This window comes from Blautia sp. XA-2221, from assembly GCF_028767025.1.
In the GTDB taxonomy this organism is placed as follows: domain Bacteria; phylum Bacillota; class Clostridia; order Lachnospirales; family Lachnospiraceae; genus Blautia_A.
Map to the genome: position 1 here is coordinate 57,672 of NZ_JAJQXX010000006.1, position 91,506 is coordinate 149,177.

The window sequence follows — 91,506 nt, forward strand, 5'->3', positions numbered from 1 at the left end:
ATTTAAGCGGAGAAAAAATACTACGATCAAGAAACTGGAGGAAGAGCGACAGAATCTTGTCCGTGTGACAGATATCTTAAGCGAGCTGACAAAACAGCTGGAACCTCTGGAAAAGCAGTCGGAAACAGCAAAGATTTATCTTACAAAAAGAGAAGAGCTTCGTGATCTGGACGTGAATCTTTTTCTTCTGGATTATGAGGAAACAGGTCATATTCTGAAAGAGCTGGCAGAAAAGTCAGAAAGGGCACAGGAAGAACTTTCTGAAACAAAAGAGGCCTATGAACAGACAAAGGTAGAGTATGAACGCCTGGAACAGGAACTGGAGGCTTTGAATACAAGGCTTGAAGAACTGAAGGAAAAACAGCAGCAGAATGTGCTTTCCAGACAGCAGTATGAAAGTCAGATCCAGATCCTGGAAGAACAGATCCACGCAGGGCAGCAGAACAGCGATCATTACAGGAACCGTCTGGAGGTTCTGAAGGAGGAACTGGAAAAACGTGAACGGGAAAAAGAATCCCTGACAGAGGAAAAAGAAGTTCTTCATGAAAAGCTGGGAAACCAGAGGCAACGTCTGAAAGAGGAAAATCACCGACTGGAAACCATTCAGGCTGAAGTATCAGCATGTACCTCGGCTGTAGAAGATGGGAAAAATGAAATTATTGAGATCCTTAACAGCCGTGCGACCACAAAAGGAAAGGCTCAGCGTTTCGATGCAATGATGGAGCAGCTGGATATCCGTAAGGCTTCTGTCAGCCAGCGTATCCTTCATCTGAAAACAGAAGAGGAGGCGCTTGCGTCTGAAAAGAGCAAGGCTCAGTCCCGATATGACAGTGTGACCCACACGATTGATTCCATGAATGAAGAGTGTGTGCGTCTGGATGGCGAGGTTCAGAAGCTTCAGGAAAAACTGAAGGCTCAGAGCAGGCAGATGGAAAACGGCCAGGCAGCCTATCACAGAGAGTCCTCTCGGCTGGAATCCTTAAAAAATCTTACAGAACGATATGACGGATACGGAAACAGCATCCGCCGTGTAATGGAGCAGAAAAACAGAGAACCGGGAATCCACGGAGTGGTGGCAGACATCATTCATGTGCAGAAAGATTATGAGATCGCCATTGAGACCGCGCTTGGGGGAAGTATTCAGAACATTGTCACAGACAATGAACAGACAGCCAAAAAGATGATTGGATTTCTGAAGAAAAACCGTTTTGGCCGGGCCACTTTTCTTCCTTTGTCCAATATGAGCGGAAGAGGCGGTATTTCTCAAAGGGAAGTGCTGAGAGAAGAAGGTGTGATTGGAACAGCAGATACTCTGGTTCAGGCAGAGTCTCAGTACAGCGGACTGGTACAGTATCTTCTGGGACGTGTTCTGGTAGTGGATCATATTGACCATGCTATTGCCATTGGGAAAAAGTACAGGCACAGCCTTCGTATGGTTACCATTGAGGGTGAATCGTTAAGTCCCGGTGGTTCCATGACCGGTGGAGCATTTAAAAATAACAGCAATCTCCTTGGACGAAGACGGGAAATCGAGGAACTGGAACGCAGTGTGGAACTTTTGAAAAAAGAGCTTCAGGAGCTTCAGAAAGAAATCGGAGACAACCGCAGCAGGCGAAATGTCCTGAGGGATGCCATTGCAGATTTCCAGGAAAAGCTGAGACAGCAGTATGTAGAACAGAATACAGCCGGAATGAATCTGAAACAACTGGAGGAAAAGGAAGCAGGTATTCAGAAGAGTTACGGTCAGATTGACCGGGAAAAGGAAGAGCTGCGCCGTCAGGCAGTGGAGATCAGGGCAGATCATTCCAGTATTGCCAAGGAACTGGAGGCTTCTCAGAGAGATGAGAAAGAACTGGAAATTTTCATTGAAACCAAGCAGAAGGAACTGGAAGAATGGAAAACAGAGGAAGCTTCCAAAATAAAGGAGCTGGAGGAGCTTCGTCTGGAAGAATCTTCCCTTTCTCAGAAAGAGCACTTCCTTCAGGAAAACATGATCCGCCTTTTAGGAGAGATGGAAAGTTTTCAGAGAGAAAACCGTGAACTGGAAGAAAATCTCAAGAAAAGTGAAGAAGAGACAAAGCACAAGCAGGAAGGAATCCGGAACCTGCAAAATGCAGTGGAGGCATGTGCAAAGCTGGATCAGGAACTTCAGGAACAGAAGGAAGAGAAACAGCAGCAGAAGGAAGAGCGAAATACAAGTCACAAGGCATTTTTTGAAAAAAGGGACCAGCTTTCGGAAAGAACCTCTCTTCTTGACAAGGAATGTTTCCGCCTGAAAAGCCAGGAGGAAAAGGTGGAAGAGCAGAGGGAGGCTCAGATTTCTTATATGTGGGAAGAATATGAGATCACTCCAAACAGCGCTCTTTCCCACAGAAAAGAAGAGCTGACGGACAGGCAGGAAATGAAAAAAAATATTTCCAGGATCAAAGATGAAATCCGTAGACTTGGTTCTGTAAATGTCAACGCCATTGAAGATTACAAAAACCTTCTGGAAAGACATACGTTTCTTTCCGGACAGTATGAGGATCTGGTACAGGCAGAAAAAACTCTGGAAGGAATCATCCAGGAACTGGATGAGGGAATGCGCAGACAGTTTGCAGAAAAATTCCATGACATCCAGAGAGAATTTGACAAGGCCTTTAAAGAACTTTTCGGCGGAGGAAAAGGAACACTGGAGCTTGCTGAGGATGAGGATATTCTGGAGGCGGGGATTAAGATTATTTCTCAGCCTCCGGGCAAAAAACTTCAGAATATGATGCAGCTTTCCGGTGGTGAGAAGGCTCTGACAGCTATAGCGCTTCTTTTTGCTATCCAGAATCTGAAGCCGTCCCCATTCTGTCTGCTGGATGAGATTGAGGCGGCTTTGGATGATTCCAATGTGGGACGTTTTGCTTCATATCTTCAGAAGTTGACGAAAAATACACAGTTTATTATAATTACACACAGGCGTGGAACCATGAATGCGGCAGACAGGCTTTATGGTATTACCATGCAGGAAAAGGGTGTATCAACGCTGGTTTCTGTAGATCTTGTAGAAAATCAGCTGAGCAAATAAAAAGGAGGCATGAGTATGGCTGAAGAAAAAAAAGGCTTTTTTAAACGGCTTGTCAGCGGACTGGCAAAAACAAGGGATAATATTGTAGCGGGATTCGATTCGATTTTCAGTGGATATTCCAGTATAGATGAGGACTTTTATGAAGAGCTGGAAGAGATTCTTGTAATGGGAGATATTGGTATCAACGCCACTTCTGCAATTCTTGAAAATCTGAAAAAGCAGGTTGTGGAAAAACATATCAAAAATCCTATGGAATGTAAGCAGCTTCTGATCGACAGCATCAAAGACCAGATGAGGGTGGACAGCACAGAATACGAGTTTGAAAACCGTAAGTCAGTAATCCTGATGATCGGCGTCAACGGAGTAGGAAAAACTACTTCTGTAGGCAAGCTGGCAGGAAAGTTAAAGGATGAAGGAAAAAAAGTGATCCTGGCGGCAGCAGATACGTTCCGTGCAGCTGCCGGAGAGCAGCTTTCTCAGTGGGCTGACCGCGCCGGGGTGGAGATCATCGGCGGACAGTCAGGAGCGGATCCGGCCTCTGTTGTCTACGATGCTGTAGCTGCTGCAAAAGCCCGTAATGCAGATGTGTTGCTCTGCGATACGGCAGGACGTCTTCATAACAAAAAAAATCTCATGGAAGAGCTGAGAAAGATCTACCGTATTCTGGAGCGGGAGTATCCGGAGGCGTATCTTGAAACACTGGTAGTCCTTGATGGAACAACCGGACAGAACGCCCTTGCCCAGGCGAAACAGTTTGCAGAGGTTGCCAATGTGACAGGTATCATCCTGACAAAACTGGACGGTACTGCCAAAGGAGGAATCGCAGTTGCGATCCAGTCAGAGCTTGATATTCCGGTAAAATATATCGGAGTAGGAGAAACCATTGATGATCTTCAGAAGTTTGATGCAGATACTTTTGTAAATGCATTGTTTGATGTAAACGAAAAGGAAAAAGAAGATTAAAAATACGGGGAGGAAAAAATGGCTATGCTTACACTGGAGAATTTTGAGGAAGCCTCAGAGATTGTAAAAAAAGTAACGCAGGAGACAAAGCTGATCAAAAGCAGTTATTTTTCAGAATTGACCGGAAACAGAGTTTTTCTGAAGCCGGAGAATATGCAGAGGACAGGCGCTTATAAAGTGCGCGGAGCCTATTATAAGATCAGCACATTATCAGATGAGGAAAGAGAAAAAGGCCTGATCACTGCTTCGGCCGGGAATCATGCCCAGGGTGTTGCCTATGCCGCCCATAAATTTGGGGTAAAGGCAGTGATCGTAATGCCTACCACAACACCACTCATTAAGGTAGAACGGACTAAAAGCTATGGCGCAGAGGTGATTCTGAAAGGCGATGTCTATGACGAGGCCTGCGCTTATGCTCTGGAGCTGGCTGAAAAAGAGGGATATACGTTTATTCATCCCTTTGATGATCCGGCAGTTGCTACCGGACAGGGAACCATTGCCATGGAGATTGTCCAGGAGCTTCCGCTTGTAGATTATATTCTTGTGCCTATTGGCGGCGGCGGTCTGGCTACCGGCGTTTCCACTCTTGCGAAGCTTCTTAATCCCCATATTAAGGTGATCGGAGTAGAGCCGGCAGGTGCAGCCTGCATGAAAGCCTCTCTGGAAAAAGGAGAAGTTGTAACGCTTCCTCATGTAAATACCATAGCGGACGGTACTGCAGTGCAGACTCCGGGTGAGCATATCTTCCCGTACCTTCAGGAAAATCTGGACAGTATCATTACCATTGAAGATGATGAGCTGATTATGGCTTTTCTGGATATGGTTGAAAATCATAAAATGATCGTAGAAAATTCCGGCCTTCTTACTGTGGCAGCGCTTCGCCATCTGGATTTTACCGGAAAAAAAGTAGTTTCTATTTTAAGCGGCGGAAATATGGACGTAATTACCATGTCTTCTGTAGTCCAGCATGGACTGATCCAGAGAGACCGTATCTTTACAGTTTCTGTGCTGATCCCGGATAAAGCCGGAGAGCTGGTGCGTGTAGCAGGTATCATAGCCCAGAATCAGGGAAATGTCATTAAGCTTGACCATAACCAGTTCGTTACCACCAACCGTAATGCGGCTGTAGAGCTGAAAGTAACCATGGAGGCCTTTGGAACAGAACATAAAAATCAGATTGTAAAGGCTCTGGAAGATGCAGGTTGTAAGCCAAAGGTGATCAGAGCAAGCCTCTGATCCGTTATAGCATTATGTAAGAAACCGCAGAAGGAGATTTTATGACGGTCTCCCTGCGGTTTGTTTTTTAGAACCCTGTTTACCTTTCGTGTTTTTCCATCCATGTTTTGATATAGTCCATCTGCTCCTGATCTGAGATCAGCTGAGAGGCCGGGTCATTTCCCGCAGCTACACAGCAGAACAGTACAAAAGACTGAAAACAGAAAAATATGATAAGAAATAAAATAAAGGTCATTGGAACCCTCCTTTTTTACACTGCTTTTTTTCAGACAGGTCAGCGTCCTGTCAGCTCTGAACTGTGATCCATATGGAATCATTCCGATAGTTTACAGTATTGGCAATTCTATGAAAAATATTCTTATTCTATAAAATTCGCAAAAAATTCTAAGACTGAATACATTAAAATAAAGCTTCTTTTTGGGAGTATATTCATGAAAACAATGAATTATACCGGAAAGGGTGTAGGTGTGGCGATTCTGGATACAGGAATCTATCCTCATCAGGATTTTGGAAACAGAATCTGCGCTTTTTCTGATTTTATTTTTCATAAATCCATACCTTATGATGACAATGGACATGGAACTCATGTGGCCGGGATTCTCTGTGGAGATGGAACAGCCTCCGGAGGAAAATACAGAGGAGTGGCTCCGGGGTGTGAGATCATTGGTCTGAAGGTTCTGGACCGGTTTGGAAATGGAAGCAGAGAGGATGTACTGTGCGCTTTTGACTGGATTCTCCGTTATATGCAAAAGTACAATATTCGTGTTGTAAATATTTCTGTGGGAACCACCTGTAAAAATGGGAAAGGACACAGTAGTCTGATCCGGGGAGTTGAGAAACTGTGGGATCAGGGACTGGTGGTTATTGCTGCGGCAGGGAATCAGGGACCGCTGCCCGGAAGTATTACAGCGCCGGGAAGCAGTCGGAAGATTATTACAGTTGGTTCCAGTGATATGCTTGTGGGAACGGAGGGGATTTCCGGAAGAGGTCCTACATTTGAGTGTGTATGCAAACCGGATCTTGTGGCTCCTGGAAATCGAATTGTTTCATGCGCATCAAAGGGCGGTTATCGTACGAAGAGCGGAACCTCCATGTCCACACCCCTTGTTTCAGGGGCTGTTGCTCTGGCTCTTGAAAAAGATCCTCTTCTTACTAATGTAGAGATCAAAATGATGCTGAGGGACAGCGCAGATGATATGGGGCTTTCCAGAAATCAGCAGGGATGGGGCAGATTTAACCTGGAACGGTTTCTGGAACTGTAGGGGAAAGAGAATCAGCAGAATCATAAATATTTTATGAAGTGAAAGCATCAGCGTTGACGTAAGGGGAGTTTTTTTGTACAATACTCAACAGAACGTACTTCACCGGAGAGGAGATAAAATACATGGATAAGATTAAAATGACAACACCCCTGGTAGAAATGGACGGAGATGAGATGACTCGTATTCTCTGGAAGATGATCAAAGAGGAACTTCTGCTTCCCTATGTGGATCTGAATACGGAATATTATGATCTCGGGCTTGCCTGCAGGAATGAAACAGATGACCAGGTAACCGTAGATGCTGCCAATGCAACGAAAAAATACGGTGTTGCAGTAAAATGTGCTACGATCACTCCGAATCATGCCAGAATGAAAGAATATGATCTGAAAAAAATGTACAAAAGTCCAAATGGTACCATCCGTGCCATTCTTGACGGAACGGTATTTCGTGCGCCAATCGTCGTAAAGGGGATTGAGCCCTGTGTCCGTAACTGGAAAAAACCAATTACCATTGCCCGCCATGCATATGGTGATGTGTATAAAAACACAGAATTTTATGTAGAAAAACCTGGTAAGGTGGAACTGGTATATACTTCTGAGGACGGGGAAGAGAAACGTTCTCTTGTACAGGAATTTAAGGCTCCGGGTGTTGCCATGGGAATGCACAATATGGAAGCATCTATTGAGAGCTTTGCAAGAAGCTGCTTTAATTATGCTCTTGATACAAAGCAGGATGTGTGGTTTGGAGCCAAGGATACTATTTCCAAAACTTATGACGGCAAATTTAAGGAGATTTTCCAGAAGATCTTTACAGAGGAATTTAAAGTAAAATTTGATGCGGCGGGTCTGACATATTTTTACAGTCTTATTGACGATGTGGTTGCCCGTGTAATGAAAGCAGAAGGCGGCTTTATCTGGGCCTGCAAAAATTATGACGGGGATGTTATGAGCGATATGGTTTCTTCCGCTTTTGGTTCTCTTGCCATGATGACTTCTGTTCTTGTTTCTCCGGACGGATACTATGAATATGAAGCGGCTCACGGAACAGTACAGAGACATTATTACAGACATCTGGAAGGAAAAGAAACTTCTACTAACTCAGTGGCAACAATTTTTGCATGGACAGGCGCGCTTCGTAAAAGAGGAGAGCTGGATGGAAATAAAGCCCTGATTGAGTTTGCAGAGAAACTGGAAAAAGCAACTCTTTCTACGATTGAATCCGGAAAAATGACAAAGGATCTTGCCATGATCACAACGATCAAACATCCAAAAGTGCTTTCCAGCAGAGATTTTATTCTTGCAGTACGGGAATCTCTGGACCGCATTATGAAATAATTGGGTGGAAAAGAAAAATAAACAGGAGCTGTTGGGCGGATATGCACAGCGGTTTTCTACATGAAAAACGGGAAATCCTCAGGCGAGGGTTTCCCATTTTTCATATAATTCTTCCAGTTCTTTCAGGACAGCTTCTTTTTCGCGACTTAGTTCGGTACAGCGTGCCACATTGGTACACACATCAGGAAGTACCAGAGTTTCATCGATTTCTTTGTCTCTTTTTTCCAGTTCTTCAATTCTGGCTTCTGTTTTTTTCAGTTCGTTTTCCTGTTTTCGTCTGCGAGCCTGTTCCTCCTTTTGCTGCTGCCAGGACAGCCTGCTGTCAGAGCTTCCTGTTTCCGATGCCTGTGTTTCTGTGGGAGCGGACAGGGCAGGGGCGTATTTTTCGGTCAGTTCCTCTTTTTTTTCAAGATAATAATCGTAATCGCCGATATAATTTACAATAGCCTGATGGGTCAGATCAAGAATTCTTGTTGCAGTCTGATTGATAAAATAACGGTCATGAGAAACATAGAGAACTGTTCCGCTGTAGCTGTTTAAGGCTTCCTCCAGAATCTCTTTGGAAGCAATATCCAGGTGGTTGGTGGGTTCGTCCAGAATCAGGAAATTGGCTTCTGAAAGCATTAGTTTGGCAAGAGAAACCCTTCCTCTTTCTCCACCTGAAAGAGAAGAGATCTCTTTAAAAACATCATCTCCGGTAAAAAGAAAGGCTGCAAGCATGTTGCGGATCTCTGTTTCCGTCAGTGTGGGATAGGAGTCCGAAATTTCCTGAAAAATAGTTTTTTCTGAATGAAGTACATGATGTTCCTGGTCATAGTAGCCAATCTGGACTTTGGAGCCCAGAGAAAAGCTCCCGGAGTCAGCAGGAAGAATGCTGTTAAGAATCTTCAGCATTGTAGTTTTTCCGGTTCCGTTATTTCCAATCAGAGCGATCCGTTCTCCTCTTTTTATCTGGAAAGAGATATCGGTAAAAAGAGTCTGCCCGGGAAAACTTTTGGAAAGTCCCTCTACAGTAAGAACGTCATTTCCACTAACGGTTCTCGGTTCCAGAGAAAGACGCATATGAGTCTGGATTTCCACAGGTTTGTCCAGCCTCTGGATCTTGTCCAGCATTTTTTCGCGGCTTTCTGCTCTGCGAATTGATTTTTCGCGGTTAAAGGACTTCAGTTTAACGATCACAGCTTCCTGATGTTTAATTTCCCGCTGCTGATTCAGGTATGCTTTATACTGAGCATCTCTCAGCTGCGCTTTTTTTTCTGCATAAGAAGAGTAGTTGCCCTGAAAAGTAATCACCTGACCAGATTCAATCTCCACGACTTTTGTTACTACTTTATCAAGGAAATAACGGTCGTGGGAAACAATAAAGACAGCTCCCGGGTAATTTAAAAGATATGTTTCCAGCCAGGCGATGCTTTCCATGTCCAGATGGTTGGTAGGCTCGTCAAGAAGAAGGATATCCGGTTTAGAGATCAGAAGCTTACCAAGGGCTACCCTTGTTTTCTGTCCTCCGGAAAGAGTTTCAATCTGTTTTTCAAAGTCATCTTCTCCAAATCCCAGACCTTTCAGTATACCGGTAAGTTCGCTTTTGTATGCATAGCCGTTTTCCAGTTCAAATTCATGGGTAAGTCTGGTATATGTGTTCATAAGCTGTTCCAGCTCTTCACCCTGTACATGTTTCATTTCCAGCTCAATAGAGCGCATACGCTCTTCCATATCAAGGATATGCTGCTTGGTTGTAAGAAGTTCTTCATAAATGGTACGCTGTCCGTAAATATCCTGATACTGGGCCAGATAACCCATTCGTCTGTCTTTTGCCAGGATCACGTTTCCGGAATCGGCAGAAAGCTCATCCATAATAATACGCAGCAAAGTGGTCTTTCCTGCGCCGTTATTACCGATCAGTGCGACTTTTTCCCGTTCTTCTATGTGAAAAGAGGCATCTTTTAAAATCTCTTTTTCGCCAAAGGATTTACAGATGCCCTGACATGCTAAAATCATTGTTGTTCCTCCACAGATTGCCTTAATTTATCTTAATATGTACTGTAAGATTATAAGGCTTTTACAATGATTTTGTAAAGACCAAAAAGCCTTTGCATAGCGAAAAAACTTTATTTGACAATAAAATAACATTTCGTTATAATTAATAGGAAATCAGAAGGAGGATCATTCCGTGGAGGCAAAACAAATTTCAAAAGCAGTGATAAAAAGGCTGCCGCGTTATTACAGATATCTTGGAGAACTGCTGGAAGAAAATGTGGAGCGTATTTCTTCCAATGACCTCAGCAAAAAAATGCATGTGACAGCGTCTCAGATCCGTCAGGACCTGAATAATTTTGGCGGATTCGGACAGCAGGGATACGGATATAATGTGAAATACCTGTACACAGAGATCGGAAAAATCCTGGGGCTGGATACGGTTCATCCCATGATCATTGTGGGTGCCGGTAATCTGGGACAGGCATTGGCAAACTATGTGGATTTTGAAAAACGCGGATTTAAGCTGATGGGTATTTTTGACATCAATCCTGTACTGGAAGGGATCGCAGTACGGGGAATTGAGATTCAGATGATCAGCGATCTTCCGTTTTTCCTGAAGGAAAATCAGATTGAGATCGCAATCCTTACGCTTCCGAAAAATAAGGCCGGAGATATGGCAAATATTCTGATTGAGAACGGAATAAAGGCAATCTGGAATTTTGCGCATATTGATCTGGATACTCCTGATGATGTGATCGTAGAGAATGTACATCTTTCCGAGAGCCTTATGCGGCTTTCCTACAATCTTAGCCAGTACCGTCAGGAACACGAAAATTAGCCCATCTCAGCAGGCTGTCACCCTATTCCGGGCGTGGCAGCCTTTTGACGTAAAAATATAAAATACTACAGCTGACAGAAAAGGAGGGATCGGATGAAAGAAGTGGTAAGCTGTGAGAGAATAAAACAGCTGGATGCATATACGATTGAAAAAAGAGGTATTCCTTCCTGCGTTCTTATGGAACGGGCAGCTTTGAAAACCGTGGAAGAAATGGAACGGGTTTTTCGTGAAAAAAATACAGAAGAAAAAATCCTCTGTGTATGCGGAAACGGAAATAACGGAGGGGATGGAGTTGCCATTGCGCGGATTCTTTTTCTTCATGGCTATCAGGCGGAGATCTATATGGCAGGGGATTCTTCCTCCTTTACCTGTGAAACCGCGCGTCAGTTTTCCATTGCATCAAATTATCACGTCCCGGTTGTGAATAACCCGCAGTGGCGTGAATATACTACTATAGTAGACGCTGTTTTTGGCGTGGGACTGGCCCGTCCTGTTATGGGAAAATATAAAGAACTGATAGAAACCATGAACCGGACGGCTGCCTGGAAGGTCGCTGTGGATATTCCATCTGGGGTAAACGGAGATACAGGCGCAGTGATGGGGGCTGCGTTTGAAGCGGATCTTACTGTGACCTACGGCTTTCTGAAGGCGGGGCTGTGCCTTTACCCTGGCAGAAAAAATGCCGGAAGGACGGTTCTGGCAGATATCGGCGTTTACGGAGAGCCTGGCGTCCCGGAGAAAAAGAAAATTCTGGAAGAGAAAGATATCAGAAATCTTCCCATGAGAACACCGGAGGGGAACAAGGCTACTTTTGGAAAGGTACTTGCAGTGGCAGGAAGTCCGGGAATGTGCGGTGCCGCCTATTTCTGTGCCGCGGCAGCATTTGCCAGCGGAGCGGGGATGGTGCGTATTCTTACAGATGAAAGCAACCGTATCCCTTTACAGAGCCTGCTGCCCGAAGCCATTATTGACTGTGGGGAAGGAGAAAAGGCTTATCAGAAAGCCTATGACTGGTGTGATGTGATCCTGATGGGACCAGGGCTTGGAATTTCGGAAAAAGCACGATTTAAGGTCCGCTGGTTTCTGGAAAAAGCTTTATCCGGGAAAAAAGTGGTCCTTGATGCAGACGGATTGAATCTTCTGTCAGAGAACCAGTCCTGGAAAAAACTTCTGGGAGATCATGTAATCCTGACTCCTCATATGGGGGAAATGAGCCGCCTTACCGGAAAAAGCATTGGTGGGCTTCAGGACAGCCGGGAGGCTTCAGCCCTGGAATACGCAGGAGATACCGGAGCTGTCTGTGTGCTGAAAGATGCCTGTACCGTAACAGCCGGTTCTGACGGCACAGTGTGGTACAATCTTTCCGGAAATGCCGGAATGGCAACAGCCGGAAGCGGAGATGTGCTTGCTGGTATTTTGGCGGGCATGCTTTGTATGTACAAAGGAAGAGAGATTTCATCCGGTGAAATGGCAGAGATTGCGGCAATGGGAGTTTTTATCCATGGTAGAGCAGGTGATCTGGCAGCTGATAAAAAGGGAATGTATGGCATGAAAGCAGGCGATCTGGTTCTGACGGTTCCAGAGGTATTGAAGTACGGAGGACGACATGAGGAAATATGACAGAATCAAGGCAGTAGTATCCCTGGATGCTGTTGCGCATAATTTTGGAGAAATGAAAAAAAATATCGCAAAAGGCACAAAGATTATTGCTGTGATCAAGGCGGACGGATATGGACATGGAGCAGAAGCGATTGCCCGTCTGGTCCACGGTTACAGTTATATCTGGGGATTTGCGGTGGCTACTGCCGAGGAGGCTCTTCAGCTTCGTGCCTTTGGTGTAACAAAACCAATACTGATTCTGGGAATCGTATTTGAGGAATATTTTCCTGATATGGTGGAACAGGAGATCCGGCTGACTGTCAGTGAATATTCCATGGCAGAACAACTGTCAGAGGAAGCTGTCCGTCAGGAAAAAACAGTACATATCCATATTGGACTTGACACAGGAATGAGCAGGATTGGATTTGCTGACACCGAAGAAAGTGTTCAGGAAATCAAAAAAATTACAGAACTGCCCAATGTAGAGGTAGAGGGACTGTTCACCCATTTTGCCAGAGCAGACGAAACAGATATTTCTTCAGCTGAAAAACAGCTGGAGCGTTATGTGGCTTTTGAAAGGCTGCTTTACAAAAATGGAATTAGAATTCCCATGAAACACTGTTCCAACAGCGCCGGTATTATCCGTATGCCAAAAGCAAACATGGATGCTGTCCGTGCCGGGATCACCATTTATGGGATTTATCCTTCCACAGAGGTGGAACGGGACATTGTAAAACTTCTTCCTGCCATGGAGCTGAAAAGTCATGTAAGTTATGTTAAGGAACTGAAGGCAGGGACTTCGGTCAGCTACGGGGGAACCTTCACGGCACAAAAAAACATGAAGGTTGCCACCATACCTGCAGGCTATGCAGACGGCTATCCCAGAAGTCTTTCCAACAAAGGCTGGGTTCTGATCCATGGAAAAAAAGCTCCTGTTATCGGACGGATCTGTATGGATCAGTTTATGGTGGACGTAACAGAAATACCTGAGGTGCAGACAGGAGATGAGGTAACACTTGCAGGAAAAGACGGAGATGAGGTTCTCAGTCTGGAAACTCTTGGAGATTTATCAGGACGATTCTCCTATGAATTTGCCTGTGATATTGGAAAACGGGTACCACGAATCTACATAAAGAACGGAAAGAAATGGGGAGAGCTGACCTTCTTTGAATAGGTAAAGGCGGCAAAAACTGGAAATACCACGCATGTATACACAAGAAAAAACTGGAAATACTGATTGGTAGAGAAAACAGAATCGGAGTGTGAATTGTGTGGTAATAAAAAGAGGGGATATTTTTTATGCAGATTTAAGACCTGTAGTGGGAAGTGAACAGGGTGGAGTCCGTCCTGTTCTGATCATACAGAATGATGTGGGAAACCGGCACAGCCCGACGGTGATCTGTGCGGCCATTACATCAAAAATGAACAAGGCAAAACTTCCTACACATATTGAAATTGATGCTTCTGCCTACGGAATTGAAAAAGATTCCGTGATCCTTCTGGAACAATTAAGGACCATTGATAAAAGAAGGCTGAAAGATAAGGTATGTCATCTGGATCAGTGTATGCTTGACCGTGTGAACCATGCACTGGAGATCAGTCTGGAGCTGAGTTTCTGAGACTTTTTGTGGGGCAGAGCAAAAGATGCCACGGTTTATTCTGTTCACAACGGGACAGCACTCTGTGAACAGTAAGCAAAAAATACTTTTTGGACGGGGATTCTTGACGAACAGCAGGGAAAGTGCTATATTTTAGCAGTGATTATGCTGTTCTGCAGGAAATTTTCGGGGAAATACACTGTAAGTACAGCCAGTTAAGAAAGGAAATACAAAATGGACGACGGCAGTCGATCGCCCCTGGCGGGGCTTATTGTTCTGGTGATACTGATTCTGCTGAACGGAATCCTTTATGGGTTTGCGGCAGCGGTCCGGAATCTGAACCAGAGCGAAATACAAAAAATGGCAGAGGAAGGGAACAGAAAAGCCGGATTACTGAAAAAACTTATTGATGAACCGGTAAGATATGTCAATGCCATTCCTCTGATCGTAACAGCTTCAGGAATCTTTATCGGTGTTTTTCTTGTGCCTCTATTGGCGCGGATCTCACATCGTTACATAGATCAGTTTCCGGCTCTGGTACTGATTTCGATTCTCTGTGTTGTGCTTCTTGCCTCTTTCGGCATTCTGATGTTCCGAAGGATCGGTGATTACCGTTCCAGACAATATGCGTTCCGCTATGTGCGGCTTGTCAGCGTGGTAGTAACAGTGATGTGGCCTTTTACTTTGGCAGTTACCTGGCTTGCGCGTATTACCGCAGGTGTTTTTGGCGTTGCGCTTGGAGAACAGCAGGAAGCTGTTACAGAGGAAGAAATAATTTCTATTGTGGATGAAGCCCATGAGCAGGGCGTTATAGAAAAAAATGAAGCAGAGATGATCCAGAATATCATTTCTTTTAATGATATTAAGGCCGGTGACATTATGACACATAGAACCGGAGTGGTGGCTTTCGATCAGGAAAGATTTCTGAAAGACGTCATAGATGAGATGCTGGAAGAGGGAAATTCCAGATATCCTGTCTATGAGGATGATATGGATAATATCAGAGGATTGATTCATTATAAAGATGCTCTCAAATTTATGACTCAGAATTCCTGGGCAAGATTTAAACCTCTCAGAGAGCTTCCGGGACTGATCCGAAAGGCAGATTTTGTACCGGAAACAGGGAGCATCAGCAATATTTTCCGCACCATGCAGGTAAAGCAGGCGCATATGGCAGTGGTGGTGGACGAGTACGGTCAGACGGCCGGAGTGATCACTATGGAAGATATTCTGGAGGAAATCGTAGGAGAAATCCTTGATGAATATGATGAGGATGAGGATGTTGCTATCCGGACTCAGACAGATAACAGCGTTCTGATCGATGGTTTTGCAGAGCTGGAGGATGTTGAGGAGGAGCTGGGGATCAGTTTTGGTGAGGTTGAAGTGACCACACTGAACGGACTTCTCACAGAGCTTCTGGGGCACATTCCCACAGAGGAAGATCTGGATCATGAGATTGTTGCAAACGGTTACCGCTTTAAGATTCTGTCTCTTGGAAACAGGACAATAGGAAAGGTGCGGGCCGAAAAAATAAATGACAAGAACACAAAAGGAGAAAGTGAGTTATGTCAGGACATTCAAAATTCGCAAACATAAAGCATAAAAAGGAGAAAAACGACGCAAAAAAAGGTAAAATCTTTACTGTGATCGGACGAGAGATCGTTATGGCTGTCAAAGCCGGAGGACCGGATCCGAACAATAACAGCAAGCTCCGCGATGTGATCGCAAAGGCAAAAGCAAACAATATGCCAAATGATACCATTGAGCGAGGTATCAAAAAAGCAGCAGGCGCAGAGGCTGCAGACAACTATGAACGTGCTACATACGAGGGATATGGTCCAAACGGTGTTGCTATTATCGTAGAAACTCTGACTGACAATAAAAACCGTACTGCCAGCAATGTAAGAAATGCTTTTACAAAAGGTTATGGAAGTATCGGAACACAGGGATGCGTTTCCTTTATGTTTGATCAGAAGGGACAGATCATCATTGACAAAGAAGAGTGCGAGATGGACGCAGATGAGCTGATGATGGTTGCACTTGATGCAGGCGCAGAGGATTTCAGCGAGGAAGAGGAAAGCTTTGAAGTGATCACAGCTCCGGATGATTTCAGTGCGGTAAGAGAGGCTCTTGAAGCTGCCGGAGTTCCTATGCTGGAAGCGCAGGTTGCCATGGTTCCACAGACTTATGTAGAGCTTACAGATGAAAAAGATATCAAAAACATTCAGAAAACTCTTGATCTTCTTGATGAGGATGATGACGTCACTGACGTATGGCACAACTGGGATGAATAATTGAGAATAGCCCTCAGGCCCTTGCAAACAGGGGATTTGAGGGCTGTTTTTATGTAATTTCCGTGATGCTTTTTGTGTAAAAAAGCGCTCCAGTGATGCTATACTTATAGTTTAAAGAAGTTGGCTTTACAGAAAAATTCTATATTACATGTACAGCATATCACCCTAAAAAATATAAACAGGGAGGTTATATTTATGCTGTCAGGGCAGGCTCTAAAAAATTTGTAAAAATTGATTAATTTTTTAGACAATGATGTATATTTTGCAGAACAGGAAAACGTATGAGAATAGAGAAAAAGGTAGAGAGAATTTCAGAACAATCAGGATATGAAGAAAATAGAAGTACAGATATTTCGGAAATATTAAAATTATATGATGAGTATGGATATATTTATAACGAGAAACAGAAACATTTTATGGAGAGATATGCGTATTTAGAAATCAGATACAATCATCCAATTTGGAATCAGGAGATAAGTCTTCGTTTGAATCCAATAGAAGCTCAAAAGACTATTGAAATGAATATGGTGTGTGAATATGAAGAATTTCTTGATGATAAGTTGTTGATTATTGGAGATATTGAGCGAGATAATATGACTTTATTTCTCTCGAAAAAAGGGATTTTTTATTCATGTTTTGATGATTGCATTATAAAATGGGGAGAATGCTTTGAGAAAGTAGTTTCTATGTTGGTGAATGGTAGAAAAGGAAAATTGATCATTATGGACTAACAGTTCTATGGCAAGTGCGTAAGCTTTGGGTGACTATGAATTTATCACTTTATTATTAATGATAGCAGATAGATGTTCCTGAGTTTTCACAGTTCTGTCTACAGAACGCACAATCCTCCTTATTGCTGACAGGCAACTTTTTCTGCGGAAAACAGAGCTGGAATATTGATGATTCGGCATCAATAAATAAAGAATAAAAACTTATATTTTACACATAATATCTTCATGAAAGATGGTTTTGTAGGAATATTACAGGCAAAGAGCATGATTTAAGCTGAGATTGTAAAATTAAGAATGGGGTTAAGTAGTAAATGAATCGGTGAAAGATATTTTGCCTGAGAAGAATATTATCCCGTATAAGAGCAGATACACAAGCGGACATGCTCATAGTTAAGACTGTAATATTAAAAACCAGATTTATTATGTCATGAAAAAGTTAAAATTACTTTTGTGATTATTTGTGCCGCAGGGAAAAGACGGCAGAATGGAGGTATTATGTCCGAAAAAAGAAGGCTGCAAAGGATAAATTATAACCAGGAGGCTGTGTCAGCGCCGGGCTATGAGAGAAAAGAAAACAGACACCCAGAGGAAAAATCTCTGAATCAGACAAATATAAGAAAAAAGAAGAATCCGGTAAAGGAAATGATTTCCGGATCAGAGGGAAATGGAGAATTACAGGAAAACGCTGATTTTAAGACAGAGGGTACTGGCTACGAGCAGGAAAAACTGGAAAATCAGGACAGAAAAAATCAGCAGATAAAGGAAATGGGTCAGATAACTCTGGATAAAAATTCACGAAAATATCATGTAGAGCTTCTTACGATCATTGGAGAGGTGGAAGGGCATGAATCAGCGTCTTCTCAGAGCAAAACTACAAAATACGAGCATGTACTTCCAAAGCTGGCTCTTGTGGAGGATGATGAAGATGTGGATGGCCTTCTGATTCTTTTAAACACAGTGGGTGGTGATGTGGAAGCAGGGCTTGCCATTGCCGAGATGATTGCATCTTTAAGTATTCCTACAGTTTCTCTTGTTCTGGGAGGCAGCCATTCTATTGGTGTTCCTATGGCTGTATCAGCGGACTATTCTTTTGTTGTGCCAAGCGCTACCATGGTAATCCATCCGGTGCGTTCCAGTGGAATGTTCATCGGTGTTGCGCAGACTTACCGGAATATGGAAAAAATCCAGGATCGGATCACAGGCTTTATTGCTTCTCATTCCCGCACATCCCAGAAACGTCTGGAAGAACTGATGCTGGATACTACACAACTTGTAAAAGATGTAGGGACTATGCTGGAAGGCAGGGAAGCCGTAGAAGAGGGGCTGATCGATGAAGTGGGAGGAATGAAAGAAGCTCTTGCCAAACTGTATGAACTGATTGATCTTCAGAAAGCAGACAAAAAAATGTAGTTCCAAAAAGTTAGTCACATTATTAACAATTTATGAAAAATCATGTACTTTTTCCTTTGACTGTCCCTTCTTTTGTGATATAATGCTAAGGAATGAGTAGTGATGTTTAAAATAATTTCTACAGGAGGGACAAATCATATGAGCAATACGTGTGGATGTCAGAACAGCGGAAACGCGGATTTCGCTGAGTTGGCTCCGGTGCTTGAAAAATATGCAAAGGTGCCGGGAAGCCTGATTACCATTCTTCAGCAGACTCAGGATATCTATGGGTATCTTTCCATGGATGCGATTAATTATATCGCAGAAAGAACAGGGATCATGCCTGCTAAAATTTACGGTGTGGCTACGTTCTATGCACAGTTCCGCTTACAGCCGATCGGAAAGTATCTGATCATGCTCTGTAAAGGTACAGCCTGTCATGTAAATGGTTCTGACATGATCGAGGAAGCTGTCTGTGAACATCTTGGAATCAAAGACGGAGAGACAACAGAGGATGGTCTGTTTACATTAAACAATGTGGCCTGTCTTGGCTGCTGTTCTCTTGCGCCGGTCATGATGGTAAAATCAGCAGACGGTGAGGAAACATTCGGAAACCTGACAAAATCTTCTGTTAAGAAGATTCTTGACGATTATAAAGCAAAGAACGCATAGGAGGTAGAAATATGAAAGTTGTTGTAGGACAGGGCAGCTGTGGTATTGCTACCGGAGCTAAGAAGACCTCTGATGAGTTCCAGCGTATCGTAGCAGAAAAAAATCTTACAAATGTTGTTATTGATAAGACAGGATGTATCGGTACCTGTTATCTGGAGCCTATCGTTGATGTATATAATGACGAAGGCACTCTGGAAGCAAGATATGTTAAATGCACTACAGATAAAGTCGAAAAAATCGTAGAGGAGCATCTGATGGGCGGTAAGCCGGTAGAGGAATATGTGATTCCTGCAGAGGATGAGGCGTTCCTTTCCCAGCAGCAGAGAATTGTTCTCCGCAACTGTGGTCAGATCAATCCGGAAAAAATTGAAGAATACATAGCAGCAGGCGGTTATGAAGCTGCACGTAAAGTTATTACATCCATGACTCCTGATGAGGTTATCGAGGAAATCAAGATTTCCGGACTTCGCGGACGTGGTGGCGCCGGCTTCCCTACATGGTTTAAATGGAATGCGATCAAATCCAACAAGGGCGCACAGAAGTATATGGTATGTAACGCAGATGAGGGTGATCCGGGTGCATTTATGGACCGTTCCGTTCTGGAAGGCGATCCACACTCTCTGCTGGAAGGTATGATCATCGGCGGTTTTGCCGCAGGCGCTACCGAAGGTATCATTTACTGCCGTGCTGAGTATCCTCTGGCAATCGCGCGTCTTGAGATCGCTATGGCACAGGCTAGAGAGAAAGGATATTTGGGCAAGAATCTGTTTGGAACAGGTTTTGATTTCGATATCCGTATCAAAGCAGGCGCAGGTGCCTTTGTATGTGGTGAGGAAACTGCTCTTATCGCTTCTCTTGAAGGCGAGAGAGGTATGCCGCGTCTGAAACCTCCGTTCCCGGCAGCAAAAGGCTACTGGAAGCTTCCTACCAATATCAATAACGTGGAAACTTATGCAAACGTTGCGTGGATCATTGCCAACGGCGGACAGGCCTTTGCGGACAGAGGCGCTGAAAAATCCAAAGGCTCCAAGGTATTTGCTCTTGCAGGAAAGATCAAGAAAGGCGGCCTTGTTGAAGTTCCGATGGGTATGTCTCTCCGCGAGGTTATCTACAATATTGGCGGTGGAATCAAAAATGACAAAGAGTTCAAAGCTGTTCAGATGGGTGGTCCCTCCGGCGGATGTATCCCGGCAGAATTGATCGACACTCCTGTTACCTATGAAGATATCAATAAGACAGGTGCTATCGTTGGTTCCGGCGGTATGATCGTAATGGACGAAGATACCTGTATGGTAGACATGGCGCGTTTCTTCCTTGACTTTACCAAGAAAGAATCCTGCGGTAAATGTAACTACTGCCGTATCGGTACCAAGAGAATGCTTGAGATTCTTGAGAGAATCACAAAAGGCGAAGGAAAAGACGGAGATATCGAGCTTCTGGAAGAACTGGCAGAAAAGATCAAGGACGGCGCTATGTGCGGACTTGGACAGACTGCTCCGAACCCGGTACTTACCACTCTGAAATATTTCCGCAACGAATATGAGGATCATATTTATAATCATAAATGTACTGCAAAATCCTGTAAGGCTCTTATTCACTACGAGATTACAGAGGACTGCAAGGGCTGTACAGCCTGTGCAAGACACTGCCCGGTTGGCGCTATCAGCGGTGAGAAAAAACAGCAGCATAAAATTGATCCTGCTGTATGTATTAAGTGCGGCAAGTGTGAAGAATCCTGTAAATTTGGCGCAGTAAAGAGAGTTTAATAGGAGGTGCAGACTGTGAATAAATACAGATTAAATATCGATGGAAAAGAAGTCTACGGACTTCCCGGCCAGACCATTCTCGATGTCTGCAAAGAGAACGATATTTTCATTCCTACTCTTTGCTATGATGAGAGAACAGAAATTTACGGCGCATGCGGACTTTGTATGGTAGAAATGGAAGGCAATCCAAAACTCTGGAAGGCCTGTGCAACTGAGATTGCACCGGATATGATCATCCATACCAATACACCGCGTGTTATTGAATCAAGAAAAACGAACCTGGAGCTTCTTCTTTCCAACCATAAGGGTGACTGCCGTCCGCCATGTATGCTTGCATGTCCGGCAGGTACAGACTGCCAGGGCTATGTAGGTCTGATCGCAAACGGACAGTATGAAGAGGCGATTAAACTGATCAGAGAGAACATTCCGCTTCCGGGATCTATAGGACGTGTCTGTCCTCATCCATGTGAGACAGCGTGCCGCCGCGGCATGGTGGACGAGCCGATTGCTATTGCAAACCTTAAGAGATTTGCAGCAGATACCGATGAGTTCGGTGAAGATCCGTTTGTTCCGGAGTGCGAGCCGGATACAGGAAAGAACGTTGCTGTGATCGGCGGCGGACCTTATGGACTTTCCATGGCATATTTCCTTCGCCAGCTTGGTCATGATGTGACAATCTACGAAGCAATGCCAAAACTTGGCGGTATGCTCCGCTACGGTATTCCGGAATATCGTCTTCCGAAAGAAGTTCTGGACGAGGAGATCGCTGTTCTTGAAAAAATGGGCGTAACCATGGTTACAAACACAAAAATCGGCGAGGATATCTCTTTTGAAGCCATTCGCAGGGACTTTGACGCTGTATGCGTTGGTATCGGCGCATGGGTATCTACCGGTGTCCGCTGTAAAGGCGAGGATGCTGAGGGTGTAATCGGCGGTATTGATTTCCTCAGAAAAGTTGTCCGCAATGAAGATATTGACCTTGGCAAAAACGTTGCTATCGTAGGCGGTGGTAACACAGCTATGGATGCCTGCCGTACAGCAGTACGTCTTGGTGCTGACAAGGTTTACAATATTTACAGAAGAACAAAAGACGAAATGCCTGCAGATATGATCGAGATCGAGGAAGCGGAGGAAGAGGGAGTGATCTTCCTGAACCTGACGAATCCTCTTGAGATTATTTCTGATGAAAACGGACATTGCCGTCAGATGGTTCTCCAGGTTATGGAGCTTGGTGAGCCGGATGCATCCGGACGTCGCGCTCCGGTTCCGGTAGAAGGAAAAACAGAAACAATTGATGTGGACACTGTAATCCTTGCGATCGGCCAGAGAGTAAATGCAGAAGGCATGAACGGGGTTGAGCTTACCAGAAAGGGCGGCCTTGTTTATGATAAAGATACATATATGACAGCTCTTCCGGGCGTATTCGCAGGCGGTGACTGCGGAAATGACAAGATTTCCATTGCTGTTGAGTCCATTGGAGATGCCAAGAAAAGCTATCTGATCGTAGATGCATATCTTCGTGGAGAAGAGATCAAATACGAGCCAAACTATTATGTTACCAAAAAGGACGTAACTCCGGCTACCTTTGAAGATCGTGAGAGAATGTGCCGTCCGACTATGGAGCAGCTGAATGCAGAAGAAAGAAAAGATAACTTTACAGAGGTAGTATTCGGATATGACGAGGAGCAGGCTGTTGAGGAAGCTCATCGTTGTCTGGAATGCGGATGTAAAGATTACTTTGAATGTAAGCTGATCTCCTATGCCAATATGTATAATGTTGATCCGGACCGTCTTGCAGGAGACATCAATGAAGTGGAATTCCATGATGAGCATCCGTTCATTTTAAGAGATCCTAATAAATGTATTCTCTGCGGACTTTGTGTTCGTGCCTGTGATGAGGTTATGGGCGTAGGCGCTCTTGGTCTTGTAAAACGTGGATTTGACACAGTTGTTATGCCGGCTCTCGAGCAGCCGCTTTCTGAAACAGGATGTATTTCCTGTGGTCAGTGTGTAAGTGTCTGCCCAACAGGTGCTCTTCAGGAGAATCTTACTCTTGAAAAATCTGTTCCTCTTGACACTGAGGCTACGGATACCACCTGTGCTTACTGTTCCGTAGGATGCTCCATGCATCTTGAAACCTATGGAGATATGCTGGTGAAAGCCGTTCCGGACAGAGAAGGCGCTGTGAATGAGGGACTGCTCTGTGGAAGAGGAAAATTCGGTTTTGACTGCTCTGTTATGGAAGGCAAACTCCTTGAGCCGATGGCAAGAAAGGATGGTCAGCTGACAGAGGTTGATTATCATGAAGCATTTATGCTGACTGCAAAGAAGGCAGAATCTCTTGCCGCAAAATATGGAAGAGATGCAGTTGCAGTTGCAGTTTCTGACAGATATACAAACGAAGAAGCATATGTAATCAAGAAGTTTGCAGACTCAATCGGAGCTAAGACTCTCTGCTTCAATAACAGAGAGAACGGCCTTGAAAAAGTTCTGGGTGTAAATGCTTCTCCGAACACCATCAACGAGATCCTTTCTGCAGATGTGATCCTGTGCGCAGGCTTTATTGCAAAAGAGAATCAGGTGATCCGTCTGAAACTGAAACAGGCAGCAAAGAACGGAGCAAAGGTTATCCTTGTAAATCCGGAAGGATATGCGCAGGATCATATGAGCTTTGTTTATAAAACTGTTGAGACAGACAACAGCCTCAGCTTCTTCAAGGGTGTTGCAAAGGCTCTTCTTGACATGGGCAAAGGTGCAGGCGCAGAAGGTTTTGATGCGTTTAAGGCATCTGTAGAAGCTGCTGCTGTATCTGAAGAAATGAAAGAAGTCGCTGAGCTTTATGCAAATGCAAAGAAAGCAATGATCGTATTCCAGCAGAATGTAGTAACTACTGAGGCTGCTGCACTCCTTGGCGATATTGCAGTTGTTTCCGGTCATATCGGAAAAGCCCGTGACGGTATCCTTATGCTGAAAGCCAAGAATAACAGCCAGGGTCTTGTTGATCTGGGAATCACTGCAGGTGCAGAGGCTATGGAAGGCGTAAAAGCGCTTCTGGTATTTGGCGAGGATCCGGATCCGGAGCTTCTGAAAGAGCTTGTATTCCTGATGGTATGCGATACTCATATGACAGAAACTGCCAAACTTGCAGACGTTGTGATCCCGGGAACAGGATTTGCATCAACCTATGGCACGTTCACCAATACTGAACGCAGACTTCAGATTGTTGAGCAGGCAATTGAAGAAGATGTAGTATTCTCCAACTGGGAAGTTGCTGCAGAGCTGGCTCATGTATATGAGGTTGAAATGCCGTTTGATGATGTGGAGGATATTTCAGATGAGATGAACGATAAGCTTCCGGTTTACCGTTATGCAGAAATGGGAGAGATCTACGGCGGAGTTCTTGCATGTGAAAATGCAAAACTTATTGCAGTGGAAGATGCTGGATTTGTAGCACCGCTTCATTCCACAGATCATCTGATGAATATGATCGACGAGAGACTTCCTCACGCAAACTGATTTAAAATTAAAAATGGCAGCCTGTATAAAAGCTATAGTGCATTATTCAGGCTGAGCTAACCAGGGAAACTGTCATGAATGTGACAGTTTCCCTTTTTTGAACAGATTGCTGTAAACAGTGGAGTATCGCTCACATGTTCGATTTTTTGCCGGGGATATCTTGTAACTTTTTCTGAACTGTGATATACTGATACAGCAAAAGTTATGAAAATATTTTGTACTTTTGCTTTTGCAGAGAATCAAACAGCAGCTTTCAATTTGTGAAAGTAGTCTGTAGTACATTTTGACAAGATTGCTGTAAACGGAATGAACAGTAATAAAACAGACGAAGGAAAAGGAAAAAAATATGACAGTTTTATATGTGATCCTGCTTGCAGTGGTACAGGGCATTCTGGAATTTCTTCCTGTAAGCAGTTTTGGACATTTGAGCATTCTCCAGAATATTTTGGGAATGGAGCATGAAACAGGAGTCCTTCTGGAAGCAATGCTCCATTTTGGTACGCTGGCAGCAGTGATTCTTACTTTCTGGAAAGATATTTCAAGACTGGTATTGGAGTCTTTGGATATGCTGATGGATACAATTGGAAATCTGTCTCTTTATATCCATAATAAAAGAACAGGAGACAAACTTCGGTATGCAAAGATCATAAGCAATACTTATAAGAAATTTGCGCTCCTGCTTCTTGTTTCTATGATACCGACTGCTCTTCTGGGTTATACTGCCAGAAGACTTGTTGTTCTTGCCGCTTCCTCTCAGTTGCTGCCGGGTGCGGGAATCCTGATCACAGGAATTGTTCTTCTTGTGGTGGACCTTGGCAGAATGGGCGGCAAAAAAGCTGCAAGAGATGCCAGCTTCGGAAATGCTATGTGGATTGGCATTTGTCAGGGACTGTCCGTATTTCCCGGACTTTCCAGAAGCGGACTGACTATCAGTGCAGGACTGATGAGTGGATTTACGCGAAGTTTCGCAGTGAAATATTCCTATATTCTGTCAGTACCGGCTATTATCGGAGCACTGATCGTGGAGCTGGGACAGTTCCGTGCGCCTGGAATGAGCGTGGGTCTGGGATTTACCTTTGTACTGGGAATGATTATTTCCGCAGTTGTGGGATACTTTACCATCCGTGTTCTGCTCAGATTTGTAAACAGGGGAAAATTCCGCTGTTTTGCATATTACTGTTTTATTGTGGGCTTTGCTGCTCTGATCGGTAATTATGTGTTGTAAAAAGAAACAAAAGAGGTATCAGGACCTGTAAAGGGTTCTGATGCCGATAGTAAGTAAGAAGCAATAGAAGTAGTAGGAGGGAAGCCTGGATATGGCAGCATCAAAGAACCAGAAAGGCAAAAGAGGAACCACAGGGAAAACAGCAAAGAATACCACATCAAGAAGAAAAACCACCGCTAAAAAACAAAATGTTACAAGTGGATTCCAGACAGAGATCATTCTGCTGATCATTTTGGCTGCTTCCATGATCCTTGTGATCAGTAATTTCGGACTGGGCGGTACGGTAGGTGATCAGATCAGCGCTGTCTGCTTTGGAATTATGGGACTTCTGGCCTATGTATTTCCCGTACTGCTTTTTGTGGGCGCTGCCTTCCTGATGTCCAACAGAAAAAATCCTCTTGCATATAAAAAAACACTGGCAGCCCTTGTGTTTTTTCTTTTTCTGTGCGGTTTTGTACAGCTTTTAACAGAAGGATATCTTCCGGGTACAGGGTTCATGGATTATTATAAACGCAGCTCAGAACTTCATACGGGAGGCGGTGTGATTGGAGGAGCAATCTGCATGTCCTCTACGTCTGCCTTTGGAATTGCAGGTGGATATATTATTATTGTACTTGTACTTTTGATCACAATGATCCTGATAACCCAGAAATCCTTTTTTGATTTTATTTTTAAGATCTGGGACGGTATTGTAAGTCTGGCTAAAGGTGGACATGAGCGTTATATGGAAGGGCAGCCGGAGCGTGATCTGAAAAAAGAGATCCGGGATCAGGAACGCCGACAGAGAAGGGAAAACCGTCAGGCAGAGAGAATACGCAGGCTGGAGGAAACGCTGGAGGCAGAAAAACAGGCTGCCCGGGCTCTGGAGCAGGAAAACAGTGAAGCGGCCGCGGCCCTTAATGTTATGCAGGAGCAGCAAGAGATTCCTTCTCACGGCTTTCTGGAAGGAACAAAATTAACTCCGCCTAAAAAGAAAAAGACAAAAGAAACATTAAAAGCAACATCAGAACCTGCACCTCAGTCTGTTGAGCAGGATTTTGAAATCCAGACTTCCGCCACTGGTCAGGGACAGTTGGAATTCAGTATTCATCGGGCAGATTCTTCCAGTGAAGCTGTTGATGACCTTGCAGATATCAATATGGATACGGAACATTTACCATCAGATTCCCTGGATTTTGATGAAATCCGGGCTTATGAGGATGAAAGTCAGGAGACTTCAGATTCTTTTGATGGATTCAGGAAAGAGGAACAGCAAAAGACAGAAGCATCCGTTCAGTCTGCAACGCCGGAAGCATCTCAGCCTCATAAGAATCCCAAATCATCCAAAACAGAAATTGAAAATGGGATCCGCAATATTCAGAAAGAGATCACCAGTCAGGATGCAGAGATAAAAAAGGAATATCATTATCCTCCTTTGAAGCTTCTGAAAAGAGGAAATGGAAAAGGCAAAGGAGATTCCGATGCTCATCTTCGCCAGACTGCCCAGAAACTTCAGGATACTTTGCATAACTTTGGTGTAAATGTGACTGTAACAAATGCAAGCTGCGGGCCTACCGTCACCAGATATGAGCTTCAGCCGGAAATGGGAGTAAAAGTCAGCCGGATCGTAGGTCTTGCTGATGATATCAAGCTGAATCTGGCAACTCCGGATATTCGTATTGAGGCGCCGATTCCCGGGAAAGCAGCTGTGGGAATTGAGGTTCCCAATAAAGAAAATCAGGCAGTTATGCTTCGGGAGATTTTACAGTCTCAGGAGTTTCAGGGGGCAAAATCAAAACTTTCTTTTGCCGTAGGTAAAGACATTGCAGGTAAGCCTGTTGTTACAGATATTGCAAAAATGCCTCATCTTCTGATCGCAGGAGCAACCGGTTCCGGTAAATCTGTATGTATCAACACTCTGATCGTCAGCATACTCTACAAGGCGAAACCGGAAGAGGTCAAGCTGATCATGATCGATCCCAAGGTGGTTGAACTGAGTGTGTACAATGGAATCCCTCATCTTCTGATCCCGGTAGTCACTGATCCCAAAAAGGCGGCAGGAGCTTTGAACTGGGCTGTGACAGAAATGATGAACCGTTACAATACTTTTGCGGAATTTAATGTGAGAAACCTTCAGGAATATAATAAAAAAGTAGATGGCATGAGGATCCCGGAGGGAGAAACTCCGCCGGAGCGTATGCCTCAGATAATCATTATCGTGGATGAGCTTGCAGACCTGATGATGGTGGCACCGGGAGAAGTGGAGGATGCCATCTGCCGTCTGGCTCAGCTTGCCCGGGCTGCAGGAATCCATCTGATCATTGCCACACAGCGACCGTCCGTAAATGTTATTACAGGACTGATTAAGGCAAATATGCCTTCCAGAATTGCCTTTTCCGTGTCTTCAGGCGTGGATTCCAGAACAATTCTGGATATGAACGGAGCGGAAAAGCTTCTTGGAAAAGGAGATATGCTTTTTTATCCTCAGGGATACCAGAAACCGGCCAGACTGCAGGGCGCTTTTGTATCAGACGAAGAGGTCAGCAGTATTGTGGAGTTCCTTGCAGACAAAAATCCTGCGGCGCAGTATAATCCTCAGATCGAACAGCAGGTAAATACTGCGAGCCTGCCAGGAGGAGGTTCCGGAGCTGAGGAAAGAGATGTGTATTTTGAGGAAGCCGGAAAATTTATTATTGATAAAGAAAAAGCTTCCATCGGGATGCTTCAGCGTATGTTTAAAATCGGATTTAACAGAGCTGCCAGAATTATGGATCAGCTTTGTGATGCAGGAGTTGTAGGACCGGAGGAAGGCACAAAGCCCCGGAAGGTTCTGATGTCTATGGAGGAATTTCAGAATTTCATTGAAGAAAGTCTGTAGAGAAAGGAGTTAAATATGGTAAAGCACATTGTAATGTGGTCATTTCAGGAAACATTAGACGAAAAACAGAAAAAAGAAGCGGCAGTTCAGATCAAAGAGGGTCTGGAACGTCTTACGGGAATTGTCCCGGGACTGATATCCCTTAAGGTAGTCACAGACGTCCTTCCTGCCAGCACACATGAGATTGGTCTTTTCTGCGAGTTGGAATCGCAGGAGGCTCTTGACGGCTATCAGGTGCATCCGGAGCATCAGAAAATGGCATCTTTTATCAGGACAGTTACCTGTAATCGTATCTGTCTTGACTACGAAGTATAATGGAGATCCGGATTTTATCTGTTGGAAAGATCAAGGAAAAGTATCTTACCGCAGGGATACAGGAATATGCAAAACGTCTGAGCAGATACTGTAAGCTTACGTTCTGTCAGGTAGCTGATGAAAAGACTCCGGACAAAGCTTCGGAGGCATTAAATGAACAGATCAAAAAAACAGAAGGGGAGCGTATCATGAAAAATATCCGGGATCAGGATTATGTGATCGCTCTTGCCCTTGACGGGAAAATGCTGGACTCTGTAGAGCTTTCTGAAAAAATCGGTCAGCTTGGGTTGGAAGGAAAAAGTTCGGTGGCTTTTGTGATCGGAGGTTCTCTTGGTCTGAGCGATCAGGTGCTGAAAAGAGCAGATTTTCATCTGAGCTTTTCCAGAATGACTTTTCCTCATCAGCTGATGCAGATGATCCTTCTGGAACAGGTATACAGAGGTTTCCGCATTCTGAACAATGAACCTTATCATAAATAATAAAAGTTTTTGCCAGGGAGGATTCTTTTATGGAAATTCAGCGTATTGAAAATATGTGCGGAGGAACCGGTCATGTTCTTCTTAAGCCGGTTCTTGATGAAAAACAGTTAAATGGAAAATGTGGTCTTTATGCAGAGGTGACTCTGGAACCAGGCTGTTCCCTGGGATACCATGAGCATCACGGAGAAAGCGAAACCTACTATATTCTTTCCGGAAAAGGAATCTATAGTGACAATGGAGAGCTTCGTATGGTGGAAACCGGAGATATAACATTTACTCCCGATGGCAAAGGCCATGCGCTGACAAATGCCGGCGAGGAAAATCTTGTATTTATGGCACTGATCATTTTGAACTGAGGCTGCTGTGGTCTTGCTGGCGTCAGGAACCAGGCGGTTCATCTGAAAAAGTTGAAATACAGTCAGTGCAGAAGGAAGGATATACTTATGAAAAAACAGTTGGATATCGGAAAATTTGAGGAATTTATTTCTCAGTTTCCGGTGTATGAGTACCGGATTCTTGATACAAAAGGAATCCAGGTAAGAGAAAGGGTTCGCACCATCTGCAGCCAGGAATGTGAGCGTTTTGGTACTACCTGGGCCTGTCCTCCGGCTGTGGGCTCTCTGGAGCAGTGCCGGGACAGAATCAGCAGATATCCTCAGGCAGTATTTTTTTCCAGTGTGGCAGAAGTGTCTGATCTTATGAATATGGAGGAAATGCTTTCCACCAGACACCAGCACGAAAAAATTACAGAAGATATTGCTTCTTTTCTCAGAACTCAGGGCTTTTCAGTTTTTACCCTGTCCACGGAATCCTGTGATATCTGTGAAGAGTGTACCTTTCCTCAGGGAAAGCCTTGCAGACATCCGGAAAAAATGCACCCATGTCTGGAAAGCCATGGAGTAGTGGCTGCGGAAATTGTAGAAGAACAGCAAATGGAATACAGTCTTGGCGGAAACACAATTTTGTGGTTTTCTATGGTATTGTTCCGTCAGGAATAAAGACAAAGCCTTCGGCATAAATTACGATAAAAGCCGAAGGTTTTTCTGTTTTTGTGCCCGCGGGAGCCAGAGGAGGACGATGCTTTGTTTTTTCAGCAAAAAAGAAAACATCTCAGGGAAGGTTTTCTGACTGCTCTTGAGGTTCCCAGAGATCTTGCCTGTAGAGAGACGGTAGTCACACTGACAGGATGCAGCCAGGCTGTCATTGAAAATTACCGCAGTATTCTGAAACTGACAGAGGATGAAATCATAATCAGTACCTTTTCGGGAAAGCTGACAATTACTGGGGAAAATCTGGAAATTCCCTGGTATACCATGGAAGAAATGACAATTACAGGAAAAATTTCCCGGGTGGTGCCGGAACGGTAGGAGGAATCTATGGAAAAAATCCTTTGTTTTCTGAATGGATATGTAAAAATTCTTATCCATGGAGGACAGACAGAACGTTTTTTTAATCTCTGTATGGCAAGAGGGATCGTGGTTCGGGATCTGAAGCAAAATAAGGATAACAGCTTTTCCTGTATTCTTTCTGTCAGCCATTTTTTCCTGCTGGGATCAATACGAAGAAAAACAAAAGTAAGGATACATATTCTGGAGAAGCACGGGCTTCCCTTCTGGATGGAAAAAAGTGCAAAAAGAAAAGCTTTTTTTCTCGGCATGTTTTCATTTGGGCTGCTTCTCCTAATCCTTTCCGGACGTATCTGGAATATCCATATTGAGGGAAACAGGGCAAACAGTACACCGGAAATCCTGAAATTTTTGGAAGTCCAGGGAGTTTCCCATGGCATGAAAAAAGGTTCTGTAAACTGTAATGCCATTGCGTCTGCCATCCGGGAAGAATATCCTCAGACTGCCTGGGTGTCTGCAAGAACTGAGGGAACACAGCTTATCATTACAGTAAAAGAAGGGGATTTCCGAAATAAGAAGCAAAAAGAAAAAACAGAATCCTGCAATCTGACGGCCACAGAAGCCGGAACAGTAGTAAGGATCATTACCAGAGCCGGGGTACCACAGATCAGACCAGGGGAAATATGTAAAAAAGGAGATATCCTGGTTTCCGGCTGTCTTGAATTGAAAAATGACAGTCAGGAAGTGACCCGCTATGAGTATGTTCATGCAGATGCAGATATTTACATAAAAAGGAAATTACCTTATTATGCTGAACTGCCCCTGGAGTATGAAACGGAAATCAGAGAAAATATTCAGGAAACTGGAGGTTTTTTAAAGATTGGAAGGCTATACTTGGAATGGGGAGAAAAACATAAAAACGGGTGGCATACTCTCAAAGAGGAATTTCCGGTGAAGCTTACCGAGAATTTTAAGCTTCCTGTTTCTACTGGACGCATTACTATGAACCGGTACCGGAAGAAAAAGCTTATGCGTACAGAAAAAGAGGCAAAAGCAGAGGCTTTTTCCATTCTTCAGGATTATGAAGAAAAATTAATGGAAAAGGGGGTTCAAATATCTGCAAATAATGTTAAAATAGATGTGGATCACAGAACCTGTATCAGCAGAGGAAATCTGGAGATCATTGAAAAAATCGGAAAGGAAACTCCGGTGGAAATACTGGAGCAACCGAAAGAAAGGACAACAGAGAATGGCTAACAGTATTATCGAACTGCATCTGGAAATTCCGGCTGATCTGGAAGGGAATGTATTCGGGCAGTTCGACGAACATCTGAAACTGATCGAAAGAACATTGAATGTTACTCTGATATCAAGAGACGGCATTCTGAAAATACTTGGAACTGAGGGAAGCGCTTCCCAGGCAAAGAAACTGATCGGCGAACTGGTAGTTCTGGCGCAGAGAGGAAATACCATTACAAAACAGAACGTCAGTTATGCACTGGCTCTTGCCATGGAGCAGAGAAACGAGGTTCTTACAGAAATTGATAAAGACTTTATCTGTAACACCATACAGGGACGTCCGATTAAACCCAAAACTCTGGGACAGAAGGAATATGTGGAGCAGATCCGCAAAAAAATGATTGTTTTCGGAGTAGGGCCTGCGGGAACAGGAAAAACCTATCTTGCAATGGCAATGGCAGTTACTGCGTTCAGAAACGAAGAAGTCAGCCGTATCATTCTGACCCGTCCGGCAATTGAAGCAGGAGAAAAGCTGGGATTTCTGCCCGGAGATCTTCAGAGTAAGGTAGATCCATATCTCCGCCCTCTTTATGATGCACTTTACCAGATCATGGGGGCAGACAGCTTTGCAAAAAATATGGAGAGAGGGCTGATAGAGGTTGCGCCTCTTGCCTATATGAGAGGACGTACTCTTGACAACGCCTTTATTATTCTTGACGAGGCGCAGAATACTACGCCTGCACAGATGAAAATGTTCCTGACCCGTATCGGTTTTGGCTCAAAAGTTATTATTACAGGAGATGCTTCTCAGAAGGATCTTCCCAGAGATGCGGTTTCCGGCCTAGATGTTGCCATGAAGGTTCTGAAAAAAATAGAGGATATCGGATTCTGTCAGCTTACCAGCAAGGATGTTGTGCGTCATCCTCTTGTTCAGCAGATCGTGCAGGCATACGACGAATATGAGAAAAAACAGAAGCCGGCGAAGCCACGTACAGCCCGCCGCAGTCAGGAGAAAAAATCATGACGATTCAGATAGATTATGAAACAGAAAAAAAACTGGACATTGATTACACAGAGCTTGCCAATCGTGTGGCACATAAGATCCTGGAAACCGAGCAGTGTCCCTATGAGGTCAGCGTGAATCTTGTGATTACGGATAACGAGGAGATCAGGGAAGTAAATGCCCAGTTCAGAAATATCAATGCGCCTACAGACGTGCTTTCTTTTCCCATGATTCCGTTTCCGTCACCTGCAGATTATTCTATTATTGAGGATCAGGATGAATATTTTGACCTGGATACAGACGAGCTTCTGCTGGGGGACGTTATGATCTCTGTGGATCGTGTATATTCTCAGGCTGAGGAATACGGGCACAGTACAGAAAGAGAGTTCAGCTTTCTTTTTGCACACAGCATGCTTCACCTTCTGGGATACGACCACATGGAGCCGGAAGAGGCGGAAGTGATGGAGAAGAAACAGGCAGAGGCCCTGGCAGCTCTTGGCATCAACAGATAAAAACAGACAAAACAGATTTGGAGAGACAGACAACAATGAATTACCGGGAATTATTAAAAGACAAAAAACGTGTTGTGATCAAAGTAGGTTCTTCCTCCCTGATCCACAAGGAAACAGGAAGACTTGATCTGCGCAAGCTGGAAGTGCTTGTTCGAGAGATCAGTGACCTTCACAATCAGGGAAAGGATGTGGTTCTTGTAACATCAGGCGCCGTTGCGGTGGGATCTGCCGCGCTGGGACTTAATGAACGTCCTGGAGAGCTGAAAGTAAAACAGGCGTGTTCCGCAGTAGGTCAGGCAAGACTTATGATGATCTATCAGAAACTTTTTGCCGAATATAATCAGATGGCAGCCCAGATCCTTATGACAAAGAATACTATGGTCAATAACCTGAACCGTATGCATGCCCGTAATACCTTTGAGGAACTGCTGACACTGAATACCATTCCTGTGGTCAATGAAAATGACTCTATTTCAAGCTTTGAACTGGAAGCACTGGATTCCTTTGGCGATAATGATACGCTTTCCGCAGTCATCGCAGCTCTGATCGGCGCGGATCTTCTGATCCTGCTTTCGGATATTGACGGTCTGTTTACAGATGATCCCAATACCAATCCGGATGCAAAATTTATCGATACAGTAGAAAAGTTGGATGAAAAGCTGAAAAGCATGGGAAAAGGACCGGGAAGCAAAGTGGGAACTGGAGGAATGGCAACAAAGCTTACGGCTGCAGAGATTGCAACAGCTGCAGGAGCCGATATGGTGATCGCCAACGGCGGAGATTTTCACGTGATACACAAGGTTATGGAAGGCCGTAATTACGGAACTTTATTTGTTGGAAATCAAAAAGAGGAATTTTATCTGATTGACTATATAGAAAAACTGCTGTAGTCGGAACCGACAACCCGTCTGCAATCGTAGGATAGACAACAGACCCTGGAGAGGGATTATAAATACTACTATTATATAATATGAGGAAAAAACATGGATAACATAAAAATCGACCGTATCAATACACTTGCCCATAAGGCAAAAAGCGTTGGTCTTACAGAAGAAGAAAAAAAGGAAAGAGATGCTCTCCGTAAAGAATATATTGCAACCATCCGCATGAATTTAAGAAGTCAGCTTGACAATATTGATATTAAAGAAAGCGATGGAAGCGTTACGAACTTAGGTGAAAAATATGGAAGAAAAGAAAGCCATTAGAAAACAGATTTTTGCAGAGAGAAAAGCACATTCTGATAAAGAAATACAGGAATGGAGCAAAAAGATCACAGAAAATATCGCAGCTCTTCCGGAATATCAGACTGCAGACAGAATTCTTATTTATGCAGATTACAATCATGAAGTAATGACAGGTTTTCTGATTGAAAAAGCCTGGAAAGACGGAAAAGAAATCGCTGTGCCAAAGGTGCAGGGAACTGATATGATTTTTTATAAACTCACAGATTTTGCACAGCTGGAACCGGGATACTATGGTATTCCGGAGCCGGTGTCAGGAGAGATTGTCCAGTGGGAGGATGCCCTGATGATCATGCCCGGCGTTGCCTTTGACAGACAGAACCACAGAGTTGGATATGGAGGCGGATTTTATGACCGGTATCTGGAAAAACATCCCCGGATAAAACGCGTGGCAGCAGCTTTTGAATTTCAGCTTCTTCCCCAGGTTCCAACAGAGCCTACCGATATTTCACCTGAGATTATTGTAACAGAAAAACAGTGCCTGAGAGGCTAAAATTCAGGAGGTCAGATTATGAAAGAAATGCTTGTTCAGCTTGGAAAACGTGCAAAGGATGCAGAAACTGCTCTCCGCACGATTTCTACAGATAAAAAAAATCAGGTGCTTGCCGCTGTGGCAGATCATCTGGTTGAAAGTTCAGAAACTCTTTTAAAAGCAAACGAAGAAGATGTAAAAAACGGAAAGGCAAATCATATGCCGGAAGGACTGGTGGACAGACTCCTTCTTACCAGAGAAAGAATTGAAGGAATGGCAGACGGACTTCGCCAGCTTGTAGATCTGGAAGATCCCATTGGGGAAGTTACCGGAATGAAAAAGCGTCCCAACGGACTTCTGATCGGACAGAAAAGAGTACCTCTTGGAGTGATCGGAATTATTTATGAAGCGCGTCCAAACGTAACTGCCGATGCTTTCGGACTTTGTTTCAAAACAGGAAATGTTGTGATCCTGAAAGGCGGAAGCGATGCGATTCATTCCAATCAGGCAATTGTCGCATGTATCCGTGAAACATTAAGGACTCAGGGCATCACAGAAGATGCCATACAGCTGATCGAGGATACTTCCAGAGAAACTGCTGCGGAATTTATGAAAATGAATGAATACGTGGATGTGCTGATCCCACGGGGCGGAAAAGGACTTATCCGGGCAGTGGTAAATCAGAGCACCATTCCGGTTATTGAGACAGGTACCGGAAATTGTCATATTTATGTAGACGAAACAGCTGACCTGGAAATGGCGGCAGATATTATCATAAATGCCAAAACTCAGAGAGTTGGAGTATGTAATGCCTGTGAATCTCTTCTTGTACATGACAGTATAAAAGAAGCGCTTCTTCCTGTACTTTCAGAAAAGCTTCGTGAAAAGCATGTGGAAATACGTGCGGATCAGAAAGCTCTGTCTCTGATGCCGGGCGCTGTTCCTGCTGATGAAGAGGACTGGGGAACGGAATATCTGGATTACATACTGTCTATTAAAATAGTGTATTCTGTAGAGGAAGCCATTGCGCATATCAATCGTTACAACACAGGCCATTCAGAGGCTATTATCACAAACAGCTATACACATGCACAGAAATTCCTGGACGAGGTAGACGCTGCTGCAGTTTACGTTAATGCTTCCACCAGATTTACAGATGGATGTGAATTTGGATATGGAGCGGAAATCGGCATCAGTACCCAGAAGCTTCACGCCAGAGGGCCTATGGGACTTCTTGCTCTGACAACTACTAAGTATATTATTTACGGAAATGGTCAGATACGTCCGTAAGATAGGAGGACTAAATGAGAAAAAAACAGGTATTTGCAATTCTTTTGGCTGGAGCCATGACTGCAGGAACTGTTCCTTCTGCTGCTCTGGCAGCAGAAAATGATATTCCCGCGGTTTCATCTGAGATAACGGAGGGTGAAAATTCCGGTGAGATTCCTCAGGAGGAAGGTCAGACACCACCGGTAGAGCCCACCCAGGCACCGGAAGCAACTCCGGAAGCGCCTATGGAAACTCCTGTAGAACCGACAGAGGCTCCGGCAGTTCCGGAGACGCCGGCAGAGCCTACCCAGGCGCCGGAAACAGAAACAACACCGGAGGCAACCCCTTCAGCAGCCCCTGAAACACTGGAGGCTGAAACAACTGGTATTTCTATTACTACCATAGGTGAAAATAATCAGGAAACCATAACTTACTATAAAACACTTCAGGAAGCAGTGGATGCTGTTCCAACCATAGAAAGCGGCGCTCAGGAACCTACTGTGATCGAGATCACAGACAGCCTGGTACTGTCAGAAACTGTTTCCGTTTCCGGAAAAAGAGTCAGTATTGTTGCAGCAGCTCCGGGAATCACCATTCGCAGAGAGCAGAAAGAGGATGGAACAGTATTTAACGGAAACATGTTTACAGTTTCCGGACAGAACAGTAAGCTTCAACTTTCTGCAAAAGACGGTTTCGACCTTACTGTAGACGGAAACAATGGAAAAGGTGTGGAAGAACCTTCAGAGGGAAGTTTGGCAGACGTCAGCGATTCCGGTTGTCTGGGGATTTCAGCAGGAGTTACCCTGACCGGAAATAATACTACTGCAAAAGGCGGAGCTGTTTCCAACAACGGTGGAAGTATTGTGCTGATGGGCGGCACAATTACCGGAAATACCGGAGCCGTAGGAGCCGTTTACAGTAATATGGATATTGCTGTACAGGGCACAGTTACCATAAAAGAGAATACCGGAGCAAACATTTATCTGGATCAGGATGCATCAGTTGTTGTGACAGATGTGCTGACAGGTTCTTCCATCTCTCTGACAGCAGCAGCTCCGGCTGATAAAAAAATTGTGGCAAAAGCAGGGACAAAGACCGACGAAACCAACGTTACTCCTGAAGAATTTAAGGCAGCGGCAGAACAGCTGGCTTATGATACACAGGATTACTCAGTTGTGTTGGGTGAGGACGGACTGAGCGCTGTATTGAAAAAAAAGGGGACTGAAACAGATGAATGTCCTGTAACGGATAGCAAAATAACTGGTCTTGAAAAACCATTAAAATTCTTTCCCAAAAAAGCATATTCATTTACAGTTATAGGTGCGGGACAGGATAATACAAATCCCACTGAAGGGGATGTAAGATGGCAGCCTTTATACTGGTCTTCAAAGGAAAAACCAAACGATAAAGAAAAACAAACATTTTGGAACATTTCATCTGAAAAGGGTATAAAAACTGCTGGAACACATAAAATATATGTTTTTTTTAAAAAACAAATTTATAGTAATTCTAAATGGACAGATACAGATACTATTGAATATGTAAAAACCTTTTTTCAATCTGCGAAAATTTCAGATGAAGAATGGAATAATTATGTGGATTTCTTAGGATATCAAAGTGATAGTGAAAAATGGCGTGATCACAATACAGTTAATGTAAAAGTATCCACTACAAGGGATTGTAAATGGTATTATTTTTTTGTAGATGAAGGAACAAGTAAAGAGGAAATTGAAAAGAAAATTGATGAAAGTAAAGCGACGAGAGTGGCAGATAAAAATACAACATTTGAAGTTGTAGCTAAAAATGTTCCTGAAAAAAATTCTTGGTTGATTGTTGCTGCAAAAGCGAAAGATAACGGATATATAGACTATTTGCAAATAAAACTGAATATGAAAAATCGGCCAGGGCAAGTCGTACCTACTGTAACTACCCGAGCACCGCGTAAATATAAAGTTACAGAGAGTAAGGTGACAGGACTTGAAAATCCGCTTAAGTTCTTCCCGAGAAAATTTTATGACTTCCAGGTGGTAGGCGCAGGTCAGAACGATACCAATCCGGTTTCCGGTGATGAACGATGGATTCCGCTGTATTGGTCCATGTCTGTGAACGGAACAAAAAACAAGTCATGGAGAATCGGCTCTCAGGAAAAGGGAATCCGGGAGGCAGCTACCTATCCTCTTTATATCTTTTTCCAGAAACAGACTTATAACGGCACCGAATGGACAAGTACAGATGTAGTCGAATATATGAAAACATCTTTCAGTTCAGCAGAAATTTCGGATGCCGAATGGAAAGATTATATTGACAATTATAACAAGGAACATCCGGATGACGGTCTGAACTATGACGGAACAGGCGGAGGCTCTGTTGCAGATATCAAAGCAACAGAAGCGGCTTCAGAAAAGGATTCCGGATCCACCTCCAAGTCGGCTGTTTCCACAGCAGATGAAGCTCCGGTTGGAACCATGTCAGTTCTGGCAGCTTTATCTTTGTTGGCAGGCGGATATGTGATTGTAAGGAAACGCAAAAAAGAAGAAATCTGACAGAACTTCTGTTGGTATCTGACAGAGTACGCCATAAAGAAGAGACAGGTCTAAAAGCCTGTCTCTTTTCATATATATTCAATATGAACAGCAGGGGGACAAGCAGATGACAGAAACAGAAATTTTTGCCTATGAAAGTTTATATTACGAACTATGGGAAACTGCCCGGAGATACCGAACAATTGCACAGTTCCGGGTAATCGGAAACAGTCATGACGAACGGATGATCCCAATGATCGAGGTTGGGCAGGGTGATCAGGTGATTTTTTGCGTCAGCGGACTGAATGGAACGGATCGACATATGCCGTCCTGTCTGCTCCGTATGGCAAAGGAATACTGTCGGGCATGGGAATGTGGATGGATACTGGAAGACCTTTATGATATGAAACAACTTCTTTCTGCATGGAAAATATGTTTTATTCCCCTTCTGAATCCTGACGGATATGAAATCTATGAAAAAGGATATACGGTGATAAGAAATCCTGTTTATCGGCAGATGCTTCGCATGCAGGAAACAATATGTACAGAGTATTTCTGTAATGCACGGGGAATGAACCTTCAGAAAAATTTTCCCACAAGCTATTACAGGAAAATGAGAATTTATCACGAACCGGCAAGCGAAAATGAAACAAAGGCTCTGGTGCGTATTTTGCAGGAATATCAGGGAAAAGGATTTTTCTCTTTCGGGCAGGCAGATAAACGGATCGTATATTTTCGGCAGCCTCAGTCCTTTGGAACAAATCAAAAAAGCTACCGACTGGCAAGACATTTTCAGAAACAGGCAGGCTTCTGTATGGAAAAATTTTCTCTGGAACAACAGAAAAAAGATCATGAGATACAGGGAGAGGGAACCCCGGAAAGATACTATGCGGAGCTTACCCATCAGCCCTCTTTTCGGATAGAACTTCCCTCCGGGCTGGGTGAAGAGGAACGTATTCTTTTTGAGAACAGATATAAACAGATTTATACGATTCCTCTGGAATATATTTTTTCTGTAGGTGAACTTTAAATAGCTTTCCAGTGGATTATATTTTGCTTTTTCAACATCGAATATACCGGGCGGATACTGACATATTTTTGCTATTTTAGAATAACTGTAAAAATTTTGACAGAATTATAAAATTCCTGTATCATAGAAAAATAAAAAAGAAACAAGGAGCAGATATATTTATGATAAAAGATACAGAAGCAAAAGAAATGCAGAATGAAACAGAACGCCAGCGTTCTTTTATCGAACTGGCCAGAGCTTTGACAGAACAGAAGATCCAGGCTATGGGGCGTCCTGTAACTTACTGTCTTACTACTTTTGGATGCCAGATGAACGAAAAACAGTCGGAAGCCGTAGCCGGAATCATGGACGAGATCGGCTATGTCCGTCAGGACAGTGAAGAAGCAGATGTTGTGATTTACAATACCTGTACAGTCCGTGAAAATGCCAACCTGAAGGTATACGGACGTCTGGGGCATCTTCACAGCCTGAAGGATCAGAATCCGGATATGAAGATCATTCTTTTTGGATGTATGATGCAGGAGCCTCAGGTAGTAGAAAAAATCAAAAAAACTTATTCTTTTGTAAATCTGGTATTTGGAACTCACAATATTTTTAAATTTGCAGAACTTTTTTATGATATGCTGTTATCAGATATGCAGATTGTAGATATCTGGGAGGGAACCGATCAGATTGTGGAGGATCTTCCTACAGAGCGAAACTATACGTTTAAATCCGGTGTAAATATCATGTTTGGCTGCAATAACTTCTGCAGCTACTGTATTGTGCCTTATGTAAGAGGAAGAGAGAGAAGCCGTAAACCAGAGGCCATTGTAAAGGAAGTGGAGCGCCTTGTGGCAGACGGAGTTTCCGAGGTAATGCTTCTGGGACAGAATGTAAATTCCTACGGAAAAACTCTGGAAAATCCGGTGACCTTTGCACAGCTTCTTACCATGCTGGAACAGGTGGAGGGACTGAAGAGAATCCGTTTTATGACCTCTCATCCAAAAGATCTTTCTGATGAACTGATTGAGGTTATGGCTAAAAGCAAAAAAATCTGTCATCACCTTCATCTTCCCCTTCAGTCCGGCAGCAGCCGTGTTCTGAAGGAAATGAACCGCCGCTATGACAAAGAAAAATATCTGAACCTGGTAGAAAAAATCCGTACTGCCATTCCGGATATTTCTCTTACAACGGATATTATTGTAGGTTTCCCGGGAGAGACGGAGGAAGACTTTCAGGAAACGCTGGATGTGGTAAAAAAGGCCGGATACGATACTGCCTTTACCTTTATTTATTCCAAGCGTACCGGTACTCCGGCAGCAGCCAAAGAGGATCAGGTTCCGGCAGATGTAACAAAGGATCGCTTTAACCGGCTTCTTGCCCTTGTACAGGAGCAGGGCAGAATCCGTTCTTCCCGCTTTGCAGGAAGCGTTCAGGAAGTTCTGGTAGAAGAGGAAAGCAAGGAAAAAGGAATCTTTACAGGAAGGACTCAGTACAATCTCCTGGTGCATTTCCCGGCAGATGAAAGCCTTCTGGGAACTTATGTGAATGTAAAACTTGAAGAGTGTAAAGGCTTTTATTATCTGGGAAGTCTGGCTGACTGAAGCGTTGTTTCCGACGGTCACAGACTGCTACAGGAACATGAAAAACATTTTATTTTAGACAGGGAAAAGAGGAGAGAAAATTGAAAAACAGCAAATACGAAATTGATATGTGCAATGGTTCGATCATGCCCAAGCTCATTTCATTTTCGATTCCGCTGATGTTGTCCGGCATTTTGCAGCTGATGTTTAATGCAGTGGACATTGTGGTTGTGGGAAGATACAGTGGCAGCCGTTCTCTGGCAGCTGTGGGATCTACCACAGCCCTGATCAATATTTTTACAAATCTGTTTATTGGCGTTTCTCTGGGCGCAAATGTGTTAAGCGCCCGGTTTTATGCTTCCGGAAAAGCAAAGGAAATGTCGGAAACAGTACATACTTCTATTATGTTTGCTCTGATCAGTGGCATTGCAATGGCGTTTGTGGGACTGGGCTGTTCCAGATTTGCTTTGGAGATAATGGGAACTCCGGCAGATGTCATTGATCAGTCAGCTCTTTATATGCGGATCTATTTTATCGGAATGCCGTTTTTTATGCTGTACAATTACGGGGCAGCTATTTTAAGATCTGTGGGAGATACCAAGAGGCCGCTTTTATTTCTGATCATTTCAGGAATCGTCAATGCTGTCCTGAATCTGATCCTGGTGATTCAGTTCCGCCTGGACGTAGCAGGAGTTGCCATTGCAACGATCATTGCTCAGATGATTTCCTGTATTCTGGTTTTAAGATGTCTGTATCGATCAGAGAGCAGTTATCAGCTTCGTTTTTCCAGGCTTACCATAAAATGGAAATATCTGAAGCAGATTTTTCAGGTAGGCATCCCGGCAGGGCTTCAAAGTACGGTTATCAATTTTTCCAATGCAATGCTGCAGTCTTCTGTAAATTCTTTTGGATCGGTTGCCATGGCAGGCTATACGGCTGCAAACAATATTTTCGGATTCCTTTATGCTGCAGTCAATTCGGTTACCCAGGCATGTATGAGCTTCACCAGTCAGAATTATGGAGTAGGAAAACTGAAACGAATGGATAAAGTTCTTGTAAACTGTATGATCCTTAGCGTAGGAGTTTCCTTTAGTCTGGGGTTTGGAGCCTGGTTTTTTGGCTCCGGTCTTCTCAGGATTTATACAAGCGAGGCAGATGTGATAGCCTGCGGACTGGAAATCCTGGCTTTTACCACAGTTCCCTATTTTCTGTGCGGCATTATGGATCTTTTTCCGGGAGCGCTGCGCGGAATGGGTTATTCTGCTGTACCTATGATCCTTTCTGTGATCGGAACAGTTGGAATGAGAATTATCTGGATCTATCTGGTATTTCCCACTCACAGATCCCTGGATTTTCTTTTTATTTCCTATCCGGCATCCTGGACACTTACCATTGTGCTTCAGGCAGTATGTTTCTTTTTTGTCAGAAAAAGAGTGCGAAAGACTGTGCTGGCAGGACAGTATACGGCCTGATCCGGTAATCGGCCTCGAAAGAGAACTGGGAATATTTTGGCAGTAACAATGCGGATTTTATTATTTTTCAAGACAGAGTATTTATCTGGTTCCAAGTCGGAAAAATACTCTGTCTTTTTCTGTAAATTTATGATAAAATCAAAAATAATCAAGGGAATGTGCAAAATTTATCTGCTGAAATATGTGACGGGCAGAATACAGGAGGTACTTTTATGAGAAATCCGTGGCCAATCTTCAGCATTGCAGCTTTTGCCGGAGCTGTGTGCCTGATCTATGATTACTTTTTTTCTTACAAGACCATGTGGATTGCTGTTGTGGCGAGCCTTGCGCTGCTGTTTCTGTGGCTGATCCGTCGTAGAAGGGAGGATGCCAAATGACGTATATTCTGCCGGTACTTTATGTAATCGTGTCTTATACATTCTTCCTTTTGGCCGGCTTTTTTGACAATGCGATCAAATTGCAGATTTTATCAATTCTTCTGCCATTTATCATGGGAATCGTTAATTTGATCGTTGTGTTGACCGTAGGGAGAACATGGTCGAGAAAGACATTGCTGAACTGCACTTTGATCATCAAGTATGGACTGATTCCGTTCTACCTGATTGGAGGGAGTATCACTGTATGTGTGACGGTGATGGCATTCTTCCCGTTGCCGCTGATGGTTTTGTTTGGAATGATAACGATTGTTTTTCTGATTTTTGGATACGGGATTTTATTAGGGGCAGCTCCCTACGCGATCGCTTATCTTATAAAGTCATGTAAAGACGGTGTACATCCAAAATGGCTGGTGGTTTTGGGTGGGATCTGCCAGTTTTTCTTTTTCTTTGATGTATTTGCAGTGATGATTCTGACGTTAAAAGAACGGCACAGGATCAAAACGACGATTGCAGTTTTTTGCGCAACGTGTCTTGCCCTCCTGCTGATTATACTCTATGTAGTTATGACACTGGTAGGAGCATAATCGACATTTATAACAAAAGTAACAAAATCGCAGAAAGGATTTATGTTTATAAAAACAATAGATTGTTTTTCTGACAGGATGCGTGTTGGTATATAGTATCATGACTGGCTGCGGTTCAAAACTTCAGACATCGGCTCCGCAATCTGGACAGCGCATTTATGGAAAACTTTCTACGTTGACAGGGAGAGAAATAAAATGATTAAAAGAATTTGGACATGGTGGAGAATTATTTCCGTTATAATTTTGCCAATGGTAATTTTTCTGTTTGCTGGCGGATTATTGCGTTCGCTTTCTTCTGATGACTTAGTTATAATTTTATTTTTTGTGGTGACATTGATATTTTTAATACATGTTTTTATGGCATGCGCTTTTCCAAAACGATTCGAATGCATGAGAATCGTGAAAAAATATTTGTCATTTAAAGAATTGAAAAGTTATATAAAAAAAGAGCAATTTAGCAAATTTGAATTTAAAGATAAATCGGATTCTTTTAGCCTTTACTATTCTGAAAACTGGCTTTTTGTTTCTGATGTATACATTCCCAGGAAAATGATTTTGGATATGGTTTCGTTTAAAAGAGAGTGGTATTCATCCTACGCAGATATAGGGATTGTTACAAAAAATGGTGATTATGTTACAATTGCAAAGGTAAACAGTGATATACAAAAAATAGCAGTTGATTCTTTGTTAAAGAATTTCCCTGAATTTAAGAATAGCGTAGAGGTTCTTAAAAACGTGCTCAGAAAATCTTTTTATAAAACGCTTAAAGCAGAATTTGAAAAAGAAGTAACAACTAAAAAAGACTTTATTACATATATAGGATAAAAATATGGATATAAAACAGTTTTGGAAATCTGTTCTTGCACAGGATGAGAGAGAAATCAGAAAATATTTTCATGAAGATGCCTGTGTGAATTGGCATTGTACAAACGAGCATTTTACTGTGGATGAATATATTATTGCAAATTGTGAGTACCCTGGAGAATGGGATGGAGTTGTTGAAAGAGTAGAAATTATGAACGATTTAATCGTTACAGTGGTTCTTATCTATCCTGAAGACAGGAGTGCTTCTTTTCATGTAACTTCGTTTATTCAAACAAAAGATGATAAAATTATAGAAATGGATGAATATTATGCGGATGATGGAACGGCGCCGCAATGGAGGCTGGACAAACATATAGGGACATCTATCAAATAATATTGGTTTATGAAAAGTGTTTATTCCGGCAGGTGGAATGGCGCCGTTGACCGGATATATTTTATGGAAAAAAGTAACTTTTGATAAGGAGGAGCATTATGAACGGTAAAACAAACGAGAGAGAATTGTTTTACGGGAAAAAACTTGGAAAAATGATCCGCTGTGAGACTATTTCCAGCAGCTTCCAGCAGGATCTCGGCAAATTTTACAGATTCCATGAAATATTGGAAGAGCTGTTTCCAAATATTCACAGGATTTGTGAAAAGTATGAATTCAATGGAAGTCTTCTTTTTAAGTGGAAAGGAAAAGGTCAGGGAGAACCCATTCTTTTTATGAGCCATCAGGATGTGGTGGAGGCTTCCGGAGTATGGAAGCATGATCCCTTTGGCGGAGAAATTGCAGACGGCGCTGTGTGGGGAAGAGGAACCGTAGACACAAAAGGCAGTCTGTTCTGTTTCCTTCAGGCAGTGGAAGAACTGATCGCAAAGGATTATGTTCCGGCGTGTGACGTCTATCTTGCAAGCAGCTGTACGGAGGAGATTGGCGGAGAAGGCGCGCCTCTTACAGTAAAATGGCTTCAGAATAACGGGGTGCATTTAAAGTTCCTTATGGATGAAGGCGGAATGATTAAAGAAGAGCCGATGAAAGGCGTAAAAGGCAGATTTGCCATGGTAGGATGTCTGGAAAAAGGATATGGCGACGTTCGCTTTACTGCAAAGGGAAACGGAGGGCATGCCAGTATTCCTCAAAAGCAGACGCCTCTTACCCGTCTGGCTGCTTTTATGATGGATATTGAAAACCACAATCCATTTACTTCAAAAATGAATCCTACGGTAGCGGAAATGTTCCGGCGAATGGCTCCCTATACAGAAGGAGCTCTGGGCAAGGTCATGAAATATGAAAGACAGCTGGAACCTCTTCTGGAAAAACTGCTTCCAAAGGTAAACCCTCTTGGGGCTGCAATGATTACCACAACCCTTAATTTTACCATGGCAAAAGGTTCTGACGGACTGAATGTAATCCCTCAGGAAGCTTCTGTAACAGGAAATATGCGTTTCATTCATCATCAGGGAGTGGAGGAAAGTCTTGCTCTGGTATCAAAGATTGCTGAAAAATACGGCATTGAAACAGAGCCGATCCTAATCCACCCGCCTTGCCCGGTGGTGGATTATAAAGGAAAGCCCTTCCGCCTTATTGAGCATGTGGTGAAAAAAATATATCCGGGCGTGATTGTTGCGCCATATGCCATGACAGGTGGCACGGACGCGAGATACTATACTCCGGTATGTGAAAACAGCATTCGTTTCGCCCCTCTGGAGATCAATGAGCAGCAGTATCAGAGCATTCATGGGATTGATGAAAATATCAGTCTTTCCGCACTTCCTCCTGCAGTTGATTTTTATAAGAGGATCGTGCGTCATATGGAAGGCTGGAAAGAATAAAATCTGAACTATAAAATAATTACAATGGAGAGAACATTATGAATAAAAACACAATCAGCGGACAGCGACAGATGGACTTTGTTTCAAAATTTAATTATATCAGAGAAGCCGGAACTCCCACAGAGGAAAAGGCAGCTTCTTTGATCCAGGAAGAGTTAAAAAGCTTTGGCATGGAAAGCCGTATAGGAGAATTTTCCTTTGATACCTGGGAGATCAGAAAGGCAGAGCTTGTCATTACGGAGCCTTATCATAAAACCTATCAGGTGACAGGATATCAGAGATGTGGAAGCACGGCAGAAGAAGGTATAGAAGCAGATTTTCTGTATGTGGAAAATGGAGATGATATCAGCCTTTCCCATGCAGCAGGAAAAATAGTTATGGTCAATGACATCGTGCGAAAAGATCTGTACCTTCGCCTTATAAAAGCAGGGGTCGCAGGTTTTGTAAGCATCAGTGGCTCTCCGGTAGATGAGGGAAAGGATCGCATTCCGAGAGCTGCCTCTATTCCCCAGAAGGTGTACGAATCCTTAAATGAAAAAGAACTGATCCAGGGAGTGGGAGTCCATTATCTTGACGCAGTGGAAATGGTAACAGAAGGAGCCAAAAGAGCCCGTCTTACTTTGCTTCAGGAGGAAGTAAAGCGTATTTCCCGAAATGTGGAGGCAAGGATCCAGGGAACAGACAGAGCAGAGGAAATTCTTACCCTTACCGCTCATTACGATTCTGTTCCGGAAGGCCCGGGAGCCTATGATAACATGGCAGGTGCAGCTATTATTATGGAAGTATGCCGTTATTTAAAGGAGCATAAACCGAGAAGAACTGTGGAATTTGTATGGTTTGGCGCTGAGGAAAAAGGACTTCTTGGAAGCCGCCATTATGTAAAGCTTCATGAGCAGGAGCTTGGAAAACATTGTTTTAATATGAACGTAGATCTGGCAGGCCAGCTTGTTGGCGGCAATGTAATCGGTGTGACGGCAGATCCGTCTGTCTGCGGTATGCTTACTTATCTTGCTCGTGAGACAGGTATTGGTATGACAACTAAAAACCAGATCTGGGGAAGCGACTCCAACACTTTTGCATGGAAGGGGATCCCTGCCATGACTTTAAACAGGGACGGCTTCGGAATGCACACTCATTATGATACGGTGGACTTACTTTCTGCCTGGTCCCTTCAGAGAAGCGCGCAGCTTCTGGCTCATATTGCAGAAAGCCTTTCTGATATTGATAGTATGCCATTCCCGCAGGAAATTCCTGATGAGTTTAAAAAACAGCTGGATGAATATTTTGGCGTGTAGGGTTTTAAATAACTGAAATCTGTGATAAACTTATCAGTACAAGGAATACTGAGCTTCTACGTTAATATTGTGCGTATTTTGTATTCTCTGTACCAGTATCAATACAAAGGAGATGTAGATAATGACAGTACAGGAACGGCTTGCAGCTCTTCGAAGTCTGATGAAAGAAAAAAATGTGGACGCTTATCTGGTTCCCACAGATGATTTTCATGGCTCTGAATATGTAGGCGATTATTTTAAATGCAGAAAATATATTACAGGATTTACCGGTTCTGCAGGAACCGCAGTGATCACCTCTGACATGGCAGGACTGTGGACGGACGGAAGATATTTTATCCAGGCAGCCCAGCAGCTTGAGGGAACCACTGTCACACTTTTTAAAATGGGAGAACCGGGGGTTCCTACCATACACGAATTTCTGAAGGATAAACTGACGGAAGGCATGTGTCTTGGATTTGACGGAAGATGTGTAAGCTCTGCGGAGGCAGAAGAACTGAAATCCCTTCTTGCAGACAAAAATATCCGTTTTTCCGTAGAAGAAGATCTGGTGGGAGAAATCTGGAAAGAACGCCCGGAGCTTTCCTGTGAGCCGGTTATGGAGCTTGAGGAAAAATGGGCAGGAAAGTCAAGAGCAGATAAATGTTCTCAGATCCGTGAAAAAATGGCAGAAAAAGGCGCAGATGCCTTTATCCTTACCTCTCTTGACGATATTGCGTGGCTTTTAAATATCCGCGGAAACGATATTCACTGCTGCCCGGTAGTTCTTTCCTATCTTGTAATGACACAGGATGAACTTCTTCTCTTTGCCAATGAGAAAGCTTTTGATACTACGGTAAAAATGTCTCTGGAAAAAGACGGTGTGGTCCTGAAACCTTATAATGATATTTATCAGTACGCAAAAACCATTCCGGAGAACAAAACGGTTCTTCTCTCCAGAAAAAACGTAAACAGCCGTCTGGTAAGCAGCCTTCCGGAAAGCGTAAAGATCATGGATGAAGAAAATCTTACTCTTTTTCCAAAAGCAGTCAAAAATCCGGTTGAAGTGGAAAATGAACGCATTGCCCATATCAAAGACGGTGTGGCTGTAACAAAGTTTATTTACTGGCTGAAAAAGAATGTAGGAAAAACAACGATCACAGAGCTCAGCGCAGCAGATCATTTATTTGCTTTGCGCAAAGAACAGGAAAACTTCCTGGACAACAGCTTTGACCCCATTGTTTCCTATGCAGGACATGCTGCAATCTGTCATTACAGCCCGTCACCGGAAACAGACATTCCTCTGGAGCCTCACGGACTGGCTCTCTGCGATACCGGCGGACACTATCTGGAAGGTTCTACCGATATTACAAGAACGGTTGTACTCGGCCCGGTAACGGAAAAAGAAAAGAAATATTTTACCCTTGTGTTAAAAGGTCATCTGAATCTCAGTGACGCAAAATTCCGTTACGGTTGCAGCGGTCAGAACCTGGACTATATTGCAAGAGAACCGCTCTGGAGACTTGGCGAGGACTATAACCATGGAACCGGACACGGTGTAGGGTATCTTCTGAATGTACATGAAGGACCAAACAGCTTCCGATGGAAATCCGGTACTGCTGTGCTGGAGGAGGGAATGATCACTTCCAATGAGCCGGGTTATTATGTGGAAAATGAATTCGGCATCCGCCATGAGAATCTCCTTGTGTGCCAAAAAGCCGAAAAGACCGCTTACGGTCAGTTCATGTGCTTTGAGAACCTGACCATGGTTCCGTTTGATCTTGAGGGAATCGAACCGGAACTTTTATCAGACCATGAAAAAGAGCTTTTAAACCGGTATCACGCAGAAGTTTATACAAAAATTTCTCCCTATCTGAATGATGAGGAAAAACAGTGGCTGAAAGAGGCAACAAGAGAAATCTGAGAACCGGAAAAGTATATTAACTGAATCAGTTTTTATTATCAGGGCATGTGCATGAAGCAGCAAGATTTTTGTATATTGCCCTGATGTTTTTATTTTGCAGAAAAGCAGCAAAAATTTTAAATGATGCAGGTTTTGTAACAAAAACAGTATACTGCAAATGGAATCAGGAAAAGATTTAGATATAGATTGAGGTAGATAAAACATGTTTGTATTTCCGTGGTATGCATTAAATGACGAAATAAAAATTCTGGAAAATCCGGAGAACGGAGAGAATCTGGAATTATCCAGAACGGATCATATGAGGTATATGAAAGTTCCGTTTATTATTAATGTCATGTCTAATGGACAGCATGAAGAAAAACAGGAGATCCGGTTTGGGGGTATTTCCAGTGGAAAAAAGTTTATGACCAAACAGGAAGGGGTCTGCCACATTGAAAACGGAAAAATCATTTTTCCGGATGAATGGGGAATTAAAATGCACCGGCACGATTATTATGAGCTGATGTATGTACTGGAAGGCTCGGTAGAACAGAAAATCGAAAACAGTTCCTATGTTTACCATAAGGGCGAGGGCTGTTTTATCAATCGCAATGCCAAACATCAGGAAATCTCCGGGAAGGATTTTTTTGTGGTATATCTGTGTCTTTCCAATGAATACGTACAGGAACTGTTGGATTATTCTCACAAGACAACTGGCAGCATTTATCGTTTTCTGGCATCCAGTATGAGCGGAAAATCTCCCTATAAAAAAGACTATCTTTATATTTCATGTACTTCAGAAGGAGAAAGTGTAAATAAAGCTTATAATCTGTTTGAAGAAATGACAAAAGAGCTGATCCAGCAGGAACCAGGCTATCTTCATATTTTCTGCGGACTGGTAGAGCGTTTGTTTGGGGTATTTCAGGATACAAAGCTTTATAAAATACGATATGTGACACTGGACTGTTCGGCAGAAGAGCAGCTTTTTGAAAAAATAAAACTGCTGATCGAAGAAAATCCCAGAAAATATTCCAGGCAGGAATTGTCTGAAAGACTGAACTACAGTGGCGATTATCTCAATAAAATCGTAAAAAAGTTTACAGGTCTTACGATTACCGGTTATTCTCAGAAAGTTTTGCTGAAAAAAGCAAAGCTTTTGCTGGAAGAGGGAGATACGAGCGTTTCTTCTGTGATGAAGCAGCTTGGCTTTCGTGGCTCCAGCCGTTTTTACGAAATGTTCAAGGAAGAATTCCATATGCTTCCCGGAGATTGTAAAAAAACATTTAAGAATGTCTGAAATGGATATAAAATCATACATCTTGTCGTGTTTAAGATAATGAATTGACCTTCTTTTTAGAGTATTATAATAAACATATGAAAACGGGAAAAGGAGGATGTTATGAAAACCGCACAAAAACAAGAAAAGATGTCACAGGTAGTGGCAGGGGAAGTAAAAGGCAGGGAAATGTTCGGACATGCAATTGCAGGTTTCGGTCAGAACCTTATTTTTGGTCTGTGGAGCAGTTACATGATGGTATTCTACACAGATATTTTTGGAATCTCTGCCGGCGCTGCAAGTATCATCATGCTGATCACAAGAATCTGGGATGGTATCAATGACCCAATGATGGGAACCATTGCAGACCATACAAAAACAAAATGGGGACGTTACAGACCATGGCTTCTGTTTATGGCTCCGGTTATTGTTATCTTTTTGGTACTGAACTTCAGCTCACCGGATCTGTCACCAACATTAAAGATCGTATATGCTGCAGTTACTTATGTAATGATGAGTATGGCATTTACTGCTGTAGACGTTCCTTACTGGACCATGCCGGCAGCAATGTCTTCTGATGTACAGAAGCGTTCCAAAATCATCAGCTTTTCAAGAATGTCCACAACACTGGCAACAACTGTTTTAGGTATTATCGCAATCCCTCTTATCAATGCACTGGGAAAAGGCGATAAACAAAAAGGATATATGATGACTGCCCTTGTTGTCGGAGTGTTAGGAGCTATATTCTATCTGATCGGATTTGCAAATATCCGTGAACATGTAGAACCAGTTCCAAATCAGAAGATTACTTTAAAAAGCTCTGTAAAGACAATTACACAGAATAAACCTCTGTTGTTATTACTTTGCTGTGGACTTCTGGGTAATATCGGAACAATGTTGAAACAGGGAATGGTCATTTATTATGTAAAGGACTGCGTAGGGTCAGAATCTCTGATTCCAATTTTCAGCGTATTATTCCTTCCGGGTATGTTCCTGGGTCTTATCATCGCGCCTATATTTACTAAACGTTTTGATTCCAAAACCGTATTTATCGGTGGAAGGATTTTTGGAATCATTGTAGATGTTATTTTCTTCTTTACAGGATTCGAAAACGTTGGTCTGGTTATGTTCTTATATGCACTGACAAGTATTCCTCTTGGAATTTCTTCTGTTGTATCTGCAACTATGATCACCAATACCATTGAATATGCAGAGTGGAAATTCGGAAACCGTCAGGAAGGTCTTATCAGCTCCACTCAGACTTTAATGGCAAAAATCGGTATGGCATTAAGTGCCGGTGTAACAGGACTGGTGCTTGAAATGGCAAATTACGTTCCAAATCAGGTAACAGGCGAAACACAGATGATGATCCACGGTGCGTTTACTTTATTCTGTGCAGTAATTGGTGTACTGGCGATTATCCCGATGTTATTCAATAAATTTACAGATAAGGAGCATGCCAAAATTGTGGCAGAGCTTGCAGAACGCAAAAAACAACAGGAACAGTAAGGAGAATCAGATGAGAACAAAACAGAATTTTGATAAAAACTGGAAGTATATCATTGACGAAGTAGGTCCTCTCCCAAAAACCTATGCCAAAAGTGGGATTGTAGCCGGAATCAGTAACGCTGTAGATGGTGAGCTTTTTGAGCCATTTGCCGGAGCAGGAAATATGCTCCGTGCTCTGCAGGATATTCTTCCTGCAGGGGATGATGCAAAAGGTGATGTAGACGCTGCAGATATGCTCATGGGAAATCTTCCGGAAAAAGCAAAATCGACCAAAAACTGGAAGAACGTAGATCTTCCCCATGATTTCCGCGTAGAGATCGGGGTGCAGGATAATGCTACCAACTGGGCGCAGGGATACATTCCGGACGGAATTGCATACTACAGAAAAGCATTCAAAATTCCGAAAAGCACATTAGGTAAACGTGTTGTTCTCGAATTTGACGGTGTAATGAGAAATGCTTCTTTCTGGTATAACGGATGTTTTATCGGAGATCATTATTCCGGATATACAGGATTTCAGTTTGATGTAACAGAGTTGACAAAGTATGGGGACGACGAGGGAGATAATGTAATTCTGGTACGCTGCGACACCACAAACGGAAGTGAAGGCTGGTGGTACGAAGGCGGCGGTATTTATCGTCACACCTGGCTTACGATTTATGAAAACGTCCATGTGGATCGCTGGGGAGTTTTTGTTAAGCCAACAGTAACAGGCAAAGATGCTGTGCTGGATATTGAGACTACTGTATGCAACGAAACCTTTGAAAAGAAAAATTATCGGGTATGCACAACGGTATTGGATCCGTCCGGTCAGGAAATCGGTCAGGCAGAGTGTACAGGAACACTTCCTGTATATGGAAAAGATACACAGAAATCCAAGCTTGCTGTAAAAGATGCTCAGCTTTGGGACTGTGAAAATCCATATATGTACAAGGCCATCACAGAAGTATTTGAAGATGACAGACTGGTGGATAATTATGAAACACCTTTCGGTATCCGCAGTATTGCATATACAGATGAGGGGCTTCTCTTAAACGGTCAGAAGACACCTCTTTACGGCACCTGCTTCCATCAGGATTTTGTAGGTGTAGGCGCCGGAATTCCGGATGCCATCCAGAATTACAAGATTAAAAAGATCAGAGAAGTTGGTTTCAACGCATTCCGTTCCTCTCATAACCCGGCAACTCTGGAGCTCCTGGATGCCTGTGATCACTACGGTGTACTGGTTATTAACGAAAACCGTATTATTGAAGCCACAAAGCATCGTATGGAAGATCTTGAAGAATTGATCAAGAGTTCCAGAAACCATCCTTGTGTATTTGCGTGGAGCATGTCAAATGAGGAGATTTTTGCCGGAAGCTATCAGGCGCTGCGTATTCTTGATAAAATGATCCCGTTTGCAAAGAGCCTGGACGACAGCAGACTGTTCTTATCTGCAGAAGCTTTCCTTTCAGGAGAAATGGCTGCCAGGTATGGTCTGGAAATCTATGATATCTTTGGAATGAACTATGCAGAGTCCGCTCTTAATAATAACCAGATCAAAAATCTGTCCGAGAATTATCCGGATATGAAGTTTTTGAGCACAGAGAGCGCTTCCTGGTATACTACAAGAGGAATCTATGAGGATAATAAGGAGCGTGGACACTGTTCCAGCTATGGAACACGCTATGTTATGATGGGCGGCGAAGGCGGTCCTAACGCAGGAGGAACTGCAAGACCGTGGCAGACATGGAATTTCTACAAAGAAAATCCCAGAACCGGCGGCTTCTTTATCTGGACCGGCTTTGATTACAGAGGCGAACCGACTCCGTTAAAACAGTATCAGGTATGCTCCAATTTTGGTATCATGGATACCTGCGGTTTCCCGAAAGATGACTGCTTCTATTATGAGGCAAGGATGAAGGAGACTCCGCTGATCCATATTATGCCTCACTGGACCTGGGAAAAAGAAGGCGAGATTAAAACCATTCGTCTGTATACCAACTGTGAGGAAGCTGAGCTGTTCTTAAATGGCAAGTCCTTAGACAGAAAAGCTCTGGAGGAAGACTGGATCCAATTTGAGGTTCCTTACCATCTGGGAGAATTAAAAGCTGTAGGATACAAGAACGGTGAGATTATCGCAGAGGATATTCAGAAAACAGCTGGAGAACCGGCTGCCATCCGTATGGAAGCAGACCGCAGCTCTATTCAGGGTGACGGCATGGATGTTTCCTGTGTGAAAGTTTCTGTTGTAGATAAAAACGGTATTTTCGTTCCAAACGCAGAAAATAATATCACCTTTGAAGTAACAGGGGCAGGTCATCTGCTCGGTCTTGGAAACGGCGATCCAGGATGCAGAGAAAATGACAAGGCATCTTCCAGACACGCATTTTCCGGTCTGGTGCTGGCTCTGATCCAGTCTAATGAGGATAGTGGAGAGATCAGGGTCAAAGCATCTTCTGAAGGACTTGAAACCTGTGAGCTTATTTTAAAAGCAGAGTAAAACAAAATAAACCAGAAGGGACTGGATTCACATCTGGTCTCTTCTGATTTTTTGCTTCTCTTATAGAGAAAATACTGTTGTCGTGATAAAAATATGTTATGAAAGGGGAATTACTGTGAAATCATTTTATATAAATGGAACTGTTATCACTATGGAAGATGACGCGCTATATGCGGAAGCAGTATGCGTAGAAAACGGTAAGATTCTTGCAGTCGGCCATCAGGACGAGATCATGAAGTTTTATAAAGAAAATGAGGATGAGATCATTGATCTTCACGGTGGCGTCATGCTTCCGGGATTTATTGACGGACACTCTCATTTTGTAGGTGTGGCAAATGCAATGAGACAGTGCGACCTTTCCTCCTGCGAAAGCTTTCAGGATATTATAGATACCATGAAAGCGTTTAAAGATCAGAAGAAGCTTCCGGAAGATGCATGGCTGATAGGCAGCAATTATGATCACAACTTTTTGAAAGAAGAACGTCATCCCACTAGAGAAATTCTGGATCAGATCAGCACAGAAAATCCTGTTCTTCTGATTCATGCTTCCTCCCATATGGGCGTGACAAACAGCAAAGGGCTTCAGCTTCAGGGAATTGACGAGCATACAGAGGATCCCTCTGACGGCCGTTACGGACGAATGGAAGGAACACAGATCCCTGACGGATATATGGAAGAAAAAACCTTTCTCAGATTTCAGGCGGCTATTCCTGCCGGTTCACCGGAGGAGCTTATGAACCTGATCACGGAAGCTCAGAAAGTTTATGCCAGCTATGGTATTACAACCGTTCAGGATGGAATGGTAGGAAAACCGCTGTTCCAGCTTCTGAAAGCAGCTTCAGACATGAAACTGTTACATCTTGATGTAGTTGGATATCTGGATATCACCTCAGTTTCTGATCTTATAGAGGAAGAATGTGATTATGCAGGAAAATATCGCAATCATTTAAAAATGGGAGGATATAAAATCTTTCTGGACGGTTCTCCGCAAGGAAAAACAGCCTGGATGACAAACCCCTATGCGGGAGAAAAAGATTATTGCGGATATCCCATCTATAAAGACGAACAGCTGCAAACATATATTCACCTGGCTCTTGACAAAAAGCAGCAGCTTCTGGCTCACTGCAATGGAGATGCGGCGGCAGAGCAGTACATTTCACAGTTTGAGAAGGAACTGGCTTCACGGGAAAACAAGGATATTTACAGAGCTGTTATGGTACATGCCCAGCTTGTACAAAAAGAACAGCTTCACCGCATGGCAGAAATCGGAATGATCCCCAGCTTTTTTGTTGCTCATACTTATTACTGGGGAGATATCCATTTAAAGAATTTTGGAGAAAAACGTGGAAGTCAGATTTCTCCGGTAAAAGATGCCATAGAATACCATATGAAATATACCTTCCATCAGGATTCTCCTGTAATCCCGCCAGACATGATGAAAACAGTTTCCTGCGCCGTAAACCGGGTCACAAGAAAAGGCAGGAGCATTGGAGAAAACCAGAAAATTTCTGTTCTGGATGCTCTGAAAGCCATTACAAAATATGGGGCATATCAATACTTTGAAGAAGACACAAAAGGAACCATTGCACCTGGTAAAGTAGCAGATTTTGTGGTATTAGACCGAAACCCTCTGACAACAGAACCAGAAGATCTGGAAAATATTAAAGAGCTGTTGACAATCAAAGAGAATCAGGTGGTGTTCAGGAAAGGGGAGAAAAATGAGTAAACGAAGCAAAGGAATCATTCTGGCTGTCATCACAGCCGTTATGTGGGGAATCATGGGGATTTTTGTCAGAGATCTGTCTGCCTATGAGTTTTCCAATATAGATATTTCTTTTTTCAGATGTATACTGGCAGGAGCAGCCTATTTTATTTTTCTTCTCATAACAAAGCCGAGGGCGCTGAAAATTGATGTGAAGGGGCTTCTGATCTGTCTTGTGTATGGGGCAGTGGCTTACAGTATCAGTTTTGTAAGCTACAGTGTATCTGTTTCCAGAATTCCTGTGGGCGTTGCAACTGTGCTGATGTTTATGAGTCCTGTATGGGTGGCTGTTCTTGGAAGATTTATGTTTAAAGAAAGGCTTACCAAGCATAAAATCATTACCATCCTTATCTGCATCGTGGGAGCAGTTCTTGTTGCAGATATTCTGGGAAGCGGAAACATCCGGCTGGATATGATCGGTGTTCTTGCAGGAATCATCAATGGAATCGGTGTTGCCCTGCAGATCCTTCTTCCAAAGTTTTTTGCAAAGGATTATGATCGCGATACTCTTCTGGTATACGGATTCCTTGGAGCGGCCGTAGTGCTGGCATTCGGCGTGGATTTCCCGACTGTTATCTCCAATATGAACCATGTTCCAACAGGAAATTTGGTATGGGATCTGTTCGGAATCGGTATTCTGTGTACCATGGTGGCAAATGTTTCCTGCGTAAAATCTACTCAGTATGTAGAGGCAACCACTACAAGCATCCTTTCTGCATTGGAGGTTGTTGTGGGTACATTGGCAGGCTTCCTTGTGTTCCATGAACATCTTACTTTTCTGCAGATCCTTGGAGCAGTTATCATTGTCTGCGGAGCAGTAGGATCTGAAATTATCAGTCCTCCAAAGACATCAAAAGATAAAACCTGTTATTAAAAAATAAGATCTGTTACTATATACTGTTCAGAAAATCATATATTAAAAATAATCGTAAGGGGCTGTCAAGTGCAGTCTCTTATTTTATACTGTGCGTTTCAGTATTGTATAATGTATAGAATGTCTGTCTGAACACCTGTAAACTAAAAACATACAAAAATTTTATGAAAGGCAGCTGCTTATGTATACCGGATTCAGAGAGTCTGTTTAAAAAGTGCCATCAGCAATCTTGACGTAAGGCTGTTGAGTATTGAAAATTCCATCTTTCCGTGTTAAAATGAGGACTGATTAAATACAGAATTACAGCAATATTTGTCAGAAATATTGTTTTACTTAAGAATATGAGGTAGGAAGCACTTGAATACAAATACAAACGCAGAAAATGGAAATACGACGATTGATATCAAGAAATTATCACCAATGATGGCTGAATATGTAAAAACAAAGCAGCAGTACAAGGACTGTATTTTATTCTACCGTCTCGGTGATTTTTATGAAATGTTTTTTGAGGATGCCCTGACTGTTACAAAAGAACTGGAGATCACTTTAACAGGCAAAGACTGCGGACTGGAAGAACGGGCCCCCATGTGCGGGGTCCCGTTTCATGCTGCGGAAACCTATATTAACCGACTGATTGAAAAAGGCTATAAGGTTGCCATCTGTGAACAGGTGGAAGACCCGAAAAAAGCAAAGGGTCTGGTAAAAAGAGAAGTGATCCGTGTGGTAACTCCGGGAACCACTCTGGATGCGGCTTCTCTGGATGAATCCAAAAATAATTACCTGATGTCCATTGTATCTATGGAAGATCATTTTGGCTGTGCCATTGCGGACATTTCCACAGGTGACTGTTTTCTTACAGAGGTGGATAAACCACAAAAACTTCTGGATGAGATCAATAAATTCGTTCCTGCAGAGATCATCTGCAATGACGCGTTTTTTATGAGCGGTGTGGATACGGAGGATCTGAAGAACCGTCTTGGGATCTGTGTATTCCCTCTGGATGCCTGGTATTTTGATGACAGTCTGTGCAAACGGACTTTAAAAGAACATTTTCATGTGAATACGCTGGAAGGTCTGGGGATTCAGGATTATGACAGCGGGGTGATCGCATCCGGCGCTTTGTTTCTTTATCTCCAGGAAACTCAGAAATCAGCGCTTTCCCATATGGCGGGGATCCGTCCTTATACGGCAGAAAAATATATGCTGATCGACAGTTCCAGCCGCAGGAATCTGGAACTTGTGGAAACTCTTCGCGAAAAAAATAAAAGAGGTTCTCTTCTGTGGGTGCTGGATAAGACAAAAACTGCTATGGGAGCCCGTACCCTCCGCTCCTATGTGGAACTTCCTCTTATTGACGCGCAGGAGATCAACCGACGTCTGGAGGCTCTGGAAGAGCTGAATAAAAGTCCTATGCTCAGGGATGAGATCCGGGAATACTTAAATCCGATTTATGATCTGGAACGACTGATCAGCCGCATTAGCTATCAGTCTGCCAATCCCCGAGATCTGGTAGCTTTTGCCTCCTCCCTTGAAATGCTTCCTCACATCCGACAGATCCTGAAGGATTTTAAAACACCTCTTCTTACAGAGCTTTATGAGGACATGGATCCTCTGGAGGATATTGCTGCTCTGATCAAAAGCGCCATTGTAGACGAGCCGCCTCTGGCTCAGAAGGACGGAGGCATTATCCGGGAGGGATATCATGAGGATGTGGATAAATTCCGCCGTTCCCGTACAGACGGAAAAAAATGGCTGACAGAGCTTGAAACCAGAGAAAAAGAGCGAACAGGGATCAAAAGTCTGAAGATCAAATACAACCGTGTTTTTGGTTATTCTCTGGAAGTTACCAATTCTTTTAGAGAGCTGGTACCGGAAAATTATATAAGAAAGCAGACGCTTACCAATGCGGAACGCTACATTACACAGGAATTAAAAGAACTGGAAGATCTGATCCTGGGGGCAGAGGATAAGCTTTATGCTTTGGAATATGAGCTTTTCTGTGAAGTTCGTGACAAGGTGGGCGCAGAAGTTGTTCGTATTCAGAAAACTGCCAAGGCGGTTGCCGCCCTGGATGTGTTTGCCTCTCTTGCCCTGGTTGCCCAGAGAAATAACTATGTGCGTCCAAAGATCAATGAAAGTGGCGTTCTGGATATTAAAAACGGCAGACACCCGGTTGTGGAGCAGATGATCGAACATGATATGTTTATTGCCAATGATACCTATCTTGACAATCAGAAAAAGCGTGTGTCTATCATCACAGGTCCGAACATGGCTGGTAAATCTACCTATATGCGCCAGACAGCTCTGATCGTCCTTATGGCTCAGATCGGAAGCTTTGTTCCGGCAGATAAGGCAAACATCGGAATTGTGGACAGAATCTTTACCAGAGTAGGTGCTTCCGATGATCTTGCCAGCGGTCAGAGTACCTTTATGGTAGAAATGACAGAAGTTGCCAATATTTTGAGAAACGCCACTGCAAAAAGTCTTCTGATCCTGGATGAGATCGGAAGGGGAACCAGTACCTTTGACGGACTTGCCATTGCCTGGGCAGTGATCGAACATATCAGCGATACCAAGCTCTGCGGAGCAAAAACTCTTTTTGCAACCCATTACCATGAGCTGACAGAGCTGGAAGGCAAGATCTCCGGTGTAAACAACTACTGTATTGCAGTTAAGGAAAAAGGTGATGATATTGTTTTCCTCCGCAAGATCGTCAAAGGAGGAGCTGATAAAAGTTATGGAATCCAGGTTGCGAAGCTTGCAGGAGTGCCGGATTCCGTGATCCGCCGGGCAAAGGAACTGGTGGAAGAGTTAAGTGATGCAGATATTACGGCAGCAGTTAAAGATCTTACTTCCTCATCAAAGAAAAAGCAGAAGATCGTGTACGATCAGGTGGATATGGCACAGATGTCTCTTTTTGATACCGTACAGGACAATGACATAGTGGAGGAAATCCGGAATCTGGATATGTCACATTTGACACCCATGGAGGCTATGAATATTCTTTATAATCTTCAGAACAAAATACAGAACCGCTGGTAAAAACCATTCGGGACAAAGCCGGCAGAAAGGAAGAAAGAGAGGTTGGGTTTGAGAAAAATTGCAGTTTTAGACCAGAATACCATTGACAAGATCGCAGCAGGAGAAGTGGTGGAACGCCCATCTTCCGTTGTAAAAGAGCTTGTGGAAAATGCCATTGACGCAGGCGCCACAGCTGTTACGGTAGAGATCACAGATGGCGGCAAAAAGCTGATCCGTATTACAGATAACGGAGCCGGTATCGAGGCAGACCAGATTCCTCTTGCCTTTCTCCGTCATGCTACCAGCAAAATTGAAAAAGTAGAGGATCTGGAGCAGATCGCTTCTCTTGGATTCCGCGGGGAGGCATTATCCAGTATTGCAGCTGTATCTCAGGTGGAGCTGATCACCAAAACTCCGTCTGCAGTCAGCGGATCCAGATATATTATTGAAGGCGGAGTAGAACACTCTCTGGAAGAACTCGGGGCGCCGGAGGGAACCACCTTCCTTGTTCGGAACCTTTTTTATAATACTCCGGCAAGAAGCAAATTCCTGAAATCAGATATGACGGAAGCCAATTATATCCATACCTTAATGGAACAGCTTGCCCTGTCCCATCCGGAAATTTCTTTTAAATATATCCAGAACCGGCAGGTAAAGCTTCACAGCTCAGGAAATTACAGTGTAAAAGATGTGATCTACAGCGTTTACGGCAGAGATATCACCAAAGCTCTTCTGGATGCGGAATTTGAAAATGATTTTATGAAGATCACAGGATTTATAGGAAAACCGGAAATCGCCAGAGGGAACCGAAGCTTTGAGAACTATTATATTAATGGCCGCTATGTAAAAAACAACATTATCACAAAAGCGATAGAGAACGCATACAAGGGTTTTCTGATGCAGCATAAATTCCCCTTTGTGTCCCTTCAGATGCAGATGGAGGGGAATGATCTGGACGTAAACGTGCATCCTGCCAAGCGCGAGGTCCGCTTTGCCAGAGAGCAGGAAGTCTATGAGGCAGTTTATGATACCGTTCGCCGGGCACTTATGGGAAAAGAGATGATTCCGAAGGTTTCTGTGGGACGTCCGGAGCCGGAAACAAAGGAAGCGCCTGTAAAGTCTGTGTCTGTACCGGAGCCTTTTGAAAGGAAAAGAAGAGAACAGCTTTACGGACAGGAAAAAAAAGAAATGCAGAAAACCGGAATATCCGGAGATAAAGCTTATACAGGCGCGGATTCTTTTGTTTCAGAAAAAACAAAGTCCTGGATGGAAAGACCTGCTTACCAGAGTACCGTAAAAGAACCATCTGCTTCGTACAGTACTTCTCATACAACAGAAACAAAGAAACCGCAGGTTTTTTCTGCCTCAGAAGAAGATCTTTTTCAGGGAACGCTTCGTGAAAAACAGGAAGAGGAGCAGAAACAGGAAACAAAAACAACTTTTTTGACTGAAAAAAACAGTGAATTAAAAACTGCTGATAACAGCGAGGTAAAAAATGCAGCTTCGTCATCAGATAGTACGAATCCTAGAAAAGAACACTTGATTTCGGAAAATATGCAAATGGAAGCCGGGGATTCCGTTCCAGAACAAATAAAGGTTACGAATACCGATCATTGGCCGGAGGAGAATAGGAAGACCCAGGAAATAGCAGAACAGGAACCCCGGCAGCTGGAGTTATTTGAAGAAAAGCTTCTTGCACCGGAATCCCGGGAGCAGATCCGTCTTGTAGGTCAGATCTTTGATACCTACTGGCTGGCACAATTCGGCGATAATTTTTATATTATCGATCAACATGCCGCCCATGAAAAGGTCTATTATGAGCGGCTTGTAAAAAGCTTCCGGGAAAAGACTGTGGATTCTCAGTATCTGAATCCGCCTCTGATTGTAACCTTAAATCTTCAGGAAGAGAACATCCTGAAAGAAAATCAGAAATACTTTTCTCAGTTCGGATTTGAAATTGAGGAATTTGGTGGTAAGGAGTACCGGATCAGCGCGGTTCCTGCCACTCTTTACGGGTTCAGTGAAGAAGCACTGTTTCTGGAAATGCTGGATCACCTTTCCGGCAGCGGGGAAAAGGACGCTCTTGATATTTTTGCTTCCCGGCTGGCGACGATGGCATGTAAGGCAGCAGTCAAGGGAAACCATGCCATGTCAGTGAAAGAAGCGGAAAAGCTCATTGATGAGCTGCTGACTCTGGACAATCCTTATCATTGTCCACATGGACGTCCGACCATCATTTCCATGACAAAAACAGAACTGGAAAAGAAATTTAAACGAATTGTTTAGGAGAGGCCATATGAAACAGCCCTTGATCGTACTGACCGGACCTACGGCAGTTGGAAAAACAAGTCTTTCTATTTCGCTTGCAAAGGCAGTGAACGGAGAGATTATTTCTGCAGATTCCATGCAGGTATATAAAAAAATGGATATTGGTTCCGCAAAGATACGTCCGGAGGAAATGCAGGGAATTCCTCATTATCTGGTGGATGTTCTGGAACCGGAGGAAGAATTTCATATTGTAAAATTCCAGCAGATGGCAAAAAAAGCCATGGAGGATATTTATTCCAGAGGGAAAGTACCGATTCTGGTAGGCGGAACCGGATTTTATATTCAGGCAGTTACAAAGGATATTGACTTTACAGAAGCCCAGCAGGAAAATGATTACCGGAAGGAACTGGAAGTTCTTGCAGAAGAAAAAGGCGGAGAGCATCTCCATGATATGCTGAGAAAGGTAGATCCTGTAAGCGCAGACGCAATTCATGCTCACAATGTAAAGCGTGTGATCCGCGCTCTTGAGTTTTATCATCAGAATGGTTCACCGATCTCTGCTCACAATGAGGAACAAAAACAGCATGAAAGTCCCTACAATCTGGCTTATTTTGTACTGAATATGCCACGGGAGCTTCTTTATGAAAGGATTGATCTCCGAGTGGATCAGATGATGAAGGAGGGGCTTCTGGAAGAAGTGACCCGGCTGAAAAACGAGGGCTGCCACAGGGGAATGGTGTCCATGCAGGGACTTGGATATAAAGAAATCCTTGCTTTTCTGGACGGAGAATACCCTCTTGAGGAAGCTGTAAGGGTGTTGAAACGGGATACCAGACATTTTGCAAAGCGACAGCTTACCTGGTTTCGGAGAGAGCAGGAAGTAACCTGGGTAAACAAAGATCAGTTTGCCTATCAGGAAGATAAAATTCTTGACTATATGCTGGAAATATGCCGGAAGAAAGGAATCCTCCTGGAACATCCCAGGTATTGAATAAAGAAAAAGAGGTTGAATGATGAAAGAAATATATGAACAATTAGGAATTTCAGAAGAAGTTTATGATTTTGGTGCACAGGTAGAGGAATCTCTAAAAGAGCGTTTTGAGGAATTTGACAGAAAAGCGGAATACAATCAGATGAAAGTTCTGCTTGCCATGCAGAAAAACAAGGTAAGCTCCGAGTGTTTTAACGGAAGCTCAGGCTATGGTTATGACGATTTTGGCAGAGATACTCTGGAAAAGGTCTATGCAGATACTTTTCACACAGAAGCCTGCCTGGTACGTCCTCAGATCGCCTGCGGAACCCATGCTCTTGCCATTGCACTGTTTGGAAATCTTCGTCCGGGAGATGAACTTTTAGCTCTGGCAGGAAAGCCCTATGACACTCTGGAAGAGGTGATCGGAATCCGCCCGGCAAAAGGCTCTCTCGCAGAATACGGCGTCACTTATCGTCAGGTGGATCTGAAAGAGGACGGAGCATTTGACTATGACGGGATCCGGAACGCTATCAACGAAAAAACAAAACTGGTTGAAATCCAGCGATCCAAGGGCTATCAGACAAGACCTTCTTTTTCAGTAAAAGAAATCGGAGAGCTGATCGCTTTTGTAAAAAGCATTAAGCCTGATGTGATCTGTATGGTGGACAACTGCTACGGTGAATTTGTAGATACCATTGAACCAAGTGACGTGGGTGCAGATATGATCGTAGGTTCTCTTATTAAAAATCCGGGAGGCGGCCTTGCTCCTATTGGCGGATACATTGCAGGAACAAAGGAATGTGTGGAAAATTCTGCCAGCAGAATGACCTGTCCGGGACTTGGCATGGAGGTAGGAGCTTCTCTGGGTGTAAACCGCTCCTTCTACCAGGGATTTTTCCTGGCTCCTATGGTGACAAAAGGCGCTTTGAAGGGAGCTGTTTTTGCTGCAAATATTTATGAAAAACTGGGATTCCCTGTGATCCCGGACGGACGGGAGCCAAGACAGGATATCATCCAGGCAGTGACTTTGGGTGAGCCGGAGCGTGTGGTTGCCTTTTGTAAAGGTATCCAGGCTGCCGCCCCGGTGGATTCCTATGTAGATCCGGAACCCTGGGATATGCCGGGCTATGACAGTCAGGTGATCATGGCAGCGGGCGCTTTCGTTCAGGGATCTTCCATTGAGCTTTCTGCCGACGGTCCCATGAAGCCTCCTTACGCCGTTTACTTCCAGGGAGGACTAACCTGGGAACATGCAAAGCTTGGAATCCTGATGTCTGTACAGAAGCTTCTGGACAAGCACCTGATCACGCTTCCGTGATTCTGCAGGATTACAGATAACATCTGTCAGGGAGGTAACTATGAAAGAAAATCAGCCTGCAAAAAAGAAAAAAAAGCCTGTGGATCCGTCTCGTTCTCTGATCGTGGTAGGCGGAGGTGCAGCAGGACTGATGGCTGCAGTTCAGGCGGCAAAAACAGGAGCCTTTGTCACTCTTCTGGAGCACAATGATAAGACAGGCCGCAAAGTTGCAGTAACCGGAAACGGAAGATGTAATCTTACCAATCTGGATCAGTACGAAGGAGCCTACAGAGGAAGTAACCCGGAATTTGTCAGAGAAACCTTTGGACAGTTTTCTGTAAAAGACACCCTGGATTTCTTTGAGGAAATCGGGGTTCTTACAACAGAACGGAAGGGCTGGCTGTATCCCAGGAGCGGACAGGCAAAATGTGTTCCCGAACTTCTGGAAATGAAGGCCCGGAGCCTGAAAGTAAAGATCAAAACTCTGGAACATGTAAAAAAGATATTTTTTGCAGATAACCTCTGGAATGTACAGACAGAAACCTGGACTTATCAGGGTGGCGCCGTGATCCTTGCAGGAGGCTCCAAAGCCTCCGCCGTTGCAGGTTCAGACGGAAGCTGCTATGCTCTTGCCAGCGAACTTGGGCATCAAATCATTCAGCCTCTTCCGGCGCTGACAGGATTGAAATGCCAGAACGGCAGCCTTTCTCTGTGGTCAGGTGTCCGTACAGAAGCAGAGATCCGGCTTTTTATTGATGAAAAGTCAGCGGGAAAGGAAACAGGAGAGGTTCAGCTTACGGAGTATGGAATTTCAGGAATCCCTGTTTTCCAGTTGAGCAGATATGCTATCCGGGCTCTGAAAGAGAAAAAACAGGTTCAGCTATCCGTGAATTTCTTTCCTGAATACACAGAAGAAACGCTGAGGCAGCTTATGGAAAAAAGAAGAGAGCTCTGCCCTTATAAAACAGAGGAAGAACTTTTTGCAGGAATTCTTCCGGATCGACTTGTACGGCTTCTGATAAAGCAGAAAGATCCCCTGAGATCTGCAGTGGACTTTAAGCTTACCGTAAAAGATTCTCTGGGCTTTGATCAGGCTCAGGTGTGCTCCGGCGGAGTCGCCACCAACGAGGTGAATCCCTCAACTTTGGAATCCAGACTTCACAGAGGACTTTATTTTGCAGGGGAACTTCTTGACATTGACGGAGCATGCGGAGGCTATAACCTTCAGTGGGCATGGTCCAGCGGAGCCGTGGCCGGAATTCACGGAGCAAAGGAGCTTATATGATACAGATTAGTCAGCTGAAGCTTCCGGTCAGCCATACGGAGGCAGAACTGAGACAGAAGATAAAAAAAACTCTCCGCTGCGGCGAGACTTCATTTTCTTATGAAATTATCCGGCAGTCTCTGGACGCCCGCCATAAAGAGGATAAAAAATTTGTATATACTGTGCATGTGAAGGCAGAAAATGAAAAGAAAATCCTCAAAAAAGTTCACAATAATAATGTTATGTCAACTAATGAAAAGCATTATTCTTTTCCAAAACCGGGAGAGCAGCCCTTAAAAACCCGCCCGATTATTGTCGGAAGCGGCCCTGCAGGACTTTTTTGCGCCTGGTATCTTGCCAGGGCAGGTTATTGTCCCCTGGTACTGGAGCGGGGAGAAGAGGCAGAGAAAAGAATGGAAACGGTAAACCGGTTCTGGAAAAACGGTGTTCTTGATCCGGAGTCCAATGTTCAGTTTGGTGAGGGAGGCGCAGGTACTTTTTCGGACGGAAAGCTGAACACTCTGGTTAAAGATTCCTCAGGAAGAAACCGGGAGGTTCTGAAGCGTTTTACAGAAGCAGGCGCTGATCCTGAAATCCTTTATCAGCAGAAACCACATCTTGGCACGGATGTACTTGTAAATATTGTCCAGACCATGAGACATCAGATTGAAGAAATGGGAGGAACATTCCGGTTCCGTTCCAAAGTGACAGATCTCCATACAGAAAACGGAAAGCTGAAAGCAGTGGAGGTCAATCATGCAGAACAGATTCCGGCGCAGGTATGTGTTCTGGCCGTGGGGCACAGTGCAAGAGATACCTTTTTTATGTTGAAAGACAGAGGACTTGCCATGGAACCAAAAGCTTTTGCCGTGGGACTGCGTATCGAGCATCCTCAGTCCATGATCAATCAGGATCTTTACGGAGAACCGGAAAATAAAATCCTTGGTTCTGCAAGCTATAAGGTAACTCATACCTGTAAAAACGGCAGAGGCGTATACTCTTTCTGTATGTGTCCGGGGGGCTATGTGGTAAATGCATCTTCGGAACAGGGCCTTCTGGCAGTCAACGGTATGAGCTATCAGGCCAGAGACGGACAAAATGCCAACAGCGCTCTGATCGTAACGGTTACTCCTGAGGATTTTCCGGAGGAGGGAGCTCTTGGCGGCATTGCTTTCCAGCGCGATCTTGAGAAAAAAGCCTGGGAGCTTGGAAAGGGGAAGGTTCCGGTACAGCTTTTTGGAGATTTCTGTACACATCAGGCAAGCAGAGAACTGGGAGAAATCCGCCCAAATATCAAAGGCGACTATGTACTGACAGATGTACGTTCCATACTTCCCTTAGAGATTGGGGATTCCATTGAAGAAGGCGTTTATGCCTTTGGGAAAAAGCTTCCCGGTTTTGACAGAAAAGATGCGGTTTTAAGCGGCATAGAAAGCCGTACCTCTTCACCGGTCCGGCTTGTGCGGGATCAGAAAGGGCTTTCCAATATTACAGGTATTTATCCCTGTGGAGAGGGCGCAGGATATGCCGGAGGAATTACTTCCGCAGCTATGGACGGGATAAAAACCGCAGAGTGGATTGCTTCTGAATATATAATGAAATTATAAAAAAACAAAGGAGAGAGTATACATCTCTCTCTTTTTATGCTAAAATAAAGTTTGATTCTTTCCTGGCCTTGCACAGAGAACCGCAGGTAAACCATATGAAACAGACCATGAAGGATCTGCCGGAGACCGAAAGACCCTATGAGAAATGTATCCGTAAAGGAGAGGAAGCGTTAAGTGACAGTGAGCTCCTTGCTGTAATTCTCCGCTGCGGCACAAGAGGGTGCAGTTCGCTTTCTCTGGCCAATAACATACTGAAGCATATGCAGGAATCGTCCTATCCCGGACTGCCGGGACTTATTCACAGTTCTCTCGCGGATCTTGAAAGGATCCACGGGGTGGGAAAGGTGAAAGCTGTTCAGCTGAAATGCATCGGAGAGTTGTCCAAACGCATTTCCATGGCAGCGGCAAAGCCGTCTTTAAGTTTTCATCATCCGGATTCTATTGCTTCCTATTACATGGAAAGACTCCGTCATCAGGAGCAGGAGCTTCTGATCTGTATGATGCTGGACAACAGAAACCATCTTCTGTCCGAAAGGCTGATCTCCAAGGGGACGGTTAATGCCACCCTTGTCACACCTAGAGAAATATATATGGAGGCTGTCCGCTGCCATGCCGTCAGCCTGATCCTTGTTCACAATCATCCTGGAGGAGATCCGGAACCCAGCAGCTGCGACAGAGAAATCACACAGCGGATCTGTGAAGCAGGAGAAATACTGGGAATTCATCTTCTTGACCATATTATTATCGGGGATCGCAGTTACACCAGCTTCAAAGAACGGGGAATGATGAGATAAAGGGGCAGATTTATGCTGATTAAAAAAACATACGGGATAGATCTTGGGAGCAGTACCATTAAGGTCTATTCTTTTCTGAGAAACAGAACCTATCTTGAAAAGAACATGATTGCGTCAAAGGGACGCAGGATTATCGCCGTGGGCAATGAAGCATACGATATGTTTGAAAAATCACCTGTTGATATCGTTGTAAATTCGCCGATGGCTTTTGGTATGATCGCCAATCTGGAGCTCCAGGAGATCGCTCTTTACAGTATGATGAAAAAAATCGACAAATTTCTTGGCATCGGCTCGGATATCTTTTTTTCCGTACCTCTTGATATGACTGCCGTAGAAAAAAGAGCATATTATCATGTGGTAAACGGTCACTGGCTCCGAAAGAACCGGGTATATATGGTGGAGGCTCCTATTGCGGATGCTCTTGCCCTTGGAATCACCCTGGAGAACAATCCCGGAAGCATGGTGGTAAATATCGGGGCGCAGAGTACACAGTTTTCCATCATTACAGACGGAAAGATCATTATCTCCAAAAAGATTCCCATTGGAGGAAGGCAGATGAATGAGGCCATCTGCAGTGAGATCCGCAAACGTTACAGCCTTCAGATCGGAACCAGAACCGGGAAACGTCTGAAGCTTGCCATGGGAAGACTGAACGACCAGAAAAAAGATGCCCGCAAGGTTGTGGGAATCGATAGTATTTCCGGACTTCCACGAGAAGAGATCATTTCCGGATATGTAGTCAATGCGGGAATTATGAACTGTGTCAATGCGATTGCATCGGAAATGAAAACATTTCTTGAGAGAACGCCTCCGCAGATCGCTTATCATATTTCCAGAGAGGGCATTTATCTTACCGGAGGAAGCACGCGGCTTCCGTACATAGACAATTATCTTGCAAGTTATACCGGTTTTTCTTTCCGGCTTTCTGAGCTTTATGAGACCTCTTCCGTAAGCGGTCTGGAAAAGATCATCCGGAACCGGGAACTGGAAAAATGGGCGCAGCCCGTAAAGCAACGTAAATTATAATTTTTTAGGGGTATGATCCATGAAAAACCTGAAAAAGAAATTTCGATTTCGTATTCATTTAAAAAGTAAACATCTTCTGGCAATTATGACCTTCTTCTGTGTCAGCGCCATTGTTGCCACCCTTGCTTCCGGTGTGACTTCAGCGCCATTGCAGGAAGCAGCCGGGCTGATTATTGTTCCCTTTGAAAAATCCATTGCATCTATCGGCCAGTGGATGACCGGGGTTCAGAACAGTTTCCGGGAAAAAGAAGATCTGATCCAGCAGAACAAAGAACTGCAGACAACAGTAGACACACTGACAGAACAGAATAATGTGCTTTTACAGGATCAGGCTGAACTTGCCCGTCTGGAACAGCTCTATAAGCTGGATGAGGAATATACGGATTATCCAAAGGTTGCTGCCAGGATCATTTCCAAAGATCCCGGAAACTGGTATGATACATTTATGATCAACAGAGGAAGCAACGACGGTATCCGTGTGGACAACAATGTGATTGCCGGAAAAGGTCTGGTAGGTATTGTCACGGAGGTAGGCTCCAACTGGGCCACAGTCCGTTCTATTATTGATGACAGCAGCAATGTCAGCGCCATGACAGTAAGTACAGATGATATCTGTGTGGTAGAGGGAGATCTTGAACTGATCGATGAAGGAAAACTGAGATTCAGCCAGCTTTACGACAGAGAAGACAAGGTTTCCGTAGGAGAGAGAATTGTTACCTCCAATATCAGTGACAAATATGTGGAAGGACTGTTTATCGGATACGTCAGTGAGATCGAACTGGATACCAATAACCTGACCAAAACAGGTACTCTTGTTACTCCGGTTGATTTCCAGCATTTAAAAGATGTGTTTGTGATCACAACCAACAAGCAGGACGCAGTACAGGGAAAGGCTGAGGAGAACAAAAGTGATGCAGCCTCAGAAGAGGATGCTGCAAAGGAGGCAGAATAATGAAAAGTAAACTTGTTCTGTTTTTTACTATTATTGTCTGTTTCCTTTTGCAGTCCACGGTCCTTCACTCGATTTCTATTGGTTCTATTACACCGAACCTTCTTTTGATCCTGTGTATTTCCATGGGATTGATGCGCGGGCGAAAAGGTGGAATGTGGACCGGATTTTTCTGCGGTCTTCTGACAGATCTGTTTTTTGGCTCTGTTCTTGGATTTTATGCGCTGATCTATATGTATGTGGGATTTATCAGCGGATATACCTACCGTATTTATTACGATAATGACCTGAAGGTTCCCATCCTTCTTACTGCAGCCATGGATCTTTTTTATAATCTGGCTGTTTACGGATTCCAGTTCCTGTTAAGGGGACGTATGAATCTGTTTACCTATCTGTACAGAATTATTATTCCTGAAATTGTTTATACCGTATTTCTGACGGTGATCGTATACAGGATCTTTTATTATATCAATCATCATTTTATGACCCCCGTCAGGAAAGAAAGTGAGTCTATTTGGGTACTAAAATAAAAAAACTGATCAAAAAAATCCAACTGAAACGTACAACTGTGGTGATTATTGTGTTTATCGTAATGGCATTTATCCTGATCCGCCAGGTTTTTGAGCTGCAGATCATCCAGGGTGAAAACTATATCAGCGAATTTGAAAACCGTATCACCAAAACCCGTGTACTGAAAAGTACAAGGGGAAATATTTATGACAGAAACGGCGAAATGGTAGCTTCCAATATTCTGTCCTACTCCCTGACGTTTGAAGATAACGGAAGCTATGAAACTACCCGTGAAAAAAATCTTACATTGAATGGGGTTGCATACCGGGTTCTCCAGATTCTGTCAGAAAACGGGGATACCCTTTCCGGTGATTTCCACATTATACTTGACGAAAATGGAAATTACGCATTTGATGTGGGAGAAGGCTTTGCACTTAGCAGATTTAAGGCAGATATTTACGGACATCCTCTGATCGATGATCTTACGAAAGAACAGGCTTCTGCCTCTGCCGAAGATATTGTGAATTATCTGACAGGAAGCGATGGCTTCTCTATTGTTCTTTATGGTGAGGACGCCTATACACCGGAAGAGCTGAAGCAGTACGGACTTCCTCAGGAACTTTCCAGACAGGAAATCCTGGATATTGCATCCATGCGTTATAAACTCAATACAAACAGTTTCCAGAAATACATGGCTGTTACCATTGCCACAAACGTAAGCGAAAGCACAGTGGCTGCAGTTATGGAAAACCAGAGTCAGCTTCAGGGAATTGACGTGATCGAGGATTCGGTGCGTCAGTATATTGATGATGAAAGTATGGGACCGGTTCTGGGGTATACCGGACGGGCATCTGCTGAAGAGCTGGAAGCTCTGAAAAAAGAAAATCCCGACTATTCCAACGATGCAGTAGTCGGAAAGGCCGGAATCGAACAGCATATGGAGCAGTTTCTTCACGGAACAGACGGACAGGAAACCGTAACGGTTGACAATCTTGGAAAAGTCCTGAAAATTGATGAAAACACCATTGAGCCTCCTGTGGCGGGAAACGACGTATATCTGTCCATTGATTCAGACTGGCAGAGCGCTATTTATCAGATCCTGAAACAGCGTGTTGCAGGTGTGCTTCTGACCCGTATTGAAAATACGAAGAAATTTGATTTTGAAGGCGTAAAAGATGCCAGTCAGATTTCCGTGCCAATTTATGATGTTTACAATGCTCTGGTAGCAAACAGTGTCATTGATATTGAAAAATTCAATGATCAGGATGCTTCCGACATAGAAAAAAATTTATATGCCAAATTTCAACAAAAGCAGCAGGAAGTTTTTGATACAATAACTAACAGGCTGACAGGTGACAATCCGCCGGCATATAAGGATGAATCCGAAGAAGTACAGGAATATCTGACTTATATCTGCGACACGGTACTCCGAGATACTCTGGGCGTTATCTCCAAAGATGCAATTGACACTTCTGACCCTACCTATCTGGCATGGACAGAGGAAGAAAGCATCAGTCTCAGAGAATATCTGAACTATGCTGCCGGGCAGAACTGGATTGATATCTCTGTAATTTCTCCAGAGGGAGAATACCTGGATTCGGCAGAAATTTATCAGGCTATGACCTCCTACATAGTGGATTACCTGAAAACAGATCTTGGCTTTTCCAAGCTTCTGTACAAGTATCTGCTTATGAATGATCAGATCTCCGGTCAGGATCTCTGCCTTGTACTTTATGAGCAGGGAGTTCTTTCCAAAGAAGACGATGCATATTCCCAACTTGCATCCGGGGAGCTTAACTCCTATGATTTTATGATCAATAAAATCGCCAATCTGGAAATTGAGCCCGCACAGCTTGCGCTGAAGCCATGTTCTGCATCGGCTGTAGTGACGGATGTAAATACCGGAAAGGTTCTGGCCTGCGTATCCTATCCGGGATATGACAATAACAGACTCAGCAATGAGATGGATACGGATTATTACACCAAACTTTCCCTTGATCTTTCCAGTCCTTTCTTTAACAAGGCCACGCAGCAGACAACTGCTCCGGGTTCCACCCTGAAGCTTCTGTCAGCAGTGACCGGAATGATGGAGAATCTGATCGATGATGGAACCTATATTGAATGTACAGGAAAATTTGATCTGGTCAATCCGCCTATTAACTGCTGGAACAAAAACGGACATGGCGCTCTGGAGATCAGAGGCGCAATCGAACAGTCCTGCAACTATTATTTTAACATGATCGGCTTTGAGGCCGGAAAAAATGAAAAAGACGAGTTTTCAGAAAATCTCAGTCTTTCCAAACTCCAGAAATATGCAGAGGAGTTTGGTCTGGATGAAAACACAGGAATTGAAATTTCAGAGGCGACTCCTCACGTTTCGGACAGCAAGGCAGTTCCTTCCTATATCGGACAGGGTAACCACCTTTATACAACCAGCCAGCTTGCCAGATACGCTACAGCGCTGGCAACTTCCGGAACTGTGTATGATCTGTCTCTTCTGGATAAGGTGACAGATTCCCAGGGACAGACACAGAAGACGTACGAGCCTGTTGTCAAAAGCGAAATGACTGATGTGCCGTCCTATGTCTGGGAAGATATCCATGACGGCATGCGCCGTGTGGTACAGACTCACGAACAGTTTAACGGACTGGGCGTGGCACTGTCCGGAAAGACAGGTACGGCAGAGATTGACTACAGACAGCCGAACCACGGTCTTTTTATCGGTTATGCGCCTTCTGATCAGCCGCAGTATGCTGTTGCAGTCCGTATTGCCAATGGATATTCTTCCGGAAATGCCTGCACCACAGCAAATGATATTATGGAATACATTTTTGATCTGGCAGATGAGGATACCATTCTGACAGGCTATGCATCCACGGATGTCAGCAATACATCCAATGACTGATATCAGTCCGGTGTAAAATACCAGAGAGAAAACCAGAATTATGGAACATATCTTTTAGGAGGAATCAGAAACATGGGTGAGGTCATTGTTATTACATCTGGAAAGGGCGGAGTGGGAAAAACCACAACAGTTGCCAATATCGGCACCGGACTTGCCATGGCAGGCAAAAAAGCAGTTGTGGTGGACACAGATATCGGTCTTCGCAATCTGGATGTGGTACTTGGACTGGAAAACAGAATTGTATATAATCTTGTAGATGTGATAAACGGAAGCTGCAGACTGAAGCAGGCTCTGATCCATGACAGACGTCATCCGGAGCTGTTTCTCCTGCCATCCGCTCAGACAAAGGACAAGTCTGCAGTTTCTCCGGAGCAGATGATCAAACTGACCGAGGAGCTTCGGGAAGAATTTGATTATGTTCTTCTGGACTGTCCGGCAGGAATCGAACAGGGATTTAAAAATGCAGTCGCCGGAGCGGATAAGGCTCTTGTAGTGACAACTCCGGAGGTTTCTGCCATCCGCGATGCAGACCGTATCATTGGTCTTCTGGAAGCCGGAGGACTGAGAGATATCCATCTGATCATCAACCGGCTGAGACCGGATATGATCGCCAGGGGAGATATGATGTCAGTGGATGATGTGATCGAGATACTGGCAGTAGATCTCATTGGAACCATTCCTGACGACGAACAGATCGTTGTAGCTGCCAATCAGGGAGAACCTCTTTCCGGCAAAAAGTCCCAGGCAGAAGAGGAATACAAAAATATCTGCAGACGTCTTCTTGGTGAGGAAGTTCCATTTATGGAAATCCGCCAGAAAAAAGGAATGTTCCGCAGACTGGGACAGATTTTCAGAAAATAATTTCATGATCTCATAAAAAGGAGGGTGTTCTGTTGAAAACCGTTTTACAGGGAAAAGGCCGCTCCGCAGGATATGCCAGAGACAGAATGAAAATGCTTCTGGTGTCGGAACGGATCGACTGCTCTCCACAGATGATGAAAATGCTGAAAAACGATATGATACATACAGTAAAAAAATATATTACAATTGACGAGACAGAAGTCAAGATCCGCATTACGCAGGAACCTCCTGTGTTTCATGCGGACATTCCTGTCAGATCAAAAAAGGAACAAAGGACAAAATGATTAAACAGTATAAGCTTCGTTTTTACAATTTCAGACTGCTTCTGTTTCTGCTGGTCATCAGTTCCATCGGTGTGGTACTGGTAGGTACCGCCCGTGAGGATCTGATGCTCAAGCAGCTTATGGGTGTGATCATGGGTCTGGTTATCATGGTAATCCTGTCTCTCATAGATTATTCCTGGATCTCAAACTTTCAGTGGATCATGTACGGCGGCAATATTGTGCTGCTTCTGATCGTGCGCCTTTTTGGAGATACTGCAAACGGCGCAGCGCGTTGGATAGATTTTGGTTTTATCCGGTTCCAGCCTACAGAGCTTGCAAAAATTATTATTATTCTTTTTTTTGCCAGATTTTTTATGGATCATGAAGAGGATCTGAACAGTTTTCGTACACTGGCAAAATCGGCAGTTCTTTTGGCCGTGCCTCTTTACCTGATCCTGGATCAGCCGGATCTGAAAAACACGATCATGATCACAGTTGTGTTCTGTGTTCTGATTTATATTGCCGGACTGAGCTACCGTATTATCGGAGGTGCGCTTCTGATTGCAATTCCATTAGTGGTGATCTTTTTGATGATCGTGGTACAGCCGGAGCAGAAGCTTATTAAAGACTATCAGAGAGACCGTATCATGGCTTTTCTTTATCCGGAAAATGAAGAATACACAGATGACACACAGCAGCAAGATAACTCCAAGACAGCTATTGCATCCGGAGAACTTACCGGCAAGAAACTGTCCGGTGATTCTGTTGCATCAGTAAATGAAGGAAACTTTGTGGCCGAAAACCAAACGGACTTTATTTTTGCAGTAGCGGGAGAGGAATATGGATTTATCGGATGTACAACCATTATCCTTCTTCTTCTGGCAATTGCCCTGGAATGCATTCATATGGGACTCCGTGCAAAGGATCTGTCCGGAAAGATCATCTGCTGTGGAATGGGAAGTATTGTTGCTTTCCAGAGCTTTCTGAATATCTGTGTAGCCACCGGAATGGGGCCAAATACAGGAACTCCCCTTCCGTTTGTAAGCTACGGACTGACTTCTCTTATCAGTCTTTATACTGGAATGGGGCTTGTTCTGAACGTAGGTCTTCAGAGCAGCTTATATAACAAAGAACTTCAGAAAACAATGCCCGATAAGAAAGAGGAATATTTATGAGAAACGAACAGCCTGTTCGCAGACGAAAAACAGATACCGAAAGACAGAGAAGCGCTGGCTTGGATAAAAAAGTACGCAGAAACTCCGGAAACGGAGCTTCTCCTGTAAAAGAACGCAAACAGGAGCCGCAAAGGAGGACACAGGTTTCTTCACCGGCTGCTCAGAGAAGAAGAGCAGCGAGAATAAAACAGATGCGAAGGAAAAAAGTCATCCGTATCCTTCTTTTGATACTTCTGGTCGCATCACTGCTTGCAGGAGCAGGAGCTGCTGTATTTATTGTCAGAAAAACTTTTTTTCGGGGACCGGTACAAAAGTACAGCGTTTCTGCAGAATTTTCGAATTCCCGGATCACCGGTTCGGAAGGAAAGGCAGCCGGCTTTGCGGCAGATCTGTGTGTGGTTTCTGGAGATACTCTTCTGGATACCGTAACATTGGAGGGAGATCAGGAGGGACTTCTCCTGGATATAAAAAACAAACAGGTGCTGTATTCCAAAGGAGCCTATGACAGAGTATATCCTGCCAGTATCACAAAGATCATGACAGCGCTTCTTGCTTTCCAGTATGGAAATATGGAGGATGTGGTAACAATTTCAGAAGAGAATATCACTCTGGAAGAAGGATCGCAGGTGATTGGCTTCCAGGTAGGAGATAAGGTTACCATGGACGAGCTGGTGCACGGACTTCTTGTGTATTCCGGAAATGATGCGGCATCAGCCATTGCCACTCATATCGGAGGCTCCACAGAAAAATTTGTGGACATGATGAACAGCTATGCGGCACAGCTTGGCTGCACAGGCACTCATTTTACAAATCCTCACGGCCTTCAGGACGAAAACCATTATACAACGCCCTATGACATTTACCTGATGCTGAAGGAAGCTTTAAGATTCCCGGAATTTACAGAGATCACCCAGCTTGGTTCTTACACGATTTCCTATCAAAGCAGCGACGGAACAGAAGTCAATACGCCTCTGACTGCAACAGACCATTATCTGACCGGAGAGGCAACTGCCCCCAAGGGAATCACTGTTCTGGGGGGGAAAACCGGAACCACCAGCGATGCAGGAAACTGTCTGGCGCTTTTAAGCCAGAATGCTTACGGGGATCCCTATGTTTCCATTGTCATGGGTGCTTCCACAAAAGATCTTCTTTATCAGCAGATGAGTTCACTCCTCGAAAATGCCAATACAAAATAAAAAATTTGTAAAAAACACAATTTTTTCAGAATTAGGCATTGAATTTTATGATAAAATGCACTATAATTAGAACATATTAATAAAAGTTTTTGTTAAAAATTAATATTATATTGTGTCTAAGGAGGAAAACAGCATGGTTGAACTGATCGTAGGAAAGAAAGGCAAGGGCAAAACAAAAGTACTGTTAGACAAAGTGAACGGCGCAATTAAGAATGTAAATGGCAGCATTGTTTACTTAGACAAAAGCACGAAACATATGTATGAACTGAACAATAAGGTTCGTCTGATCGATGTATCCGGATATCCGATCATAAATGCAGATGAATTTGTTGGATTTATTTGTGGCATTGTTTCTCAGGATCATGACCTTGAGCAGATTTATCTGGACAGCTTTTTGACAACAGCTAAACTGGAAGGCCTTGATATTTCTGGTACTCTTGAGCAGCTTGAGGAAATTGGAGAAAAATTTGGTATTTCCTTTATCATCAGCGTATCTCTTGATAAAGAAGAAATCCCGGCTGAATTTCAGGATAAGATTGCAACAGCTTTATAATATTTAATTTTTATTTTATAAAACTACATATGATGGGGAAGGTTTTACAGGAGTTCCGCCTTTTGGCAGAGCTCCTGTTTTTTGGAATTCTATAATATGGTTCTATAATAAATGTTGGGGTGTATAAAATTTAATTCATACATCCCGACATTTTTTGGCCTCTGTTTCAAGCTTTGGGGTGAGATTTTTTAAATACTTAAATTTTCCGTACATATGACCGTTATCTGGGAAGAAATAAAAGCAAATAAAAGTGGGAGGATATCAGTCCTCCCTTAACTTTACTGCAGTGGCTGCCTGACGCCGTCTGGCGTCGTCTAAGGCCGCGTAATGCTTTTTGGTAGTATTTACATCTCTGTGCCCCAAAACGTCCGCTACAAGGTAAATATCGCCGGTTTCCTGGTAAAGAGCCGTACCATAGGTACTACGAAGCTTGTGAGGGGTAATTTTTTTAGTGGTTGTGATTTCACGGGAATATTTTTTTACGAGGTTTTCAATGGCCTGCACACCGATGCGCTTTTTTTGGGAAGAGTAGAAGAGAGCGTGTTCATGGCCGGGGAGAGGAATTATGTTTTCTCTGACTTCCAGATAATTTTTCAGAGCTTTTTCTACCTCTGGTCCAAAATAGACAACCATTTCATTTCCGCCTTTTCGGGTAACTTTAATTCCATTATTCTTAAAATCCACATCTTCAATATCAAGTCCCACACATTCAGAAACACGGATTCCGGTTCCAAGAAGCAAAGTTACAATAGCCAGATCACGTTCCTTTGTCTTTTCCCAGTAAGCCCGTTTCTGGCCGGTCAGAGTATCGCCAGCGTGTTCAATGTGATCCAAAAGCAGAGCAACCTCGTCTGCATCAAGACGGATAATACTTTTTTCGTGAATCTTTGGCACATCTACAAGTACCGCAGGATTTGTTTCGATCATTTCCCTTTTATAATAATAGGCGTAAAAACTTCTGAGAGCAGAAATTTTCCGCTTCAGGCCTCGTTCACCATTGGTTTCCATTTTATCGCCATTATGATTGTGGTAAACTTTCAGATATTCCTGGTATTCCTCGATATCAAGGGCTTTTACCTGATCCAGCACATTTATAGAAAAATCAGTCATGGATTTATCCTTAAAAGCAGGATTTGTATCCAGAAGAAACTGGAAAAAGATACGGATATCGTAGGCATAGGAAATTCTTGTTTTTGTGGTGGTTGTCGAGTCAATGGCGCGGAAATAATCCCTGCAGAAAGGCGGCAAGGTTGCAAGAACCTGACGAAGCCGCAAAGTATTTTCAATATCAGTATGTTCGTGATAAGTTTGCTTTGGTTCCATAAAAAACTCCTTATTATTTTTTAAATAAAATAGTTATAGTGCAAAAGACAAAGGATATATAGAAAAATCATATGTATCGTATAAAAATACAGCATAATTACGGTACAATGAAACTCAGCAATATATTGTTGAAAGTATGATTTTCTTGATCATTATACCACAGAAGTGGTTTTCCGGCAACATCTATATGAAAAACTCGGGTTTGTCGTATAGATATAGATTGCAACAGAAGCCCCCATTTCTGCTTTTCGGGGGCTGTTTTCTGATTCCAATCGATCTTGTTCTTCTAATTGATTGCTTATTATCAATCGAGCTTTTACTGATTTATAATATATGCTCGTCTAAAAGTATGGTAAACGGCCCGTCATTAACAAGGCTTACTTTCATATCTGCTCCAAAAATACCGTGTTCCACAACAGGAACTGTTTTCTGGGCCTCACGGATCATATACTCATAAAGTTCCTCTGCCATATCCGGGGCTCCGGCTTCAATAAAACTGGGACGATTTCCTTTTTTACAGTTTGCATACAGAGTAAACTGGGAAACCAGCAAAAGTTCTCCTTCTACGTCCTTCAGAGAAAGATTTGTTTTTCCTGCCTCATCTTCAAAAATACGCAGCCCCAGAAGCTTTTTCAGGTATTTGTCTGCAATTTCCCGGTTATCTTCCTTTCCGGCTCCCACAAATACCAGAAGCCCTTTTCCAATCTTACCTACAGTATTTCCATCTACAGTTACCTCGGCCTGCAGAACTCTTTGAATAAAAAGTCTCATAAAACAGTTCCTTTCTTTTGCTTTTTGTAAAACACCGGGGAATCTGTCTGTTCCCCGGTGTTGATAACTTTCTGCTTTTATTTATTTTATTTTTTCTTGGATTCATCAAAAATCTGAACCGAATTGATAATGATTTTTGCCGCATTGTCAATTCCCAGCTTACCGCTGTCAATACACAGGTTATAATCCTTGGCAGAACCCCATTTTTTATTTGTGTAATAATTATAATAGCTTGCTCTGCTCTTATCTGTTTTAACAATAAGATCCTTGGCTTCTTTATCTGATTTTCCGTATTTTGAAGCAATTCTACGGATTCTGGCATCCATATCTGCATGAATAAAAATGCTGAAGCAGTCTGGGCAGTCCGAAAGTGCATAATCTGCACAGCGGCCTACCATAACGCATGGCCCCTCTTCCGCCAGCTTTTTGATCGCATCAAACTGCGCCAGAAAGATCTTATGATTCATTGGCATATCATTAAATCCTGCAGAAGAATATCCAAAGGAATAGGTATCCATAACAAGCGAATACAAAAAACTGTTTGTTGGCTTTTCATCATGATGTTCAAACAGCTCCTTACAGATTCCACTGTCATTTGCCGCGCGCTCCAGAAGTTCTTTGTCGTAGCATTTGATGCCAAAGTATCTGGCAACCTCCTGACCGATCTGTCGTCCTCCACTGCCATATTCTCTTCCGATTGTAATAATTGAACTTGTTGTATTACTCATAAGCGATACACTCCCTTCTGCGAACATACTTCTGACATATATTATACATGATTTCCAGGGAAATGCCAACTATTTTCGTAATTTTTCTAACAACTTAACAAAATATTCTGGCAAAGGTGCGGTAAATTCCATATATTCGCCTGTTACCGGATGGACAAATCCCAGAACCATTGCGTGAAGCGTCTGACCCTGAAGATGGAAAGGATTTTTGGATGAACCATACACGGTATCTCCAAGAAGTGGATGTCCGATGCTTGTCATATGTACACGGATCTGGTGAGTCCGGCCTGTTTCCAGCCTGCATTCAATGTAAGTATACTGTCCAAAACGCTCCAGAACTTTATAATGTGTGACTGCTGGTTTTCCGTTTTTATTGTTAATGGCCATTTTTTTACGGTCAGTAGGATGGCGTCCGATAGGGCCTTCTACAGTTCCTTCGTCATCTTTTAGATTCCCGGCTACAATGGCCCGATAACGCCTTTTTATGGAATGTTCTTTCAGCTGCTCTGCAAGATCTCTGTGTACGGAATCTTCTTTACAGATCAGAAGAGCTCCTGTAGTATCTTTGTCAATTCGGTGAACAATTCCAGGACGCAAAACCCCGTTGATTCCGGAAAGCCGGTTACCGCAGTGCGCCATCACTGCATTTACCAGAGTTCCTTCTGTGTGCCCTGCAGCGGGGTGAACCACCATCCCCTTTGGCTTATTTACCACCAGAAGATAATCATCCTCGTACAGAATATCCAGAGGAATGGCTTCCGGTTTAATATCCAGAGGCTCCATATCAGGAATTTCCAGACATATTTCCGTTTCCGGCTGTATTTTGTAATTGGCTTTTACCGGCTTTCCATTTACAGAAACAGCCTGTTCCTTCAAAAGTTTCTGGAGATAGGAACGCGAAAATTCAGGGCATTTTTCTGCCAGATAACGGTCAATACGGACAGAAGTTTCCTCCTGTCCGGTTGTAAAATTTAAAATCTTCATGAATGATCCCTTTTTCGTTTTATAAAATCAAAATCCTCATCTTTGTAACAGAAGCCTACCAGAATAACAAAAACAATGCCTCCGCACACAACAAAAATGTCTGCCACATTAAATATCGGAAAGTCGATCAGGGAAAAATAGATAAAATCAATGACATATCCGTAAAACAGACGGTCAATAAAATTCCCCAGAGCGCCGGAAACCAGAACTGCTCCTGTTATCAGAAGAGGCAGATAATATTTGTTTTTCGGTATACGCACATACAAATATAAAAGCACTGCAAAAAACAGAATACACAGGGTAAGAAAAAGAATCTGCCTGCCCTGAAACATCCCAAAAGCCATACCGCGGTTTTCCAGATAAGACAGCTCTAATACTCCGGGGATCAGTGAAATGCCAGGTGCCCCCTTTAAACGTCTGTCTGCCAGGTATTTTGTCCACTGATCAAGAGTGGTAAGCAGAATGACAGAAAAGCACCACCAGAAGCCACAGATCGTTACAGGAAAGGTACTTGTATTTCGATCCTGTTTTCCAGTCATTGCAAAATCTCCTGAATACCCGCCAAAATTTCTTCATCTGACAGGGTTTTATCTATAAAACTGTTTCCGATTCCTTTCATCAGAATAAATTTAATATGGCCCTGTTCCATTTTTTTGTCATTTCTGGTTGCTTCCAGGATCTTCTCCGGATCCAGACCCTGCACGGCAACCGGAAGCCCGAAATCTTTGCATCCACAAAGAATCTCCTGATATTCTTCATCTGACAGAAGCCCTCTGTTCCTGGATATTGCAGCTGCGGCTATAGCTCCCACTGCAACACACTGTCCATGAAGCAGCTGAAAATCCATAAGCTTTTCTACAGCGTGGCCTATAGTATGTCCAAGATTCAGAAGCGCTCGTTCTCCCTTCTCTTTTGGATCCCTCTCTACAACGCCGGCTTTGATCTCACAGCACCTGCGGATCACAGAAGCAAGAATCCGACTGTCAAGTTCCCGGATCTGCTTTTTCTGTCTGCATACAGAACGGAACAGTTCGCTGTCGCAAATCAGTCCTGTTTTCAGAACCTCTCCCATTCCACAAATAAATTCTGTTTCAGGAAGGGTGCTTAGCGTTTTCATATTCATATATACCAGGCGGGGCTGGTGAAAGGCTCCTACCATATTTTTGTACTGCAGAAAGTCCACTCCTGTTTTTCCGCCAACACTGCTGTCTACCTGAGCCAGTAGCGTGGTGGGAATCTGTACAAAGTCAATGCCGCGAAGATAGGTGGCAGCGGCAAAACCGGTGAGATCTCCGGTTACACCGCCTCCCAGAGCCACCAGAAAACCTGTACGGTCAATTTTATTTTCAATTAATGTCCTGTACAGTTTCTGGACAGTATCAAGGTTTTTACTTGACTCTCCTGCCTCAAAAACAAAAACAGATACCGATTTTTCTACAGACTCCAGGATTTTCTTTACCTGCTCTCCATAGAGAGGAAAAACATTGGAATCGGACACAATACAAACATTACGATCCACCAGGTTTTCCTGCTTCAGTCCGCTGGTCAGTCCCCAAAAATCTTCTTCAAAATAAATAGGATAATAAAATTCTCTTTCACGGCGGACATTTAAGATATTGTGTTCCATGATCGAACACCTCCTGTTCTCTTACACATACTTCAGAAGACAGACTCCGATCCTGCCTTTTTTGGTTTTTCCGGAAATTTTTTCAAAAATAAATCTGCCTTTTCCTCTGACAGAAATAATATCTCCTTCTTTTGGCTCATATCCATTGGAAGTGATCAATTTTCCATTTACAAAAACCTGACCGCCTTCAATATAGGAAACCATACTGCTTCTGGAAGCCTGAAATGCAATAGAAATAAGAGCATCCAGCCGCACAGACGTACAGGTTCCGGAAACCGTGGAAAAACTGGGCGCAGGAAGTTCCTCCGGATTTTCTACTTTTGATACAGTCACAGTTGTGTGACGGACCCTGCACAGATTCTCCATAATAAAATCTGCAATCTTATCATGGCAGAATACCCAGGCCCCCTGCTCTTTTACAAGTATATCACCGACCACCGAACGTTCTACACCAAGGCCCAGAATCGTACCAAGGTAATCTCTGTGGGTAAGGATCTGTGAAAATTTTGCCGCCTTTGGTTCAACCTTTAGACAGCAGATAGGATATTCCCAGTAAAATCCCAAATCTGCAGGATAAAAGGCTATGATCTGACGTTCCGCTCCGTCATATCCACCATACCCTTCTATCACAATCCCCGGAAAATGTGCTGCCTGACTTTTTACCAGATTTTGTTCGTTTAAATTAAGAAAATCCGAAAAGGTGACAATATCTCTCTGATAAGAGAGATTTGCCAGTTCCCGGATTCTCTTAATGAAAAAATCATCTTTTTCCATTTTGTATTAATATCCTGCTCTTACTGACGGAACAGATCCTCCCAGAATATTCTGGAGATCACCGGTAATGTCAACATTGGATGGTCCCAGTACAAAGATGTAGCTGGATACTTTCTGAAGACTTCCGCCCAGGGAATAACATGCGCCTGAAGTAAAATCAATGATCCTCTGTGCAAGCTCCACATCAATTCCCTCCAGATTCAGGATCACTGTGGAATTGTCAACCAGTGTGTCTGCAATCTCGCGGGTATCCTCCATGGATGCAGGCTTGATCACACAGACTTCCATATTCACAGACTGAGAGCTTCTACGGCTGCTTCTCATAGGAGTGATCTTACTGGATGAAGTACGAATGGGCTTTTCCTGTTTTACAGGAGTAACTCTGGAAACAGAAGAAGCTGATTTCGGACTGAATTTCTGAGCAGATTCTTCTTCCTCTTCATCATCCAGCTCGTCATACTCATCGTAATCATCATCTTTTTTCTTACCGAATTTCTGAAAAAATTTCTTTACCGGTTTTTCATCTTCGTCATCATCCAGAAAGTCATCATCGGATTCATCCAGGATATCATCATCCAGAAAATCGTCCTCATCGTAATCGTCGTTCAGTTTCACTGCATCTAAAAGCTTATCTAAAACGTTCATTTTAATCTCCAATCTTATTCTTTGTTTCGTTATCGCACGTAATTTCTTTCACCGAAAATTCCCGTGCCCACACGAACCATTGTTGCGCCCTCTTGGACAGCGACCTGATAATCTCCAGTCATCCCCATACTCAAAACGCTCATACTAACATTATTAATGTTTTTTGCCTCAATGTCAACACTTAATTTTTTTAATTGTCGGAAAAAACCACGGTTGTCTTCTGCATTTTCCACATAAGGAGCAATGGTCATAAGTCCCTGTACCTTTATATGAGGAAAATCTGCAACAGCCTCAATAAGAGGAAGAACCTCGTCCATTTTCAAACCGAATTTGCTTTCTTCCTGAGCAACATTCACCTCCAGGAGAATGGGAACACAGACCTGACGCTTTGCAGCTTCCTGTTCAATAGTCTGAGCAAGACGCAAGGAATCTACAGAATGGATCAGGGAAACCTTATCAACAATGTATTTAACCTTATTTCTCTGCAAATGACCGATCATGTGCCACTTGATATCATCAGGAAGCTGTGGATGTTTGTCCATGATCTCCTGTACCTTATTTTCGCCGAAACATCTGGCGCCTGCATCGTAGGCTTCCTTCAGCATGGACACAGGTTTTGTTTTGCTTACAGCGATCAGAGTAACCTCTTTGGGATCACGTCCTGCTATTCTGCATGCTTCATCAATATTTTTTCTGACCTGTTCCAGATTTTCTGTTATCATAATTTCCTGCCTCCAGACTAATATAAAATCTCTTCTTCATTTACTTTGTCTGCATCACGAACAATGTGATCATACCGTGAAAGTCCATAAGAAGTATTTTTTGATACGATGGCGTATTCTTCATTCTGGTCAAGAACCTCTATCCTGCGGAAAACAGCATATCCCTGATTGGTACAGTATACACCTTCCAGAACCCCGACATCTTTGATCACATATCGGCTCTGATCTTCCTGACAGACAACCACATCGCCTTCTTTGAATTTCTTTTTATCTATATAATAAATATAATCCGGTTTCTTTCCTTTTTCTGTTTCCGTACTTTTATCCTCAATCTGCGCATAAATATCAGCCGGAACAAACGTAGAGGTGCTATTTCCATTTTTGTCCGCACCTTCCACCATAAATCCTGTCTGTTGAGTTTCCCTGTCTGTTGTGGCATATTTGGATGGAATCGTATAAAATTCCTTAGTTACAATGGAAGACAGAGGGATTTTCAGACCAGTAACCGTATTTGTTACAAGCTCAATCTCTATAAAGCGATCAGAAGCATACCGGATCAGCCCCTTGTTAAAATCAATCCGGCCATATTTCTGACCGTCGATCTCTATAATAGAAAAGTCTCCGTTCTGAGTTTTATCATCTTTCAGAAATTTTACCCGGACAGTAGTCCTGTCAGCAAGCTTCGCCTCCTGTTTTTCACTGAGAGGAATCAGGATACTCCACCGTTCATCCGTAATAAGAGTATAAACAGGATCTCCTGCTTTTATGGAACCGTCTGTTTTCAGATCTGTTTCATGGTAAGCATTCTGATCAAAATCTACTGTCGATAAAGTGGATATGCTTTTATTTTCATAGCCGTCCATGGAATAAAGGACAATCCCGTCACTGTCTGCTTTTGTAACTGCCTGACCTCCCAAGGACATCGAGCCTCCTTCAGCGGTTCCTGCATACTGAAGGATATTTCCCTCTAAAGTATATTTAAAGCTGTATGTATTATTAAATTTACTTGGATTAAAGCCTTTTGAGAAACTCATCATATCATTGCGGATACTGGTAAGCTCCTCCGGGGTCAGTTCAGCGCTGTTTTCTGTTGGCTTAGAGCTGCTAATCCCGTAAACCGGTCCATTGGCATTGATCTTATTTCCTTCTCTTGCATAGTAGGTAATAAAACCGTCAGAATCTGCTTTATAAATGGACTCTTCACGTATGGCAAGCCCTGTGTATGTTTCATTTCTGGAAAGAGGTCCGGAAATAACCTGATAGGATTCTACTTTATCAGATGCCAGATATACAATCATACTGAATATCATATACAGAAGCAACACGCCAAAAATAATGGTTCCGATATTCAGGCCGAAAATATTTTTTATTTTTGAAAGAAACCCATGGTTTCTTGATGATTTACTGTGATCAGGCAAAAAAATGCCTCCTTTAAATAACTTTTTCAGATATACGAACCCATTGTATCATTTTAAGCCCTGTCTGACAAGGAAAAGAGACAGTTTTTTCACTGTGGATCATAAACAGACCGATTGTTTTTTTGTGATTTGCGAACATATTTTCCGAATATCTGTTTGCTATCTGTAAAAAAGTATGGTATAATAACGAAAACGGAATGTTGCGGAAATTTTGGAGGTAAAAATATGGCATACGGCAGAATCAGTAAGAAGCAGCAGGAAATACTGGATTATATTAAAAACGAGATTCTGAACAGGGGATTTCCTCCGGCAGTGCGTGAGATCTGCGAGGCTGTCCATCTGAAATCTACATCCTCTGTTCATTCTCATCTGGAAGCTCTGGAAAAGAACGGTTACATCCGTAGAGACGCAACGAAGCCAAGAGCGATAGAGATCCTTGATGACCAGTTCAATCTTGTGCGCAGAGAGGTTGTGAATGTTCCTTTGATTGGAACAGTGGCTGCAGGACAGCCTATATTTGCAGTAGAAAATATTGAAGGATATTTTCCGGTCCCGGCAGAGTTTATGCCCAATGCCCAGAGTTTTCTTCTGAAGGTAAAGGGAGACAGTATGATCAACGCAGGAATTTTTGACGGAGACCAGGTTCTGGTAAAACAGCAGTCCTCTGCTGAAAATGGCGATATGGTAGTAGCTCTTGTGGAGGATGCAGCTACAGTCAAGACTTTCTATAAGGAAGACGGCTACTATCGTCTTCAGCCTGAAAATGACGAGATGGATCCGATTCTTGTTCACGGTAATCTTCAGATCCTCGGCAAGGTATTTGGCGTATTTCGTTTTTATAACTAATCAGAACAGCCTTAAAAGAATCCCCGGAAACTGTTGCTTTTCGTTTACAGCTTCCGGGGATCCGTATTTTTATCAGAAATTATTTCTCCAGACAGGACAGGTTTTATAAAACTCTTCCTGCTGGATATTTTTTTAATTATTAGTTTACATAAATTAATTATTGCAAACCAAAATTTCTATATACAGACAATTTCACACAGATTTATTCTGCCAGAAATTCTTCCATTTCCAGAACTTTTCCATCACGCCAGATTCTCTCCAGATCATAAAACAGACGGTTCTCTTCATCAAACACATGAATGATCAAATCGCCGTAATCCATAAGGATCCAGCTGGAATTTCTGGTACCCTCAATCTGTTTTGGTTCATATCCTGCTTTTGTAAGCATCTCTTCCACATTGTCAACCATAGCCTGAACCTGATTCTGATTGCTTCCGCTGGCAATTACAAAATAATCTGCCAGAACAGAAACCTCATGAATATCAATTACTTTTACATCCATGGCTTTTTTGTCATCAAGAGCTCTTAAAGCAATCTTTGTCATTTCCTTTTCTCTATTCATAGATCAAAGCCCCTTTCCGGCAAAGGAATCAGTTTCCCTGCCTTTTTGTGTGTAAATCTCTGTAGTAAGCAAATGCATCTTCTGTTGCAGAATCAATTTCCCCCGGAGTTTTTTCCAGATAATCCAGGGTATCTTTCAGGATCACATACATGCATTCATCCAGATCCTGAAAGGCGATCTTTCGGATTTTTGACAAATTCTGCGCCCTGTCCCTGCCCGGTTCAATGTAATCTGCAATATAAACAATCTTTTCCAGAAGACTCATATCCGGCTTTCCTGTTGTATGGAAAGCAATGGCAGAAAGAATTTCTTCTTTTCCGATTCCATATTTATCCTTTGCCACAAAAGCGCCCAGCTTTGCATGGAGAAGAAATGGATGTTCTCTTTCAAAGTCTGTTACTGGAATACGGTTTTCCTCGCACATATCCAGTTTCTTTTTGTTGGGAATACATTTTGCGCAGTCGTGAAGAAGTCCTGCCAGCTGCGCATCCGGTATCGAGCAGTCATGAGCCATTGCCAGAGCCGCGCAGGTATACATAACGCCAAGCGTATGATGAAACCGATTTTCGTCCAGATGCTTTGAAAGTTGTTTCTGTATTTTTATAAAATCGTATTCAGCCATTGTATTTAGTTCCTCCTTCCGATGCAAGATAAATATGATGCTCCCGGATATAGGAAACCACCGGATCCGGAACATAGTATCGGAGACTTTTTCCCTCCTGTATCCACTGACGGATCAACTGACTGGAAATATCAATATTCAGCGTATCCAGCCGGATAAAACATCCTCCATACTGATGAGAAAGATAAGTCATTTCCTGATCCAGACTGGATGTGGGAACATGGTTTCTGGCAGCAACCACAATGGTACATGCCTGGCAGATCCGAGAAGGCTCTTTCCAGGTGGCGAAATCATAAAGAGAGTCTGCGCCGATAATAAAGTAATAGTCTGTGTCCGGGTTTTCCTGTTTCAGCCGTTCCAGGGTTCGATAGGTATAAGAATATCCGTCTTCGTTCATTTCTATCAGAGAAAGTTCAAAATGAGGATTTCCCTCAATGGCTTTTTGCACCATGGAAATCCTCTCTTCATTACTTGCTCTTCCCTGACGGTTCCTTTTATGCGGAGGGTTTCCGCTTGGCATAAACCACACACAGTCAAGTCCCAGCTGTTCATATGCCTTTTCTCCGAGAATCAGATGGCCTACGTGAACAGGATCAAAGGTTCCTCCCATGATTCCTATTTTTTTTCGATGTGAAGCCATGTTCATTCCTCCTGTATTATGGCAGAATGATTTTTTTCTTATCTTTTTTGCCTTCCCGGTAAAGAACGATCTTACGTCCAATTACCTGAACAACCTGAGAATGTGTTCTCTCTGCAAGAACCTCTGCCATCTGGCGGGGATCGTCCAGGCAGTTCTGAAGAACACTGATCTTGATCAGCTCTCTGGCTGCCAACGCTTCATCTACAGAAGCTGTATTCTCCGGTGTAACGCTTCCCTTACCAAGCTGAAGGACCGGATCCATTTTCATTGCCAGACTTTTCAGATAAGCTCTCTGTTTACTTGTCATAACTGTAACCAGCCTTTCTAAAATATCACTTATTTATAATAATCAAAGTCAAATCCGTACATGCGCACAGTGTCGCCTTCTTCTATGCCGGCGTTTTCCAGTTCATCAAGAATGCCTCCGTCCTTAAGGAAACGCTGGAAGAAAGCAAATCCTTTTTCTGAATCCAGATTGGTATAACCCAGCATTTTTTCAATCTTCGGTCCTTCCACAACAAAGACATGGGGATCGTCCTCCGCCTTTGTAACAGTATAAGGAAGGTTCTCTGTAATAAGAACATCCTCCGGGAAGAATTCCTGTTCAAAAACAATGCGCTCTGCAGGGCTTTCATCAAGAAGCTGCCGGATCCCAAAAAGCAATTCACGGATTCCCTGACCTGTTGCCGCAGAAACGGGATATACCTGGATTCCCTTGGGTTCAAATTCAGCTCTCAGGCGATCTACCGGATTTTCTTCGCCATCATCAAAGATACAGTCGATCTTGTTGGCTGCGATCAGCTGAGGTCTTGCTGCGATTTCCGGATTATAAGCTTCCAGTTCTTTGTTGATCTTATAAATATCATCCACCGGATCACGGCCTTCTGTAGAAGCCGCATCTACAATGTGAACCAGAACTCTGGTTCTTTCAATGTGGCGAAGAAATTCATGACCAAGACCTACGCCTTCAGAAGCGCCCTCGATCAGCCCCGGAATATCTGCTATTACAAATCCTCCGTTCTCTGTATCCACAACGCCCAGATTGGGGCTCAGAGTTGTAAAATGATAATTGGCGATCTTTGGCTGTGCATTGGTAACTCTGGAAAGGAAAGTTGACTTTCCAACATTCGGGAAACCGACCAGACCCACGTCTGCGATCACCTTCAGCTCCAGAAGAACCTCCAGCTCCTGGGCAGGCTGTCCAGGCTGAGCGTATTTCGGCACCTGCATAGTAGCAGTTGCGTAATGCTGATTGCCTTTTCCGCCTCTTCCACCTTTTAACACAACCTGTCTTTTGTTGTCTCCGGACATATCGGCAATGACTTTACGGGATTCCGCTTCCATAATAACTGTTCCCTCCGGAACCTTAAGAACAATATCCCTGCCGTCTCCGCCGTGGCAGCGTCTCTTTCCGCCTTCTTCTCCGTCCTCTGCTTTAAATTTTCTTTTATGCCTGTAATCTCCCAGAGTGTTCTGTCCCTCGTCCACTTCAAAGATAACGTCTCCGCCTCTTCCGCCGTCCCCGCCATCCGGACCGCCGTTGGGTACGTACAGCTCTCTGCGGAAGCTTACATGGCCGTCTCCGCCCTTACCAGAACGGATAATGATTTTTGCTCTGTCTGCAAACATAAAGTCGCTCCTTATACTGTAAATCACGACCACCGGCTTAGCCGGTGGTTTGCTTTGACCCTATAAGGGTCTGTTACCGGCACTGGAGTCTAAAGACT

General features: G+C 43.5%; 79 protein-coding genes and 4 pseudogenes (1 of these 83 cut by a window edge). 65 read left to right on the forward strand and 18 right to left on the reverse strand.

All coding sequences use genetic code 11. The features are described 5' to 3' along the window. The 3 genes in view from smc to ilvA are tightly spaced (at most 24 nt apart) and all read left to right on the forward strand, a layout consistent with a single transcriptional unit that may run on beyond the window. Positions 1-3,055, forward strand: partial view of a chromosome segregation protein SMC gene (gene smc / locus LU279_RS07025; protein WP_274421844.1) — the 3' portion only. Its footprint begins 506 nt before the window's first position; only the last 3,055 of its 3,561 coding nucleotides appear in the window; its start codon lies beyond the left edge, outside the window; its stop codon occupies positions 3,053-3,055. Between the two features lie 15 nt (positions 3,056-3,070). Next, on the forward strand, positions 3,071-4,018 hold the full coding sequence (gene ftsY / locus LU279_RS07030; protein ID WP_274421845.1) for a signal recognition particle-docking protein FtsY: 948 nt from the start codon (positions 3,071-3,073) through the stop codon (positions 4,016-4,018). A 24-nt stretch (positions 4,019-4,042) separates the two neighbouring features. Further along, on the forward strand, positions 4,043-5,254 hold the full coding sequence (gene ilvA / locus LU279_RS07035) for a threonine ammonia-lyase (protein WP_274421943.1): 1,212 nt from the start codon (positions 4,043-4,045) through the stop codon (positions 5,252-5,254). 79 nt (positions 5,255-5,333) lie between these two features. Here ilvA and LU279_RS07040 read toward each other — a convergent pair whose 3' ends face one another. After that, complete coding sequence (locus LU279_RS07040; protein ID WP_274421847.1) at positions 5,334-5,489, reverse strand: hypothetical protein; 156 nt, start codon at positions 5,487-5,489, stop codon at positions 5,334-5,336. 196 nt (positions 5,490-5,685) lie between these two features. On the opposite strand from LU279_RS07040, the gene LU279_RS07045 reads away from it, so the two are divergent. Continuing rightward, positions 5,686-6,516 (forward strand): S8 family peptidase, encoded by an 831-nt coding sequence (locus LU279_RS07045; protein WP_274421848.1) that lies wholly within the window; start codon positions 5,686-5,688, stop codon positions 6,514-6,516. Positions 6,517-6,638: 122 nt separating this feature from the next. Beyond that, entirely contained in the window at positions 6,639-7,850 is a 1,212-nt protein-coding gene (locus LU279_RS07050) for an NADP-dependent isocitrate dehydrogenase (RefSeq protein ID WP_274421849.1), read from the forward strand. A gap of 78 nt (positions 7,851-7,928) precedes the next feature. Here the strand turns inward: LU279_RS07050 and LU279_RS13595 are convergent, their stop codons facing one another. Both LU279_RS13595 and abc-f read right to left on the reverse strand, forming a co-directional pair. After that, positions 7,929-8,426 (reverse strand): hypothetical protein, encoded by a 498-nt coding sequence (locus tag LU279_RS13595; protein WP_442870144.1) that lies wholly within the window; start codon positions 8,424-8,426, stop codon positions 7,929-7,931. Continuing rightward, positions 8,400-9,794, reverse strand: a pseudogene (gene abc-f, locus LU279_RS07055) (ribosomal protection-like ABC-F family protein); the annotation flags it as partial. The gene LU279_RS13595 and the pseudogene abc-f, both read right to left, overlap by 27 nt. Before the next feature lie 226 nt (positions 9,795-10,020). On the opposite strand from abc-f, the gene LU279_RS07060 reads away from it, so the two are divergent. From LU279_RS07060 to LU279_RS07340, 59 genes and pseudogenes are all read left to right on the forward strand, one after another. Continuing rightward, positions 10,021-10,665, forward strand: coding sequence for a redox-sensing transcriptional repressor Rex (locus LU279_RS07060; protein ID WP_022067669.1), 645 nt, complete (start codon positions 10,021-10,023; stop codon positions 10,663-10,665). A 93-nt stretch (positions 10,666-10,758) separates the two neighbouring features. Beyond that, positions 10,759-12,285, forward strand: a complete 1,527-nt coding sequence (locus tag LU279_RS07065; RefSeq protein ID WP_274421853.1) for an NAD(P)H-hydrate dehydratase — start codon at positions 10,759-10,761, stop codon at positions 12,283-12,285. Continuing rightward, complete coding sequence (gene alr, locus LU279_RS07070) at positions 12,272-13,438, forward strand: alanine racemase (protein ID WP_274421854.1); 1,167 nt, start codon at positions 12,272-12,274, stop codon at positions 13,436-13,438. Before LU279_RS07065 ends, alr begins: the two co-directional genes overlap by 14 nt. 97 nt (positions 13,439-13,535) lie before the next feature. Then, entirely contained in the window at positions 13,536-13,883 is a 348-nt protein-coding gene (locus LU279_RS07075; RefSeq protein WP_138270286.1) for a type II toxin-antitoxin system PemK/MazF family toxin, read from the forward strand. A 213-nt stretch (positions 13,884-14,096) separates the two neighbouring features. Then, positions 14,097-15,458 (forward strand): hemolysin family protein, encoded by a 1,362-nt coding sequence (locus LU279_RS07080; protein WP_274421855.1) that lies wholly within the window; start codon positions 14,097-14,099, stop codon positions 15,456-15,458. Further along, positions 15,428-16,156, forward strand: a complete 729-nt coding sequence (locus LU279_RS07085) for a YebC/PmpR family DNA-binding transcriptional regulator (RefSeq protein ID WP_274421856.1) — start codon at positions 15,428-15,430, stop codon at positions 16,154-16,156. Before LU279_RS07080 ends, LU279_RS07085 begins: the two co-directional genes overlap by 31 nt. 281 nt (positions 16,157-16,437) lie before the next feature. Then, on the forward strand, positions 16,438-16,887 hold the full coding sequence (locus LU279_RS07090) for an SUKH-3 domain-containing protein (RefSeq protein ID WP_274421857.1): 450 nt from the start codon (positions 16,438-16,440) through the stop codon (positions 16,885-16,887). 765 nt (positions 16,888-17,652) lie between these two features. Next, complete coding sequence (locus LU279_RS07095) at positions 17,653-18,297, forward strand: ClpP family protease (RefSeq protein WP_442870145.1); 645 nt, start codon at positions 17,653-17,655, stop codon at positions 18,295-18,297. 138 nt (positions 18,298-18,435) lie between these two features. Beyond that, complete coding sequence (nuoE, locus tag LU279_RS07100) at positions 18,436-18,948, forward strand: NADH-quinone oxidoreductase subunit NuoE (protein WP_022067677.1); 513 nt, start codon at positions 18,436-18,438, stop codon at positions 18,946-18,948. A gap of 11 nt (positions 18,949-18,959) precedes the next feature. Continuing rightward, a complete protein-coding gene (locus tag LU279_RS07105; RefSeq protein WP_274421858.1) occupies positions 18,960-20,714 on the forward strand; it encodes an NADH-ubiquinone oxidoreductase-F iron-sulfur binding region domain-containing protein in 1,755 nt (584 codons plus the stop codon). 15 nt (positions 20,715-20,729) lie between these two features. Further along, positions 20,730-21,248 (forward strand): annotated as a pseudogene (locus tag LU279_RS13600) (2Fe-2S iron-sulfur cluster-binding protein); the annotation flags it as partial. 60 nt (positions 21,249-21,308) lie between these two features. After that, positions 21,309-22,178, forward strand: a pseudogene (locus LU279_RS13605) (FAD-dependent oxidoreductase); the annotation flags it as partial. A 381-nt stretch (positions 22,179-22,559) separates the two neighbouring features. Then, positions 22,560-24,230: pseudogene (locus tag LU279_RS13610) on the forward strand (molybdopterin-dependent oxidoreductase); the annotation flags it as partial. 346 nt (positions 24,231-24,576) lie between these two features. Beyond that, positions 24,577-25,455: an undecaprenyl-diphosphate phosphatase gene (locus LU279_RS07115; protein WP_274421861.1), complete on the forward strand. Its 879-nt coding sequence runs from the start codon at positions 24,577-24,579 to the stop codon at positions 25,453-25,455. 91 nt (positions 25,456-25,546) lie between these two features. Beyond that, the gene (locus LU279_RS07120; protein WP_274421862.1) at positions 25,547-28,312 is read left to right on the forward strand and encodes an FtsK/SpoIIIE family DNA translocase; all 2,766 of its coding nucleotides are present in this window, start codon (positions 25,547-25,549) and stop codon (positions 28,310-28,312) included. Positions 28,313-28,327: 15 nt separating this feature from the next. Continuing rightward, positions 28,328-28,627, forward strand: coding sequence for a Dabb family protein (locus tag LU279_RS07125; RefSeq protein WP_274421863.1), 300 nt, complete (start codon positions 28,328-28,330; stop codon positions 28,625-28,627). Next, a complete protein-coding gene (rlmH, locus tag LU279_RS07130; RefSeq protein ID WP_274421865.1) occupies positions 28,627-29,106 on the forward strand; it encodes a 23S rRNA (pseudouridine(1915)-N(3))-methyltransferase RlmH in 480 nt (159 codons plus the stop codon). The genes LU279_RS07125 and rlmH overlap by 1 nt, the downstream gene beginning before the upstream one ends. Before the next feature lie 29 nt (positions 29,107-29,135). Next, positions 29,136-29,462, forward strand: a complete 327-nt coding sequence (locus tag LU279_RS07135) for a cupin domain-containing protein (RefSeq protein ID WP_274421866.1) — start codon at positions 29,136-29,138, stop codon at positions 29,460-29,462. Between the two features lie 87 nt (positions 29,463-29,549). Further along, the gene (locus LU279_RS07140; protein ID WP_274421867.1) at positions 29,550-30,104 is read left to right on the forward strand and encodes a DUF2284 domain-containing protein; all 555 of its coding nucleotides are present in this window, start codon (positions 29,550-29,552) and stop codon (positions 30,102-30,104) included. A gap of 84 nt (positions 30,105-30,188) precedes the next feature. Next, positions 30,189-30,473 carry a YabP/YqfC family sporulation protein gene (locus tag LU279_RS07145; RefSeq protein WP_274421868.1) on the forward strand — a complete coding sequence of 95 codons (285 nt, stop codon included), beginning with the start codon at positions 30,189-30,191 and terminating at the stop codon, positions 30,471-30,473. A 9-nt stretch (positions 30,474-30,482) separates the two neighbouring features. Continuing rightward, on the forward strand, positions 30,483-31,709 hold the full coding sequence (locus LU279_RS07150) for a sporulation protein YqfD (protein WP_274421869.1): 1,227 nt from the start codon (positions 30,483-30,485) through the stop codon (positions 31,707-31,709). Continuing rightward, positions 31,702-32,715 carry a PhoH family protein gene (locus tag LU279_RS07155; RefSeq protein WP_022067688.1) on the forward strand — a complete coding sequence of 338 codons (1,014 nt, stop codon included), beginning with the start codon at positions 31,702-31,704 and terminating at the stop codon, positions 32,713-32,715. Before LU279_RS07150 ends, LU279_RS07155 begins: the two co-directional genes overlap by 8 nt. After that, positions 32,712-33,206, forward strand: coding sequence for an rRNA maturation RNase YbeY (gene ybeY, locus LU279_RS07160; protein WP_274421871.1), 495 nt, complete (start codon positions 32,712-32,714; stop codon positions 33,204-33,206). The genes LU279_RS07155 and ybeY overlap by 4 nt, the downstream gene beginning before the upstream one ends. A gap of 35 nt (positions 33,207-33,241) precedes the next feature. Beyond that, positions 33,242-34,096: a glutamate 5-kinase gene (proB, locus tag LU279_RS07165; RefSeq protein WP_274421872.1), complete on the forward strand. Its 855-nt coding sequence runs from the start codon at positions 33,242-33,244 to the stop codon at positions 34,094-34,096. A gap of 93 nt (positions 34,097-34,189) precedes the next feature. Continuing rightward, on the forward strand, positions 34,190-34,411 hold the full coding sequence (locus LU279_RS07170) for a DUF896 domain-containing protein (protein WP_274421874.1): 222 nt from the start codon (positions 34,190-34,192) through the stop codon (positions 34,409-34,411). Continuing rightward, complete coding sequence (locus LU279_RS07175) at positions 34,389-34,940, forward strand: 5-formyltetrahydrofolate cyclo-ligase (protein WP_274421875.1); 552 nt, start codon at positions 34,389-34,391, stop codon at positions 34,938-34,940. The genes LU279_RS07170 and LU279_RS07175 overlap by 23 nt, the downstream gene beginning before the upstream one ends. Before the next feature lie 18 nt (positions 34,941-34,958). After that, complete coding sequence (locus LU279_RS07180) at positions 34,959-36,209, forward strand: glutamate-5-semialdehyde dehydrogenase (RefSeq protein ID WP_274421877.1); 1,251 nt, start codon at positions 34,959-34,961, stop codon at positions 36,207-36,209. A 14-nt stretch (positions 36,210-36,223) separates the two neighbouring features. Next, entirely contained in the window at positions 36,224-38,731 is a 2,508-nt protein-coding gene (locus tag LU279_RS07185; protein ID WP_274421878.1) for a hypothetical protein, read from the forward strand. Between the two features lie 106 nt (positions 38,732-38,837). After that, positions 38,838-39,740, forward strand: coding sequence for a M14 family zinc carboxypeptidase (locus LU279_RS07190; RefSeq protein WP_274421880.1), 903 nt, complete (start codon positions 38,838-38,840; stop codon positions 39,738-39,740). A 161-nt stretch (positions 39,741-39,901) separates the two neighbouring features. After that, positions 39,902-41,326 carry a tRNA (N6-isopentenyl adenosine(37)-C2)-methylthiotransferase MiaB gene (miaB, locus tag LU279_RS07195; RefSeq protein ID WP_274421882.1) on the forward strand — a complete coding sequence of 475 codons (1,425 nt, stop codon included), beginning with the start codon at positions 39,902-39,904 and terminating at the stop codon, positions 41,324-41,326. Positions 41,327-41,433: 107 nt separating this feature from the next. Then, positions 41,434-42,777 (forward strand): MATE family efflux transporter, encoded by a 1,344-nt coding sequence (locus LU279_RS07200; RefSeq protein WP_274421945.1) that lies wholly within the window; start codon positions 41,434-41,436, stop codon positions 42,775-42,777. 212 nt (positions 42,778-42,989) lie between these two features. Further along, on the forward strand, positions 42,990-43,154 hold the full coding sequence (locus tag LU279_RS07205; RefSeq protein ID WP_274421883.1) for a hypothetical protein: 165 nt from the start codon (positions 42,990-42,992) through the stop codon (positions 43,152-43,154). Continuing rightward, positions 43,151-43,738, forward strand: a complete 588-nt coding sequence (locus LU279_RS07210) for an ABC transporter permease (RefSeq protein ID WP_274421884.1) — start codon at positions 43,151-43,153, stop codon at positions 43,736-43,738. Before LU279_RS07205 ends, LU279_RS07210 begins: the two co-directional genes overlap by 4 nt. Positions 43,739-43,933: 195 nt before the next feature. After that, a complete protein-coding gene (locus LU279_RS07215) occupies positions 43,934-44,563 on the forward strand; it encodes a hypothetical protein (RefSeq protein ID WP_274421885.1) in 630 nt (209 codons plus the stop codon). Between the two features lie 4 nt (positions 44,564-44,567). Next, a complete protein-coding gene (locus LU279_RS07220) occupies positions 44,568-44,936 on the forward strand; it encodes a nuclear transport factor 2 family protein (protein ID WP_274421887.1) in 369 nt (122 codons plus the stop codon). A gap of 98 nt (positions 44,937-45,034) precedes the next feature. Further along, the gene (locus LU279_RS07225) at positions 45,035-46,378 is read left to right on the forward strand and encodes a M20/M25/M40 family metallo-hydrolase (RefSeq protein ID WP_274421888.1); all 1,344 of its coding nucleotides are present in this window, start codon (positions 45,035-45,037) and stop codon (positions 46,376-46,378) included. 38 nt (positions 46,379-46,416) lie between these two features. Continuing rightward, positions 46,417-47,673 (forward strand): M28 family metallopeptidase, encoded by a 1,257-nt coding sequence (locus LU279_RS07230; protein ID WP_274421889.1) that lies wholly within the window; start codon positions 46,417-46,419, stop codon positions 47,671-47,673. Positions 47,674-47,794: 121 nt separating this feature from the next. Further along, positions 47,795-49,573, forward strand: coding sequence for an aminopeptidase P family protein (locus tag LU279_RS07235; RefSeq protein ID WP_274421890.1), 1,779 nt, complete (start codon positions 47,795-47,797; stop codon positions 49,571-49,573). 202 nt (positions 49,574-49,775) lie between these two features. Then, the gene (locus LU279_RS07240) at positions 49,776-50,849 is read left to right on the forward strand and encodes a helix-turn-helix domain-containing protein (protein ID WP_274421892.1); all 1,074 of its coding nucleotides are present in this window, start codon (positions 49,776-49,778) and stop codon (positions 50,847-50,849) included. Positions 50,850-50,951: 102 nt separating this feature from the next. After that, on the forward strand, positions 50,952-52,337 hold the full coding sequence (locus LU279_RS07245) for an MFS transporter (protein WP_274421893.1): 1,386 nt from the start codon (positions 50,952-50,954) through the stop codon (positions 52,335-52,337). A 10-nt stretch (positions 52,338-52,347) separates the two neighbouring features. Beyond that, complete coding sequence (locus tag LU279_RS07250) at positions 52,348-54,819, forward strand: glycoside hydrolase family 2 TIM barrel-domain containing protein (protein WP_274421895.1); 2,472 nt, start codon at positions 52,348-52,350, stop codon at positions 54,817-54,819. A gap of 115 nt (positions 54,820-54,934) precedes the next feature. Beyond that, a complete protein-coding gene (locus tag LU279_RS07255) occupies positions 54,935-56,545 on the forward strand; it encodes an amidohydrolase (protein ID WP_274421896.1) in 1,611 nt (536 codons plus the stop codon). Beyond that, positions 56,538-57,455, forward strand: a complete 918-nt coding sequence (locus LU279_RS07260; protein WP_274421898.1) for a DMT family transporter — start codon at positions 56,538-56,540, stop codon at positions 57,453-57,455. Before LU279_RS07255 ends, LU279_RS07260 begins: the two co-directional genes overlap by 8 nt. A 420-nt stretch (positions 57,456-57,875) precedes the next feature. Then, complete coding sequence (mutS, locus tag LU279_RS07265) at positions 57,876-60,497, forward strand: DNA mismatch repair protein MutS (RefSeq protein ID WP_274421946.1); 2,622 nt, start codon at positions 57,876-57,878, stop codon at positions 60,495-60,497. A gap of 48 nt (positions 60,498-60,545) precedes the next feature. Next, complete coding sequence (gene mutL / locus LU279_RS07270; protein ID WP_274421899.1) at positions 60,546-62,762, forward strand: DNA mismatch repair endonuclease MutL; 2,217 nt, start codon at positions 60,546-60,548, stop codon at positions 62,760-62,762. 10 nt (positions 62,763-62,772) lie between these two features. Further along, positions 62,773-63,735, forward strand: a complete 963-nt coding sequence (miaA, locus tag LU279_RS07275; protein WP_274421900.1) for a tRNA (adenosine(37)-N6)-dimethylallyltransferase MiaA — start codon at positions 62,773-62,775, stop codon at positions 63,733-63,735. Between the two features lie 22 nt (positions 63,736-63,757). Then, entirely contained in the window at positions 63,758-65,035 is a 1,278-nt protein-coding gene (locus tag LU279_RS07280) for a methionine gamma-lyase family protein (RefSeq protein ID WP_442870146.1), read from the forward strand. Between the two features lie 40 nt (positions 65,036-65,075). Next, a complete protein-coding gene (locus LU279_RS07285; RefSeq protein WP_274421902.1) occupies positions 65,076-66,299 on the forward strand; it encodes an aminoacetone oxidase family FAD-binding enzyme in 1,224 nt (407 codons plus the stop codon). Beyond that, entirely contained in the window at positions 66,296-67,885 is a 1,590-nt protein-coding gene (locus tag LU279_RS07290; RefSeq protein ID WP_274421903.1) for an NAD(P)/FAD-dependent oxidoreductase, read from the forward strand. Before LU279_RS07285 ends, LU279_RS07290 begins: the two co-directional genes overlap by 4 nt. Before the next feature lie 95 nt (positions 67,886-67,980). After that, the gene (gene radC, locus LU279_RS07295) at positions 67,981-68,679 is read left to right on the forward strand and encodes a RadC family protein (RefSeq protein ID WP_274421905.1); all 699 of its coding nucleotides are present in this window, start codon (positions 67,981-67,983) and stop codon (positions 68,677-68,679) included. 12 nt (positions 68,680-68,691) lie between these two features. Beyond that, entirely contained in the window at positions 68,692-69,705 is a 1,014-nt protein-coding gene (locus LU279_RS07300) for a rod shape-determining protein (RefSeq protein WP_274421907.1), read from the forward strand. Between the two features lie 19 nt (positions 69,706-69,724). Beyond that, positions 69,725-70,657: a rod shape-determining protein MreC gene (gene mreC, locus LU279_RS07305; protein WP_274421908.1), complete on the forward strand. Its 933-nt coding sequence runs from the start codon at positions 69,725-69,727 to the stop codon at positions 70,655-70,657. Next, a complete protein-coding gene (gene mreD, locus LU279_RS07310) occupies positions 70,657-71,184 on the forward strand; it encodes a rod shape-determining protein MreD (protein WP_274421910.1) in 528 nt (175 codons plus the stop codon). The genes mreC and mreD overlap by 1 nt, the downstream gene beginning before the upstream one ends. After that, positions 71,169-74,069, forward strand: coding sequence for a penicillin-binding transpeptidase domain-containing protein (locus tag LU279_RS07315; protein ID WP_274421912.1), 2,901 nt, complete (start codon positions 71,169-71,171; stop codon positions 74,067-74,069). The genes mreD and LU279_RS07315 overlap by 16 nt, the downstream gene beginning before the upstream one ends. A 72-nt stretch (positions 74,070-74,141) precedes the next feature. After that, complete coding sequence (gene minD / locus LU279_RS07320) at positions 74,142-74,930, forward strand: septum site-determining protein MinD (RefSeq protein WP_274421914.1); 789 nt, start codon at positions 74,142-74,144, stop codon at positions 74,928-74,930. A 32-nt stretch (positions 74,931-74,962) separates the two neighbouring features. Continuing rightward, positions 74,963-75,214 carry a cell division topological specificity factor MinE gene (gene minE, locus LU279_RS07325; RefSeq protein WP_274421916.1) on the forward strand — a complete coding sequence of 84 codons (252 nt, stop codon included), beginning with the start codon at positions 74,963-74,965 and terminating at the stop codon, positions 75,212-75,214. Further along, positions 75,211-76,368, forward strand: coding sequence for an FtsW/RodA/SpoVE family cell cycle protein (locus LU279_RS07330; RefSeq protein WP_274421918.1), 1,158 nt, complete (start codon positions 75,211-75,213; stop codon positions 76,366-76,368). The genes minE and LU279_RS07330 overlap by 4 nt, the downstream gene beginning before the upstream one ends. After that, on the forward strand, positions 76,365-77,564 hold the full coding sequence (locus tag LU279_RS07335; protein WP_274421920.1) for a D-alanyl-D-alanine carboxypeptidase family protein: 1,200 nt from the start codon (positions 76,365-76,367) through the stop codon (positions 77,562-77,564). The genes LU279_RS07330 and LU279_RS07335 overlap by 4 nt, the downstream gene beginning before the upstream one ends. Before the next feature lie 133 nt (positions 77,565-77,697). Continuing rightward, complete coding sequence (locus LU279_RS07340) at positions 77,698-78,117, forward strand: twitching motility protein PilT (protein WP_274421922.1); 420 nt, start codon at positions 77,698-77,700, stop codon at positions 78,115-78,117. A gap of 261 nt (positions 78,118-78,378) precedes the next feature. Here the strand turns inward: LU279_RS07340 and LU279_RS07345 are convergent, their stop codons facing one another. From LU279_RS07345 to LU279_RS07390, 10 genes are all read right to left on the reverse strand, one after another. After that, positions 78,379-79,440 carry a tyrosine-type recombinase/integrase gene (locus LU279_RS07345; protein WP_274421923.1) on the reverse strand — a complete coding sequence of 354 codons (1,062 nt, stop codon included), beginning with the start codon at positions 79,438-79,440 and terminating at the stop codon, positions 78,379-78,381. 324 nt (positions 79,441-79,764) lie between these two features. Next, positions 79,765-80,211, reverse strand: a complete 447-nt coding sequence (dtd, locus tag LU279_RS07350) for a D-aminoacyl-tRNA deacylase (protein WP_274421925.1) — start codon at positions 80,209-80,211, stop codon at positions 79,765-79,767. Between the two features lie 86 nt (positions 80,212-80,297). Continuing rightward, the gene (locus LU279_RS07355) at positions 80,298-80,939 is read right to left on the reverse strand and encodes a cytidylate kinase-like family protein (protein WP_274421926.1); all 642 of its coding nucleotides are present in this window, start codon (positions 80,937-80,939) and stop codon (positions 80,298-80,300) included. A gap of 69 nt (positions 80,940-81,008) precedes the next feature. Beyond that, positions 81,009-81,923: an RluA family pseudouridine synthase gene (locus tag LU279_RS07360; protein ID WP_274421928.1), complete on the reverse strand. Its 915-nt coding sequence runs from the start codon at positions 81,921-81,923 to the stop codon at positions 81,009-81,011. Further along, positions 81,920-82,462, reverse strand: coding sequence for a signal peptidase II (lspA, locus tag LU279_RS07365; RefSeq protein WP_274421929.1), 543 nt, complete (start codon positions 82,460-82,462; stop codon positions 81,920-81,922). The genes LU279_RS07360 and lspA overlap by 4 nt, the downstream gene beginning before the upstream one ends. Beyond that, positions 82,459-83,550 carry a 3-dehydroquinate synthase gene (gene aroB / locus LU279_RS07370; RefSeq protein ID WP_274421932.1) on the reverse strand — a complete coding sequence of 364 codons (1,092 nt, stop codon included), beginning with the start codon at positions 83,548-83,550 and terminating at the stop codon, positions 82,459-82,461. The genes lspA and aroB overlap by 4 nt, the downstream gene beginning before the upstream one ends. Before the next feature lie 21 nt (positions 83,551-83,571). Beyond that, entirely contained in the window at positions 83,572-84,324 is a 753-nt protein-coding gene (locus tag LU279_RS07375; protein WP_274421933.1) for a YlmH family RNA-binding protein, read from the reverse strand. Between the two features lie 6 nt (positions 84,325-84,330). Then, the gene (locus tag LU279_RS07380; RefSeq protein WP_274421934.1) at positions 84,331-84,969 is read right to left on the reverse strand and encodes a cell division protein SepF; all 639 of its coding nucleotides are present in this window, start codon (positions 84,967-84,969) and stop codon (positions 84,331-84,333) included. Between the two features lie 29 nt (positions 84,970-84,998). Next, on the reverse strand, positions 84,999-85,691 hold the full coding sequence (locus LU279_RS07385) for a YggS family pyridoxal phosphate-dependent enzyme (protein WP_274421935.1): 693 nt from the start codon (positions 85,689-85,691) through the stop codon (positions 84,999-85,001). A 17-nt stretch (positions 85,692-85,708) separates the two neighbouring features. Then, positions 85,709-87,109, reverse strand: coding sequence for an HlyD family efflux transporter periplasmic adaptor subunit (locus tag LU279_RS07390; RefSeq protein WP_274421936.1), 1,401 nt, complete (start codon positions 87,107-87,109; stop codon positions 85,709-85,711). Positions 87,110-87,334: 225 nt separating this feature from the next. On the opposite strand from LU279_RS07390, the gene lexA reads away from it, so the two are divergent. Continuing rightward, a complete protein-coding gene (gene lexA / locus LU279_RS07395) occupies positions 87,335-87,955 on the forward strand; it encodes a transcriptional repressor LexA (protein WP_022067458.1) in 621 nt (206 codons plus the stop codon). A 202-nt stretch (positions 87,956-88,157) separates the two neighbouring features. Here lexA and rsfS read toward each other — a convergent pair whose 3' ends face one another. The 5 genes from rsfS to obgE are packed head-to-tail and all read right to left on the reverse strand — an operon-like array spanning position 88,158 to position 91,408. Then, positions 88,158-88,517, reverse strand: coding sequence for a ribosome silencing factor (gene rsfS, locus LU279_RS07400; RefSeq protein WP_022067457.1), 360 nt, complete (start codon positions 88,515-88,517; stop codon positions 88,158-88,160). A 28-nt stretch (positions 88,518-88,545) separates the two neighbouring features. Then, positions 88,546-89,139: a bis(5'-nucleosyl)-tetraphosphatase (symmetrical) YqeK gene (yqeK, locus tag LU279_RS07405; protein ID WP_274421937.1), complete on the reverse strand. Its 594-nt coding sequence runs from the start codon at positions 89,137-89,139 to the stop codon at positions 88,546-88,548. Continuing rightward, complete coding sequence (nadD, locus tag LU279_RS07410; protein WP_274421938.1) at positions 89,132-89,779, reverse strand: nicotinate-nucleotide adenylyltransferase; 648 nt, start codon at positions 89,777-89,779, stop codon at positions 89,132-89,134. The genes yqeK and nadD overlap by 8 nt, the downstream gene beginning before the upstream one ends. A 16-nt stretch (positions 89,780-89,795) precedes the next feature. After that, a complete protein-coding gene (gene yhbY / locus LU279_RS07415; RefSeq protein ID WP_022067454.1) occupies positions 89,796-90,086 on the reverse strand; it encodes a ribosome assembly RNA-binding protein YhbY in 291 nt (96 codons plus the stop codon). A gap of 29 nt (positions 90,087-90,115) precedes the next feature. Then, entirely contained in the window at positions 90,116-91,408 is a 1,293-nt protein-coding gene (gene obgE / locus LU279_RS07420; protein WP_274421939.1) for a GTPase ObgE, read from the reverse strand. Positions 91,409-91,506 lie beyond the last annotated feature (98 nt).

Coding starts and splice junctions, on each gene's coding strand:
- ftsY (WP_274421845.1), top strand. CDS start 3,071: ATGGCTGAAGAAAAAAAAGGCTTTTTTAAACGGCTTGTCAGCGGACTG.
- ilvA (WP_274421943.1), top strand. CDS start 4,043: ATGCTTACACTGGAGAATTTTGAGGAAGCCTCAGAGATTGTAAAAAAA.
- LU279_RS07040 (WP_274421847.1), bottom strand. CDS start 5,489: ATGACCTTTATTTTATTTCTTATCATATTTTTCTGTTTTCAGTCTTTT.
- LU279_RS07045 (WP_274421848.1), top strand. CDS start 5,686: ATGAAAACAATGAATTATACCGGAAAGGGTGTAGGTGTGGCGATTCTG.
- LU279_RS07050 (WP_274421849.1), top strand. CDS start 6,639: ATGGATAAGATTAAAATGACAACACCCCTGGTAGAAATGGACGGAGAT.
- LU279_RS07065 (WP_274421853.1), top strand. CDS start 10,759: ATGAAAGAAGTGGTAAGCTGTGAGAGAATAAAACAGCTGGATGCATAT.
- alr (WP_274421854.1), top strand. CDS start 12,272: ATGAGGAAATATGACAGAATCAAGGCAGTAGTATCCCTGGATGCTGTT.
- LU279_RS07080 (WP_274421855.1), top strand. CDS start 14,097: ATGGACGACGGCAGTCGATCGCCCCTGGCGGGGCTTATTGTTCTGGTG.
- LU279_RS07085 (WP_274421856.1), top strand. CDS start 15,428: ATGTCAGGACATTCAAAATTCGCAAACATAAAGCATAAAAAGGAGAAA.
- LU279_RS07090 (WP_274421857.1), top strand. CDS start 16,438: ATGAGAATAGAGAAAAAGGTAGAGAGAATTTCAGAACAATCAGGATAT.
- LU279_RS07095 (WP_442870145.1), top strand. CDS start 17,653: ATGGGTCAGATAACTCTGGATAAAAATTCACGAAAATATCATGTAGAG.
- nuoE (WP_022067677.1), top strand. CDS start 18,436: ATGAGCAATACGTGTGGATGTCAGAACAGCGGAAACGCGGATTTCGCT.
- LU279_RS07105 (WP_274421858.1), top strand. CDS start 18,960: ATGAAAGTTGTTGTAGGACAGGGCAGCTGTGGTATTGCTACCGGAGCT.
- LU279_RS07115 (WP_274421861.1), top strand. CDS start 24,577: ATGACAGTTTTATATGTGATCCTGCTTGCAGTGGTACAGGGCATTCTG.
- LU279_RS07120 (WP_274421862.1), top strand. CDS start 25,547: ATGGCAGCATCAAAGAACCAGAAAGGCAAAAGAGGAACCACAGGGAAA.
- LU279_RS07125 (WP_274421863.1), top strand. CDS start 28,328: ATGGTAAAGCACATTGTAATGTGGTCATTTCAGGAAACATTAGACGAA.
- rlmH (WP_274421865.1), top strand. CDS start 28,627: ATGGAGATCCGGATTTTATCTGTTGGAAAGATCAAGGAAAAGTATCTT.
- LU279_RS07135 (WP_274421866.1), top strand. CDS start 29,136: ATGGAAATTCAGCGTATTGAAAATATGTGCGGAGGAACCGGTCATGTT.
- LU279_RS07140 (WP_274421867.1), top strand. CDS start 29,550: ATGAAAAAACAGTTGGATATCGGAAAATTTGAGGAATTTATTTCTCAG.
- LU279_RS07150 (WP_274421869.1), top strand. CDS start 30,483: ATGGAAAAAATCCTTTGTTTTCTGAATGGATATGTAAAAATTCTTATC.
- LU279_RS07155 (WP_022067688.1), top strand. CDS start 31,702: ATGGCTAACAGTATTATCGAACTGCATCTGGAAATTCCGGCTGATCTG.
- ybeY (WP_274421871.1), top strand. CDS start 32,712: ATGACGATTCAGATAGATTATGAAACAGAAAAAAAACTGGACATTGAT.
- proB (WP_274421872.1), top strand. CDS start 33,242: ATGAATTACCGGGAATTATTAAAAGACAAAAAACGTGTTGTGATCAAA.
- LU279_RS07170 (WP_274421874.1), top strand. CDS start 34,190: ATGGATAACATAAAAATCGACCGTATCAATACACTTGCCCATAAGGCA.
- LU279_RS07175 (WP_274421875.1), top strand. CDS start 34,389: ATGGAAGAAAAGAAAGCCATTAGAAAACAGATTTTTGCAGAGAGAAAA.
- LU279_RS07180 (WP_274421877.1), top strand. CDS start 34,959: ATGAAAGAAATGCTTGTTCAGCTTGGAAAACGTGCAAAGGATGCAGAA.
- LU279_RS07185 (WP_274421878.1), top strand. CDS start 36,224: ATGAGAAAAAAACAGGTATTTGCAATTCTTTTGGCTGGAGCCATGACT.
- LU279_RS07190 (WP_274421880.1), top strand. CDS start 38,838: ATGACAGAAACAGAAATTTTTGCCTATGAAAGTTTATATTACGAACTA.
- miaB (WP_274421882.1), top strand. CDS start 39,902: ATGATAAAAGATACAGAAGCAAAAGAAATGCAGAATGAAACAGAACGC.
- LU279_RS07200 (WP_274421945.1), top strand. CDS start 41,434: ATGTGCAATGGTTCGATCATGCCCAAGCTCATTTCATTTTCGATTCCG.
- LU279_RS07205 (WP_274421883.1), top strand. CDS start 42,990: ATGAGAAATCCGTGGCCAATCTTCAGCATTGCAGCTTTTGCCGGAGCT.
- LU279_RS07210 (WP_274421884.1), top strand. CDS start 43,151: ATGACGTATATTCTGCCGGTACTTTATGTAATCGTGTCTTATACATTC.
- LU279_RS07215 (WP_274421885.1), top strand. CDS start 43,934: ATGATTAAAAGAATTTGGACATGGTGGAGAATTATTTCCGTTATAATT.
- LU279_RS07220 (WP_274421887.1), top strand. CDS start 44,568: ATGGATATAAAACAGTTTTGGAAATCTGTTCTTGCACAGGATGAGAGA.
- LU279_RS07225 (WP_274421888.1), top strand. CDS start 45,035: ATGAACGGTAAAACAAACGAGAGAGAATTGTTTTACGGGAAAAAACTT.
- LU279_RS07230 (WP_274421889.1), top strand. CDS start 46,417: ATGAATAAAAACACAATCAGCGGACAGCGACAGATGGACTTTGTTTCA.
- LU279_RS07235 (WP_274421890.1), top strand. CDS start 47,795: ATGACAGTACAGGAACGGCTTGCAGCTCTTCGAAGTCTGATGAAAGAA.
- LU279_RS07240 (WP_274421892.1), top strand. CDS start 49,776: ATGTTTGTATTTCCGTGGTATGCATTAAATGACGAAATAAAAATTCTG.
- LU279_RS07245 (WP_274421893.1), top strand. CDS start 50,952: ATGAAAACCGCACAAAAACAAGAAAAGATGTCACAGGTAGTGGCAGGG.
- LU279_RS07250 (WP_274421895.1), top strand. CDS start 52,348: ATGAGAACAAAACAGAATTTTGATAAAAACTGGAAGTATATCATTGAC.
- LU279_RS07260 (WP_274421898.1), top strand. CDS start 56,538: ATGAGTAAACGAAGCAAAGGAATCATTCTGGCTGTCATCACAGCCGTT.
- mutS (WP_274421946.1), top strand. CDS start 57,876: ATGATGGCTGAATATGTAAAAACAAAGCAGCAGTACAAGGACTGTATT.
- miaA (WP_274421900.1), top strand. CDS start 62,773: ATGAAACAGCCCTTGATCGTACTGACCGGACCTACGGCAGTTGGAAAA.
- LU279_RS07280 (WP_442870146.1), top strand. CDS start 63,758: ATGAAAGAAATATATGAACAATTAGGAATTTCAGAAGAAGTTTATGAT.
- LU279_RS07285 (WP_274421902.1), top strand. CDS start 65,076: ATGAAAGAAAATCAGCCTGCAAAAAAGAAAAAAAAGCCTGTGGATCCG.
- LU279_RS07290 (WP_274421903.1), top strand. CDS start 66,296: ATGATACAGATTAGTCAGCTGAAGCTTCCGGTCAGCCATACGGAGGCA.
- radC (WP_274421905.1), top strand. CDS start 67,981: ATGAAACAGACCATGAAGGATCTGCCGGAGACCGAAAGACCCTATGAG.
- LU279_RS07300 (WP_274421907.1), top strand. CDS start 68,692: ATGCTGATTAAAAAAACATACGGGATAGATCTTGGGAGCAGTACCATT.
- mreC (WP_274421908.1), top strand. CDS start 69,725: ATGAAAAACCTGAAAAAGAAATTTCGATTTCGTATTCATTTAAAAAGT.
- mreD (WP_274421910.1), top strand. CDS start 70,657: ATGAAAAGTAAACTTGTTCTGTTTTTTACTATTATTGTCTGTTTCCTT.
- minD (WP_274421914.1), top strand. CDS start 74,142: ATGGGTGAGGTCATTGTTATTACATCTGGAAAGGGCGGAGTGGGAAAA.
- LU279_RS07330 (WP_274421918.1), top strand. CDS start 75,211: ATGATTAAACAGTATAAGCTTCGTTTTTACAATTTCAGACTGCTTCTG.
- LU279_RS07335 (WP_274421920.1), top strand. CDS start 76,365: ATGAGAAACGAACAGCCTGTTCGCAGACGAAAAACAGATACCGAAAGA.
- LU279_RS07340 (WP_274421922.1), top strand. CDS start 77,698: ATGGTTGAACTGATCGTAGGAAAGAAAGGCAAGGGCAAAACAAAAGTA.
- LU279_RS07345 (WP_274421923.1), bottom strand. CDS start 79,440: ATGGAACCAAAGCAAACTTATCACGAACATACTGATATTGAAAATACT.
- dtd (WP_274421925.1), bottom strand. CDS start 80,211: ATGAGACTTTTTATTCAAAGAGTTCTGCAGGCCGAGGTAACTGTAGAT.
- LU279_RS07355 (WP_274421926.1), bottom strand. CDS start 80,939: ATGAGTAATACAACAAGTTCAATTATTACAATCGGAAGAGAATATGGC.
- LU279_RS07360 (WP_274421928.1), bottom strand. CDS start 81,923: ATGAAGATTTTAAATTTTACAACCGGACAGGAGGAAACTTCTGTCCGT.
- lspA (WP_274421929.1), bottom strand. CDS start 82,462: ATGACTGGAAAACAGGATCGAAATACAAGTACCTTTCCTGTAACGATC.
- aroB (WP_274421932.1), bottom strand. CDS start 83,550: ATGGAACACAATATCTTAAATGTCCGCCGTGAAAGAGAATTTTATTAT.
- LU279_RS07375 (WP_274421933.1), bottom strand. CDS start 84,324: ATGGAAAAAGATGATTTTTTCATTAAGAGAATCCGGGAACTGGCAAAT.
- LU279_RS07380 (WP_274421934.1), bottom strand. CDS start 84,969: ATGAACGTTTTAGATAAGCTTTTAGATGCAGTGAAACTGAACGACGAT.
- LU279_RS07385 (WP_274421935.1), bottom strand. CDS start 85,691: ATGATAACAGAAAATCTGGAACAGGTCAGAAAAAATATTGATGAAGCA.
- lexA (WP_022067458.1), top strand. CDS start 87,335: ATGGCATACGGCAGAATCAGTAAGAAGCAGCAGGAAATACTGGATTAT.
- rsfS (WP_022067457.1), bottom strand. CDS start 88,517: ATGAATAGAGAAAAGGAAATGACAAAGATTGCTTTAAGAGCTCTTGAT.
- yqeK (WP_274421937.1), bottom strand. CDS start 89,139: ATGGCTGAATACGATTTTATAAAAATACAGAAACAACTTTCAAAGCAT.
- nadD (WP_274421938.1), bottom strand. CDS start 89,779: ATGGCTTCACATCGAAAAAAAATAGGAATCATGGGAGGAACCTTTGAT.
- yhbY (WP_022067454.1), bottom strand. CDS start 90,086: ATGACAAGTAAACAGAGAGCTTATCTGAAAAGTCTGGCAATGAAAATG.
- obgE (WP_274421939.1), bottom strand. CDS start 91,408: ATGTTTGCAGACAGAGCAAAAATCATTATCCGTTCTGGTAAGGGCGGA.